Genomic DNA, 113,399 nt, shown 5'->3' with positions numbered 1-113,399 from the left:
GATGCGCAATTCTTCCGAGTGGAAATTCACGCTCTCCAGGATATCGATCACCGTCGGCACCAGCCGCTTGGTCAGAGTGAATGTCGAATCGTGCTTCGGATCGCAACCGATCTGCAGCACCCGTTTGCCAAGTTTTGAGAACGCAACGGACAAGTTGGAAGACGTCGTGCTCTTGCCGATGCCGCCTTTGCCGTACACCGCGAAAACCTGCGCGTTGCCGATCTGAATATCGGGCGCCATCTGCACCTGCACGCTGCCCTCACCGTCGCCGCGACCCGGAATTCGCCTGATCACCGTCATGCCGCTGCCTCCAATCCAATCCCTTCGAGCCGGTCCTCGAGTTCCTCACCCGCGCGCTGCAATGCTTCCCGGATTGCCTCGCCCGGCGTCCAGTAGTTGCGCTCGTGCGCCTCGATCAGCCGATTGGCGATCTTCGCCGACGCCGTCGGGTTCAACGCCGCCAGCCGCTGCCGCATTTCCGGGTCCAGAACGAATGTCTCTGACAGCTTCTCGTAAACCCAGGGCTGAACCTCGCCCGTCGTCGCCGACCAGCCGAAGGTATTGGTCACATGGGCTTCGATTTCGCGCACCCCCTCGTAACCGTGCGCCAGCAACGCCTCATACCATTTCGGGTTCAGCGCGCGCGTGCGGGTCTCCAGCGCCACCTGCTCGGAAATCGTCCGCACCGTGCCATCGCCACGCGTCTGGTCGCCGATATACACCGCCGACGCCTGACCGCCGCGCGCCCGTCGCACCGCCCGGCTGATGCCGCCAAGCGTGTCGAAGTAATGATCGACCGTTGTGACACCCAGTTCCAGCGAATCCAGGTTCTGATAGGTGATATCAACCCGAGCAAGCGCATGCGACAGAACCGCGTCGTGCCGCTGCGGCCGGCCCGAGGCACCATAGGCGAAGCCCTTACGCTTAAGATACGCATCGGCCAACTGACCCTCATCCTCCCAAGTGCCGCTACCGATCAACTGATTGACGTTCGCCCCATACGCACCGTCCGCATTGCCGAACACCCGCAACGCCGCGTCCTCGATCGTTCCGCCATGCTCGGCCTGAAACGCCAGCGCATGAGCGCGCACGAAATTCTGCTCGATCGGCTCCTCGGCGGTCGCCGCCAACAACGCAGCTTCGGCAAGAAGTTTCGTTTGCAACGGCAGCAGGTCACGAAAAATCCCTGACAGCGTCACCACGATATCGATACGCGGCCGGCCCAGGACCTCCAGCGGAATCAGGCTGGCACCGCACACCCGGCCATAACTGTCGCAGCGTGGTTCGGCGCCCACCAGCCAAAGCGCCTGCGCGATCGGACCCCCTTCGGTCTTCAGATTGTCGGTGCCCCAAAGCACCATCGCCACCGTTTGCGGCAACGCCCCGGCGTCCCCCTGGTGGCGCTCCAGCAGACGATCCGCCTGCCTGGCACCATCACGCACCGCGAATGCGCTTGGGATCCGGAACGGATCGAACCCATGCAGATTGCGCCCGGTCGGCAGCACCTCGGTGGTGCGCAACAGATCGCCACCCGGCGCCGGGCGAATGTAGCCACCATCCAGCGCATGGATCAGCGAAGGGATCTCATGATCCTCGGCCAACAGCCCATCCAAACGAGCGCGTTCCGCGGCATCGCTCACCCCCGCGGCATCCAGCATGGAGCGGCGCTGATCCTCGTTCAGCCCTTCGCCCACGACATGCAGGCCGTGCGGGATAAGCGTGTACTCCAGCTCCAGCAGATCAGCCGCCAGTCGTTCGGGATCCCTCGCCGCCAGATCCACCGCCCCGGCCTGAACCTCGATCAGCGCCGCCAACGACTCGCGCTGGCCATCATCGGCATCCGGCGGCAGCGCACGCCAGCGGTCCAGCGACGCCTTCAGATCGAGCAACCCGCGATACAGCCCGGCATGAGCCACCGGTGGCGTCAGATAGCTTATCAACGATGCCCCGGCGCGGCGTTTCGCGATCATGCCCTCGGATGGATTGTTCGAAGCGTACAGATAGAAATTCGGCAGATCGCCAATCAACCGGTCGGGCCAGCAATCACCCGACATCCCGGCCTGCTTGCCAGGCATGAACTCCAGCGCGCCATGAGTGCCGAAATGCAGCACCGCATCGGCGCCGAACTCCTGATTGATCCAGCGATAGAACGCGCAGAACGCATGCGTCGGTGCAAATCCCTGCTCGAACAGCAGCCGCATCGGATCGCCTTCGTAACCGAAGGCCGGTTGAACGCCCACGAACACGTTGCCGAACTGCGCGCCCAGCACGAACAACGACGCGCCGTCGGTCTGCAGCCGCCCCGGCGCCGGACCCCATTGCGCCTCGATCTCGCCCAGCCAGCGCTGCCGCCGCACATGCTCATCGGCACTCACCCTGGCCGCGACATTGGCGTTGGCACCGAACAAGGATGCATTGCCCAGCAGCAACCGATCGCGTAGCGTATCGACATCGTCGGGAACTTCAACCTCGTAGCCGGCGTCCCGCATCCCGCGCAACGTGTTCAGCAGTGATGCGAACACCGACAGATACGCCGCCGTTCCAACCGTCCCGGCGTTGGGCGGAAAATTGAACAGCACGATGGCGATCCGCCGCTCCGCCCGAGCCTTGCGCCGCAATTCCACCAGACGCGCAACCCTTGCCGCCAGCATGGCGGTCCGTTCCGGGTGCGCCACCATATCGCGCCGCTTCGCCTCACCCGCCGATGCCGACCGGCCGCCGAACGTCATCGGACAGATCGCCCCGTCAAGCTCCGGAATCGCTACCATCATGGTGGCTTCCACCGGCAGCAGGCCGCGCGCGTCATCCTTCCACTGTTCCAAGGTCTGGAACTCGACCGGATGCGCCGCGATATAGGGCACATCCAGCCCCGCCAGCAGGTCCTCGGCCGCACGCGCGTCGTTGTACGCCGGCCCACCGACCAGACTGAACCCGGTCAGCGAGACCACCGCATCCACGCTCGCCCGACCGTTGTGCATGAAATAACGCGTCACCGCCTCGCGCTGGTCAAGCCCGCTGGCAAATGCCGGGACCACCTGAAGCCCCTTCGCCTCCAACGCCGCGATCACCCCGTCATAATGCGCCGCGTTGCTGGACAGCGCATAGGATCGCAACAGCAACAGCCCAACCCGGCCGCCCAAACCCGAAGCCGGAAGCTGATCCAGCCGCTCGACGATGCGACCGGCTATCCGCGGATGATACAGTCCAACCTCGGGATACTCGACCGGAGGCGTCACCCGCAGCGACCCGGCCAGATGCGCCCGATCGCCGGCCGAATAACGACCCACCAGCAGCCGCACCATGCCGCCAAGGTTTTCCTCGGATCCCGCCAACCAATACTGCAAGGTCATGAAATAGGCCCGCACGTCCTGCGCGGTGCCCGGAACGAACTTCAACAGTCGCGGGATCTGCCGCAGCATCTTCATCTGCCCGCGCGCGTTCGATCCGGTGCCCCCCTTGCCCCGCATCCGCTTCAGCCACGCGATCGCCCCGGTCGCCTCGGTCGACATATTGAATTTGCCAAGCTTGGTCAGCCGCACCACCTCGCCGGCCGACAGCATGCAGATCATCGCGTCGCAGTGATCCCGCCGCGCCGCCAGCGCCGGCAGCACCGCTCGGATATGATCCTCCATGAACAGCATCGTTGCGATAACGATGTCGGCCCGCCCAATATCGGCATGGCACGCCTCCAAGGCCGTGGGATTGCCGCCCCATTCGTCGGCCGCATGCATCGTGACTTCCAGATTCGGCAACTGGCGCCGCAATACCCCTTCCGCCCTGGTCAACGCGCCGCCCAGGTGACTATCCATCGTCACCACGACAACCCGTATCGCAGTGCGGTCAGCGGCCGTAATGGGCTTTCGCATCGTACAGCGTTTCCAAGGTGATACCGGTCAAGCCACGATCGGCGGCAAAACGTTCCGTGTTACGGCGAGCCTTGCCGCGGACAAAGAACGGAATCTTCTTTAATTCCGTCTCCGCCGCGGTGTCCCATGCCGGACTCAGAACATCGGGCGGCGCCGTGCCACCCAGATGCGACGCACCGGCGTCGTCATGGAATTCCACATCGTCACGGAACATGCCCAGCAGATGTTCCTCCAGGCCCATCATCAACGGATGCACCCAGGTATCAAAAATGACGTTCGCCCCTTCGAAACCCATCTGCGGCGAGTAGCGCGCCGGGAAATCCTGCACATGCACCGGCGCTGAGATCACCGCGCACGGAATCCCCAGCCGTTTGGCGATGTGGCGCTCCATCTGCGTGCCCAGAACCAGCTCCGGCTGCAACTCGCTGATCCGCGCCTCGACCTCCAGATAGTCGTCCGTGATTAAAGCCTCGACATCGTAATGAATTGCTGCCGCACGAACCTCGCGCGCGAATTCCCGCGTGTACGATCCCAGCCCCACCACCGTGAAACCAAGCTCCTCGGACGCAATCCGGGCCGCCGCGATGGCATGGGTGGCGTCGCCGAAGATGAACACACGCTTGCCGGTCAGGTAGGTCGAATCCACCGAACGCGAATACCAGGGCAGCCGCGACTCGACCGGCAACGGATCGACCCCGGCCAAGGCCGCCACTTCCGCAATGAAATCCCGGGTCGCCCCAACGCCGATCGGCACCGTCTTCACCATCGGCTGACCGAACTGACGCGACAGCCACGACGCCGCCTGCAATCCGATTTCCGGATACAGCACGATGTTGAACGAAGCATCGCCCAGCCGCGCCAGGTCCGCCGGCTCGGCCCCCAGCGGCGCGATCACGTTCACCGCAACACCAAGCCGCTTCAGCAAAGCAACGATCTCGGTCACGTCGTCGCGGTGCCGGAATCCCAGCGCCGTCGGCCCAAGTATATTGCACCGCGCCTTCGCACCAGGTTCGCGGCGCACCGCAAACGCCCGAACCAACTGATAAAAGGTTTCGGCCGCGCCCCAGTTTTCCTTCTTCTGGTAGGCCGGCAACTCGACCGCGACCACCGGGATCGGCAACCCTAGCGCCCTGGCCAACCCACCGGGATCGTCCTGGATCAGTTCGGCGGTGCATGAAGCCCCCACCAGCAGCGCAGCCGGCTTGAACCGCTCATACGCCTCCCGCGCGGCATTCTTGAACAACTCCGCTGTGTCGCCGCCCAGATCGCGCGCCTGAAACGTCGTATACGTCACGGGAGGCCGTTTCGATTTCCGCTCGATCATGGTGAACAGCAAGTCGGCGTAGGTGTCGCCCTGCGGCGCGTGCAGCACGTAGTGCAGCCCCTCCATCGCGGTCGCGACCCGCATCGCCCCGACATGAGGCGGACCTTCATATGTCCACAGCGTCAGCTTCATCGCGCTACACCGCCAACCGTGTGCGCCGCACCAGCGGTCGCGCGAACAGCTCGGCAAGCTCGCCCGCCTGGTCATAGCCCTGCACCGGGCTGAACAGCAGCTCGATCGACCATTTCGTGGTCAGACCTTCTGCCTCCAGCGGATTGGCCAGTCCCAACCCGCACACCACCAGGTCCGGCCTGGCCGCGCGGCAGCGATCCAGTTGCCGCTCGACATCCTGCCCTTCGCTCAACACCACGCTGTCCGGCAACAGCGCCAGCTCCGCCGCCAGATGCTGGCGATGCAGATAGGGCGTGCCCGCCTCCAGCACCCGCATCGACAATTCGCGGCACAGAAACCGAGCCAGCGGAATTTCCAGTTGCGAGTCGGGAAACAAGAAAACCCGGCGTCCAGCCAGTTCGCCGCGATATCGCGCCACCGCCCGACGTCCGCGCTCCTGCGCCAATTCAGTCGCCACACGAAACGTCGAAGCATCCACCCCAAAAGCGCTGGCCGCCGCCTGCAGCCACGCCGTAGTGCCCTCGACCCCCAGCGGAAACGGCGCAGCAATCCTTTCGGCGCCACGCTCCTCGAGCGCCCGCGCGGTGTCCGCCAGGAACGGCTGCGCCAGCAGATAGCGCGTGCCGGGCCCCACCGCGGGCAGCGCCATAGCCCGACGAGGCGGCAGGAACCGCACCCGCTCGATTCCCATCGCCCTGAACAGTCTGGTGAACTGGTCCTCCACCACGTCCGCCAGCGCACCCACCACCAGCAGCTCGCCCGCCCCGCCAGCCGGCAGCACCGGCACCAGCGATGCCAGGCAGGCATCCTCGCCTTGCGTAAATGTCGTTTCGATCCCGCTGCCCGAGTAGTTCAATACCCGTACATCCGGCCCGAACTGCCGCCCCAGCCGCAGCGCCGCACGCGAAAGGTCCAGCTTGATGACTTCCGACGGACACGACCCGACCAGGAACAACAACTTGATGTCGGGACGCCGCCGCAGCAGTTGCGTCACCACTTCATCCAACTCGTCGTTGGCGTCCGCCAGCCCGGCCAGGTCACGCTCATCGATGATCGCCGTGGCGAAGCGTGGTTCGGCGAAGATCATCACCCCGGCCGCGGACTGGATCAGGTGCGCGCAGGTGCGCGATCCCACCACCAGGAAAAACGCATCCTGGATCTTGCGATGCAGCCAGATGATCCCGGTCAGGCCACAGAACACCTCGCGCTGGCCACGCTCGCGCAACACCGGCCGTTCACTCACCAGGGCACTGTCTGGAACAGCATTCACGAAGGCTGACCCAGCGCGGCACCCGCCGTCCAAAGATGTTCCTGCTGGCGCGCCGCGCGCAGCTTCAGCACGAACTGAGTGGCGTTGATCACGTACGATGTGTACGCCGCCAGTGCCAGCCACATCTGCCGTTCGGCATCAACCGCACCGGAAAACAACGCGATCAGGTAGGTGGTGTGCAGCGCCAGCACCAGCATGCTGACGACGTCCTCCCAAAAGAACGCCGGGGCGAACAGGTAGCGCCCGAACACATCACGCTCCCAGATCGAACCCGTCACCATGATGACGTACAGCACCACCGTCTTCACCACGATCGACGCGGTCGCCACGCCCAGCCCGCTGCCGGTCGCCAGGTAGCGCAGCACCAAGCTCACGCTGACCAGGAAGACCGCGAACTGCATTGGCGCCAGCACACCCTGCACCATGGTCCACCGCGACTCGTCGCGCCGCCGCCGCTCGTCGGCGGTGTACAACGGGCGCCCCCGCAGCGGGCTGCACTGATGCAGCCGTCGCCCCGCGGCTGCGCCCCAAGGGCAACAGTCGGCCCCGCCGATGGCCCGATTCAGCAGATCAAGCGTAAACATGGATTGACAATAAAGCGAAGGATTGGTGGGCTTCGACGCAGATCGGCGACCAATCGCCATCCATCTCGCCGGCCCCGTCTGTTAACCGCAAATCGCTTGATGTTCGACCGGCCCATCGTGGAATAGCAGTGAGATTTTCCACCTCGCCCTCCCTGCGCAAGATGCAGCACGTGTTGGAAGGCTAGAGCGCGTCGAAGCAAACTGTCAAGCGCCCCGTACGTAAACCGTGCTTGACAATAGGGGCGGGCCGCGATGAACTAAAAGGGGGAGACAGAGCATGAGCTTTGGGGAACATGTCGCCGACTCATCCAGCTGGCCCGGCCCGAACAAGCCGCGCCAAAAAACGCCTGGCCGATCGTTAAGCCAGACCCTGGGAAACCAGACCCCCGGAAGCCAGACTCCGGGCGGCGCCATTCCACATCAACGTCCGCTCGGACACCTGGGATCACTAGCGCCAAACCGCCGATCCGCGCTGCTGGAAAAGATCGTCGAGAGCGAAATCCTGCCGCGTCTCGTCCTCGCGCGGTCAGCCGCGTCGTCGCGAACCGCCGAACCGGCGACAACTTCCGATGACACCACCGAACTGGTGCACCGGCTAATCAGCCCCGACGACCAAGCAGCCTGGGCCCTTATCGAACGCCTGCAAGCCGACGGCGTGACCGCCGCCGATCTCTACCTCGGCATCATCACCCGAGCCGCCCGCCAGCTGGGCGACCTCTGGCAGCAGGACCGTTGCGATTTCACCCATGTGACTATCGGCCTCGGCCGCCTGCAGCTGATCGCGCGCAAACTTTCGCCCGACTTCCAGGCCGCCGCCGTCAGCCAGTCCGCCCACGCCGATACCGTCCTGCTGCTGCCCGCGCCCGGCGAACAGCACACCATCGGCCTCGTCATCCTCGCCGAGTTCTTTCGCCGCGAGGGCTGGAACGTCGCCGGCGCCCCGGTGTCCACCGGCTACGACGCCCCCCGGTTGGTGCGCGGCGCATGGACCGATGTCGTCGGCTTCTCGATCGGCTCGATGCAGCGCCTCGATCAACTGACAACCTGCATCAGCGCGGTCCGCAAGGCATCGCGCAACCCCTATCTGGCGGTGCTGGTGGGCGGACCGCTGTTGCTCGAACGCCCCGACCTGGTGGCCCGGGTCGGCGCCGATGCAACCGCGGTCGACGCCCCCGCCGCCGTCCGCCAGGCGAGAGGCTTGCTGGCGATGCAAGCCGCCGCCGACTGATCGTCAATCCAGGGCCCGGTGTTCAGAACGGAGGGTTCGGCTGACCGTGAAGGCATTCAAGGCCCCAAAAACAGCCCTGGGTGATATCGATGCGGAAGCCGCGGCGGCGCTGATCACCGCAGCCGCCGACATCGCATTGATCCTCGACGCCAGCGGCACCATCCGCGACGTCTCGATCGCTGCCGAGGACCTGACGGACGACCTCGCCGGCCACGCCAACTGGCTGGGCAAGCCCTGGATCAGCACCGTCACCGAAGAAAGCCGCGCCAAAGTCGAAATGCTGATCGCCGGCGCCTCATCCCAACAACAGCCGCGCTGGCGCCACCTCAATCATCCCGCCACCAATGGCCCCGACGTACCAATCCTCTATGCCGCGATCCGCACCGGCAGCGCCGAACGCATCGTCGCCTTCGGCCGCGACCTGCGCGCGGTTTCCTCGCTGCAGCGCCGCCTGGTCGATGCCCAGCAGTCGATGGAGCGCGACTACATCCGCATCCGCTACATCGAGACCCGCTACCGGCTATTGTTCCAGATGGCGACCGACGCCGTGCTGATCGTCGACAACGCCACCCACAAGGTGCTCGACAGCAACCCCACCGCCCGTCGGCTGTTTGCCCACGCCGCCGAACCCGGGGCCGCTTGGCCGCTGACCAACGGCTTCACCCCAGATACCGCGCAAGGTGTCGAACTGCTGCTCGCCGGCGTGCGCGCCTCCGGCCGAGCCGACGACGTCCACGCCCGCCTGCTGCAGGATGACCGCGAGGTCGTGGTCACCGCCTCCTTGTTCCGCGACGAGGCCGGCGTCGCCTGCCTGCTGCGCATCGCCCAACCCGCCGGTGAACCAGCCTCCGGCGTGCTGCCGAAACTCAAGGCCAAGCTGCTCAAGCTGATGGAAAGCGCGCCCGATGGATTCGTCGTCACCGGGGTTGATGGCCGCATCATCACCGCCAACGCCACCTTCCTCGAACTCGCCCAACTGCCCACCGAGGAACAGGCCCGCGACCAGCCGCTCGGCCGCTGGCTCGGCCGTTCCGGTGTCGATCTGGATATCCTGATCGCCAATATGCGCCAACACGGCTCGGTGCGCCTGTTCGCCAGCCTGCTGCGCGGCGAGCTCGGCGAACCGGCCGACGTCGAGGTCTCCGCCGTTACCGTCATGAACGGCGGCCAGCCATGCTTCGGATTCGCCATCCGCGACGTCGGCCGACGGCTGCAGCGCGCACCGCGAGTCGAACGCGCCATGCCAAGATCGCTTGAACACCTCACCGAACTGATCGGCCGCGTCGCGCTCAAGGATCTGGTGCGCGAGGCCACCGACGTGATCGAGCGATTGTGTATCGAATCCGCCCTCAACCTCACCGGCGACAACCGCGCCTCGGCCGCCGAGATGCTCGGTCTCAGCCGCCAAAGTCTCTACGTGAAACTGCGTCGCTACGGTCTCGGTGACCCCGAGGCCGCGGGTGCGGATTGAAGGACCCAACGCCGTGGATACAGCCCCGACTTCATCATGGCCCGGCGTAGCCGGACCCCTCGTCGCCAGCCAAGCCGTCCCCCCGACACGACGCATGCCCGCGATGCTCGAACTGCTGAAACCGATCACCTGGTTCGCGCCGATGTGGGCGTTCGGCTGCGGCGTGGTCTCGTCGGGCGTGCCGCTGTCACAACGCTGGTGGGCGGTGATCCTCGGCATCATCCTGGCCGGCCCGATGGTGTGCGGCACCAGCCAGGCGGTCAACGACTGGTTCGACCGCCATGTAGATGCGATCAACGAACCCGACCGCCCGATCCCGTCGGGCCGGCTGCCAGGGCGTCGCGGCCTGCTGATCGCCGTCGCCTGGACCGTGCTGTCACTGCTGGTCGCAGCCCCGCTAGGCCGCTGGGGCTTCGGCGCGGCGGTCGTCGGCCTCGCCTTGGCCTGGGCCTACAGCGCGCCACCGTTGCGGCTGAAACAGAATGGCTGGTGGGGCAACACCGCCTGCGCCGCCTGCTATGAAGGTCTGCCCTGGATCACCGGCGCCGCAGTGATGACCGCCACCCGGCCCGAATGGCAGATATTCGCCATCGCCGCGCTCTACAGCGCCGGTGCCCACGGCATCATGACCTTGAACGATTTCAAGTCGATCGACGGCGACCGCCAGACCGGCATCGCCTCGCTGCCCGTCCTGCTGGGCACCGAACGAGCCGCCGGCGCCGCCTGTATCGCCATGGCCCTGCCGCAGGTCGCAGTGATCGCCCTGCTGCTGGGTTGGGGCTTCGTCACCTCCGCCTTCGTCGTCTCGCTGCTGCTGATGACGCAGTTGCTGCTGATGGTCCGCCTGATGGCCGCACCCAGGGCCAACGCCCCCTGGTACAACGCCACCGGGACCACGCTCTACGTCATCGGCATGCTGGTCACCGCCTTCGCCCTAAGGATGCCAACATGATCGAAACCTACGATGCCGTGGTCGTCGGTGGCGGCCCGTGCGGCGCTACGGCCGCCAACGAACTGGCCCGCCGAGGCCGCTCGGTCCTGCTGCTGGACCGCGCGGGTCGCATCAAGCCCTGCGGCGGCGCCATCCCGCCCAGGCTGATCCAGGATTTCGGCATCCCCGATCATCTGCTGGCCGCGCGCATCACCTCGGCCCGCATGATCGCACCCTCGGACCGAGCCGTGGACATGCCGATCGCCGACGGCTTCGTCGGCATGGTCAACCGCGAAACCTTCGACGAATGGCTGCGCGACCGCGCCGCCGCCAACGGCGCCACCCGCCAAAGCGGCAAGTTCGACACCATCTCACACGACTCCGACGGCACCGCGCGAGTCCACTTCCAGCCCAAGGAAGGCCCCGAGACCTCGGTCCGCACCCGAGTCGTAATCGGCGCCGACGGCGCCAAATCCGCAGTCGCCGCCCAGTGCCTCCAAGGCGCCGCCAAAATCCCCCACGTCTTCGCCTATCACGAGATCCTGCGCGTCCCCCCCGAAGGTTTCGACGCCACCCGCTGCGACGTCTACTACCAGGGCCGCCTGTCACCGGATTTCTACGGCTGGGTGTTCCCGCACGGCGAAACCGCCAGCGTCGGCAGCGGGTCGATGCGCAAGGGGTTCTCGCTGCGCCGCTCGGTCACCGACCTGCGCCAGGCCGCCGGCCTCGGCACTGCCGAAACGATTCGCCGCGAAGGCGCGCCGATCCCGCTGCACCCGATGCGCCGCTGGGATGACGGCCGCGACGTCATGGTTGCCGGCGACGCCGCCGGGGTGGTTGCACCGGCGTCAGGAGAGGGCATCTACTACGCCATGGATGGTGGACGCCTGGCAGGTGAAGCAGCGGATGAATTTCTCGCCGACGGCAACCCGCGCGCGCTGCGCACCGCTCGCCGCCGCTTCATGCGCCAGCATGGCCGGGTGTTCTGGATCCTGCGCATGATGCAGTGGTTCTGGTACTCCAGCGACAAGCGGCGCGAGCGATTCGTCAGCATGTGCCAGGACCCCGACGTGCAACGCCTGACCTGGGACTCCTACATGAACAAGCGCCTGACCCGCACCAGCCCGACCGCCCACGTAAAGATTTTCTTCAAGGACCTCGCGCATCTGCTGGGTCTGGTCTCTGCGTGACCCTCCAGATTATCGTCGCTGCCGCCTGGGGGGTCGTCGTTGCCGGGTTCGGCGCCTTCCTGACCGAACTGTCACCCTGGTACTACACCTTGCGCAAACCAACCTGGCAGCCGCCCGACTGGTTGTTCGGCCCAGCCTGGACGCTGATCCTGGGGCTGGCATCGGTCTCCGCGCTGCTGGCTTGGCGCGCCGCCCCCGATCGCGCCAGCCGCATTCTCATCGTTGCCCTGTTCGTGCTCAACGGCGTGGCCAACCTCGGCTGGAGCCCGCTGTTCTTCAGGCTGCGCCGACCCGACTGGGCCTTGTGGGAGGTGCCGTTGCTGTGGCTCTCCGTCCTGCTGCCGATCGTGCTGCTGGCGCCGATCTCCCGCACCGCCAGCCTGCTGCTGCTGCCCTACCTCGCATGGGTCTCCTTCGCCGCCTTCCTCAACCTCACCATCGTGCGCCTCAACGCCCCGTTTCGCGGCATATAATCAGAACAAAAATCCCGCGCACCGCGACCGGTTGGTTTCCAAATACGGAAGGCGCGTCGCCTTTGACACCGGAACCCCGCTTCGTCTCTCCGTGGGCTCCTGACCCTCCGTGCCAGGCGGTCCGTGCGAACCACCGAACCGAAGCACCGTCCGGTCGCACTTCAACTCACCCGGTCGAAAGATCAGTCGACTTGCTCTCCAGGCTCTGGGCCAGCGCCGAAGCACCACCCCGGCTCAGCACCTGGCGAAAATCCGAACGCTGCACCGCAACCCGGCTGATCACGCCGTCAGCTAGGATATCGACCACGCGCCAACCCTTCGGACCCTGACGCATCACATGGTCCAGCTCATCCTGTTCCCCGGAATCATGCACGATCCGCATCCGCACCACCTGATCGCTACCGGAGACCCGGGTATCCGGATTAACCTCGAAATGCTCATCATTCTGATCGAACGCGTTGACATACGACGCCACCGTGTAGCGGCGGAACGCCGCCGATAAACTCGCCTGCTGATCCGCCGACAACGTATCCCAGCCAAACCCAACCGACGTTTTCAGAATCGTCGCGAGGTCGAAGGTTTGGTCGATCACCGGACCCAGCATCTCGGCCCGTACCGAGAACGGCGTGCCACGTCCCGCCTTCATCACCCGAAGCAGCCCCTGGACAAGCTGTCGAATCGGCGCAACCGCCGCGCTGTCCGCGTCACCAACACGTGGAACCGCCACCAGCATCGCCCCGCTCGACGCCAGAAAATATCGCCTATGCAACAAACCCGCGATCATCAGAATCCCTGCCGATCAACCACTCAAACAACCGCATCGGCCCTAAACCCGGAACACATAGTCCTTGCCACTATCCCGCTCGATGTCCGGCGGAAACGCCGCCCGTTTATCGGCATAATAGCGATCCCGATGATCGCCGCCACTGGCCAGGTTATACGTCAGATAGAGGATCCGCCGCGGCCGATCCGTGAAGTTCGGCTTCGACGCATGTGGAGCGAAGCTGTCGAAAAACACCACATCGCCAGCCGCGGTCGGCACCGCGCGAAGCTCCAGCCCGGTTTCGTCCAACGCCTTCCATTCCTCCCCCAGCAAACCTTCAAAGTGACGCCCCGGCACCATCTCCAGGCATCCGTTTTCCAGCGTCGCCGCATCCAGCGTGACCATCGCCGTAACAAAAATCGGCGCATATCGACCCCAGCCCGCCTGCTGATCCTGGTGCGCCTTGAACCCCGGGCCACCCGGCATCTTGAAATTGATCTTGTCCTTGAACAGCACCACCGGGCCACCCATCAGCCCAGCCGTCCAGCGCGCGATCGCACCAAACCGGATCAGCCCGTCAAACCCGGCATGGAAAGGGCAAAAGTTTTCCATCCGCTGGATCACCCGGCGCCCAGGCTCCGTCAGGCTGTCCTCGTAATACACCCAATGCCGCCCCGGCAGCTCCGGCCTGGCCTGCAACTCCTCGGTCCAGCGCAACAGCTCGGCGATCTGATCGGCGCCGAAAAACCCCCGCACCACCAGATATCCGTCCCGCGCCATCCGCCCACGCTGCCCCGCCGTCGGGTCGCGATCCGCCGCGCCAGCCAAGCCGACCGCCGATACGCTCATGCCGACAATTCCGCGGCCAGGGCCCTGGCCTTTACCAGATCCTCGGGAAAATCGATCTCCGTCCATGGCAGCCCACTGATGTCCTCGAACCCGAAACGATCCGCCGCCGCGGCCCTGATCATGTCGCGAATCGGCTCCTCATATTCCATCATTCGACCACCGCCGTCGACATAAGCCTCGCTCCTGCCCGCGAGTTCCTCGGCCACCGCGGCCGACAACCGGAAGAAACCCACCGACTCGCCGTGCCAGTCGTGCGGTTCGGTCGGCCGCTTGTGAAAATCGACGATCCGGCCATCCCGAACACACAGCTTCACTGGCTCATCCCCCGGCTCGATCTCGCGGTCAAGCAACAAGCAGTCAGGCTTCCGACTGTTGACCAGACGACCCATCAGCCGAGCATCATACAGCACGTCTGCGTCCATCAGGATAACAGGTCCACCACCGCGCAATACCGCTCGCCCGGCCCAAAGCGACACCACGCTGCCTTCCCGATAGTCAGGATTCATTACAACCGAAACCGCCGGCCCGTCAGCCAACCCCGCCAACGCCGCCCGCATCCGCTCGGCACCAAATCCGATCACCACGGTAATCGCCCCGATTCCCAGCCCGCGCAGAATCGCGACATGCCGTGCCAGCAGCGACCGGCCGCCAAATTCCAGCAACGCCTTAGGCACCTCCGAAACCCCCGGCCTGGCCACCTCCAGCCCGCCCGAACCCAGCCGCCGCCCCATCCCGGCCGCAAGGATCAGCGCGCAGGTCGGCAAGTCCCCACCCAAGTCGATACTCATTCGAAATTTATCCACGGTTGTCTAATTGAGGCAATACTATTACACCGCACAGTCCTTTCGTCCGGTCAATCCGGACTCTCCGGGAGAAGACATGCCAAACGACATGAACCAGGTCGCCGCTCCCGCCGACGCCGGCCCGCTGTCCAGACCTGCCAAGCTGCGCCATTGCCTGGCCTCGCCCGACCTCGCCTTCCTGATGGAGGCCCATAGCGGCCTGTCCGCCAAGATCGTCGAGGAAGCCGGATTTCAAGGCGTCTGGGCGTCCGGCCTGTCGATCTCGGCCATGCTCGGCTTGCGAGACAATAACGAGGCGTCATGGACCCAGGCACTCGACGTGTTCGAGTTCATGGCCGACGCCACCACGCTGCCGATCCTGGTGGACGGCGATACCGGATACGGCAATTTCAACAACGTCCGCCGCCTGGTCCGCAAGCTGGGCGAACGCAGCATCGCCGGCGTCTGCCTCGAAGACAAGCTGTTCCCCAAGACCAATTCCTTCCTGGGCGAGCGCCAGCCCTTGGCGGACATCGCCGAGTTCTGCGGCCGCATCCGCGCCGGCAAGGACTCCCAGACCGACGACAGCTTCTCCATCGTCGCCCGTACCGAAGCCCTGATCTCCGGCCATTCCATGGATGAGGCCCTGCGCCGCGCCGAGGCCTATCACGCCGCCGGCGCCGACGCGATCCTGGTGCATTCCAAGCAGCCCAACGCCACCGAGATCACCGACTTCATGCAGCGCTGGGACCGCCGCTGCCCGATCGTCATCGTGCCGACGATGTACTACGCCACGCCGGCCGCAACCTTCCGCCGCGCCGGCATCTCCCTAGTGATCTGGGCCAACCACCTGGTGCGCGCCTCGATCGCGGCAATGCGCGACACCGCTTCCCACATCGCCGAAACCGAGTCGCTGCTCGAGGTCGAAGGCCGCGTCACCAGCGTGCGCGAAATCTTCCGCCTCACCGGCAACGACGAACTCGAGGAAGCGACTCGCCGCTACCTGCCCGCCACCCGCTCGATCCGAGCCATCGTGCTGGCGGCATCCCGGGGCACCGATCTCGACGCAGCCACCGCCGATCGGCCGAAATGCATGATCGATGTCCGTGGCACCCCGCTGCTGTTCCGCCTGCTCGGCACCATGGACGAATGCGGCGTCAACGACATCGCCGTGGTCCGCGGCTATCGCAAGCAGGCAATCCCCACCACCGGCATCACCGTGATCGACAACGACGCCTACGCCGACACCGGAGAGGCCGCCTCGCTGGCCTGCGCCCTGCCCCGACTAGAGGGTGAAACCGTCCTGGTCTACGGCGACGTGCTGTTCCGCCGCTACATCCTCGACCAACTGCTGGCCTCGGACGCCGACATCACCGTCGTGGTCGATTCGGCCCACACCGCGGCCGCCAATCCACGCGATCTGGTCAGTGCATCGATCCGCAACACTGGCTTCTACCACGACGACGAACCGGCGCTGCTGACCGGGATCGCCGCCGACCCGGCAACCGCCAGCGGCCAATGGATCGGCCTGATCCACCTCAGCGCCCACGGCGCCCGCCTGGTGCGTGACGAACTCGCCGCGATGGGCGAAGAAGGAGTGCTCGACAACGCCGACCTGCCCGCACTGCTGCAACGCCTGATCCGCCATCACCCGGTCGCCGTGCACTACATCACCGGCCACTGGCTCGACGTCGACAACACCGCCGACCTGGCGGAAGCGCGGAACTTCTCCTGATGCGGCGTTTCTCCTGATGCCGAGTTCCTCCGCATGACCGAGGCCGCGGCCTTCTCATGATCGACGCCGCCACCTTCCTGCGGGCCACGCAGCGCATCGGCATCGGCTTCTACACCGGCGTCCCCTGCAGCTTCCTTACCCCGCTGATCAACCGCACCGCCAGCGACCGCACGCTGTGCTACGTTGGCGCCGCCAGCGAGGGCGAGGCCGTGGCGATCGCCGCCGGCGCCTGGCTCGCCGGCCGCGAAACCGCCGTCATGTGCCAGAACTCCGGCCTCGGCAACGCCGTCAACCCGCTGACCTCGCTGAACCGCCCGTTCCGCATCCCGACCCTGCTAATCGTCACCTGGCGCGGCCAGCCAGGCCTGAACGACGAGCCGCAGCACGAACTGATGGGCCGCATCACCCAATCCCTGCTCGACGTGATCGAGATCCCGCACCAACGCTTCCCCGACGAGCCGCACGCCCTCGACCCGCTGCTGCATGACGCCCGCGCCACCATGTCGCGCACTGGCCTGCCCTTCGCCCTGGTGCTGGAAAACGGCGTTCTGCGGGACGAACCGCTCGACCAACCGCCGCGCATACTGCCCAAGCCGGGCGAGCACATCGACCTGCGACACCACGCCGAAAAAGGCTCGCGCCTCGCCACCCTGGAAGCCGTGCTCGCCGCAATCCCCGACCAGGTCCCCATCATCGTCACCACCGGTAAGACCGGCCGCGAATTGTTCACCCTGGCGGACCGCGAGCAGCACCTCTATCAGGTCGGCTCAATGGGCTGCGCCAGCCCGATGGCGCTGGGCGTTGCCATCACCACCGGCCGCCGCACCGTCGTGCTCGACGGCGACGGAGCCGCCCTTATGAAACTCGGCAGCCTCGCCACCATCGGCGCCTGCCAGCCGCCCGGACTACTGCACGTCATCCTCGACAACGGCGTGCACGATTCCACCGGCGGCCAGGCCACCGCCTCGGCATCGGTCGATTTCGCCACCATCGCCCTCGCCTGCGGCTACCGCCAGGCCTTCTCCTGCGACAACACCGCCGGCTTCACCCAAGCGTTCAAACAGGCGCTGTCAACCCAAGGCCCGGTTCTGCTGCACGTCCGCATCCTGCCGGGCTCGCTCGCCAAGCTCGGACGCCCGACCATCGCCCCGCACGAGGTCGCCCAGCGCTTCCGCTCCTTTCTGCGGCGTGATGCACAACCACCCACGACGTGACCCAGGTGGTCCGAAAAACGCCTGTTCTAGAGCGCCGCCGCGGCGCCTGGGGTCTTGCTGCTTCCCGGGTCCGTCTTATATGACTACAGTAGTCACAACCGGTTTCAAAGGCCCAGCATGCGGGAAATCCAGCTCCGGGACGCGAAGGCGAGCCTGTCGGCCGTGGTGGATGAGGCCGTGCGGGGCGAGCCTGCGATCATCACCCGGCATGGCAAACGCGAAGCCGTCGTCCTGAGTTTCAAGGAATGGGAACGGCTTTCTCAAGTGCCATCCTTCGGCCAGTTGCTGATGTCCGCGCCGATCGGTCCGGACGAGCTGCCGGAGCGCGATCGCACGCCCCTGCGCACAACAGAATTTTGACCGCCATTGTATCTGGTCGATACCGACGTCCTCTCGGCCGGGGCGCCGTCCCAGCTTGCGCCGGCCGAGCTCGTTGCCTGGATGGACGCGCATTCGGCGCTGCTCTACCTGTCGGTAGTGACGGTGGCGGAGATCGAAGACGGCATCGCCAAGCTGCGGCGCGGAGGTGTGACGCGCAAAAGCGACAGTCTGAGCGCTTGGCTGCAAGCGGTGCTGCATCTGTATAGCGACCGGATTCTCGCATTCGATACACCTACGGCGCGTATCGCTGGCGCACTGTCGGACCGAGCGCGCGGGCAAGGCGAGGCGCCTGGGTTGGGTGACATCATCATCGCGGCCACGGCAAAGCACAATGGCTTGACAGTCTTATCGCGCAACCTCCGGCATTTCGCGCCGCTGAGCGTGCCGGTGATCAATCCGTTTGCTACATTGCCACCAACATAGAGCCGGGATAGGCAGTCCTTCAGATTCTCGTCTGTCGCACAAGCGTAGGAGTTTCTTCTTGATCTGACGGTCTGGCGCCAACAGCCTCCAAAGGTCGCTACTGACACGTAACTACTTCCTGCCAGCGAACCGAAGCGATAATGGGCGCCCGCACGATCCGGCTGCGAACCAACTTAGGCCGCCGTCCATCCATTCCGATGCTCCGCCAGGAAACCATCGACCTCGGCCAGGCACCGCCTCATGTCGTCCGCCCCGACGGCGCCGATACAGCCGATGCGGAAACTCTCCACCCCAGTCAGCTTGCCAGGATAGATCACCACCCCACGCGCGTGCAGGAATTCGTAAAACGCCTGGAACCTGAACCAGCCCCCCGGCGGCACCAAAAACGTGGCGATCACCGGCGCCTGGTCCGCCGCCGCGATGTACGGACTGAACCCACGCGCCCGCATCCCCTCGACCAGCAGCTCGCAGTTGTGCCGATACCGCGCCCACCGGGCGCCGATGCCGCCCTCGGCCTCCAGTTGATCCAGCGCCGAGGCCAGCCCCGCCACCACCTGCACCGGCGGCGTGAAACGCCATTGCCCGTTCGCTTCGAAGCCCCGCCACTGCGCGAACAGGTCCAGGCTCAAGCTGGTCGAATTCCCCGCGCACCCTTGCAGGTAAGCCGCCTCGACGATCACGAAGCCGACCCCCGGCACCCCTTCCAGCCCCTTGTTGGACGAACCGACCAACGCGGTGAACGGAATCCGCCCGCCATCGATCGGCACCGCCCCAAACGAACTCATCGCATCCACCAGAAGCCGCCGCCCGGCCCGCTGCACGCAGGCGGCGATCTCAGGCAACGGATTCAGCAGCCCGCTGGTGGTCTCGCAATGGATCAACGCCACGTCGCTGATGTCGCGGTCGGCCGCCAGCGCCTCGGCCACGCGTTCCGCCGAGATCGGCTGGTCCTCCGGCGCCTCCAGCGCCACCCAGGCGCGACCCAGCCGGCCAGCGATGTCCACGATGCGGCGCCCATAGGCCCCGTTCACCAGCACCAGCAGGCGCCCATTCAAGGGCACCAGCGTCTGCACCGCCGCCTCCACCGCGAACGTGCCGCTGCCCTGCATCGGCACCGCGACATGCGTTCGCCCGACCCCCGCCAGCATCGCCAGGCGCGCCCGCACCCCCTCGCTCAGCGCGATGAAGTCAGCCTCGCGCGATCCCCAGTCGCGGCCCAGCGCCGCCCTGGTTCGGTCGGACGTGGTCAACGGACCCGGTGTCAGCAGAAGGGGTGGCATGGCGTTAAGTTGCTCCGAAATGTAATGTAGCCGACCTTATCGTCGAACCGCCGCGAATCAGAAAGAGACCCATTCATGAGGTTCGGTGCCATCATCGGCGGTCTGCTCGGCCTCGGCCTGTCGGCGTGGCTGCTGCAAAGCTACGGCCTCGCCCGAATCCTGGCTCTGCTGGCCAACGCCGGCTGGGCCGGCATGATCAGCGTGATCGCGATCCACCTGCCGCAGATTGTCGCCTCGGCGCTGGCATGGCGCGGCATCGCCGAGCAGGCCCCACGGCCAACCTTGCGGACCTTCCTGGTGCTGCGCTGGATCCGCGAGGGCGTGAACAACCTGCTGCCGGTGGCGCAGATCGGCGGTGAGTTCGTCGCCGCGCGCCTGCTGCAGCGCCACGGCATGAAGCTTGCCCCTGCGATCGCCGCAACCGTCGCCGACCTGACCATGGAAATGCTGACCCAGATCGCCTTCACCCTTCTCGGGTTGGTCCTGCTGCTGCAAACCGTGGCCGACAGCGGCATCGCCGGCTACGTGATCACCGGGCTTACCCTGGCCGCCACCCTCGCCGCCGGCTTTCTCGCCGCCCAGTGGTTCGGCCTGGCATCGGTCATCGAAACCGCCCTGCTGCGGCTCGGCCGAGCCCTCGGCTGGGCCGGAACCGCCAACGTCGAAGGCTTGCACGACGCCCTGATCGCCTGCTACCGCTCGCCCGGCCGCGTCGCCCAGGCCGCGCTGTGGCACATGATCTCCTGGCTGCTCGGCGGCGTCGAGGTGTGCCTCGCACTCCACTTCCTGGGCCACGATGTCGGCATCGTTCCGGGACTCATCATCGAAAGCCTCGGCCAGGCGCTGAAGGCCGCCGGCTTCGCCGTCCCCGGCGCACTCGGCATCCAGGAAGGAGGCTACATCATCATCGGCCAACTGTTCGGCCTCTCGCCCGAGATGGCGATCGCCCTCTCGCTGATGAAGCGCCTGCGGGAGGTCGCGCTCGGCGTCCCCGCCCTGCTCGCCTGGCCCCACGCCGAAAGGCACCCCATCGTCCGCGCGGAGGCGCGCCTCACGATCGATGCGGAGGCGCGCCCTGTCGTCGATGCCGAAGGCCGCCCCATCGTCCCCCCGCGGTCACGCCCCGTCGTCCAGCCAATGCCAAGCCTCGCCCCATGATCGGAACCTCCTGGACCCACCGGCTTGCCCGCCTGATGATCACCCCTTTCATCGGCACCGCACTGCGGCCGAACCACCTGACCACGCTCCGCCTGGCCTCCGGCATCGCCGCCTGCGCCTGCTTCGCGCTCGGAACCGGGGCTGGAATGGCCTGGGGCGGCGCCCTATGGCTGGCATCGGCGTTTCTCGACCGCGCGGACGGCGAACTCGCCCGCGTCGGCAACATGATGACCCGCGGCGGCCATATCTACGACTATTACAGCGACAACCTGGTCAACGCGCTGTTCTTCGCCTCCATTGGCATCGGTCTGCGCCACACGTGGCTCGGCCACTGGGCGATCCCGCTCGGCATCCTCACCGCCCTCGCCCTGCTGGCCTGCAACGCCTTCTCCGAGCAACTCGAGCAACGCAGCCCCTCGAACACCCGGGCCTATTCCGGCCGCTGGGGATTCGATCCCGATGACGCACTCTACCTCATGAGCCCGCTCGCCTGGCTCGGCTGGTTGACCCCCATCCTGGCGGCGGCGGCGGTCTGCACCACCACCTTGATGATCATCACCTGGGTCCGTCTGCGACGACTGCCGCTGCAGGCCTGATCGAGTGGGCTTGGGCTACCTTGCCGCCGCGTGCGGACGTCGGGCGGGAATGGCCGCGCTGCTGGCACTGCTGCTGGGCGCCGCCGGCCTGTGGATTATCCACACCCGATTGGGCGTCACCACCGACACCAACGGCCTGTTCTCCATGACCCTGCCCTGGAAGCAGCGCCAGGCCGAGTTGCAGGCTGCTTTCCCGCAAGGCGAGGACCTCCTGGTCGCCGTCATCGACGCCAAAATCCCCGAACAGGCCGACAGCACCGCCGCCCACCTCGCCGACGCCCTGCGCCGAGACACCACCCATTTCAGCCTGGTGCGCCGCCCCGACGCCTCGCCCTACCTGCAACGCAACGCCCTGCTGTTCCTCGATCCGGGCCCGCTGACCGACCTGCTGAACCAGACCATCGACGCCCAGCCGTTCCTCGGCTATCTGGCGGCCGATCCCAGCCTGCGCGGCCTGGCAAAGGCGCTGTCGCTGATCGCCGAGGCCGCACGCCGAGGCCAGGCCAGCCTGACCCCCTTCGAACCGGCTCTGCTCGCCTTCCACAACACCCTCTCCGCCGCCGACCCGGCGCCGCTGTCATGGCAAAACCTGATGGCCGGCCCGGTGGCATCGCTGGCCGGGCGCTACCGCTTCGTGCTGGCCAAACCACGGCTCAATTACGGCGCGCTGCAGCCCGGCGCGGCGGCGACCCAGGCGATCCGCGACGCCGCGGCCAAACTGCCGTTCGTGCGCGACGGCGCCGCGCGCGTGCGCATCACCGGCTCCGTCGCCCTCGACGACGACGAATTCGCCTCCGTGGCGCAAGGTGCCGCGGTCGGCCTGGCGGGCAGCCTGCTTCTGGTCACGCTGTGGCTGTTCATCGCCGTCCGCTCCTGGCGCCTGATCCTGCCGATCGTGCTGACGCTGCTGCTCGGCCTGGACCTCACCGCCGCCTTCGCCGCCCTCGCGGTCGGCACGCTCAACCTGGTCTCGGTCGCCTTCGCCGTGCTGTTCGTCGGCCTCGCCGTCGATTTCGCCATCCAGTTCACCGTACGCTTCCGCGAGGCCAGCCTGCACACGCGGCCAGCAGTCGCCGCATTGGGCCACACCGGACAGCGTAGCGGCGGCCAGATCCTGGTCGCCGCGCTCGCCACCTCCGCCGGCTTCCTGGCATTTACCCCCACATCCTTTGCCGGCGTCGCCCAGCTCGGCCTGATCGCCGGTATCGGCATGCTGCTCGCGTTCATCTGCACCCTGACCATCCTGCCGGCGCTGATCGCACTGTTCCGCCCCGCCGCCGAAGCCGCCGAGGTCGGCTTCACCTGGGCCCGCCCGATCGACGCAGCCCTGGTCCGCCACCGTTACCCGATGCTCGCCGCCGCCCTGCTGCTCACCCTGCTCGGCCTAGCCCTGCTGCCGTGGCTGCGCTTCGACAGCGACCCGCTGCACACCAAGAACCAGAACACCGAGTCGGTGCAGGACCCTCAACGACCTGATCGCCGATCCGGTCACCAGCCCCTACAGCATCGAGATCCTCGAGCCCTCGCTCGCCGCCGCCGAGTCACTCGCCCCCAAACTGCGCGCCCTGCCGACGGTGCACGGCGTGCTGACCTTGAACAGCCTGGTGCCGGACGACCAGACGCGCAAACGCCAACTGATCGCCGACGCCGCCAACATCCTGATGACCACGCTGAACGTGTCGCCCGAATCGCCTCCCGACGCAGCGGCCCTGCGTGCCGCGGTGCGCGACGCGCTTCCCGCCATCACCGCAGCCGCGGCAAAGCCCGCCGGCCGCGCCCTCAAGCCGATCGCCGAGGATCTGCAAAACCTGCGGAACGCGCCCGACCAGCGCCTGACCGAAGAAAATGCCGCCCTTACCCGCTTCCTGCCCCAGCAAATGAAGCAACTGCGCACCGCCCTGCAAGCCACCGCCCCCGTCACCCAGGCCGACATCCCCACCGACCTGGCCCGCGACTGGATCACCCCCGACGGCCGCGCCAAGCTCCAGGTGATGCCAAAGCCCCAGATCGCGCGCACCAGCGCCGGTCTGCACCGCTTCGTCGCCGAGGTCGCCGCCGTCGTCCCCGGCGCGGGCGGCGCCGCCGTCACCATCGTGCGCAGCGCCGAGACCATCGTGGCCGCCTTCCGCTTCGCCGCAATCGGCGCGCTGATCGCCATCACCATCATTCTGGCGGTCGCGCTACGCCGCCTGCGCGATACCGCCCTGGTCCTCGCGCCCCTGCTACTGTCGTCGTTGCTTACCGTGATCGTCGCGGTCGTGCTGCCCTTGCCGCTCAACTTCGCCAACATCATCGCCCTGCCGCTGCTACTGGGCGTCGGCGTGTCGTTCAACGTCTACTTCGTGATGAACTGGCGCGCCGGCCGCACCTCGCCGCTGACCTCGGCCACCGCCCGAGCGATCCTGTTCTCCGCCCTGACCACCTCCACCGCCTTCGGCTCCCTCGCGCTCTCCCGCCACCCTGGCACCGCCAGCATGGGGGACCTGCTGCTGGTCAGCCTCGGCTGCACCCTGCTCGCCACATTCCTCTTCCTGCCGGCATTGCTGGCCAGTTGCCGGCGCGGGTAACCGCGGCGAACCGGCCAAACCGAACCCATTCAGACGTTCAATCTCTGGAGGAAGTGGCGCAGCCGGGTCAGCAGAATGCCAGGCGCTTCGCCACTATCATCTGTGTGCGCCGCAGCCTCGCAACGGATCCAGGCGCTGCCTCGCCGCGCCTGTAGCTCAAGGGTCTCTGCCAGCTCGGGCCTGATCCGCATGACTGCGGCTATCGAGGCCTTGTCCAGACGGTAGGCCTTGACCGATGTCAGAGCTGTTGCCGTGAACAGCGCTGGCATGTCCGCGATCAAGGCCATGGCGGCAATGCTGTCGGCCGGTCCGGCCCGCAAGAGCACACGCGTGCCGTGGTCCTCGGTGCGTGTCACATCGACCGTGCCTCGTGCAATCAGGAAGATGGCGCCCGGCAACTCATTCTGTCTTACGAGAACCTCGCCGGTCTCGTAATGCACAGCCTCGAAGTGTTCGGCGAACAGTCCGCGCTCGTCAGCCGCGAGCGGCCCGAGCAGGTCGGACTCTGCTATCAGGTTGGCGAGCGTCGGCATCGGTGCGGCCGGCAAGGGCTTAACACGCGGCACGCCGAGGCCGATCCCAGAATGGCGCAGATGCCGATGCATGAGCGCGAACGCTTCCGTGCGCGCGGCTTCGATATCGCGACTTGTGACGACTGTGAAACGGACTTGGTAAAGGTTTCCGTCCCCCTGCAGACCGACGCAACTGACCACCGGCTCAGGTGATGGGAGCGGAATTTGACAGGCCTGCACGGCCGACTGAAGCGCGGCGATGCAGCGGCGCGGATCGACCGAAGCATCGACGCTGATTGACAGTGTAACGCTACGCGTCGATGTCGGCGCACTACGGTTTTCCAGGCGTGATTTCGCGATCAGGCTATTCGGAATGACCGCAATGCTATTGTGCAGCGTCGCGATCTGGGTGGATCGCCAACTGATCTGGGCAACCTGGCCCTCGATGCCGCCTTCCACCCACACCATGTCACCGGGTTTATAAGCGTGCTCCACCCCCATCGCGATACCGGAGAATACATCCGACAAGGTGCTCTGCAGGGCCAGGCCCAGGACGATGGCAATGATCCCTGAGGTTGCGATCAACCCTCCGATCGGCACCTGGAATACGTAGTTCACGACCGCCAGACCGGTCGCCGTATAGATCACCCCTGCGAGAAGGTCCGAGATGAACCGGGTCTCACGCGGCCGCCCCTCCATCACCACGATCAGCCGCAGTAAACCAACCGCGGCGCGGGCCGCCAACATCCACCAGCCGATTTCCAACAATTGAGCCCAGAGGCGGATGCCGACTGACAACTGGGCCGCCGATACCGTCGGCAACCCGACGGATCGCTGCAAAAGCCAGCTCATCCCCCCGAGGGTTGCCAGTCGGATGACGAGGCGTTGCCACAGAGGTCTCGCGGTATCTCGCCGTGCGTCAACAAAGGCTCCCAACAGAAGGAAAGTGGCAATCGCCAAGCTGACCCAAGGTGCGCTCATATCCATTCGTGCTGCCACAGACGTCGATCCTATTATGTTTCTTTGCCGTAGTGTTCTTGTTTCGCCAAGGAGGCAACTCGCGCCATGGCTGCTCCCCCGGCGGGGGCACCTCGTTGTCGTCCTGCCGCCGCGCCACCAGCACCGCACGCGCCTGTCGCTGCGACGTGGACACCGTCTCGTTCAGACACTTGTCCCGCAGCCGCCCGTTGAAGCTCTCGACATCCGCGTTCTGCTACCGCTTGCGCGGCGCAATGGAATGCACCAGTAGCGGATCGCCGTCTGATCCTAGCCCAAGATTCGGCAAGCCCGACACTCGATCATCGCGTGACGCCCACGCCGATGCGCTACGGCCTCTCGCGGTGCGGCGGGCGTCACCACTTTTTCAGCCATGTCCTTTAGCATCGCGTTGTTCAGCATCGCCTCTGCCAGCAGCTTCTTCAACCGTGCGTTCTTCGCATCCGGCGTTCGCAGCCGACGCACTGGTAAAAACACGTCGCCGGGTTGGCTCGTGCTGACGACACCCATCTGCCGTCGCCGAGCCCGCGTCCTGCTCAGGCGGGACGCTACCCCCAAAGACTGGCAGACGTTCAGCGGCTTGGTTCAAGGAAAATAGCGATTTCGCAGAACGATCGTCCAACGGCTCGAAACTGATAATGGGGAGGCGGCAGTCAAGACGATGGGGTTACGGTGATACTGGCAACTGGCTTGGACGGATCGAAGCGCCAAGCCTCGGGGATAGCGGCGTCGGAAGCGTAACCCGGATGGCGATGCACGACTCCGTTCTCTGGAATGCGTCCAAAGCCACCGAGCTGACCGAGAGCTTAATCACACGGGTTTGGCCCGGTAAGGCGGGAAGACCAATAGCGCTGTCGCCAATACTGCCTGAGGATGAGGTCGATAGACCGCCGTGGAGGTCTCTCGAAGAGATCAAATGTAGAAATGGCTGGGCCGGCAGGTTCCTCACGGGGCTGGCGATACCGCATGCGGACAATCGTTCTGCACAAAGAATAGGATTCCGCGCGGAGCCCAACTGACGTGTCGTGATCAGCCGTTGGCCCCACGTTCATGTCGTGTCAGCTCGTACAGGAACCAAGTGCGGCGTTCCGCCTCATCAATCCAGACTTCGAGCAGGCTTGCCGTGGCGACATCGCTATACGCCTCACAAACGCCGTGCACCTCACGCATGATCGACACCAGCCGTTGATTATCATCGCGCAGTTCTGCAAGCGTGCCTTGCGGTTCGACGTACGGAGCGTCATTGTCGGCGATGCGCTGCTTGCGGGCGATGTCGCCGATCGACCGCAGGGTCGTCCCGCCGATCTTGCGCGCTCGCTCGGCGATCGGATCGGTCATGGCGAAGATCTGCTCGCCGTGCTCATCGAGCAGGATGTGATGGTCGCGAAAGTGCAGTCCACTCATGTGCCAGTGGAAATTCTTTGTCTTGAGATAAAGAGCAAACACATCCGCCAGCAGACCGCGTAGCGCCGCCGAGATATCGCGTGTCGCTTCCGACCCCAGGTCGGTAGGAGTTTCCAGGCGTTCCCTGGCGTGAAACTCCGCGGCCGATCCTGGTCCACTGGTCATGCTTTTTCTCCTCGCGTCGTTGTATGGACCGCCTCACGGCGGCGGTTTCGCGGGATTACGATCGAAGTCATCAATATACAGGCGACGTGGAACGATATCGCCCGCACATCCCGCCGATCGACCGTCTTCGCGGCGACAAAGACACCGAACCACCTGACGCCGCTAATAGTCTTACGGTATGGTTTTGATGATTGTGCCGATGATGCTGTCATGCGGGGCTGCGATGACATCGAGCAACAAGAGCGACCGCTGACCGCAACGAAGCCCACCAGTCTCTCCAGTCGATTGGAGGCTTACTTTCACCAAGGGGCGGAGCAACACGCCACCGCCACTTACCGGACTATCGGAACCATAACCCAAAAGCATTAGCTGCGAGGTTGGTTCTCTGTCGTTGATTGGAAGCGATCGAAAACGACCGGTCCCCGCGAAAATAAAGGATTTCGTCAGTGCCTTCGAATCATTACGATCTAATAGTCATCGGTAGTGGTCCGGGCGGTGCCTCGCTTGCCCATCGGCTGGCGCCGACCGGTAAGCGCATCCTGATCCTTGAGCGCGGCTCCTATCTGACGCGCTCGGACCGCAATTGGAGCGCGCAGGACGTCTTCGTCGATGGCCTCTATCAGGCCAGGGAAACCTGGACCAATGCCAAAGGCGACAGCTTCAGCCCGGCACTGCACTATTATGTCGGCGGCAATTCCAAGGTTTACGGCGCCGCCTTGTTTCGCCTGCGCGAACGCGACTTCGGCGAGATGGTGCATGCCGGCGGCATCTCGCCGGCCTGGCCGCTCGGTTATGACGCGTTCGAACCATATTACACCGAGGCCGAACGGCTGTTCCACGTGCACGGCCAGCGCGGCGAGGACCCCAGCGAACCCTGGGCAAGCAGCCCCTATCCTCACGCACCTGTCAGTCACGAACCCCGCATCGCACGACTGGACGAGAACCTGCGCGGCATCGGCCTACATCCTTTCCACCTGCCGCTCGGCATCCTGCTCGACGAAAATGATGGCCGGGCAACCCCGACCAGCCCCTGCATCCGGTGCAGCTACTTCGATGGGTTTCCCTGTCCGACGAACGGCAAGGCCGACGCGCAGGTGATCTGCGTCGATCCGATGCTGGCCGCCCACGACAACGTCACACTGCTGACCGGCGCCTATGTTTCCCGCCTGGAGACCGACGCCTCCGGCCACAGCGTCCGATCCGTCCACGTCACCCGCGATGGTGGCGAGGAAACCTTCTCGGCGGACATCGTGGTGGTGGCATGCGGTGCGCTCTCCTCCGCCCTGCTGCTGCTGCGGTCAGCCAACGACGCACACCCGAATGGGCTCGGCAACACATCCGGCCAGCTTGGCCGTAACTACATGCGCCACAACATGAGCGTCGTCGCGGCGATCATGCGCGAACCGAACGACACCGTGTTCCAGAAAACTCTGGCGTTCAGCGATTTCTACTTTGGCGCGGATGATTGGGACTACCCGCTCGGCCTGGTGCAGATGTGCGCGACAAGCCATGCCGATCAGATCCGCGGCGAGGCCCTGCCACATTGGCTGGAGTGGCTGCCGGGAATGCCGTTCGAGCAGATGGCGCGTCATTCGATGGATTTCTGGCTACAGACCGAGGACCTGCCCCACCCCGATAACCGGATCTACTATCGGGATGGCAAGGTGCATCTCGACCTGACCGAGACCAACCCGCAGGCACTCACCCACCTGCGGCGCAAACTGGCCCAGGTGTTGACCGAGGCCCGCCATCCGCATGTGCTGCTGGAGCGCAGTCTCTACCTCGGCAAGAACATTCCGCTGAGCGGCACCGCGCACCAGGCCGGTACCGCGCGCTTCGGCACTGATCCCGCCACGTCGGTGCTCGACCTCGACTGCCGAGCGCACGAGATCGACAACCTCTATCTGGCCGACGCAAGCTTTTTCCCATCGATCGGGGCGGTGAACCCGACGCTTACCATCATTGCCAATGCCTTGCGTGTCGCCGACCGGATCCGCGAGCGGCTATGATGACCGCCAGGGTGAGCGCCATCACCGCCTTCCGGTTGACCACCACGGACCCAGAGCGGCTGGCCCGTTTCTATGCAAGCATTGGCTTCACAATCGGCAGGCCCCGACCGATACCGCGAAACGAGATGGCGCTGCTGGGACTCGAGGGCGGGGGCACCCGCCTGCCGCTCCGCCTTGGCGGTCAGCAGATCGACCTCGACCGTTTCGATCGGCCGGGCCGGCCTTATCCCAGCAACGCCAGCGCCGCCGATCTCTGCTTTCAGCATCTCGCGCTCGTCACCGACGACGTGGGAGTGGCTTGGGCCCGTATCTCGGCGCTCGGCGACACGCGTATCTCCGTTGTCGGTCCGGTGACGCTGCGCACCTCCTCGGGCGACTCCACGGCCATGAAGTTCCGCGATCCGGACGGCCATCCGATGGAATTGCTGCAAGTCCCGCCGGGCTCTCGCAGTTCCTGGCAGGGCGGGGGTTTGCTCGGCATCGATCACAGTGCGATCAGCGTCGCCGATGCCAAGGCCGGCCGCCGCTTCTACAAGGCGCTGGGATTGGCTGCGCGAACGCCGGCGCTGTGTGGCGGCCTGGCGCGGGCCGCGCTCGACGGACTCGAGGAAGCCGAGGTCGCCGTCGTGCCGCTTATGCCCCGGAAAGCACCGCCGCATCTCAAGCTACTGGCCTACCTTACGCCCAAGGGACGTCCAGCGGAGCCGTCGGCGCCGAATGACATTGCGGCCACGCGGACTGTCTGGGCCGCCGATCGCGACGCGCTGCTGCGTGACCCGGACGGCCACCTCCACCTGCTGCGGCAATCGGCGGACGCCCATCGCCAACCTAAGATGCCGGGCCGGCCTTCGAACGATCAACCCCCTCGCCAATCATGAGATGCCCCATGCCCTCTACCGACTGTTCAATCCCGGCGGCGCCATCCGTCACCATTGTCATCTTCGGCGCCACGGGCGACCTCACTCGTCGACTGCTGATGCCGGCGATGATCAACATGACGCGGTCGGGGCTGGTGGGTGACAGCCTGCACATAATCGGCGTCGGCATCGATCCCGGCGACGATGCGACGTTGCGGCAGGCGCTCGATGACTTCCACCCTGAAACAGGCGGCGAGGGCGCGGTCGAGAGGGGCGAGGCGTGGCAGCGGCTTCGCCAACGCATCTCCTACATCCAGGGCGATTTCAACCAGAACGACATCTACCAGGCGATCGCCGAGCGTATCGCGCGCGCGCCGACAGGGAACGCCGCGTTTTATTTGGCAGTCCAGCCGCGTTACTTCGGCGTCATCGTCGAAAAGCTCGCTGATCACGGGCTGATGGACGAAACCCCAAACAGCTTTCGCCGCGTCGCGATCGAAAAGCCGTTCGGCCAGGATCTCCAATCCGCCAAGGCGCTGAATGCGCGGATCATCAAGCGTGTCGCCGAGACGCAGGTCTATCGCATCGACCATTTCCTGGGCAAAGAGACGGTGCAGAACATCATGACGGCGCGCTTCGCCAACACGATGATCGAGCGGCTATGGACAAGCGACTGCATTGACCATGTCCAGATCACCGTCGCCGAGACGGTCGATGTCGGCACCCGCGGCAAGTTCTATGACGCCACCGGTGCGCTGCGCGACATGGTCCCCAATCATCTGTTCCAATTGCTCGCCATGGTCGCGATGGAGCCGCCCAACAGTTTCGACGCCGAGGCCATTCGCGACGAGAAAGCCAAGCTCCTGAAGGCGATCCGGGTCTACTCGCGCCAGGACGCCGAACGGAACGGCGTGCGCGGTGCCTACACCGCGGGCGAAATGAACGGGCAGCATGTGCCTGCCTACACCGCCGTCGCTGACGTAGCCAAAACCAGCAGCACCGAGACCTACGTCGCCTTGAAGTTGATGATCGACACCTGGCGCTGGTCGGGGGTGCCGTTCTACCTTCGCACCGGCAAGGTGATGGCAGTGCGGGATAGCGAGGTCGTCATCGCCTTCAAGCCGGTTCCGCACACCCAGTTCGAAAACACGTCGGCGGGCCACTTGCAACCAAACCGCCTGGTGATTCAAATCCAGCCTGATGAGGGTTTGCGCATGGACATCCTGATTAAGCAGCCGGGTCCGCTTGTGGCCACCGCGCCGGTAAGCCTTGACTTTCATTACGCCGATCGCTTCGACATCGCCCGTCAGGTCGGTTACGAGTCGCTGCTCTACGACCTGTTCATCGGCGACCGGACGCTGTTTCAGCGAGCTGACGGGATCGAGGCGGGCTGGGCGGCAGTGCAGCCTTTTCTCGATCTTTGGGCGAACGGCGGCAAGCCCGATCCGTACCAGCCAGGCAGCCTCGGTCCCGACGCCGCCGATACGCTGCTGGCACGGGACCATCGCATTTGGCATTCCCTTGCCGCCGAGAGGCAGACTTGATGGCCGCGCCGACGGGATCGGTCCGCCCGATCGAGGATTACGCGCTGATCGGATCGACCGAGGGCGCGGCTCTCATCCATCGCGACGGCACCATCGAATGGCTGTGCGTGCCACGCTTCGATTCAGAAGCGATCTTCGCGGCATTGCTCGGCGATCGCAGCCATGGCGCCTGGCAGCTTGGCACGCCGGATCCGAAAGCACGCTTTTCGCGGCGCTATCTGCCCGAGACGATGGTGCTTGAGACCACGATAGAGACCGACAACGGCAAGGCTCTGGTGCTCGATTTCATGCCGCGTCCCGCCGTCGGCGGCACGCACGAGCTGGTCCGCATCGTTCGTGGCATCGCTGGTCAGGTCGAGATCGCCATGGACCTGCGCCTGCGCTTCAACTACGGCGCCTGGGCGCCTTGGGTCATACGGGAAGAGGGGATGATCGTCGCCACCGCGGGGCCGGACGCGGTGCGACTCAGCAGCAGCATCGATCTCGACAACGTCGATTTTTCCACCCGGGCACGCTTCGACATCGCGGCTGGGCAGAGTGTCGCCACGATGCTGGAATGGTTTCCTTCGCACCAAAGCCCACCGCTGCCGCGCGACCCCTATGCGCTGCTGCAGCGTACGATCTCGGAATGGGAGTCGTGGGCTCGAAGCTGCACCTATATGGGCCCCCATGCCGAGGTCGTGCGGCGCTCGTTGATCACGCTCAAAGCGCTTACCTACCGCCCGACAGGGGGCATCGTGGCGGCGCCCACCACCTCGTTGCCCGAGATGCCCGGCGGTGTGCGCAACTGGGATTATCGCTTTTGCTGGCTGCGCGACGCGGTGCTGACGATCTACGCCTTCAGCGGTTCGGGGTTCCATGACGAGGCCAGCGCCTGGCGCTGGTGGTTGATGCGGGCCGCCGCCGGGGCCCCCGACGAGCTGCAGATCATGTACGGGCTGCATGGCGAGCGGCGGCTGACCGAGGTCGAACTCGATCACTTGCCGGGATATGAACAGAGCCGGCCTGTGCGCGTCGGCAACGCTGCCCACGGCCAGCGCCAGCTCGATGTCTACGGCGCGGTGCTCGGCGCGTTCGATGCCGGGCGGCGCGCCGGCTTGCCCGACATGGACAAGGTATGGCCGCTCCAGCGCGCCATCGCGAAGAATCTGCTGATGCTGTGGCGTGAGCCGGATTCGGGCCTATGGGAAGTGCGTGGGGCGCCCCGCCATTTCGTCTATTCCAAGGTGATGTGCTGGCTCGCCTTCGATCGGATGGTGGCAAGTGCTACCGAATTCGGCCTCGACGGGCCGATTGAGGACTGGCGCCGCGCCCGTGACGAAATCCATGCCGACATTTGCCAACATGGATACGACGACGCCACCAACAGCTTCGTTCAGTATTACGGAGCCGACAGGGTTGACGCGGCGCTGCTGCAAATCCCGATGCTGGGTTTCCTGCCGGCGGACGATCCGCGCGTGCTGGGCACGATCGCACGGATCGAGCGAGAGCTGCTGGAGAACGGCGTCGTTTATCGCTACCGGACAGACAGCGGCGATGCCGATGGGCTGCCCGGTCACGAAGGTGCCTTCCTGGCCTGCAGCTTCTGGCTCTGTGACGCCTGGACCCTTTCCGGCCGCGTCGACGACGCGCGAGCGCTGTTCGAGCGACTGCTCACTTATGGCAACGACCTTGGCCTGTTTGCCGAGGAATACGACCCGGCCGCCGGTCGGCAGCTGGGGAATTTTCCTCAGGCGTTCAGCCACTTCGCGCTGGTCAACACGGCGCACACCTTGGCCGGCCAGCCGGGCGGCGTCGCCGAGCACCTCGCTGACGGGTCCACGCGATAGCGCGCGATGCTCCGCGGCGGCAGGTCGAAAGAGTTACATCACGCGTGAAGACAACCAATTGCCAGCGACTCCGACAAGCTGCCTGAAAGCCGCCCCGGCTCGTATCGCTTCGTCGAGCAGCGACGCTACCTCGACGCCTCGCTCGAGGCTCTGGATGTGCGCGAGCGGGTCACCCTCGTCGTCCATGACTGGGGCTCGGCGTTCGGCCTGGATTGGGCCAACCGCCGCCGCGAGCCCGTGAAAAGAGTATCGCGTATATGGAGATGATCATGCGGCCGCAGAGCTGGGACCACGTCACGGTGATGTAGACATAGGCGCCCTCATCAACGAACCGTTTCGCCATCGCCAGCACAATGCCGCTGCTGCCACCAGTGATGACGTGCAATCTTGCCTTAGGTCTGATCCTCCTAAGAACACAGGATGACGGATTGTCGTAACTGATGGCGAGTTCGGACGTGCCGGTTCGTTCAAGTAGGTAGCCCGCTCGTTCAACTGTTTGCCGCAGCAGGCGCGACAGCGAAATCGGCGGTAGCTCGGCGCGGTCCGCTCGGACCGTTCCGAAACGGCCGTCGAGCCGCACCCAATACGCCGCATCCATCCTGTTCCTGGCCGCGGCGCCTGTACCCAGCGGGTTTCGATCTGAACAGGGTCCGCTGGCGCGAGAACTGGCGGAACCAACGTCTGCCCGCTGTCTCTCATTGAACGTACACAGCCGACGGCCAAGGTGTAAGCGTTACGGCAAGGCCACGTGCCTTGTGATGCCTACGCCGAGCTGATCGCCCGGGTCTGGTTCAACATTTTCCAGTTCCAAGGCAGCAACTGGTCCAATTCATTTCGCTTGGTTTGTCCGGACAACATACGCATGAGGACGTTGGTCAACCAGGCAAGAGGTTCGACATCATTGAGTTTAGCCGTCTGGATCAGCGTGGCGACGATCGACCAGTGACGTCCGCCGCTGTCGGCTCCGGCGAACAATGCGTTTTTGCGCCCGAGGGCGATGGGGCGCATGGCACGCTCGACAATGTTGGTGTCCAGTTCGAGACGCCCATCGTCGAGGAACCGGAGCAATCCCTCCCAATGGTTGAAGGTGTAGCGGATCGCCTGCGCCAGCTTTGAGCGGCCGGACAGCCGACCGAGTTGCTCGCGCAACCAAACCTGCAAGGCCTCGACCAATGGGCGGCTGCGCTGCTGACGTTCACGCTGGCGGTCCTCTGCGGATCGACCGCTGATGTCGCTCTCGATCGCATAAAGCGCGCCGATCCGTTGCAACGCCTCGTGCGCGATCGGCGACTTTGTGGCGACGTGGACGTCGTAGAATTTCCGCCGCGCGTGAGCCCAACAAAAGGCCAGGTGGGGCCGCTGATTGGTCACGGCCTGCACCTGATTGAACCCGGCATAGCCGTCCACCTGGAGCAAACCTTGGAAGCCCTTCAGGTGGGTTGCCGGATGTTCGCCCTTGCGATCCTCGCTGTAGGCATAGGCCGCGGCAGGATACCCGGGTCCGGACCATGGGCGATTGTCCGTCGCATAGCACCACAGCCGCCCGGTTTTGGTGCGTCCCCGGCCCGGGTCCAGCACCGGCAAGGTGGTATCGTCGGCAACGACCTTCGGCGATGACAGCACCGTGTTCAGGATCAGCGCATGCAGCGGCTCCAGCCACCAGCAGGCACGGCCCACCCAATTGCATAATGTAGAACGATCCAGGGTGACGCCCGCGCGGGCGAAGATCTGCGCCTGGCGATACAGCGGCAGGTGGTCGGCATATTTGCTGACCAGCACATGCGCCAACAGCGCCTCGGTGGCCATGCCGCCGTCGATTGGCCGCTCCGGCGCGGGCGCTTGCACCACGGCCTGCTCGCAGACCCGGCAACCATAGCGCGGACGGCGGATGACCTGGACGCGGAACTGGGCAGGCACGTGATCCAGCATCTCGGACCGGTCCTCGGCGATGAGATGCAGTGGCGCACCGCAACAGGGACAGGTCTTGTCGGCGACATCGATCACGACCTCGACCCGAGGCAGATCAGCAGGCAACGAACCGCGGTTACGCTTTGGCGGCGCGGCACGCGGTGCGGGTTGGACCGCTTCGATCTTGGCCGTCTGCTCGGCGAGGGACTGCTCGAGGTCTTCGATCCCTTGATCCAGCGCCTCGTCGCTGAGCTGTTCGGATCGGCGGCCGAAGCGATGACGCAGCAAACCGGCGATCAACATCTGCAACCGCGTGATCTCTGCCTGAGCTTCGCGCAGCAGGTGCTGCAACGTCGTGGGATCCTCGGGGAGTGGCGTGGGGACGATGGACACCGGCGAACGGTGAAGCTGTGCCTCGTGCCGCACCAATTGAATCCTGCGTGAGCAGCGCCATCAACCTGCCAGTTCCGGTCGCCGGACGCGCGGCGGCATCCGCCAGTCGATGCCTTCCAGTAACATCGACACCTGAGCCGCAGTCAGCGACACTCGGCCCGTATTGGTAGTTGGCCAGAGAAAGTGGCCCTTCTCCAATCGCTTGCTGAACAGGCACATCCCTTGCCCATCGAACCAAAGGATCTTGATCAGGCCACCCCGTTTGCCACGAAAGGCAAATAACGCGCCGCTAAACGGATCCTCCTCCAGCACCTGCTGGGCCAGCATCGCCAGGCCATCCATGCCCTTGCGCATATCGGTGTGGCCACACGCCAGCCAGACCCGCACCCCCGATGGCAGCGTGATCATCCACGCAGCGCCGCCAGCACGCGGCGTAAAGCGCGCGGATCGATCTGCGTATCCACGCGCACCGCCGTGCCATCGGGTAGCACAATCTCGATCAGGCTGACCGGTCGCAGCGGAGGTTCGGGTCGCATGGCTGGATCCGTTGACGCCGCAATTCGCTGTGGCGGGGCGATTTGGACGCGGGCGAACTGGGCACCGGCACCGGCAGAGTTGGGCTGCGCAGCCAGCAACGCCTTGCGCCATGTCGAAATCAGGCCGCTGCTGATGCCATACTCGCGGGCGACATCCATGGACGACACGCCTGGCTCAAAGCTCTTCGCCGCAATCGCCTGTTTTTGCTCGGTGGACCACCGACGGCGCGGCTCGCCGCGGGTGATCAGCTCAACCCTGGAACCGCGGGAACTCGTACGAGCGCTCGTACGAGAACCTTTTGATTCGGCTGGGGGCTCGGTTGGCGGTGCGTCGATTTCCATAGACCCGACGCAGCATATTTGCGGCAACCGGCGCTAGGTGGGGGCGCCGCAACGCTTACGCCAAGGTGCGAGATGCATCATGCACCTTGAAATGCTGATAAAGCATCCTGGCGATGTTTCTCCGACCTGAAGAGCGCAATTGTCTCGCGACATCCTGGGCGAGGGCGCCTGGTGCCGCCTATCGGCCGCATATGCAACGCTACGCTGGGTGCTACGACAAGGCGTCGTAGACCCTCGCCAAGGACGTTTCCGAAGTAAGGAACAGCGGTCGCTCCAGGCGCAACAGGCTGTCGAGGCCTAGGCTTCGTCCGGCTCCCGTGAGCGCAAACATCGTGCTCATTCCGATGATGCCGACATAGGTCCAGGGCCACTCGGTCGGATCATTATAGAGGCCGATCAAAAGATTGAGCGTGAACAGAGCCGCTAGGACGCCGGACAGCCTGACCAGGAATCCAAGCATGAGCGAGGCGGTGAAGAACACCTCGGAGAGGTAAACCAGCGGCTGAACCACTGCGATGTGATTAAGGAAGATCTGCATGATGTCGGAGTGAACTGAGAGCGCGCTGTACTTGACCGTCTGTGCAAGCCAGAACTTGAAACCGGCCGAGACGGGCAGCGGCAGTTTCCACAACGTCCCGAGCCACCACATTCCGGCGGCCACCATGCGTAACGAGAATACACAGAGATGATAGCCGGTTCGTTGCGCGGGATCGCGACGCCAATTGACGACCGCAATGGCGATGCCACCGATTAGCAAGAACCAATACAGCGCGACTGTTAGCCAACGCAAATCTCCAAGTGCCACCTGGTCTGGGATCTGCCCCGTGAGAAACAGTAGGAACGTGTGAATCGGGTTGTCATGCATCGGCTTGCCTCGTGTGTCGCGTTCGTCGGGGAAATACGTCTTCCGAGAAGCAGTGGTGGGTGGCGGCGCCGTGCTCTTCGAACCCGAGGAGAAGTATGGGGAACGCGATCGCAGGTCCAATGCCGGCAAGGTATCAGACCGATCCGTCAACCTCGGAGCCGCGATGAAAACGGCGTTAGCCGAATTGAAGCAACGGATCATTGCGTAACTCGAAAACCTCAACCGCGAGCCCGTTGTCCACACCACAAGATCACGGTGCCGGCGTGATAGGAGTCGTTCCTTGGAAACACTGTACTGGTGGTCCGATCCTGGCATTTGGTGGCCGACCAGTCAGCTGAATCGACCGACCAAAAATGGGTCAATCTCGACCCGTCTTGCCCTGGCGGGACATGTCACGCGTACGCTCATTTCGTGACCTTCGTAATTGATCGCGGGAGGAGGCCTTCCTGGCGCAGCCCACGCCACGCCAGCAGGCTGTCGCCCAGGAACACGACCAGCGCAATGACCGTGCAACCCAAGGCGACAGCAAACAGCCCGATCAACCAGCCGTCGACCGCCGACTTACCCACGCTTCCGAGAAACAGGACGAAGGCGGCGGCGCACGCCGAAGCACCGCCGACGGCGCCGATCACGATCGAGGCGTCCAATAACCACCTGCGATGTTCAAGACGAACCAGATGGCGGCGCAGGTTGACGTTATCCGCCGGGCTGACATCGCCGCTCAGCAGGTCGGCCGCGTGTGACATATCGTCCGAAACGCGGGCCAGGCGCGTGTTGAACAGCCCGAGCAGAATGCCAATGCCGGACAGCAGGAACACCGGCGTCAGCGCCGTCTGAATCAGATGCGCGACAGCCCCGGTGGGGTCAGTCATCGGTGGGGTCAGTCATCGATGGGGTCAGTCATCGGTGGGCGGAGATTAAGGTGGATCGGATCATCGGTCGGGCCTCCCACCCTGAAACGGGCTATTGGCTCCCATGTCTCGACAGTCCGATGTGAGCACGCGAGATTACATAATCGGTATCCGTGGCAAGGTTCACGTGGCACGATGGGCAACTGCTAGTTGCATGTAAAAATCCTTAGCTATTCAAAATTAATTCTTGGCAGTTTTTGTCTGGCGATTGTCAGGGCTGGAGCAAGGCCTGCTTCCCCACCCCGCCCAGACCCGTGTCTAGCGGTCGAGAAAAGCGGGGAACGCCCCCGCAACCGAAACCGGCCTTCGCGGCGATCCCACATCAGGCCGAGTCTCCTTGGAGGTGGCCCGGTCACCGCCAAGTTCCTTTTGCCGGCGTGGATAGGAACCTGGAAACCCCATAATCGGGTTGAGCCACGCGGCCTGCATTTCCATCAGGAATTACAGTGACCAGGTTATGCTTGTCCGCGGTCCTGAAAACGAATACGTCCGGTCGGCACGGTACGTTCGCAACCGCGGATGGTTCACGCACAGGGCCGGCTACCGGAACGCCGCCATTCGTGACCAGGACGTCGCGCCGACTGATGCCACTGCGCATTGCACCGCATTCCAATAATCTCAGTCCCCAGAGACGGCGAATTTTCATGCACGGGCCAATGCCTATTGCGCATCGTCTCTATGATTTAAGGTTCATCCCTAACCACAGACGCGCGAACTCGTCTCAAGGGGTGCTGAGAGCGACGCTTCGTGCGAATGGAAGCTTGAGATCAGTTGTGGCCAAGACCGCGCCGCGAATGATTCCAGGCCGGGAAGCATGGGACGCGGACCGCGGCATCACTGCTGTTTGCCGAGTCAACCTATCCAGGCCGACCGGACAGATTGGCGGCCGCTTTAGTCAGTTATTTGTTGACGGCGCTTGCCACGAGACAAACCGCCCGCCAGTCGCGCGGTCCATCTCTCGGGGGCATCGATGCCGAGGTTATCGCAATCATGCGTCGAAAGCATTGGCGTCATTGGTCGGTTTGCTTCCCTTTATTTCCTTAGTGCGGCAGGCTCCGCTCAGGTTGGCGCCGGTCCCAACCCCGTTGCGAAGGTTGTTCACCGCCGGACGCCCAGCCATGAAGAGAGGCGAATGTTGAGCTTACTTCCCCCGACCACGGCAGTCCTCGGTAAGCCGATACCCGGACCCGGCCAGACCGCTGCAAGCCCCGGTCGTGTTCCTTACGAATCGAACGGCCCGTTCACCAGCCATGGCAACACGATGACGGATCGCGCCACGGATTGGCGGATCGCATGATCGTCGCGACCCATACCGCCGGCAGCGGCCGCCGCCTGCACCCGCTGGCTGTGCGGATCATGCACTGGATCAATGCGGTGGCTATGATCGTGATGATCACGTCCGGCTGGGGAATCTACAATGACGACGTCATTATCAGAGGCCTGCACTTCCCGGACTTCTTGCGGCTTGGGGACTGGGCGGCTTGGAGCCTGAACTGGCATTTTGCCGGCATGTGGCTGCTCGTGCTCAACGGCCTGACCTATCTTGTCTACGGCATAATCACCGGCCGCCTGCGCGAACGGATGCTGCCGATCCGCATTGCTGAAGTGTGGGCAACCATCCGAGACACGCTCCACTTCAAACTCGCGCACGAGGACCTGACTGTCTACAACGCGGTCCAGAAGCTGCTCTATATCATCGTAATCCTCGCGGGGATCGCACAAGTAATTACGGGAATCGCAATCTGGAAGCCTATTCAGTTCTCCGGCCTGGTCGCTGTGTTGGGCGGCTTTCAGACGGCGCGTGTGATCCACTTCGCCGGCATGACGATCATCTTCGGCTTCCTGATCGTCCACGTCGCCCTGGCTTTGCTCATCCCGCAGACATTGGTAGCGATGGTGACGGGCGGCCCCAGGATCGCAAGATCACCCGGACAACCCGGTCGTCATACTTAGGTGCGCCACACATGAGTTCTCCCTTTCGCCCGGCCGACGGCACGAGCCTGGCCGACAGTCTCGATACTCACCGGCCGCTCATCCGCTCGCTTGAACGGCGCGGGCTGCTCCGTGGTGGATTATCACTGGGCATGCTCACGATGCTGACGGGCTGTGACGTAAAGCGGCCCGAATCCGTCGAGGCTGCGCTGCTCGCCATTTCCCGGCTGAACGACGGGGTGCAGGCCTGGCTTTTCAATCCGAACAAGCTTGCGCCCACCTACCCGGCATCGATGGTGCTGAAGCCGCCGAAGTTCAATGCCTATTATGACGTGGTTGACGTCAAGCCGGTGAATGGCGCCTTATGGAGGCTCGAGGTCGGAGGCCTTGTCGCCGAAAAGCGGCCTTGGACGGTGAGCGACCTGGCTGCATTGCCGCAGCAAAGCGAGATCATCAAGCATATCTGCGTGGAGGGCTGGAGCTACATCGGCCAGTGGTCCGGCCCTACGCTGCGCAGCTTCCTGGAACATGTCGGTGCGGACCTGCACGCCAAGTATGTCGCCTTCCGGACGGCCGACAACTATCCGAGCAGCATCGACATGGCGTCTGCACTGCATCCACAGACATTGCTTGCAACCGGTTACGCCGGCGCAACGCTGGCCGATCCTTTTGGCTACCCGTTGCGGCTGCGGACATCGATCAAACTCGGCTACAAGAACCCGAAATGGATCACCGCCATCGAGGTGACGAACACCTATCCTGGCGGCTATTGGGAAAAGCTGGGCTTCCCGTGGTTCGCGGGCATCTAGATGCCCGAACGAGGAGCCGGCGTGGACAGATCACTGACCCTTCCGCGGGCCTGCATGAGGGCGGCGCTTTGCCTGGCTGTCGGCCTGGCAGTTCCAGGCCTTGCCGCCAACGCACAGAGCAGGGTCCCAGGAGGCATGCCGCCGCCGCCCGGCATGTCCCTGGCGGCCTCTGCCGCGATGCGGTTTCCGCAGCCGGTCCGGGTGGGCGATCTGTTGCATCGCACCGTGCTGCAACCGGTCGAGAGCCAGACCCGCCTCGGCCGGGTCGACGCGGTGATGCAGGATGGCAAGGGGATGATCTTTGCCGTGATCCAGTATGGCGGTTTCTTCGGGTTCGGGAGCCGGCCGATCGCCGTTCCGATCGATGCGATGGTGCTGCTGGGGCAGGACATGGAGGTGGTCGCCTATACGCCGGACCAGCTCAGCGGCTTCCCGACCTTCTCCCCCGGGAGTGGCGACACTACGATCGATCCGAACCGCCTGATCAAGGTTGGTCTCGCCAAGCCCTCCCACTGAGAGCCGACCGGGGCCGGTCCGTTGCTGATAGCAATCCGTCAAACCCTTGAGCCGCCCTGGGCAGGCCGATATTCAGGCCGACCTACGACTATCGCACCCACGTCGCCAACTACCCAGCCTGGCAAGCCTGGCTGCGCCAGACCCAGTCGCCTTTGCTGGTGTTGCGGGGTCGTTACGACCCCTCGTTCCTGGCCGCGGAGGCAGCGGCGTATCTACGCGACGTCCCTGCGGCCGAGGTGCTTCTGCTCGACGCCGGGCATTTTGTGTTCGATAAAAAGCCGGACGAAATTGTCGGGCTGACGCATGATTTCCGGGCCCGGCATGTCAATACATCGTAACGGCCGGCAGCCTCGGTAGCAGATGCCCGCAAGCCGCACGCGGATTCCATGTATTATCCGGAAGCGTAGCCGAGCGTGGATTGGCTAGAGCGCGATCGCGCTGCACGAAACGTTCGTCGTCCGAAGGACGCACTGTTCGCGCGAGGCGCGTGAATCGCTCGACAAAACAAAGAGCTAGACCAGTTTCCGTATGCACAGTCATGCTGAATATAGTCTAGACACACAATTGTCGAGCCCGGGAGCGCATGCCGGCGCCGGCTTTAGGCGGGTGGATTGCCATCGCCCCAGATCCGTCATTTCCCAGTAACGTCAGAGACACTTATTGATACGCAACGATCTCTCGCACGCCATGCCGAACCGTTATCCAACCAATAGCTTTTCCGGCGACCATGGTCGCCTTATGTAAATGGTCAGAAGTTGAAGCGGATCCGGCATGTCGACCATCTGGAGAACACAGGCAGTGAGATGATCGGCGTGGAACAATTCCTGGGTGGCGCAATCTCAACGCTCGAAGCGCTGATGCGCGCTGGCTTCGGTGAAGAGGCAGGTGGCTGGTCCAACCGGCTTCTGCTCGACGCCGCCGGTAATCCGGACGACCTGCACAATCGCCAAGCCGGCGGTTAATATCCTCAGAGGGAAACATAATATGAAATTACTGACCATTGGTGCCGCACTTTTAGTTATTTCCCTGGGGACAGGTGCCCAGAGCTTTGCTCAATCCAAGCCGATGTCACCTGCAAAAGCTGCTGTCATGGCAGACCACACGTTACGTATTAGTAAATTGCTGCACGCACGTATATACAATGCTGCAGGAGAGGAAATCGGCACGATCGACGACGTTCTGGTCGATCCGAAGGTTGGCCAACCTCGGGCAATACTCTCTGTGGGAAAGTATCTGGGAAAAAAAGATGAATTGGTGGCCGTACCGCTTGACAGTATCGAATTTGGCTCTGACAGAATGGTAATGCCGCAAGGGACCAAACAGCACATGGCAGAAATGAGACGGTTCAGCTACGGCTCGCCCCTGGAAGGCGGCGGCGGCTAGTTCCTTTTGCCGGAAGGCAAGTATCCGAATCCTTTGCGGTCAGCGTTCGAGACCAGGGGTCGGACGATCGGGCTCGTTGCAGCGGCGGGTTTGAAAGCGGATGTCAAACCATTCTGCTGTTCAGGCCGTCCTCGACAAAATCGGCGAAGGCGCGAGCCTTCGCGCTCGCCAACCGTCCGGTTGGGAAAACGGCCCACAAATCGATCGGCGGCAGCGCCCATTCCGACAGAACGCGCCTTACCGCACCGTTGGCGAGTTCAGGGCCGAACATCCAGTCGGACACAACCGCGACCCCCATGTCGGCGAGCACCGCTGCGCGGGTCGCCTCCGCCGCGCTGACCCGCAGCCGGCCACGCACGGCAACGGACACCTCCGTATCACCCTTCCGAAACACCCAGGTATCACCGAGCTGGCTGTAAACCACCGCATGGTGATGGGTGAGGTCGGCCGGCATCTTGGGCGTTCCGGCTCGGCTCAGATAGGCCGGCGTCGCGACCACCGATCGGCCACTACTGGCAATCTTGCGCGCCAACGCCGAGGAGTCGGCCAAGACCCCCAGCCGTAGAGCGATGTCGATGCCTTCGGAAACGAGGTCGATGACACGGTCATCGAGGATCACGTCGATGTCGAGAGAGGGATGGCGCGCCAGGAACTCTGGCATGCGAGGCACGATCATCAGCCGAGCAAAGGTCGTCGCCGTGGAGACCCGCAGGCGGCCGGACAGCCCAGCCCCCGTGCCTCGCGCCTCCAGCTCCGCCTCATCGACCTCCTGGATTGCGTGTCGGGCGCGCTCGTAGAATCGCAGTCCCGCGTCGGTCGGCGCGAGAGCGTGGGTCGAGCGTATTAGCAGCCTCACCTGAAGCCGCTCCTCGAGCTGCGCGATCGTTTTGGACACGGCGGGCTGGCCCACGCCGAGCTGCCGCGCCGCACCTGAGAAGGAACCGGTTTCCACCACCCGCACGAACGCGGCCATGGTCTGCAATCGATCCATCATTCCCCGGAGGAATACCCGTTATCACCTCAACCGGTCTGACACCGCCAATGAGGAATAGCAATACTCATGTCACGAGCGGCAACCCGGGGGCTCTTCGGGACTGCTCACCACCCAAACGCCGCCTGCAATGCGGCACCATGGAGCGAGTGATGTCTCATCTCGAAGGAAAGATCGCCGTCATCACCGGTGGATCGAGCGGCATCGGTCTGGCGACCGCCAAGCGCTTCGTCAAGGAAGGTGCCTACGTCTACATCACCGGCCGCCGTCAATCCGAACTGGCGAACGCCAAGGCCGAGATCGGGAAAAACGTCACGACGGTTCAGGGCGACGTGACCAGCCTGGCCGACCTCGACCGGCTCTACGCGACGGTCAAGGCCGATAAAGGTGTCGTCGACATCGTGGTCGCGAATGCCGGCTTCATCGAGCATGCCCAAATCTTCGATCTGTCCGAGACCCATTACGACAAGACGATGGACATTAATCTGAAGGGCACTGTCTTCACAGTTCAGAAGGCCTTGCCGCTGATGACCCGTGGCGGTTCGATCGTCGTCGTTTCCTCCATCGTCGCTGTGAAGGGCATCTCGGCTCACGGCACCTACACCGCAGCGAAAGCCGGTGTGCGCGCCCTGGTGCGGGTTTGGGCACAGGAACTCAAGGACAAGGGCATCCGGGTCAATGCGCTGAGCCCGGGTGCGACGGAGACCCCAATCCTCCGCGGTCAGTTCAACAGCGACGAAGCGTCGGATGCCGCCAAAAAAGTGTTCGCCTCGATGACGCCGCTCGGCCGCCTCGGCCTTCCGGAGGAACTCGCTGCCGGCGCTTATTTCCTGGCATCGGATCAATCGAGCTACGTCACCGGCATCGATCTTCCCGTCGACGGTGGTTTGGCGCAGGTCTGAACCACTTGGACCAACGGCTCCGCGGCCTGCTCAAGCAGCGTTCAAGGGGCCCGATCGGCAGCCGCTTCCGGATCGCCCCCGCGGCGACCTGGGAAAGGCCGAACAACGAAGCTTTACCGCTCTGACACAGGAAGTATCTGCCATGTCCGCCTATTTTGTGATGATCCGCGAGAAGACGACCGACGCCGCATCGCTGGCTGAGTATGGACCAAGGGCGTCCCTGGCGGCGCAGAACCACCCGTTGAAGCCGCTCGCCTTCTACGGCACGCTGGACCAGCGGGAGGGGGAAGCCGTAGAAGGTGCGGTGATCCTCGAGTTTCCCGACATGGAAGCGGCACGGGCTTGGTACGACAGCCCGGCCTACCAGGCTGCCGCCAAGTTCCGCCATGTCGGATCGAAGTCGAAAGCCTTATTCGTCGAAGGGGTATGAGAGACTGCGATAGTTGCCGTCAGCCTCGGCCGCCCGACCAGTTGATGATGTTTTGCCAGTTGATGACGTTTTGCCAGATGATGACGTTTTGGAGGAACCGCCATGGAATTGCAGGAGATCCGATATTTCCTCACGTTGGGCAGAACGCTCAATTTCACCAAAGCAGCCGAGGAGTGCCGCGTAAGCCAGCCCGCCCTGACTCGCGCCATCCAAAAGATGGAAGATGAACTCGGCGGCTTACTTTTCTCCCGTGAGCGAAGCAACACGCATATGACCGACCTCGGTCGATTGATTGAGCCGCATCTTATCGAGGTAATGACGCGCACCGGGGAGGTCAAGCGAACGGCGGAACGCTTCCTCAAACTCGACGAGGCAAATCTCGCGCTCGGCGTCATGTGCACGATCGCTCCAGTACAATTCGTCCGCTTTCTGGACCGCTTCAGGATGGACAATCCTGGCGTCGAGATCACGCTACTGGAGGCCGTTCCGGACCGGCTCTGCGAGTTGCTGGAGACCGGCGCTGTTGATGTGGCGCTGATGGCTCGTCCGGGTGACTTTCCAACGCCGTTGCATGCGACAAAGCTCTACTCGGAGCGATTCGTCATAGCCTGCTCGGCGGGTCACAGGTTTGCCCTGAAGGGCAGCGTGCGCGTGCCGGAGCTTGACGGCGAAGTCTACCTTTCGCGGATCAATTGCGAATTCTACGACGTGCTTGACGAGTTGTGCCAAAAGCATGGCGCCAATCTGGTCAAGGCGTACAGCAGTGAACGCGAGGACTGGATCCTGACGATGGTTGCCGCCGGGATGGGTATTTGTTTTCTGCCCGAATACGCCGCCACGTTCCCGGGTGTCATCGGTTGTCCGGTCGTGTCGCCTTCGGTCGAGCGAAATGTCAGCCTGGTCACCGTCGCCGGCCGTCGTTGGTCGGCACCGGTCGCGGCGTTCACGCGCGCGGTCCAGAATTACCCCTGGCCGGCCGCATCAGGCGCACACGCTGATGCCACTGAGCGCTCTCAAGCGAGCACGGGTCGACTTGCGGGGCGCGTCGGCGCCGTTTAGAGCCCGCCTCGAAATTACCGGTGCCCCTGTAATCCTGCCCGAGGCGCCTGAGCAGTGGGAAGCCGATAGTGTCCGATCGGAGCGGCAACGGACCGCTTCGACCAAACCGGCAGGCGCGATCACAAGCACGCACCCTTGGACGGGTGGCGCGCGGTGGCGCGAGGTCATTGTCGCCCGAGAAAGCTCTCGCATACCGGATTGACACCCTTCCGGCCGAAACCGAGCCACGGCTGATCCATCGGGTCGATCGGCGCGCGCCATGGGTCAACTATCAAAGCCATGCAGAGACGGCATTGGTGATCGCGCTCAACATCGTCTTGGATTGCGGAGGACATGACTTCAGCGCACGGGGAGAAACGCCAGCAATGGCATCCTGCATCTTACGGCGTTCACTCCTGATTGGCGCTACCGGTTGCGTCACGTTCCCGGCGGCGCGGACACGGCCCTCGATACCGCCAACAGGTTGTGACGGCGATTTGTTCGTCTTTCGACCGTGTGGAAGTCATAACCTGGTTTTCGCTCTTCTGGGTCCGAGCGGAAAGATCTCCGACCCGCATATCCATACTGGTCTCCGGTCCTGGCTGATTCGGGACGGCCAAATGTCAGTCGGTCACGAAGCCAGGCTGTTTGTTGGCGAAGTTGTATGGCCGACCGAAACGTCATGCCAGCGGTATACAGCAGTCGTGCTGGAACCGCGCGCAGAGTTTGTGCAGCCAAACCAGACCCTACGTGTCTGGGCCGAACTCCGCGGCTCGGATGGCGCCCGATCGCGTGTGGGCAATCCTCTTTTCGCAGCCTACCTTGCCGCCAATCCAGATCTGGCGACTGCCTATCATGCATCGTCGCCCGACCATGACCGGTCGCGTTTTGCCGGACCAGTTTCCGAAAGCATCGCTCGCGCGATGGCCGATGTCAGAGGCTCCGACGCTAACGCGTATGGGCGACGGCTCGCCTTGATGCTGCTGCCGGATGTGATTCATTTCCGGCCAGATCATCCGACCGGCTTCAGCTACGCCGGCCAGAATGGTCGCCATCCGGCGGATGATCTCAGGTCCCTGACGGCAGCTCTGCTGACCGGCCGCAGCACGGCCGCGGCGCCTCGGCCGGTGCCGTTGCAAGACCAATTCCCGTATTTCCTGCCTCGTCCTTCAGTGTCGTGAGGTCTGCCGATGTCTCATCACTTCGATACGCCAACTGTTCTGAGGGATCCTCGGGTCAATCTCTGCGACATGTATCTGTTTCAAGGATCGGCCGGCCATACCGTGATGGCGATGACCGTGAACCCTGATGCTGGCCTATCGAGTCCCGAGACGTTCCATGCGGAAGGCCTCTATGCATTCCGTTTCGATATTAATAATGATCTTCACGAGGAGGTAACGTTCAAGATCCAGTTCGGTTCGGTTCGGCATGCCGATGGCGACGAGCACAAACACGTCCAGACGGTAACGCTGAGCCGGGCGACCGGACAGGATGCGCGGCGCGGTGCCGCTGGCGAGCTTATAGCCAAGGGTCATACCGGCGAGATTGTCCAGGCTGGATCGGGGTTGAGACTCTACGCCGGCCTGGCGCCAGACCTGTTCGCCGGCGATGCCGCGGCCCTTACCGTCTTTCGTAACGCCCTGTTCAAGGACAACAAATTCGATCCGGAAGCCTTCCGAAATCGCGAGAATTTCTTTGCCAGGCGCAACGTCACCGCCATCGTGCTGGAGCTCCCCAGCCGCTCGATCGGTCGTGGCATGGTCCGCGCCTGGGCGACCGCGTCAATGTATGGACATGCGCCGGAAATGCAGGTGTCCCGGTGGGGGCTGCCCCTGGTGACAAACCTTTTCATGCCCGAGGCGGATATGAAGGAGAGGTTCAACCGCTCGACTCCCGCCGACGATCAGTCGCCGTTCATCGCGCAGGTCGGCCTTGTCGCGGAGAAGATCACAACGTTGTCGGGCTCCGCGGCCAATCCATCTGAATACGCCAAGCAGATGGTCGGCCGCCTGTTTCCCACCATGCTGCCTTATGAGCTGGATACGCCGGCTGCGTTCGATTTCGCCGGGTTCAACGGCCGCGCGCTGACGGATGACGTGATGGATGTGATCCTGACGCTGGCATCGAACGCCGCGTTGGAAGACGGCGTCGCACCGGACAAAAGCCGGACCCGCGACATATTTCCCTATTTCGGTGATCCGTTTACCGCCACTGATCAACAGGATGTCTCACCGGCGCGTCCCGCCGCCCAGAACAAATGGTGATTTGTCATGAACATGCACTGCCTTGGTATGCTCGCCGCCAGCCTTCTGATGGGCGGCTTGGCCTGCCCTGTTTCCGACGCGGAGGATATCCGAACCAACAAAATTTTTGCCCCAACAGGTTGACAACACTAACCATAACCGACCGATTTTTGGCGCGCCCTGGTGGACTCGAACCACCGACCCACAGCTTAGAAGGCTGTTGCTCTATCCAACTGAGCTAAGGGCGCGCTCAAGCCTTCCCCGATTGTCGTTGCGGTTTCAGCGTCAAGCTGACACCGCTGTAACCGCAACTCGCCCGGGGTCCCGAGTTATAACCACTTTCCCCCCCATCCCCAACCCGTCCCCCAAGACCCACCGACCGCTCATTCGGCGCAATGCGTCTTCGGAATTTTATACACCGGCGTGGCGATACCCACCTCCCTCGCCTTGATCTGCAACGCCAGCGCGCGCGAGTAGAACCGGGAGTGCAAGAACCCGCCAACATCGAACCATAAACCGGGCTGCCGGGTCGGCTTCCACACGTTGCGCAATTCACCGTCCCATGGACCGGGATCGCCGCGAACACCCGAACCGTAGCCCCAAGTCCTGCCGACCGCTTTGCGCACCTCGTCAGGCAAGATCTCCCACGCTGCATTCTTTGCTCGATCGAAACCGGTTGCATAGACGATGACGTCGGCAGGCAACTCGGTCCCGTCGCTCAACAACACTCCCCGCTCGGTAACGGCCTCAATGCCGACCCGGCTGCGAAGCTTGATGCTGCCATCGATAATCAGCTTCGAAGCACCGACATCCACATAATACCCCGCGCCGCGTCGATACAGTTGTGGCAGAAATCCAGAATGGTCTTCGCCATCGCTGAGCAGAAAACCGGCTTGCTCCAACCGCCGGTAATGCTCCGAGTCCTGCCGCATGATTTCGGCGAAAATCTTGGCGTGCTGATCAGCCATAAGTCGGAACGGCAGCGAGGCAAGCATCAGATCGGCCGCCTCAGGCGTCATCCCACGATCCACAGCCCCGTCGGAATAGAGCTCCGCGAAGATCTTCATCAGGGAATCACGCCGGATGATGATCACCGGAGATCGTTGCACCATAGTGACATCGGCCCCAGCCTCCCACAACGCCGCCGATACGTCGTGTCCCGACACGTCAGCACCAATGACAACACATCGCCGGCCGCTGTAGTCATGACCCGCGCGGAAGGACGCCGAATGGATCTGCTCGCCCGCGAAACTTTCCGCGCCGGGAAATTCCGGGACATTTGCCGGCCCGGAAAATCCGGTCGCAAAAACCAGTTGTTTGGGCCGCAAAGTCATGGTTCGGCCATCCCGGACCACCTCGACGCTCCATTCGTCCAACGCCTCATCGAACACGGCTCGGCGACAGTCGGTGCCACACCAGATGTCAAGCTCCATGATCGATGCATAGGCGTCGAGCCAATTGGCAACCTGATCCTTGGATGGGAACGCCGGCCAATTCTCGGGATACGGCATATACGGCATATGATCGGCTGCGGCAGGCGAATTGGTCACCAGCGTGTCGTAGCGGTTCCGCCACACATCCGACGGCCTTTCCAGACGATCGATCAGAAGCGTTGGAACATCCAACTGCTTCAGCCGCGCACCGAGTGCCAGGCCGCAATGCCCAGCACCGACTATCAGGCAATAAGGTTGCCGCGCGACGCCAATTTCACTGCCATCGCGCTCTCGGCGCTGGCGCCATGTTTCGCGGCCATGGTGATATTCTTCAACCGCCAGTCCGATCCGACGCCGGTGGCGGATCGCTTCCTCATGCCCCTTCAGCTCGACAAGCGTGGTCAGAATCGTCCAGCAGCGTCCATCCTTCAGTCGTAGGATGCCGCTGCCGCGGCCGACCGCGGTTTCGAAGTCGAAGCTGCCCTCAACGACGTCGTCTACCTCGCGCGCCGGACCATTGGGCCGCCAGCTCGCTGGCTTCACCATATCCAGGCAAGCTCGCAACATTTCATCTATGGCCTGCCGCCCCTCGGCTGTATGGATGTTCCAGGTGAACGACACGATATCGCGCCAGAACGAATCAACCAGGAAGAGCTCCATCACCGCCTCTAGTTGATGATTCGATAGAAGCTCTTCGAATCGCGAAAGCCAAACCGCAACCTGATGGTCCGGGGACTGATGGTCGCAGGACTGAGTCTGTTGCATTGGAAATCTCCGTCAAAGGTCCTTAGTAGAATTGCTGGATTACGAGCCCATTTCGGCCTCGGTGGATTGCGTTACCGCCGTAGCAAAGTCAGTCCTCGCAAGGATCGCCACCCCGCAACTTGGTCGATGCAAGCTTGGTCGGGCAGAACGACAATGCGGTATCGACCACCACGGACGGGGTGGGAATGACGGGCGGAGCAGCGTCAATGACCGCCGCCCTGCCTTCCCATCCAAACCCATCCAACTCGGCTCCATGCCACCCATCGACCGGCGGCGCGGGCAGTTCTGCCTGCCAGCGCCATCCCTGGTGCCACCACGCCGAAATCAGCGTCGGCGCCCCCGGCGCCATCGCCACCGCGGCCAACACCGCGCCAGTCAGCTTAAGATTCCTCATCGTCCAAACGCTCCCTTCGAACACCCGCTACATCTCCGCCGCACGGCTCGACCCGATCGGGGCGGGCGCGGCAAACGGCTCACGTTGTCCTGTCGGTCTCGGCCCGCGCCTGGGTCAGCCACTCGCCACGCGCGATATCCGTCTCACCCAGCCGGTACCGCGCCTGATCGCTCTGCGCCTCCAGCCAGGCGATCAGTTCGTCGATCTCCTGATAGTGCGACGTCATGATGTCCGCCGACCCGTCAGCGCCTCTCCCCGAAACGGTTTCGTCAGGCCGCGCGTTGAACTGAAGCGGGTTCGGAACCCCATGCATCGAGCTGGCGTAAGCGGTGACACCCTCGACAAATGCCTGCCCGGCCGCTCTCAGACAGCGAAGGCACAGCCTCTCGAACCGCCCCATCGCGTGACCCGCCCATCGCAGGGCGCGCAATCCCCTGCTCGGTCGAAAGCGCATTCGTTCAGACTTGCTTGGCCGCATCTCGATCTCTCCGTTGCCATTGGTGATCGGAGCGATCTTCCCCGTCTGCGCCTACAAGCGGATTGCAGACCCGGATCTTTGCGTTACGCCTGCAATATCAGCAGCATTTCTCCCGCGTATCGCCGGATTCCGTATCCGCCTTGTGCGGGAACCAGCTCCGCACTATATGCGCTCCGCCTTTTTCGGCAGACCGAGCAACGCTGCGGAATGACCATGGATGATCGATGAGCGGGCGCCTTGCCGGGGCCGCTGAGGTGATGCCAATGAACGGGGGCGCCAACTCCTGCTCTATATTGATCGTTGAAGACGATTCCGGTATGCGGCAGATGCTGGCCAACTATCTCACCGGGCAGGATATCGCGGTCGCCTGCGCGTCAGGCCGCCGCGAAATGGTGCAGCAGCTTGCAGTTCACGCCCCGGACCTCATAATCCTCGATCTTCGCCTGGATCAGGACGACGGCCTGGATCTGTTGCGCGATATCCGCCGCCAATCCGATATACCGGTGATCATCATCACCGGACATCGCAAGGACGAGGTCGATCGGGTCATCGGCCTCGAGGTCGGCGCCGACGACTATCTGGCGAAACCGTTCAGCCTGCGCGAACTCCTGGCACGCATCCGCGCGGTGTTGCGCCGTCAAGAGGCAGGCGGCCGGCTGGCTCGCACCGTCGAAAAGACCCAAGGATACGACTTCGACGGCTGGCAACTGGACCAGCGCCGGCGCGAGTTGCGCAATCCGTCGCGCGAGGCGATTCCGTTGACAAAAGGCGAATTCGCCCTCCTGGTGGCGTTTCTCGAAGCACCCGGCCGGCCATTGAGTCGCGAACACCTGTTGCAGGCAACGCGGGTGCACGAGGACATCTTCGACCGCAGCATCGACGTGCAGGTCCTGCGCCTGCGCCGCAAACTCGAAGCCGAGCCCACGACACCACAGTTGATCCAAACCGAACGGGGGATCGGATACAAATTTGTCGGTGCGGTAAAAACACTCTGATTATTACATTTGCAGCCGATTTCAATTTGACAACGCGAGCTGTCTCGCCAAGCTCCGCCTGGGGTTGAAGACCGTCGACAAATAAAGGACCACTCGTCAATATGATCATGTGGCGCCGGGTTGATCGTTGGTTTACCGTTGTAAGTGTCGCGCTCGTGTGTCTGACATGCGGCGGATGGTTATGGCTGCTGGCGTATCGGGGCACTCCGCCCGCGATAAATCTCGGCGCAACGGTATCAACAGAAACTTTACAGCAACCGATCACGCCGACACCCCAGCCGCCGGCGGCTGATCCACTCAAGCTCGCGCTAGGCGATGCGCTGTTTCACGATCCGCGCCTGTTCGGCACCGGCAAGCTGGCCTGCGCTTCGTGCCACGATCTGCGGACAAACGGTGCCAGCGGAAGCCGATTTGACCAGGTCTCCGGCGTGCCCCTGCCGGATAACACGCCAACCGTTTTCAACGCGGCTCTCAACTTCCGCCTGGATTGGGCTGGCGACCAACCTTCATTGGAAAATCAGGTGGTCAGCGCACTGCGTGCCCACAAAACACTGGCAAACACCCCCGAACAGGCCGCCGATCGGCTCAATCAGGCCGCCGACGTCAAGTCCCGCTTCGAAGCAGCCTATGGCCATCCGGCCGATCGCAACAACCTTGTAGATGCAATTGCCATCTTCGAGCGATCGTTGACAACCCCCGCCAGCCGCTTCGATCGCTGGCTTGAAGGCGACACCTCAGCACTTTCAGACGTCGAACTGCAAGGCTACCATGTCTTCCGGTCGATGGGTTGTATCGACTGTCATCAAGGCGCCAACGTCGGTGGTAATCTGTTCGAGCGCTCGGGCATCTTCCACCCGCTGACCCACTCCGGCTCAATTCTGCTGCGGGTTCCATCGCTTCGCAACGTCGCCACGACCGCTCCGTATTTCCATGACGGCAGCGCCCAGACATTGGCCGAGGCCGTGCGGCGAATGGCGTCCGCTCAACTGAACCGGACCTTGACCGACCAACAGGATCAGGAAATCGTCGCGTTCCTCCAGACGCTTACCGGAGACTACAATGGGTCGCCGGTGCGGAAGCCGGCCCAATGACGCCGCGAACGTCCGTCATCCTGACCACGCCATTGTTGCTCGCCTTGGCCGGCTCGATGATCGGGATAACATCCCACCGGCCTGACCTCGAAGCCGCAAGCGCGGCTTTGAACGACTTCGCATTGAATGAAAGCGCCCTGCATAGCGATCTTCTCAGTTTGCGCGCCGGCCTGCTGCGCAACTACGATCCAGTGAATCAGGCCACATCGCTGATCGATGCCGCGCTGGCGCGGATGCGGACGGCTGCCATGAACAATCCGACCCCACTCGCTAGCCTCACCGCGCGTCAAGCATCTCTCGACGAAACGTTCAAATCCGACAATGCGCTGCTGCAGAATGCGCTGGCCTATTTCCAGGTGTTCAGTCGCCGGCTGCAGGCGCCGACCGCGCCCCCTTCCCTGACCCAGGCGGTGAATAATCTCAGCGCCGCGATGCTGCAACTGACGCTCGACACCTCGCCCGACGCCGTGCAAGAGGTCAGCCATCAACTCGGCCTGTTCGCGGCGCAACCGGTCCCCGCCGACTTGGCCGATCCAGCCGCGGCACTGCTTGCCTATGGCCGGCTGCTTCGCAATCTGCTTCCCGCGACCGACACTGTTCTCAAGGATATTCTCCGCCTGCCGGTGGCAGAACAACAAATGCAGGCTTCCTCCAGCATCGCGCTCGCCCAGCAGGCACGTGCGACCCGGGCGGCCCGATTCCGCATCCTGCTCTACGCGACCTCACTTCTGTTGCTGGTCCAAGTCATAAATCTCGGCACCCACCTTCATCGCCGCCGTCTCGCCGCGCGGCGAAGGGTCACATTCGAACGCGCCGTTGCGTCTCTGTCGGTGCGCTTCATCAGTTCGACCGGGAGCGAACTTGCCGACCTCGTCGTCTTGGCGCTGGCGGAACTCGCCGATCTGGAAGCAGCCGACAGAGCTTATTTCCTGGTGCTCGGCGATTCTGCGCAAACCTTCATCTGGGCCAAGCCGGACGTCCCCTACCAGGCCGACTGGCCGCACGACGCGGCACGGCTCGCCGCTGACCTCTCGCCGTCCGAACACGGTGTCACCCACATCGGCGATCGACACACGCTGCCAGACGGACCGATGAAAAAAGCGCTGGGTTCAGCCGGCGTCGAAAGTTGGACAGCCATCGCAACCCAGGACGGCGACAGGATCTCGTGCCTGCTGGGTCTGGATCGCCTGCGGCCAAGGCAGGATGGCAACCCGCCCGAGCTTACGCTGTTGCGAATGGCATTCGACGCCATCGCCAACGCCGTCCGCCGTGAACTCTTGACGCGGGACCGCGCTCGGCTGGAGCAATCCGTCCAGCGCGCGCGACAAGTGGAAACCGTCGCCGCCCTCACCGGTGGCGTCGCCCACAACTTCAACAATATCGTCGGAACGATCTTGGGCTATACCGAAATGATGGAGGACTCCGCCCCCGCCGACCCGAAGCTCGCCCAGCAGATCTCCGGTATTCGCCAGGCAGGTGAGCGGGCGAGAACACTTATCGAGCAGATCCTCAACTATGGACGCAAGCGCGCTATCCGCCGCGACTGCATCGACATGGCATCCCTTCTGGCCGAGACCGTCGACCAGCTTACGCGGACCCTGCCCGCGGAAATCCGAATCGCCGCCGATGGCCCGTCTAAAGGCCGCTGCCTGGTGACCGGTGAACCGGCGCAGCTACAGCAGGTGATCATCAACCTCTGCAACAACGCCGCGCAGGCGATCGACTTTCATGGCGACGTGACATTGACCCTTGATTTGCCGGCGTTGCCGCAAGAACGCCGGTTCAGCCACGGACGCCTGGCGGCGGGAAGCTACGTGCAACTAACCGTCTCCGACCTGGGCCGGGGCATGGCTTCCGAAACCATGGCCCGCATCTTCGAGCCCTTTTTCACCACACGCTCCGACGGCAATGGCTTCGGCCTCGCAACCGCGCGCGACATCGTCCAAGAGCATGGCGGCACGATGCATGTGGAAAGCACCCCGGGCGAAGGCAGCCGATTTGAAGTCTGGCTGCTGCGAGCAGCAGATCTTGTCGCGGTCCCGTCGAACGCCCAACTGTTCGGCAACGGCGAGACCGTATTGCTGCTGGCCGGCGATCTCTACCGACAGTTGCACGACGAGGAAGTCGTCGCGGCCCTAGGATACGAACCGGTTGGTTTTTACGACGTCGACCATATGCGGACCGCCATGCAAGCCGCACCCGATCGTTTCGATCTTGCCGTTATCGACATCCGCGACCCCTCGGCGCAGGTCGAGGCTGTCGCTTCGCTCACCCGCGTCCGCCCCGCCATGCCGGTCATCGTCATCAGCGCGACATCCGACAAACTCGATCCCGACGGTCTGACAGCTCTGCGCCACTGCCACCTCGTTCCACTGCCCTTGACCTCGGACAAGCTTGCCTCCGCCTTCAAGTCCGTTACGGCAACAAACCGGACAGCCAGCCAGCCGGCGATCTGATACTCGACGTGACCACCCGGCCAAACGACATCGCAAATCAAGCCCTGGGCAAAATTCCCCCCGTTCCCCGCCGCCCAAATTCCTGATACCGCAGGCAGACACCCAGGGGCCGTCCCGAAATGTCACTGCTGCCGCTGCACTTGCTGGACAGCCTGTTCCAGCAATACGGCTACACCGCTGTCTTCGTCATCATCATGCTGGAAAGCATCGGCCTGCCGCTGCCCGGCGAGAGCCTGATGATCGCCGCCGCGCTCTACACCGCCAGCACCCACCATCTCGACATCGTCCTGCTGGTGGCCATAGCCGCAGCGGCGGCGATCTGCGGCGATCAGATCGGCTATTTCATCGGCCGCTGGATCGGCTTCCGCATGCTCAAACGATGGGGCCGCAAGCTCGGACTGTCCGAGGACCGGCTGGAACTCGGCCGCTTCCTGTTCCGCAAATACGGCGCCGCGGTGGTTTTCTTCGGCCGTTTCGTGGCTATCCTGCGAACCTTCGCCGCACTGCTCGCCGGCGCCAACCGCATGCCCTGGCACAGCTTCCTGCTGTGGAATTCGCTGGGCGGCCTCGCCTGGACATCGCTCTATGGCTTCGGCGCCTACGCCCTGGGCGATGCCGCCAAACGCATCAGCGGACCGGTCGGCATCGCCATGGCGGTGATCGGCGCCGCCGCCCTGCTGGCCGCCATCATCTTCATTCACCGCAACGAAAGCCGCCTGATCGAGGATGCCCGCCGCGAAATGCAACAATCCCCCAAACAATAACCGCGCGCCCGCGTCGGATCATTCCTACCCAATATCGGTCTTGCTGAATTCGTCGCCCGTGTACAGCAACGGAACCCGATGACCCTTCGCCACCGCGTAAGCGAAACAGTCCCCCATATTCAGTCGCGCCGGATGCCCGCGACCCTTGCCGTAGCGGGAAAACGCAGCCAACGCCGTCGTCGCCTCCCCCGCCCCGACCGGCACCAGCGTCACCCGGGCACTGCCTAGAAACTCGTCCACATCCGCCTCCGCCTCCTCGACGCTGACATGGCTCTTGCGGCACAGCCCCAGCGCCGCCTCGAACACCGCAATCACCGAACTGATCGGACCCACCGCGCGCTCCAGCCGATCGATCAGCGCCTCGGCCTCCGGCTCCTGCGTCAGAATGGCGACGATGGCGGAAGCATCGACGAACATCACCCCTCGCCGCTGAGCTCGTCGTAGAACGCCTTGTCGGCGTCCAGCCCGGTGGCCGGCCGCGACGCCACGCGCACCTGAACCGGACGCAACCGCTCGCGCAGCGACATCGCATCGTCCAGCCGCTGCAACTCGTTGCGTAAAGCCCGCGCGACCGCGTACGTCTTGGTGCTGCCGGTGCGAGCCGCCAGCGCCCCCGCCTCAATGCCCCCGCAATATCTGGCTCAAAAACAGCTTCAACCGCTCCGTCCGCGGGTTCTCGAACAACTCCCCAGGCGCCCCGCTTTCGACGATCTCGCCGCGATCCATGAATACCACCCGATGCGCCACCTGCCGGGCAAACCCCATCTCGTGCGTCACGCAAACCATCGTCATGCCATCGTCGGCCAGCCCGATCATGGTATCCAGCACTTCCTTGATCATCTCCGGATCGAGCGCCGAGGTCGGTTCATCGAACAGCATGATCTTCGGCTTCATGCACAACGCCCTGGCGATCGCCACCCGCTGCTGCTGGCCGCCCGACAACTGTCCTGGATACTTCCCCGCCTGCTCCGGGATCTTCACCCGCCGCAGGTAACTCATCGCCACCTCTTCCGCCTCCGCCTTGGGCATCTTGCGCACCCAGATCGGCGCCAGCGTGCAATTCTCCAGGATGGTCAAATGCGGAAACAGATTGAATGACTGAAACACCATGCCCACCTCGCGCCGGATCGTGTCCAGCGCACGCAAATCGTCGGTCAGCTCGGTGCCATCGACGACGATCCGCCCCTTCTGGTGGGTCTCCAGCCGGTTGATGCAGCGGATCATCGTCGACTTGCCCGACCCCGACGGCCCGCACACCACCACCCGCTCCTTCTCCGCCACCATCAGCGACACATCCCGCAGCACGTGCATGCTGCCGTACCACTTGTTCACCTTGTCCAGCGTGATTGCCGGCGCCCCCGCCACCTGATCATCCCGCGCCATCGCCTCACTCATCCGCAAACCCCCGTCATCGCCCGCGCGACCGATTGAGCTCACGCTCCAGCCCGCGGCTGTACTTCGACATGGCAAAACAGAACGCGATATAGACCACCGCCTGGAGTGCGCCCCTGCGGGTGGACAGAATCAAGCCAGCATTTTGACCGTCTGGCGGGTGTGTTGATCCTCAAACTGGGCCGGGCTGAGATAGCCAAGCGCTGAATGCAGTCGTTTGGTGTTGTAGACCTCGTCGATGAAGCGTGGAAGACCGGCGGTAACATCCTCGAAGGTTTCATAGGCTGCCAAGTAAACCGCCTCGACCTTCAAGGTTTTCATGAAGCTCTCGGCTTTGGCATTATCATAGGGATTGCCGCGTCGGCTCATCGAACCTTTTAGGCCGTACTCGGCAATCAAAGTGCGATAGGCGTCCGACGCGTATTGCGCCCCCCGATCGGAATGGTGAACACAATCCTTGGGCGGCTGACGCAGGCGGATGGCGGCCTTGAAGGCGGCGATCGCAATCCGGGCATCCATCGATCGGCTGATGGCGTAGCCGATCACTTTGCGCGACCAGGCGTCCAGGATGGCGGCGAGATAGACGAAGCCACCCGGGATCGCCACATAGGTCAGGTCCGCGATCCAGAGCTGATTGGAGCGCTCGACCACCAGGCCCTTGGTCAGGTTCTTGAAGATCGGGCTGGCATGGTTGCTGTCGGTGGTGACGACATGCCGTCGGCGGCGCTTCGGTTGCAGATCATGCTCGCGCATCAGGCGGCGGATCTTCTTGCTATTCACCACCATACCCTGGTGGCGGAGGGCCGCACTCACCCGTCGGTACCCGTAGCACTCAAATTCGTCACAGATCTTGCTGATCCGTTGGACGAGATCGTCCTGAGACGCCGCGATGGGCGGTGCGTCGTAGAACGTCGAGCGCGCCAGCCCCATCAGTTCGCACCCCCGGCGGGCGGTGATGCCACGGGGCCGGTGACGACGGAGGTATTCGCGCTTTTCGGCCGGGGTGCCTGCTTGAGAGCCCCCTTTAGCATCTCGATCTCCAGCGCCTGGCGACCGACCATCCGCTCCAGAGCTGCGATCTTGGCTTCGTATTCCTGAAGCAGGTCAGCCGCCTGGACATCATCATCCAACGCCCCGGCTTCAAACTTGCCAACCCAGATCCGGATCAGCTGGCGCGAGATGTCGTGGCGCTTGGACAGCGCATGCAGCGCCTCCCCGGCGATGAATTCCTCGGCTACCTGCCGCTTGAACGCCGCACTATGGGAACGATGCTTGGTCATGGCTTCTAGTCTCCAGAAGCCCGATCAGGGGGGTCAAATCTACGAACTCAAACTGTCCACCCGCAGGGGCGCACTCCAGCCAGCCCAATATAGACCTCGGTCGAGAAGCTCCGCCACGGCGGATCGCTCAGCGCCACCCCGCTGACCCCGCAGGGCAAGCCGCCAGTCCGCCGGTAGCTGCGCCGCCTAATCTGGCGGAGTAGAACGCGGGTCCCGATCCCGCTGCTAAAGGCCCCAGCGCCGGTCAGGTGCATGGAACCAGACCGCATGAGCCCATCGCTGAAGCCACTGACCGTGGACGAATTCCTGGCCTGGGAACGGGCGCAAGACCTGCGGTTCGAATTCGACGGCATCCAGCCGGTCGCGATGACCAGAGGCAGTCTCGCCCATAACTGGATCACCACCCGGCTGACGGTCGCCCTGGTGCAACATGGTCGGGTGCGCTACCCGGACGCAAGCATCATCTGTTCCGAACCGGATCAGGACAGCGACATCGTCTCGCCCACCGTGGTGTTCGAAGTCCTATCCCCCTCCACCGCTCGGACCACCGCCGGGTCAAGGCGATGGAATATGCTGCCGTCCCCACCATCCTGGCCTACGTGATGCTGAAAACCGACCGTCCCGAGATCACCGTCCGCCGCCGCTCCTCCGCCTGGGAGGCCGAGACCCTCACCGGGGATCGATGCTGACCTCGATTTGCCGGAGGCCGGCGTGACGATCCCCTGGCGGCCCAGGTCGGGCTCGCCAGGGCACGCCGCCAAGAAGCTCCCCGATGATCGATGTTTCTACCGAAACCAGATGCACTTCTGAACCGCCGCCGCCGTGTCAACATTGGCACTGTTGTTCTGCGCTATCGGAAGATACTGCCCTTCTTTTGCAAGCTCGATGCGAACCGAAATGACCCCATCGACACTGGGCGCCGCATAATAACAGAACTGAGAGTTGGGTCGGTCCTGCTCACTCGACGTGAAATTCCAGCCGGTTATTACAGTTCCAGCGCCAAACTCGACAGTCTTGAAGATCGTGTAATCCGTGACGACTCTTGCGTTGGAACCGCCCGTGTATTGCCGTTCGGATGGATGCGGTAGGTCGGCTGTCATGTGCACGGCCGATGCATCCACTTTCAAGGCCGCATTCGGATCAACTTTAACCGTTGCGTTCGGATCGAGTTTGACGACTGATTCCGGATTGAGCCGGACCGTTCCAAGGTTGGCGTGATCCAGCGCGGCAGCAAAAGCCGTCGCCATCTTCTCGGCCGAGCTGCGACTGTCGGCCACGTAGGCGTAGCCGAACAGCGCCGCGCCGATGCCGCAGCCCGCCATCAGGCAAAGCGCGCCGACGCCGACCAGACGCCACATGGCAGACTTCGCCGCGATCATTGAGCCGTCGGCTCGGATGCGGTTATTCACCGCTGCGGCGAGGCCCGAATTGCTGTTCGTTGGACGCAGAAGCACGACCATGCCCTCTTAGGCTTTGTTGAACGCGGGACGCACCACCACACTGTCGGCGGCGGCTTTCACACTGTCGACGGCGGCCTTGGTCGCGGCAGCAGTGGCTTCCCGGATGATCAACTGGGCGAACGGCTCCAGGATGTACTGCCCGGCATCGTCTACCAGTTCGACCGGCGGTGGGACCCGCTTGATCCGTTGCACCGACATCAGCGCGATCAAGGTTGCCGCGAAGGCCGAGCCGATTGCTGGAACAAAGACGAAAATCCGCAGGAACTGATGGATTTCGCCATCGCTGACCTCGGTCGGCTGCTCGCCGAACACCATCGCGGCGAAAGAATGAAGCTGTGAGTTCAGCACCGCCTCCCGATACGCCAGTTTGGTGTCGCGCAAGGTCTGGTCGGTCACCCTCGGATCCAGCATGGCACGCGCAGTCCGCGCCTCGTCCAGCCGGTCCGAGGCCAGCTTGCGATCGGCTGTCGCGTTGCTCACGCCCTGCACCAACGGTGCGATGCGCTGATCGGCACTACAGCGCATGTTCTTCCAGGCGCGACCGTCCTTGGTAACACCGGAAATCGGCAGACATTTTTGTTCCGGCAGGCTGCCCAGCTTCTCGGTGCTCACTGCAAGCTGCTGCCCGGCGGCGGTTAACTCGTTGCGACGCTGATCGATCACGGCGTCGGCCACCCGGATACGCTGGGTGACACTGTCGGCGGCGCTTTGTGCGTCGGCCAGCCGTTCGCGGGCATGCACCACATCGTACAGCCGCGGCCGAAACATGATCTCACCAAGTTGTGACATCGATTTGACCGTCACACAACCGGCGCCGAGCACACCCAGCACCGCGACGGCACGCAACAGAAATGAGCTTTGGGTCCGAATTGAGATCGCCAGTGGCACCCGGCAGAATTCAACCACCGCATAAGCCACCGGCGCCAGCATCATCATAAGCATGGTGTCGCTGTCTTGATGGCCGTATTGCTTGGCGAACAAACCCGCGCCCACCAGCGACGCGGCGACAATTACGGTCTCCGCCAGGTAGGCGAGCGCTACACGCTTGCGGTCGATGGAATAGCCGCGTTCCTCGTCACTGACCGCCACTCTCTCAACTCCCGCACGACATCGACAGGATGTCCGAGTCCCTTTGCGGATACCACGCCGATCGACAGAGGTTACGCATGAACCGTGGTCTCCTATTCGTACGTCATTTGCGGCTCACTCTATCCAAGCAATCATCGTGCCAGTCATGCGCGTGTACTACTGCACAATATACAGTATTACATGCTGACAAATCTCCACAGTTGGGTTGCGTTAGTATGAGATATGCCGGGCGTCACTAGGCGATGGTATGCGAATAACCTTACACATCATGAGATCGTACCAAATAGCGATGTGCGGCAGGTTTCTCAGGCCGCGACACACGCACGCACCTCGAACCGCCCTCTGGTGACTCCCGTCGACAACAGTGCGAAAATCAGCGAACGCCAACACCGCCCGGGAGGCCTCCCATGAACGCGCCGCTCACCGCGATCACTCCGCTTGCCCCCCCGCAATCACGCCACGTGCAAATCCTCAACCAGCTCGAGCGCAAGCTGCTCTGGCTGTCGTCGTGGATGGTCCACCACGCCAACCACATACGCCCCAACCGCGACGGCCTGAAAGTCGGCGGCCACCAGGCGTCCTGCGCCTCGGTCATCTCGATCATGGCCGCCCTCTACCTCGAGGTTGCCCGCCCGCAGGATCGCATCGCCGTCAAACCCCACGCCGGCCCGGTGTTCCACGCGATGAACTACCTGTTCGGCCGCCAAACCCGCGACAAGCTTGAAAGCCTGCGCCAGTTCGGCGGCATCCAGCCCTACCCATCCCGCGTCAAGGACGGCCCCGAGGTCGATTTCTCCACCGGCTCGGTCGGCCTCGGCGTCGCCATGACCAGCTTCGCCGCCCTGATGGCCGACTACACCCGGCTGCACAATCTCGGCCGCACCGACCTGCCCCCCGGCCGCCACATCGCCATCTGCGGCGACGCCGAACTGGACGAGGGCAATATCTACGAAGCCCTGCTGGAAGGCTGGAAACACGACGTCCGCAACGTCTGGTGGATCGTCGACTACAACCGCCAAAGCCTCGACAGCGTCGTCCCCGACCGCCTGTTCGGCCGCATCGAGGGCCTGTTCCGCGACATGGGCTGGAACTGCGTCACCATCAAATACGGCCGCAAGCTGGAAGCCGCGTTCGCCCGCGACGGCGGCGACGGCTTGCGCGACTGGATCGACGACTGCCCCAACAGCCTTTACGCCGCGCTGACGTTCCAGGGCGGCGCCGCCTGGCGCCAGGCGCTGCTCGCCGATCTCGGCCGCTCCCGCGCCCGCGCTATCATCGACGAACTCACCGACGACGAACTCGGCGCGCTGATGACCAACCTCGGCGGCCACGACATCGAGACCATCATCGAAAACCTGCGCGCCGCCGACGCCGACGGCGACCAGCCGACCTGCTTCATCGCCTACACCATCAAGGGCATGGGCCTGCCGTTCGCCGGCCACAAGGACAACCACGCCGGGCTGATGAGCAAGGAACAGATGGAACTGTTCCGCCACGAAATGAACATCCGCCCCGGCCACGAATGGGACAAGTTCGAGGGCCTCGACATCCAAGAGCCCGAACTGGCCGCCTTCCTGCGCGACTGCCCGTTCGGCACCGCGCTCACCGAACAGGGCCGCACCCTCACCTCACCGCCGGTGCATGTCCCCCCCGCCTTGCCGCTGCCCCGGCTGTCGGGGCGGAAAATGTCCACCCAGGGCGGCTTCGGCGAAATCCTCGCCGAGATCGGCCGCGGCAACGACGACTTCAAGGACCTCGCCGCCCACATCATGACCACCTCGCCCGACGTCACCGTCTCGACCAATCTCGGCCCCTGGGTGAACCGCCGCGGCATCTTCGACCGCCACACCCGCAACGACGTGTTCCGCGATTCGAAACTCGCCTCCGCCCAGCGCTGGGGCATGTCCCCCAAAGGCCAGCACATCGAGCTCGGCATCGCCGAACAGAACCTGTTCCTGCTGCTCGGCGCCGCTGGCCTCGCCCCCGGCATGACCGGCGCCCGCGTACTGCCGATCGGCACGGTCTACGACCCGTTCGTCAACCGCGGCCTCGATGCCCTGCTGTATGCCTGCTATCAGGACGCCCGCTTCCTGCTGGTCTCCACCCCGTCCGGCATCACCCTGGCGCCCGAGGGCGGCCAGCACCAATCGGTCAACACACCGCTGATCGGCATGGCCGCCGATCGCCTGGCCAGCTTCGAGCCCACCCACGTGGACGAACTCGCCATCCTGCTGCGCCACGCCTTCGACGTCATGCAGCGCCCCGACGGGTCCGCCGTCTGGCTGCGCCTGTCCACCCGATCGCTGGAGCAGAAACAGCGCACCCTGGACCCGGCAGCCGTCATCGCCGGCGCCCACTGGGTGGTGCCCCCGGCGCCCAACGCCCGGATCGCCCTGGCCTACCAGGGCCCAGTCGCCCCCGAGGCCGAAGCCGCCTTCGCCGAACTGGCCGCCGAGGAACCCGGCGCCGGGCTGCTGGCGATCACCTCACCCGACCGCCTCCACGCCGGCTGGCTCGCCGCCCAGCGCGCCCGCCGCAACGGCCAGCGCGACGTCGCCGCCCATATCGAGACCATCCTCGCTCCCCTGGCCCGCGGCGCCGCCCTGGTCAGCGTGCTCGACGGCCACCCCGCGACCCACGCCTGGCTCGGTTCGGTGCGCGGCCAGCGAGTCGTGCCGCTGGGCCCAGATCGGTTCGGCCAGGGCGGCGATATCCCCGACCTTTACCGCGAATACGGCCTCGACACAGACGCCATCCTGGACGCCTGCGCCCAGGCCATGCTGGCGAGTTGAAAGGATAGCCTATGGATAAACCAAGTACAATGTCAGTCGTTCACAGACTTTTTCGCACAAACATACGACTCATCGGTAAAATTGCTGCCTGAATATCGGCGGCTCCCCTCTTTTTATGTGTTCGCAGTACAAACTTGCATCCGTCCGCTAACCGTGGCGACTGTGTGATCAAATGGACGAATAAGTTCGCTATAATACCTATTTGCTGCATAGTCAGCTAGAGACAGGCCGAGTAGTCCAGAAAGCAGTCCCTTTGTGCTGATTTAATCCTAAAGACGCCACGAACCGTAGAGATTAGAAAGTCGCTCAGCCAGTGAAATTGTGCGGTTCATCGTCCAGAAAAAAGGTTCTCTCTTTTTTCTTATAGGCCCGCAGACTTCCACGGTGAGGAACTACACATTCAACCTCGAACCCCCGACGATTGAAGCAGTCGTTCTGGCTCAGGCCCTCAGCTCATCCGGTGAAGCCCCGCGGCCGCTCAAAATACGCATAGCCGAAGTCATGGCGGAGGTGGCGATGGAGAATGCCGCCTAGCATAGCGAGGTCATCTTGGGAAAAGCCGGTGTCACCTTGGCCATCCGGCCGAACCGGCTTTTCGTCGATGTTTGGATCCTGATGGCGCATCATGATCTCTTTGGACCCAACCGCGACGCCGGCATCTATATCGACATCCATCACCTCAAGCTGGAAGTGATCGCAAATCCGCCGTAGACCGTCTCCGGGAGCCTTACGGAAATCCTCATAATGCAATACGAGCGTTTCCGTTGGGTGGCGCTGGGCGATGTCACCCCAGCGATTGGCGAAGCGCACATACCACCAAGCATCGCAGACATAAGCCTTACCCAGGGGATCGCCGGCCACGTAATGGCTGAACGGCACATTGTATGTAGTCCGCCATTTTTCGTAATTCGAGATCAAAAGGTCCCGTACGTCTCGCACCACTACTGCATAAGGCGGTGGCTTACGCACGCGGCGCACCCAGTTCCACTGGAGAGCGTAAGGCGGAATTGAGTGAGAACTCGCAATGCGCGGCAATGTTGGATAGGGCCGAGGATGTTTTGGGTGCCCGATTAGCTCATTTGACGAATCATTATTAAAGTATCGCGGTGGTGGAACTCCATAGTGATGGGCTATGGCATGGCTCAGCATCCATTTTATCCAATGGGTGCCTGAATGCTGGCCAGTAATTAAAAAGCCACTAAAATTGATATACTTCATCAACGCGAGGTTGAAGCTGTGGCGGTTTACGCAACGCAGCGTAAACGCAAGATCGTTGGCTAATTCCTGAGGCCGTCTTGTGGAAGGAAGATGATTTTCCAACTCGAACGGCGAATATGAGGTCGAATAGGAATAAGGTTGCATCGGTTATGGGTCTCGAATCCAATTTGCTCGGCAAGGAATCACCTTTTGCCGCCTATGTCGAGGCGGTTGTCTCGAAGCTCGGTCACGCTGAACGCGCGGCACAGTCCCGGTCGTATTGATGAAATCTATCAGTTGGCAATTAATGTTTTGGGAATTATCAATGAGCAACCGATGTATTGAAAATTGTCAGTTGGCAAGTAATACCAAAGCGGACTCATGAGCTGACCGTTTTGGCCCATTCGCGCGTCGCGATGGACCGGATGCGCTCGGGTGGCGCGATCAGTTTGTTTCAAGCGACACAACATGCATCGACGATCGACTCGCAGGTGGCGTAGAGGCGATTGCCGAGGTCGTTCTGTCGCAGGAACTCCCAGATATTCAGCCTTCATCGCAATGAACTGGCGCGGCAAGCCTCCGGTCAGCCATTAGGTATTATTCAGCTGATCGGATCGAAACAACGCAAACTGGCCTCAAGTTCTGCTGCGAGATCGACGCAAACCCCTACCTAAATGCGATCTAGGTCACCGAGAAGGAGATGCAATCGATCAACTTCACCCGCAATGAACTCCATTGCGAGTCGAAGTACGCCATAGCATCCAATCTATAACCGCCTTAAAACACTTATTATTCCGCAGGTCATATAGGCATATCGGGCAGCGCTTTTTGGACCACATCCAGGTCATCACGTCCCCACCCGCTTCGCCCGCATGGCCGAAAGCGCGTGCATCGACGCGCGCAACTGCGGATACAGCGCCGCATAGACACCATAGCCAACCTCCAGCCTCGCCGCCGCGCCCCGCTCCGGAACCGCCCGCTCCACCAGCGTGATCCAGGTATCTCGATCCTCGGCCCCGATCAGCCCAACGCCAATCGCGCCAAGCCGAGCCGCACCGAGCGCCGCCTCGACATCCTCGCGGATCGTCCAAACGGCGAACCCGGTAACGTCGGCAATCGTCTGCATCCAGACGTCGGACCGCGCCGCCCCGCCCACGACGATCAACCGCTCGCTCAGCCGCGCGCCGGAGATCGCCTCCATGTTGTGCCACAGCGCGTAAGCCACGCCTTCCAGGACGGCGCGGTACAGGTGCGCACGCGTATGGAACAGGCTCAGCCCGATGAACGCCCCCGACGCCTCGCCGTCCCAGATCGGCGACCGCTCGCCCATCAGGTAGGGCAGGAACACCAGCCCGTCCGAACCCGGCGCGATGGCGGCGGCGGCCTGCTCCAGCAACACGTGCGGGTCCGTCCCCTGCTCGCGCCCGGCTGCCTGCTCGGCCTGGCAGAACTGCTCGCGGAACCAGGAAACGCACGCCCCGGCCGTGCTGGCACCGCCAAACACGTAGAGGTCGTGCGCCCCATTGACGACGTAGGGCATCGAAACCAGCCCGAGCGAGGCATCCGCCGCCGGCGCGATGGTGCCCCAGCACATGCTGGTGCCGATCATCGCCACCTGCTGGCCCGGCTCCGTCACCCCCGCGGCGTAGGTGGCGACGGCCGCGTCAACCCCTCCGGCGACGACCGGGATCCCGCCCGGCAGCCCAAGCCGCGCGGCAGCCGAGGGTAGCAGGCCGCCGACAACATCGGTGCACTGCACCAGGCGGCCAGGCATCATGCGGCGCGGAATTCCCAGCCCATCGAGCATCTCGCCCGACCAGCGGCGGGCGGCAATATCATACACCCCGCCGATATTCCCGGCGGAGCAGTGATCCACCGCAAGCTGTCCGGTCAACCGGTGAATAACATAGGCGTTAGGCGGCACCAGGTAGGCGGTGCGTCCCCACACATCGGGCCGCTCGTCGCGCAGCCACAGCATCTTGGTGAAACCGTAATAACTGTTGACGCCGTTGCCGGTAACGGCGCGCAACCGGTCAAGGTCAACCGTCCGTTCGACCCACGCAACCTGCGCCTCCGCCCGGCGGTCCATCCAGATCAGGCAGGGATGCAGCGGCTCGATATCGGCGTCCACCGGAATGCCGGAGCCGCCATAGAGGCTCGAGATGCAGATCGCCTTCACCTCCGCCGCCCCAACCCCGTCCGGCGCCCCCTCCGCCACCTCCGCGACCGCCTGCTCGACCGCCGCCAGCCACACCCCGGCGTGCTGTTCGGCCCAGTTCGGCTGCGGGGTATCCGGCGCATAGGCACGCGAGGCCTGCGCCAGGATGGCGCCGTTGGCCGCCACCAGCACCGCCTTGGTGCTCTGCGTGCCGATATCGACCCCAATGACTGCGTCCACCATCGCTGCCCCCGTGCTCAGAGGTCGAGCCGCTGCGGCACGATGACCAGGTCCCGAATGGTCACGTTGCGCGGCCGGGTCAGCATGAAAAGCACCGCCGCGGCCACCTCCCGCGGTTCCATCAGGCTGCCGGACGCCAACGCGTCGTCAAGCTTCGCCTGCGGCCAGTCCCGCAGCAGCGGCGTCAGCACCGGGCCGGGCGCGACGCCGCCCACCCGGATGCCGTGCGGCGCAACCTGGCGTCGCAACGTGTGCATGAACGCCTGAACCGCGTGCTTGGACGCCGTGTAGACCGGCTCGACCACCACCGGCACCAGCCCGGCGATCGAACTGGTGAATATGATGTCCCCGCTGCCGCGCCCGACCATGTGCGGCAGCACCGCATGAACACAGCGGAAGCTGGCATTGATGTTGAGATTGAGCATGCGATCCCACGCATCCGGGTCGCCCCCCATCACGTCGCCGCCGACATAGGACCCGGCATTGGCATGAAAGATGTCAAGCCGCCCGGCCTGCCCCAGGATCGCCGGCATCATGCCAGCGACGCTCGCCGGCGACAGCAGATCGATCTCCAGCGCAATGGCGCCCTCGCCCAGCCCGGCGCATGCGGCGCGCAGCGCGGATGCGTCGCGGTCGATCAGCACCACCCGCGCGCCGGCGCCCAGCATGGTCCTGGCGCATTCCAGCCCGATGCCGGACGCGGCCCCGGTTATCGCCGCGACCTGGCCGGAAAGCTCCTGGGTCATGCACTGGCTCCGCTAAGGCATGATCGCGGCTTGGGCGGAACGTTCGTCGTCCGAAGGACGCGCGGTTTCGCGCGAGGCGCGTGAATCATGCGACAAAACAAACAGCTGGACCATTCTCGGCATGCACGGTCATGCTGATAATGGTCCAGGGATGGATGGGCGCTCAGCCACGGCCGTGCGACAGGCGGGACCGCCGGGCTAGGGAATCGACAATGACCGCGATCGCTAGCACCCCGCCGGTGATCATGTAGCGCAGCGATGACGACAGATCGAGCAACGTCAGGCCGCTGGAGATCGACTGGATGACGATGATGCCAAGCAGCGCGGAATAGGCGCTGCCTCGACCACCGAACAGGCTGGTACCCCCGATCACCGCGGCGGCGATGGCATTCAGGTTCACGTCGCCGGTGCCCGCCTGCTGGCTGGCTGAGGCAAGCCGGGCGGCGGACAGCACGCCACCCAGCGCGGCCAACGCCGCACACAGCACGAAGGCGCTGGTGTAGATGCCGCCCACGTTGATGCCGGCACGCCGCGCTGCCTCCCGGTTGCCGCCAATCGCCGTCATCGCGCGGCCCCAACGGGTGCGGCGCAGCGCGTAGTCCATGCCGACCACCAGGGCCACGAAGATGCAGAACATCCACGGCACGCCGCGGGCCGCGTTGAGGTAGGCGGCAACCGCCTCGAGCACGGCCGTGAAGACCACGGCGCGGACCGCGATTCCGGCCACCGAGGGCGGCGTAAGGCCGGCCCGAAGCCGCCGCATGCGGGTGCGCCAGCCGCTGGCGAACAGCGCCAGCCCCGCCGCCGCGACCAGCAAATAAGAAAGCACGTGCGGCACGGTAAGCAATTGGCCGACATCGACCAGCCACGACCCGTAGGGCAGGTTGATTGAACCGGTGTTACCCAGGATGAAAAGCTGCAAGCCCAGCACCGCGAGCAGCCCAGCCAGTGTCGACACGAAGCTCGGCATCCCCAGCCGGTTGAACAGCGCCGCATACACCGCACCGATCACGCCGCCGGCGGCCAGCGCCGCCAGGATGGCAAACCCGACCGGCCAGCCCTGGTTCACCCACAGCGTCCCGACCAGCGCCGAGGCAAACCCGCTGACCGAACCCACCGACAGGTCGATTTCCCCCACCATCAGGATGCACACGACGCCCAGCGCGATGACGCCGGTCGTCGAGCTGTCGAACAGCAGGTTGACCAGGTTGTTGCTCGACAGGAAGACCGGATTGAGAACCTGGAACACCGTCCAGATGATCGCCAGCCCGACAACGACCGGCAGCGAGCCCAGGTCCCCCGAACGCACCCGGTCGGCAAAGCCGCGCAGCGCGCCCACCAGGCCTGCGTCGTCGCGGACACGGATATCGGCGCGGTCGAGCGGGGCGGCGCCGTCGCCGCTCACGGCCCGGCCCCAGGTGTGCGCTGGTCGGCGTGGCGGCCATCGGGGCGGTCAGCGCGGCGGTCGGCGCGGCGCGACACCGCGTTGTCGGCCGCCCCCGTGATCGCGCTGACCAGCTCCTGGTTCGACGCGTCCGGGTAGAAGATGCCGTTGTTGCGGCCAAGCCGCAGCACCGCGATGCGGTCCGCCACGGCACGCACGTCCTCCATGTTGTGGCTGATCATGATCACGCCGAGGCCGCGACCGCGCACCCGCTCGATCAGGTTCAGCACCTCGGCGGTCTGCGCCACGCCGAGCGCCGCGGTCGGCTCGTCCAGCATGATCAGCGTCGGGTCGAGCAACAATGAGCGCGCGATCGCCACCGTCTGCCGCTGGCCGCCCGAAAGCGAGGCAATCGGCACCCGCACGCTGGGAATGCGGGCGGCGAGCTCGTTCAGCAGCCGCCAGGCACGGATTTCCATCGCCACCTCGTCGAGCGCGTAGGGACCCTGCTCCCGGCCAAGGAAGATGTTGGCGACGACGTCAAGGTTCTCGCACAGCGCCAGATCCTGGAACACCGTGGCGATCCCCAGTGAAAGAGCATGGCTCGGCCCGGTCAGCGAAACCGCCTGGCCGCCGAACGTCATGCTGCCGCTGCTCGGCTGCAGCACCCCGGCAAGGATCTTCACCAGCGTCGACTTCCCGGCGCCGTTGTCGCCCACCAGCGCCACCACCTCGCCGGCATGCACGTCGAGGTCGATGTCGCTGAGCGCGGAGACCGCGCCGAACGTCTTGCCGATGCCGCGTAGACTCAGGACCGGCCCGTCGCCGCGTGGGCTAAGGACCGGCTCGCCGCCGCTCACGGCGAGATACCAAGCTGCTTGCAGCCCGCCGCGTAGCGCCCGGCGCAGAGCGCGGCGGCAGACTCGATCGGCTTGCCGTCGATCTTCCGCTCGATGATCGCCTGCTTCAGGTTCTGCCGTGTGACCAGCGTCGGCGTGAACAGTTTGGTGGGCGTGCCGAACAGCGTGGTGTCGGCCTTGGGCGTCTCACCCTGCAGCAGGGCGGCAGCCACGTCGGCCGCTGCCCCGGCCACGATCTCGCTGGGCTTGGAGATGGTGTTGTACTGGTCGCCGGCGATGATCAACTGCAGCCCGGCGATGGTCGCGTCATTGCCGGTCACCGGCGGCACTGGATTGACCCCGGCAGCCTTGAAGGCGGCGATGGTTCCCCCGGCCGTGCCGTCATTGGCGGCCACCACGCCCACGATCTTGCCACTGAAGCGAGAGATCTGGCCGGAAACCCACTGTTGCGCCTTGGCCGGCACCCAATCGGGCGTGTCGTACTCGGCCAGCGTCTTGTAGCCGCCATCGGCTAGGCCTTCGTGAATGCCCTTCTTGATCAGCCCCGCGGCGGCGTCGGTCGGCGAGCCGTTGACCTCCAGCAGGCCGCTGCCCTGGCTGGGCGCCCCGCCCGCCTTCAGATGATCCACCAGCGACTTGGCGATCGTGCGACCGATCGCCTCGTTGTCGAACGAAACGTAGAAGTCGGCCTTGGTGTCGGGAATCGGCCGGTCATAGGCAATGACCTTGATGCCCTGCGCCTGCGCCTGCTTCACCAGCGAGACAGCGGCCGTGGAGTCCACCGGGTCCAGCACGATCGCCTTCACGCCCTGCGTGATCGCGGAGTTGAATTGCTGCTGCTGGCGCGCCGCGTCGCCGTCGGCATTCTGGTACAGCACGGTGCAACTGGCGCAAAGCTTCTTCATCTCCGCGACAAAGCCCGGGTGGTCGTGCTGCTCGTAGCGGGTCGAGCTCTGGTCCGGCATCAGGAACGCGACCCGGGTATTGGCCAGCGGCGCGGCGGACGCGGTCCCGACGAGCAAGCCGGCCGCCACCATGGCCAGGATGGGCGCGGCCAGGATGCGCGTGGCCCGGATGGGCGTGGCCGGGATGCTCGCGGCCCGGATCCTCGTGGCCCGGATGGTCCCGGCCCGGATGGTCGGATGTGTCATCGGCGTCGTCTCCCGTTGTTTGTTTTCAGGCCGCCACGGCCAGGCTGCGCCCGCCACGGCGCAGGGCGCGAAAGCGCGACGGCGCCATGCCCTTCAGCGCGAGGAACTGGCGGTTGAAGTTCGAAATGTTATTGAACCCGACGGCGTAGCCGATCTCGGTCACGCTCAGGTTGGCCTGGATCAGGTGCTGGCAGGCAAGCTCGACCCGCAGCGCGTTGACGTAGCCGACGAAGGTCATGCCCGTGTGCTTGCGGAAGGAGCGGGAGAATGTGCTCACACTCTGGCGGCTGAGGCTGGCCAGGTCCTGCTCGCAGAGGTCGCCCGTGAAGTTACGCCCGATATGCTGCAGCACGACGTTCATCGTGCTGGACAGGTAGGCCGAGGCGTTCGGCTGGAAGCCGATGCTGGCGAGCGGCGCGCGCCGACCGCGCGTCAGCAGGTCGAGCACGGCCATGAACAGCGCGATCCGATGCACGCCCTCGGCGCCCAACAGGCTGCGCATCAAGGGCGCCACCTTTTCGGCAACGGCGGGTTCGAACCGGACGCCGCGGCGCGACTCGGCGAGCAACGTCTCGACCATCCGCAACTCCGGAAACGACGCGATGCAGGTCTGCGCGAAAGCGTCGGCGAACTGCAGAACGAGGCAGCGCTCATCGACCGTTTCGCCCTCGCGCACGGTGCTGATCCAGTTGTGCGGCAGGTTCGGTCCAGTGAGCACAAGGTCGCCCGGCGTGAACGCGCCAATATGGTCGCCGACATGACGATAGCCGTCGGTGGCGGTGACCAGATGAAGCTCATATTCTGGGTGGAAGTGCCAGCGGACGGTTCGGTAAGGATAGCCGTGCGACCAGACCTTGAACGATTGGTCAGCACGCACCTGCACCAGCTCGAGATCGGGATCCAACCGCATCGCTCCTGCCCTGCCGGCAGGGCATTCTATGTGACCCGCCTGATCCGACAGACTTAGAAGCAGCAAATCTCTTAACGCAACGCGATTTGCACCGCAGCAATGATACTTTTTTGCCCGCCGGCCGCACAGCCGTCCGATCTGTTCGCGCGGCGAGCAGTCCGGCATAGGCCAAGCGTATCCCCGGGGAACCTGCCTCGCCGCAAGCGTCCGGGCATGACGCCTCGCTCCACCGCCGGTATCGCCATTCGCAACCCGGATGCGAGGCCGGGGCGGGGCAAAATCCCACCACCGCCAAAGCCGCTCCAAATTGCCCTCCGCCACTAATTCAGGAAATTATCCTTGTATGATACGGAATTTTCCCCTAATTATTCACGAACAAACCTCGAACTTAGCAAGGCTAGCCCCATGTCCCTCCCGGCTACCATCGCCCCCGCCGTGCTGGACACCATCCTCCTCCGGCTCGCCGCCTTGTTCGTCACCGCCGCCAGCCCCGCCACCGCGCGCGAGGCCGCCAGCCAGACCCTGGCCGCCTACAATGTCGCAGACGAGCAGGAACTCGGCCTCGCCGCCGACATCATCGGTTTCGCCCTACACGCGCTCGAAGCGCTCGGCCAGGCCGCCAATCCCGACCTGTCGCTGGCGAAAATCCTCCGCCTCCGCGGCAGCGCCGTCAGCCTCAGCCGGGAAAGCCACAAGGCCCGCCGCAAACTCGACCAACTGCAACGCTCCCGCCGCGCCGGCGCCAATCTGCCGGCAACCGAGGCCCAGCCGAAACCGATCGCCCCCCACCACAAAACACCCCACCACAAAACACCAGGCATCGCAGCACCCGCCCGACAGCCCGGGATCGCCGTCGCCCCACCGCCGGAAGCTCGACTGCCTGCCGCCCCGCCGCCCGAAGCCACCCAGCCGCCGGCCGATGCCAGCCCGATCGCGGCCGTCGTCGCGCCGGGCAAACCCGAAGCCATGACCTGGACGCAATCCTATCGGAAGCGCCACACCGAAAGACGCCTGGCCAGGAAGGCACTCAGGGTCCAGGCCGCCCAAGCCCAGCAAGCCACCCAGCAAGCCACCCACCATCACGCACAACCGCTTCAGGCAAACCCGCACCACCCGACCCAGGCAACCAGCGCCTAACCCCGGCCCTCACCGATCGCCGGCAGATCGTCCGTCATCCCCGCCAGCACCTCGGCCACATGGCGCGCATGCACCCGATGCCCCTGCCGCCGCAGCCGCCCGGCAATGTTCAACAGACACCCCAGGTCGCCCGACAGCACCGTCTCCGCCCCGGTGGCCACGATGTCCGCGGTCTTGTCCGACACCATCCGCGCCGAGATATCGGGGTATTTCACGCAGAATGTGCCGCCGAACCCGCAGCAGATCTCCGGATCGGTCATCTCCACCACCTCAGCCCCCACCGCCGCCAGCAGATCGCGCGGCTGCTGCTTGATTCCCAGCTCGCGCAATCCCGCACACGCATCGTGATAGGTCACCGATCCATTCGGCGCCGCCGCCCCGGTATGGCTGACGTTCAGCACATCGTTCAGGAAGCTGACCAGTTCGAACGTCCGCGCCGCCATCGCGTCGGCCTGCGCCCGCAGGTTCGGGTCGTCATCGAACAAATGCGGCAGATGGTGGCGCAGCATTCCCGCGCACGATCCCGACGGCGCCACCACGTAGTCATAGCCGCGGAACGCCTCGACGATCCCCACCGCCAGATCGCGCGCGGTGCGCCGGTCACCGGAGTTGTAGGCCGGCTGCCCGCAACAGGTCTGCGCCCGCGGCAGCTCGACCTGGCACCCCGCCCGCTCCAGCAGCCGGATCGCCGCGAAGCCGACCGAGGGACGGTGCAGATCGACCAGGCAGGTCACGAACAGACCCACCCGAGGCTTCGTCCCGCTCATCAGCGATCCCCAGCCTCAGCCGCTGCGCGCGGCGACCAGGCGCCAGGTCGGGTCCTGCTGCGACAGGTCGCGCTCGAACGTCCACAGATCGGTGATCTCGGTCACCGCGTCGGCGCCGGTCACCGGGCGACCGTCCTTGTCCTTGGTGTAGCTGATCTGATCGGACACGATCCTCGCGGTGATCGCCCCAACCCGCCCCTTCAGCTCGGCCTGCTCGATCGCCAGCTTTTGCATCGACTTGATCTCGCTGACCTGGGTCTCCTCGGCCTTTTCCCGCGCGCTGATCGCCTGCTCGAACGCCCGATAGGTGTCGTCAGCCAGCAACGCGCGCAGCCCGACCCGGTCGCCGGCGGCGAACGCCGCCACGATCATCCGGAACGCCTGGTCCGCCCCGGCCAGGAACCTGGCCGGATCGAACCCGCCATCCAGCGTCCGCATCCGCTCCAGCGCCTGCCCGGTCTCCGAGGCGACCTCCGGCACCGTGGTGGCGGCCGGCGGCGTCGGCGGTTCGGCCTTGACATCGATCACCGGGCCCGGCGCCGGCCGCGGCCCAGACTGGACCGGAGGCGCCTGGCGCTCGAACCCGGTCCGCTTGCCCAGAATGCTGCGCAGGCGAAGCACCAGGAAGGCCGCGATCATCCCAAACAGCACCAGATCAATCGGAAATCCGCCGCTCACACCCATGCCGATACCTCCTGTCGACACAACAGATAGGCGCGCGGCGCGGACATGCCAAACGAAACCCGGACCCGGCGCCCCGAATCCGCCGCCTGATACCGGATCGCAGAGAAACGTCCAACGCGCAGCGTCCACGATTCGAAGCGTGAATCGGATACTCAAACAAAATATCGGATCGCAGAGAAACGTCCAACGTGCAGCGTCCACGAAATAAAATATCCGATCGCAGGGCAGCGCCAGACCCGCGGCGTCCACCATCGGGCGGCGGTCGGTCGGATGCCCAAACACAGGCTTGCCGCGCCACCCCGAACCCCTGTATGGCCGCCGCCATGATCCTGCTGCGTCACGGCCAGAGCGAGTTCAACCTGCTGTTCAGTGCCACCCGCCGCGACCCTGGACTGATCGATCCCAAGCTCACCGAACTCGGCCACGACCAAGCCCTCGACGCCGCCCGGCAACTGGCGAGCCAGGGCATCGAGCGCATCATCGTCTCGCCCTACACCAGAACCCTGCAGACCGCCCGCCCGGTCGCCGAGGCGCTGGGATTGCCGCTCATCATCGACCCGGCGGTGCGGGAACGCTTTGCCTTCGCCTGCGACGTCGGCTCGTCGCGCCCCGATCTGGAACGCGCTTGGCCGGCGCTCGATTTCTCCCGACTGGACACCATCTGGTGGCCGACCCAGGAAGAACCCGAGGCCGGCGTGATCGACCGCGCCGCAAGTTTCCGAGCCGACCTGGCGCGGCGCCAGGATTGGGGCAACACCCTGGTGATAAGCCATTGGGGCTTCATCCTCAGCCTGACCGGGCAGAGCGTGGCCAACGGCCAGTGGCTGCGCTGCGATCCGACCGGCGCCGCCCCCGAACGTCTGGTCTGGCGCGTCTGAAAATCGGCCGCTCCGATCCCTGGCCCCTCCGATCCCTGGCCGCCTGATCCCGGTCTGGCCTCACCCGCCACCGCAACGGTAAACCCGGTGGCAATCACCCCCCAGCCGTGCTACCCGGCGCGCCAACCCGAACACCGCCGGCGGCGCGGTCTTTTCAACGGAGCCCCGAAATGTCCGAGACCACCCCCTCTCCGCAGCCCACCGCCCAGCCCGCCCAGCCGCTGGTGGTCAACATCCAGTACGTCAAGGACCTGTCGTTCGAGGTGCCGGCCGCGCCGCAGATCTATAGCCAGCTCAAGGCCCAGCCGCAGGTCAGCATCAACCTCGACGTGCAGGCCCGCCGGGTGCAGGAAGGCCAGAGCATCTTCGAAGTCGCCATCGTCATCCGCGCCGAGGCGCACGACACCTCGGCCCAGGCCAACGGCCAGTCCGCCACTCCCCCGGCGACGGTGTTCGTCGCCGAATTGACCTATGCCGGCGTGTTCACCCTGAACGGCCTGCCCGACAACGCGGTCGAGCCGGTGCTGCTGGTCGAATGCCCGCGCATCCTGTTCCCGTTCGCGCGCAACATCCTGGCCGACGTGACCCGCGACGGCGGCTTCGCCCCGGTGCTGCTGCAGCCGATCGATTTCGTCGCCCTCTGGCAGTCGCGCCGCGCCCAGGCCGGCGCCGCCAATCCCGTCGTCGCCTGAGAGCGCCCAAAGTCGAGTTGGGCGGCGTCCTCTCGGTCGCGTCGGACGACCGCCGCGCTGGCCCCGGCGGCACTCCCCTCCACCCGGCGACCCCGCCGTCAGTTCCGCTCGAACGCCTGATCCGGAATGTTGGCCGCCGCCTGGGGGCCAGCATCGGGCTCCACCACCAACCGCGATTGGGCCGGCGAGGGCAGCGCCACCTGCATCCGCCATGCCCGCATCCCGGCGGCGAACGAGTTGCAAGCCCGGCTCCACAACTCACCGATGGCGAATTCCGGATGCAGGGTCCCGCTCGGTACGCCATCCAGCACCGCGTGGCCCTGCGGCTCCAGGAACACCGAGACCACCACCGCGCCGGAGTCGTCGCGCAGTTTCACTACCGCGGGCTGCAGCGCGCGGTTCTCCAACTCCAGCCGGCCGGTCCCCGAACCTCGGCGTTCCAGCAATTCGCCGTCGCGCGGGGCGGGCCCCGCGTTGTAGCCGCAATAGGCGCGATGCGCCGCGGCCGGATCGCCCGGGGTCAGCCGGGCCGCGCTGATCAGACCGTTGCCGCGATCGTTCACCAGCACCTCTACCATGCCGTTCTGGCTGAACAGCCGGATCGCCTGGACCATGCTGAACGGTGGCAGCCGGCCAAGCGGCAGCAACATGTTACGCTGCTTGTCCAGCGCCCAAAGCATCGCCGGACCGGCACCCGGACCCACGTAGAAGTTTGGCACGCCGGCCAATCGCACCGGCGCGGGACCATACAGCACCGCCTCATGCGCGCTTGGCGACAGCGGATCGACGACGGCGGCGTTCGGCCTGATCTCGGCCTGCACCACCTTCTGCCGCGGCGAAATCAAGTGCACCGCCGCCTGATAGACGCTCAGGCACAGGAACGCCGCCAGCCCGACCCAGATCAGCAGCGGAATCTCCGACGCCCTGGACTGCAGCACCCCCGCCCGGCCGGCCCCCACCGGGCGTGCCCCCGCTGGGCCTGCCCCCGCTGGGTCTGCCCCCGCCTGCGGTGCCTGCGGAGCGCCCGAGGTCCGGCCTTGCCAGCCCGCGCCCAGGGTCGTCGAGAACCCGCCCCACCAGGCCTGGGATTTGCCGGCGAACCCGCCCTGCACCGCCGCAGAACCAGCAGATTCCCGCCTCGCCGCGGAACCGGCAGACCCACCCTGAGCGGCCGTGGAACCGGTGGACCGCGTCTGCCCGGGCGCGAGATCGAACGGCGAGGAGTAGTGTCCGCCCAGCGGGTCCTCAGATGGGCCGGCGCCTCGCCGCGCGAGGGTCGGATCGGTCACCGCCAACGCCATGTCGCGGGCCTTGCGATCATAGGCGGCGCGCCGGTCCCGCTTGGACAGCACGTCATAGGCCTGCCTGACGGCAACGAACGAAGCGGCATCCCCGGTCCTGGGCACATCGGGGTGCAGCCGCCTCGCCTTGCCGCGGAACGCCGCGACGATCTCGACCTGCGACGCTTCCGGCGCCACGCCAAGACAGCGGTAATAGCCGTCGGGATCCAATCGGTTTTGCGGTGGCAGCATGCAAGCCGGATGCTAAACGATTTTCAACCGGACCGTGCATGCGGAAATCATTTTCTGTCCGACTGCGAGCCGCCGGTGTCACGCCCGGACCTTGGGCGTTCCGCTCGGGGCGATCATCGGCTAATGTCCTGCCCCGGAATTCGGCGCATCAAGCGGCGGAGGTATGGATCGGCAGGCCACTGAAAACAAAGAGCGAGTGTCGCGAGACTGATGTTCGCCCGATATGGCGAGCTTCGGACTCGGGACACTAGCGTTCAACGAACGCCGCACCAGCCGAACCGGGCGCGGCGGATAACGGTGTCCACGGCGTAACAAACGGGCACCAGGCAAATTTAGGGAGTGGGCGTGTCCGACCAAAAATCAGCCGCACTGCGCTGGGCGGCGCTGGTCGTGCTGCTGGCTGGCGGTTTCATGCCGCCGCTGGACTTCTTCATCGTCAACGTGGCGCTGTCCTCGATCCACGACAGCCTGGGTGCGACGCCGGCCGAACTGCAACTGGTGATCTCGGGCTACGCCTGTGGCTTCGGCGTGTTCCTGATCACCGGCGGCCGGCTCGGCGATCTGTATGGCCGCAAGCGCTGCTTCCTGATCGGCCTGGCGGGGTTCTCCCTGGCCAGCCTGGTCTGCGGCATCGCCGCCTCCGCCGCCGAACTGGTGATCGCCCGGATCGCCCAAGGGTCGGCCGCGGCGGTGCTGCTGCCGCAGGTGCTGGGCTCGATCCGAGCGCTGTTCCCGAACGAGCGGGAACTGGCCAGGGCGATGAGTGCGTACGGCGTGATGATGGGGATGGCCGCCGCGATCGGCCAGTTCAGCAGCGGCGCCCTGTTGCAGTGGGATCCGGCCGGGTTGGGCTGGCGGGTGATCTTCCTGGTCAGCCTGCCGGTCTGCGCGGTCACCCTGCTGTTGGGCTGGAAGATCATACCGGAGACCGGAGGAGGCGGCAGCGTCCGCCTCGACCTCGGCGGTGCGGCGCTGATCTCCTTGGTGCTGGCCGCGATCGTGGTGCCGCTGTCGGTCGGGCGCGAGCAGGGCTGGCCGGCCTGGGTGTTTGCCATGCTGGTGGCCGAACCGGTGCTAATCACGGCCTTCATCGGCTACGAGCGACGGTTGCGCCGGCTGGGCGGCATGCCGCTGGTGGACATGGCGCTGCTGCGCATTCCCAGTTTCCGCCGCGGCGTGCTGGTCGCCGCGTTGTTCTTCTTCACTACCAGTTTCTACCTGCTGTTCGGGTTGTACCAGCAAGAGGGGCGAGGACTGCCACCGCTGCAGGTCGGGCTGGCCATCGTGCCCTATGGTCTCGGGCTGTTCGTTGGCCCGCTGATCAGCGCCCCGATGGTCCGGCTGCGGCCACGGCTGTTGTCGATCGGCATGGCGATCCAGGTCACCTTCTATGCCGTGGTCGGCGCCCTGGTGGCATTCGGCATCGACGGCACGGCGCTGACGGCGGCGGTCTTTCTGGCCGGCCTCGGCCAGGGCGTGGCGTTTCCGCGGCTGTTCGCGACCGTGCTGGGTGACGTGCCGGCGGCGCAGGGCGGGGTGGCCGCCGGGATCACCAACTCGGCGATGCAGATCGGCGCGGCGATCAGCGTGGCGGCGATCGGCAGCCTGTTCTTCGGGGTTCTCGGCGGCGCGAGCGGAGAGCGCGCCTATGCGCATGCCTTCGCGATCGCGCAGTGGGCCACGACAGCCGGCCTGTTCCTTGCTATGCTGCTTGCGCTGCCGCCTCGGCGGCCCTCGCCCAGCCTCCGGACTTAGAGCGGTTTCCGTTCGCCTTGGCTCACGGACCCCACTCTAATGATTTGTTTGATCGCGTGATTCACCGCTTCGGTGATGCCACCGGCACGGATCACGCTCCGACGATCAGCCGCACCCTTGCGGCGCAGCCACGTCAATGAGTATGGAGCGACGCATGCGAACCCTTCCCTCCCGCCCGATTCGCGGTGCTCGGCTGCTGCTGGGCGGTGGCTTGACGTTGGCCCTGCTGAGCCTGGGCGGCTGCGGCGGCGACAAGCTGGCGCGCACCTTCGGGCTGACCCGGGACGCGCCTGACGAATACACCGTGACCACCCGGGCACCGCTGTCGATGCCGCCGGACTACAACCTTCGGCCGCCCAGGCCCGGCGCGGCGCGGCCGCAGGAACAGACCGAGCGTCAGCAGGCGCAGGAAGCGCTGGTGCCGCAGACCGCGCTGGATCCCCCGCAAACCGGCACTTCGGCCGGCGAGGCGGCATTGGTGCAAGAGGCCGGACCGCCGGCGCCGAGCGATATCCGTAGCCGGATCGACCAGGATGCCCGCTACGCCGCCAACGACGACAGCTTCATCGACAAGGTGCTGTACTGGCGCAAGCCGAACATCGAGCATGCCCAGGTCGATGCGCAGAAGGAATCGCAGCGGCTGCGGCAGAACGCAGCCCTCGGCGAGGCCACCAATGTCGGCCAGACGCCGATCATCGCGGCGCCGAAGCGGGGCTGGTTCAACGACCTGTTTTCCTGGCTGTAGGCCGCCCCTCGGGTGACCGCTGAGGTCCACTTCGTGCAGGCCGGTGATGCGCCGGTCCTGCTTGGCGTCGGCGGCGAGGCACTGCGCTGCGGCTGCGGCAACCTGTTGATCGAGGGTTTCGACCCGGCGCAGTTCCTCGGTGTCGGCATCCGCTGCGGCCGCTGCGGATCAGTGACGACCTCGGCGCCTTTGGCGGAGGGCAGGATGTTGCCGGCCTTCGTCAGCACCGCGGAGCCGTCGGCCGAACCGCGGCCGCGGGCGATGAAGGTGCCGGCTCGGGTCGCGCTGGTGGGACGCGCCGAGATGGAGCGCCTGGCGCCGCTGTTCCGGCCGGCGACGCCGGATCCGACCTATCGGTTTTCCCAAGGCCTGCTGGACCAGGCCGAGGCGGCGTTCGAGCGTCATGTCGGCGGCGCGCTGCCGGCGGTGGCGGCAGATCCGGCCAACCCGTTCACCGGCCTGCCCGATCACGCGCTGGCATGGTCGGTGCGGCACCTGCGGGCCGCGATGAGGGAGGCTTCGTGGGCCGCGATGGGCGATGCGCCGACCGCCAATGCGGTGGATCACGTCGCCGGTTTCCTGCATTTCGTCGCCACCTGGTCGCGCCATCCGCTGTTTCCGGCGATGGCGGCGACGGTCGGCGACCGCGGCTGCGGCCTGCACGGCCTGGCGCCGTTCGCGGCGGCGCACGCGCTGGCACTGATGGGCAACCGGGTGGGATTCGAGGAGCCGGTGGGATATCCGGCTCGGGTCGGCGGTTTCAATCTCGCGGTCGGCGGCACCGAGACGGTTGGCGTTCACCTGGAGGTGTTCGACCGGTTCGAATACCCGTTCGGCCAAGCCTGGGATCCGCCAGTACTGTGCGCGGCGGTGCTGGAGGTGATGGCGGCGGCGCAGGGGCGGATCAATCTGCGCAATCGGGGTGTGTTGCTGCTGTCTCCGGGCAGCGCCCTGCCGGGTTTTGACGAGGCGCTGATCGAGGCGGTGCAGGCAGCGATGCAGACGCTGGGGAGGAAGAACCGCGGGCTGATGGCGGTGGCGCCGATCGTGCTGCGGCTGCAGGCGTTGGCGGACCCGCACGCGGTGCGGTTCGGCTATGGGCTGTTCCCGGTGGTCAACCGCCACTACAGTGGTGATGCTGCGCTGCAGGGCGGGTAGGCCGGAACGCTTGGGTGTCCCGCCGGATGGTGCGACGCTTTCCGGCGATCGCCCTTCACCGGTTCCGTCGCCGATTCGGCATGGCCCTGTCAGCGGCTGGTATCAGACGATCTCGGAGGGGTTGTCCGATAGCTCCGAAAAGTAAGCCAACGGGCGTCCTTCAACAATACCCCGGAATAGCTGCAAAGCCGACACGAACAAGCCACAAAACAGCATTAAATTGCTGTTTTTGTGGAGACTTTTCGGATGTTTCTTCCGCCTATCACCACAATAGCGGGATTTCTGGTTTTGGCAGCGATCATAGTAGTCACGATCTACATCGCGCGCTTTTGGCGCGCCTAGGCACATTGGCGGAATCGTGTTGCTCGATTCGCACATTCTCGCGCCACGGATGTGCCATAGTAGAGCCTCGTTTTGCTTCAATGATACGTTCTGGGTTTGGCAATGTGCCAATCCGCTGCCTTCGGAGTGAACATGAAACGCAACATCGTATTGGCCGTTATGCTGGCGATCAGCCCGCTGACAGGTGCCTTGGCACAGACAACGACTGGTAAAACGGCGGAATCGACTGCCGCTGCAAGCCCGCACAAGGGTGGAGCAACCGGATCGACGGTCGTTCCGGGCAACAAGAGCACCATGGCTGGCAGTCATAAGGCCACAGCAGAGACCAAGAAGGGTCGCGTTTCCGGCGGGAAGTAACCCCCCTCGCCGGGTTGGGACGGCGGCCTGCTCATCTAAAGGGTAGCCCGCCGCCTCATGGCTCAATCCTGTACAAAACCTTTGATTCCGCAGCCAGACGTTACGTTCCGCGAAGCGGACAGCACGACGGACAGAGACCGGGTTGCCGCGCTGACGCCTGCAGAGGTGGGAAGTCGCCGCGCAGGCGGACACAGAGTAGCATGGCCCGGATGAGGCATCCTGGCGCTTGGTGGGCGTCTTCATGCCGGAAGGGCGGCCAGCGAAACGCCATGCGGCTCGATGCCGAGGTTATCGACTGGTTCATAAGGCCAAGGCGCGGGCTGGCAGACCCAGGTGAACGCCGTCCTGAGATCTTATGTCGAGGCCTGCGAGCGGCAGGGTCCGCTGTGATTCGCGCCACCACGTCGTTGCAACTCTTGGCGCCGCTTCGACCGGAGCGCCGTCGTCGAGCTGTCAGGACGCTGCATCAATTGGCCAAATGGCGCTGGAATTGTGGCGTGCCGCGGCAGACGGGGACATATTTCGCGACGGCGTAGGCGGTGTGGCGGATCGCGGCCTCGGCCGGCAGGTGAAGGCCGTGGAACAGCACCGCGACGGCTACCATCACCGCGACCAGCGGTGCGATGTTCAGGCGCGGCGGCGCTCCCGAGAAACGCAGCAATGCGATGGCACCAGTCAGTCCGACGGCGGCGCCGAGCACGACCTCGGGCAGTGAGTGCGCGCCGAGCACCAGGCGGGAGATGCCGACCACGACGGCGGCGAGCAGGGCCACCGGCAGGATGATGTCGCGGCGACCGCTGAGGATGGCGGCCAGGCCACCGGCCACCATGGTGGCGGCGGCGACGTGTCCGCTGGGGCTGCGCACGTCGAACGGGCCGAACACCGGCGTGCACGACAGAAACATCAATTTCAGCGCCAACATGACGCTGAAGGTTGCGGCCACCACCAGCAGCCAGGCGGATGCACCGCGGCGCCAGCCTTGAAAGGCGAGGCCGATCGCGATCGCGATCACTAGCGGGATGATGACGGCTTGGTCAGCGAAGTCGGTCAGGTATCTCACGCGGGTCCCTATACCGGACGGGATGTTAACAAACTGTGCAGATTGGGTTTCGGGGGTGAGAAAATCGCCGATCGGGCGCGTCGTTGGCGGTTCGGATGCGTGGTGATAGACGCATCTTTGGCCGGCTTGAAATCACGGCTTGCGTAGCGCCGCGGGGGTGGACCGTGGGCGGCGGCGGGTTTGCGGGCTTTGGCGGGTGCGTGGTGGTCGCTGACTGCATTAAGTCTGGGTAACGGACAGGCGACCGAGCGGTGAGTGCGACCGGGGTCGGGAGCGTGCCGGCCGTGGTCGGCCCGGCGGCGGGATCGATTACCGTCCAGCCCGATCGACACGGCGGAGTCGACTACTGTCCGGCCGTGGTTGGCCCGGGGGTGGGTGTCATCGCGGTCGCAAGCGGCAAGCGGCCGCGATGGTTGAGCAACGAGCCAGCATTGCGCTGGCCGGGATCGTTGGCACCCCAGCCAGCAGGGTTTTCGCCGACCGGGTCGATGCGCGGTCAGGTCGAGGAGGACATGGCGTTCATGCGGCGTTCGATTTCGGGCAGCGTTATGTCCTCGATATGAGTGGCGATGTGCCAGGTGTGGCCGAACGGATCGGTCAGCGTGCCCAGGCGGTCGCCGTAGAACTTGTCCTCGGGCTGGCTTTTCACCGTGGCGCCGGCGGCGACCGCCTTGGCCATCATGGCGTCCACGTCGGCAACATAGAGGTGCAGGCTGACCGGCGAACCGCCGAACGCAGCGGGCGCCTTGGCGTCATGGGCGGGAGCTTCGTCGGCCAACATGAAGCGGCTGTCGCCGATCTCCATCTCGGCGTGGCCGATGCGGCCGCCGGGTGCCGGCAGGCGCATCTGCTCCCTGGCGCCAAAGGCTTCGCCGTACCAGGACAGCGCGCGGGCGGCGCCGTTGACGATCAGGTAGGGGGTGAGTGTGTGGTAGCCGGATGGGACGGGCGATACCGGCATCGATGGGTCCTCCTGTTATTGAAACCACTTGTAGAAATCACGGGGTGATGCTGGCTCAGTCGGGGCCAAATGTCAAGAACATATTAGGAACTTTGGGCTGAAAACCGGCCACCGCGCGAAGTTGCAAATAGCGGGAGCAGCCAGCGCGGGCCGATGTCGCGGGATCATCGGTCTGTTTAAGGAACGAATTTGTTGGGCTTTCGTGGGTCCCAGCGGTGCTGCCCGGTGATGAACGTGACCCAGCCGAGCGCCGCCCCGCTGTGGCGCAGCAGCTGGAAGCTGAACGGCTCGATCAACGCCGCCAGCACCGCCCAGCCGATGTTGACCCGCGCGCGCGGACCGACCCAGTGGCGATACAGCACGATCGACCAGAGGTAGAACAGCAGATCGAGCGCGATCTTGCCGCCGATGATCCCGGCGACCGGATTGACCACCGTGTCGCGTCCGGTCAGCGCGTAACCGATCAGCAGGATGATGCTGGTGAGGCCGTATAGCGGCTGCATGGTATCGAATGCCTTGACCGGCAACATGCGGGTGCCGAGGCGGCCGTAGCCGGGGGCGCCGATCATGTGGCGATACCATAGCTGGGTCTGCAGGAAGCCGCCGAACCAGCGTCGCCGCTGGCGCAGGAAGGCGCCGATCGTGCTGGGCGCGTCGGTCAGCGCTCGGGCTGCGCCGATCACGTCGGTGCGCCAGCCCAAGGCGTGCGCGGCGGCGTGGTTGAGCAGGCGGTGGGAGAGTTCGTAGTCCTCGACCAGGCAGTCGGTGTCGAAGCCGCCGACCGCCAGCACCGGTTGGCGGCGGTAGGCGGCGAACGCGCCGGAGATCAGCAGCAGCCCGTCCTGGCGCGCCCAGGCGTAGCGCGAGAGGAAGTTGCGCATGTACTCGTAGGTCTGGAACCACTGCAGCAGGTGGCCGCCGGCGGTTGCCGAGCAGACCGGAAACAGCACGCCGGTCGCCGCGACGAGGGACGGGTCGGCGCTGAACGCGTGGCGCATCGCGGCGGCCGCGCCGGGGTCCAGCAGGGTGTCGGCATCGACGGTCATGACCAGGTCGGTGCCGATGGATTCGAGGGCCGCGTTGAGCGCGCGGGCCTTGCCTTGGTGTGGCAGGCGCAGCCACCGCAAGCTGGGGTGGTGTGGGCTGGCCGCGCTGATCTCGCCGAGGGCGGGGGGTTGCAGTTGGTAGAGGCGAGCGAGCAGGTCGGCGGTGGCGTCAGTGGATCCGTCGTCGGCGATCACGATTGCTTCAGGCGGTGGGGTCTGGTCGAACAGCGCGGCCAGGGTTTGCGGCAGCACGGCAGCCTCGTTGTGGGCGGCGATGATCACGCCGAGGGTGCGGGGTTGATGTTGTCCGGGTGCGTCTTGCCCGCGTGGCGCGGCCCGTTTTGCGCGGCGGACAAGCGGCAGGGTCTGGACAAAAACAAACAGCAGCAAGGCGGTGTCGTAGGCGATATAGGCGACCCCGATCGACCAGGCGAAGACAGTCTCGGCTCCGAAGGCGCGCAGGAACAGCAGGACCCACAGCAGCGTTATACCGCCATGGATCAGCACGGCGCGCAGCGGTGTCGGTGGCGGTGCATAGCGCGGCGAGGTGGCGTGGCGCGCCCGTTCCAGGTCAAGCGTGAAGGACGACATGGGGCGGAAACAGATCCCGTGGTGTAAGCGGCTAGCTTGAAACTGTCGCCGGGCGGCGAATATTCCAGCCAGTGTCACAAATAGTCACTCAATCATCCGGTGGGGTGCCGGCCCCGCCGCGGGCCGCTCGCTATACGCGGGTGGCGATCGTGCTGCATTGGGTGATCGCCGCGCTGATCGTGGTCAACGTGGTGCTCGGACTGAGCGCCGATGCGCTGCCCGATACGTGGGGCCGTCCGGCGATCGACTTGCACAAGTCGTTCGGGTTGACGGTGCTGGGTTTGGTGCTGGTGCGGATTCTGTGGCGGCTGTCGCATCCGCCTCCGCCGCTGCCCAGCGGGTATCGGCGGGTGGAGCGGGTGGGCGCGCATCTGGCGCATGCGGGGTTGTATGGGTTGATCTTGCTGCTGCCGATTTCAGGCTGGCTGCATGACTCGGCGTTCAAGAATGCGGCGGCGCATCCGCTGCGGCTGTTCTGGGTGATCCCGTGGTTTCGGATCGCGGCGATCCGGGATATGCCGGCGGGGCCGAAGGAGGCTTTTCATGCCGAGTGGTTCGCGGTGCATGTGTGGGCGGGGTACGCGCTGTACGCGTTGGTCGCGCTGCATGTGCTGGGGGCGTTGAAGCATCAGTTTTTGGATCGGGAGGCGGAGTTGAAGCGGATGGGGTTGGGGTGAGGAGGACCGGCCAGATGCCGGCTGGCGGCAGGCCGATCCGGTAAGACTTGTAGACCTGAGTTGGCGAAGTTGACCTTCACGACTTTCGTCGCTGGAACCAGCCGTCGCGCAAAGTCGGCAGCACTGCAACGAATTTGCGAACCCGCAATGAACCGATGCAAGATCCAGGGCAGTGCGAGCGGCAAGGTTTGCCGCGAAATGCTCCGAAGTCGTGAAGAAGTTGAAATGGCCCGTCTGAATCGAGTTGTGGACCAAGGGATTATGGTTCCCTAGCCAATCTTCCAGTGATATGCTAGTTACTCGTTATTAATCGCTGTTGCGCGCACTGCGGAATATCTGCCTGTAGGTACTTGATAGGCACGCGATACTTGGGTCGGATAGGCTCATGTAGCTCACGACATCGCAACCACAATCAAGCGAATGTGTTCTCCGGCACACTCCGGCGACTCCAGGATTTATCTTGGCTCTGAAGCAGCGGGTGTAGCAGATTCCGCGCCCCGATTTAAGCTTTCAGGAGCGTTCGATGAGTTCCGACGATCAACCGCCACTTCACTATAATCGTGGCGTTATGAAAATGGTCAGCCATGTTGTGTTATGGCTGCGCCGTTACCGAAACCTGACCACGACGCTGGAACAGGTTCTTATCCTCGCGTCAGCAACGGCCTTTTTGGCGTGTGACCGCAACCGGCTGGCTCCACAGTTCGCCATTGCTATCATCTGCGTGGCGATGGTCACTCGTGGTGCGTGGGCTGCGGCAATGGACGGCATAAAGACCTGCCTCAGCACGCAACTCTCTGGTATCTATATGGGTCTTGCCATTGCAAGCATCGTCGTGTTGCTTGGGAAATCATATCCGCAGCCGTACATCTCTCGGTTTGCCATCGAGCTTTCCTATGTCGCCATGTTCATTGCATTCTGGACGCATGTGTATTTGGGCATGTTCGTGGATGTTGCTATGACGCGCCAGGATCAATGGCAGAAAGGCTACGTCTGGCGTCAACAGAGGGTTGCTGCTGTCCGGCGATGGCTCCGGCATCAGTAAAGCAAGAGGTGGACGCCGGTTTGTTCGCTTCCGCGATATCGTTTCTATGCTTCCTTTGAGCGAACGTCCAAGCCAGTCGTTACACTAGTACAGCGTTTCCATAGATCGACTCTTATCACGCCGCCTCGCCGATCTTGTAGGTCCAGCTATGGATGACGGGTTCGGCCGCGCCATTTGGTGCGGTTCTTAGGAGTCGCTGCACTAAACCATCAAAAACTAGGGCGACCCACCGAGATAAAAGGGGGCGCGTTTTTAACGATCACCTTTGGTGATGCTGGCAGGTCAGACAGGTTGCACTGCATACCAACGCCAGCCCCGAAGTCGCTGGAGAATGCCGCGCTGAAGGGACTAGGGCGAGCTTCGCATGAAGGCAATTTTGGTTCCTTCCAAAGCGGCGGTTGCTGCAATTCTGCACTGACCACGACGCTCGCGAAGGCTGCGATCAACCCAAACAGCACCTCACGCCGCGACCTAAGATCATTTGCAATGTCAAGCGACCCATAAATGTGTACCATTCGAACCTCGAATCGAAATCATGCGTCATTATAGCAGGTTTCGCGGAGCCACCCTTCAGAAGATTAGAGGTCGGAACCTTCCGTTCGAAACCGAGCGTTTTCGAAGATGCGTCGCGGCCCGGTGATGGCACGGGCCGCAGACGTCCCACTCAGCGCGATCATGCCTGAATCCGCTTCACGCCAGCCCGAAATACGTCCGGTGCAGCCCGTCATCGGCTTGCAACTCCGCCACACTGCCGTCGAAGCGGATGCGGCCGCCATCCAGCGTGAACACCCGATCGGCGAGATCCAGGAAGGCAACGTTCTGTTCGGCGATCAGCATCGCCAGGCCGGCGGCGCGGAAGCGGCTGAGCACCTCGATCACCTGGCCGACGAACAACGGCGACAGGCCGGCCGAGGGTTCATCCATCACCAGTAGCCGCGGCGAGGAGGCCAGCGCCTTGGCGATGCCGAGCATCTTGCGCTGGCCGCCGGACAGGCTGCCGGCGAGGGCGCCGCGACGCTGGGCGAGGTCGGGGAAGTCGGCGTAGACTTCCTCGATACGGTGGCGTAGCGTTGAGCGTTCGATGAACTGGCCGCCGACGCGCAGGTTTTCCTCGATCGACAGGCCGGGGAAGACGCCGATCTCGGACATGTAGGCCATGCCGCGGCGGACGCGGCGGTCGGTGCGCCAGGTGGTGACCTCGTTGGGGCCGAGATGGACGGCGCCGCGCCAGGCCGGCAGCAGGCCGACGATCACCTTCAGCAAGGTGGTCTTGCCGGCGCCGTTGGCACCCAGCAGGACCACGCTTTGGTTGTCCTGGACCTGGAGGCCCGCGCCCCAGAGCACCTGGACGCGGCCGTAGCCTGCCTCGATGTTGGCGGCGCGCAGGATCGTTGTCGGTTCGGTTGACCCAGGTTCAGCCATGGTGGCCGCCGCCCAGGAAGACGCGGATGACCTCGGGGTCGCGGGTGGCGTCGGCCAACGTTCCGCCGAAGAACTCTTTTCCCGCGGCCATGACGACGACGCGGTCGGTGACCTGGTCGATGAAGCCCATCAGGTGCTCGACCACCAGCAGGGCCATGCCGGCATCGGCCAGCGCACGCAGGCGTTCTGCCATGCGCGACAGTTCGGCGGGGTTGAGGCCGGCGGCGAGTTCGTCGACCAGCAGCAGGCGGGGTTCGGTGGCCATCGCGCGGGCGAGGTCCAGGGTTTTTTGTTGCGCGCTGTTGAGTTCGGCGGCCGGGCGCTGGGCGTAGCGATCCAGTTCAAGCAGCGCCAGCAGCGCGTCGATGTCGAAGCCGGGTCGGGGTTCGCCGTAATGCGCCGCGACCTCGATGTTTTCGCGCACCGTCAGCGACAGGAACGGGCGCGGCGACTGGAAGGTGCGGTTGATGCCGGCTTTCACCAGGCGGTGGGATTTCTCGCGGCCGATCGGGCGACCGTTGTAGATCACCAAGCCGCCATCGGGGGGATAGAGGCCGCAGATCACGTTGATGCAGGTGGTCTTGCCGGAGCCGTTGGGGCCGACCAGTCCCAGCACCTCGCCTTGGTTGAGGTGAAAGCTGACGCCGTCGAGCGCTCGGAAGCCGCCGAAACGCTTGACCAGATGATCGACGCTGAGCAGCGGTTCATGGAGCAGCGATGCAGGCCGCGGCGGTTCAGGCGGTTGCGGTTCGGGGGGCAGTGGTTCAGGCCGCAGCGGCTCAGGGGAAAGCGGTTCAGGGGACACGGATGCCTCGGCTGGTCAGCAGAGACACCAGGCCGTTGGGCAGGAACAGCACCAGCAGCACGATCAGCGCACCGTAGGTGAACTGGAAATACTGCGGCACAGCGATGCCGATGACATTGTAGATGCCATACAGGATGAACACGCCCAGCAGCGGGCCGGACAGCGTGGTGGCGCCGCCGAACAGCAGGAACACGGTGGCGAAGATCGAGACGCTGAGGTCGAAGGCGGTTTCGGGGTAGAACACCGAGATGTGCCAGGCGAACACGCCGCCAACCAGGCCGGCGACCAGCGCCGACAGCAGCCAAGCGATGGTGCGGCCGCGCACCACCGACACGCCGGCCATGGCGGCGCTGATGGAATCATCTCGGATCGCTTGCAACGACATGCCGAAGCGGGAGTTGCGCAGCCACACCACCAGAGCCAGGGCGAAGGCCAGGACCGCCAAGGCGGTGTAGTAGGAGAACGCCGGGGCGAACACGCCGGACAGCGAGACGCCGTAGGGGCCTTTGGTGATGTCTTGCAGATCGGGGTTGGCGACGATTTCGTAGACCGCCTGGGCGGCGGCCAGGCTGGCGATGGCGAAGTAGGCGCCAGACAGGCGCAGCAGCGGCAGCAGGATGACGGCGAGCACCAGGGCGGCGGCGGCGGCCGCGACCATCCCCAGCAGCGCGGGGGCGTGCAGGTGCATCACCACCAGCGAGAAGCCGTAGGCCCCTGCCCCGTAAAATCCGACATAGCCGAAGGGAAGGTATCCGGTGAAACCATATATGATGTTGAGGCCCTGGGCCAGGGCGAGATAGACGATGAAGTTGAACAGCATCAGTTCGTTGGAATAGACGCCTCGGACGACGCCCATGGCGACGACCACGGCGGCGGCGATCGCAGTATCCAGCGCAACCCGCCGGATCAGCCTCGTGCGGGCCTCGGCGGCGGTGTCAGGCACGCCGCACCTGCCTTCCCAGCAGGCCCTCGGGGCGCACCAGCAGCACCGCGATCAGCAAGAGGTTGGGCAACAGATTGGCCCAGGAACTGAGGTAGGTCTGCATCAGCATCAGCGACACGCCGTAGATGATGCCGCCCAGCAGGGTACCGAGCGGATTGCCGAGGGTGCCGACGACGATCACGGCGAAGGCGGTGATGTTGATGGCAACGCCCATGTTGGGGGTGATGCTGCCGAGGATGAAGGGGGCGAACACGCCGGCCACTCCGGCTAACGCGATGCTGATGCCGAACGCCAGGGCGGAGACGAAGTTGACATCGATGCCGGTGGCCAACGCCTCGTCCCGGCTGACCATGACCGCTCGGGTTAACGTGCCGAGCCGGGTGCGATACAGGTAGAGATACACAAGTAGGACGGCGATGGCGCTGGCGGCGGCGCTGAAGATCCAGGCTTTGGGCAGCCGGGTGCCCAGCAGGATGAAGGGTCCGACGCCCAGCAGCCGGGGCGGCAGTGACCGCTCGGTGGCGCCTAGGGCGATGGTGGTGAGCGCCTCGATCATTTGCGACAGGCCGAAGAACAGGATCAGCGACAGCATCTCGGCGTCGCGCGATCGCAGCAGGCGGGGCACCACCAGGTAGTAGATCGGCAGGCCGATCAGCACGAAGACGACGATCACCAGGACGACGGCGACCAGCGGATGCACGGCGAAGCCGGCGTACAGCAGGCAGGCGGCGACGCCGCCCAGCATCATGAAGTCGCCGTGCGCGAGGTTGACGATGCGCATGACGCCGAACACCAGGTTCAGGCCGAGGCCCACCAGGGTGTAATAGAGGCCAAACACGACGCCGGCGACGATGGCGCCGGTCAGCATGTCGGGGTGGCTGGCGTGGGTCGCCCGGTCATGGACCGGTCGGGCCGGCGGTGGCGCGCGGATCGGTGACGCGGTTGGGCGACGGGGGCGGCCTTGGGTCGGCGGATCACTTGCCGAGGACTGCCTTGCCCTTGGCCAGGTCGGGCGGATAGACCGCGACCAGGTCGAGTTCGTTCTTGCCCTTGGGCTGTAGCTGGCCCAGCGGCGTGACCTCACCGATCTGGGCGCCGTCCTGGCGCAGGGTGAAAGTGCCGTCCAGGGTCTTCAACTTGTCGGACAGCGCGAACACGGCGTCGTGGATGTCCATCTGGCCGAGGCTTTTGGTGGTGGCGAGGGTGCGTTCGATCACCAGGCCGGTCATGTAGCCGTAGACCGCGTTAGCGCCGAATTCGACGCCGGACGAGGGTGGATATTTTTTCTCCCACGCGGCGCGGAACTGCTGCTGGGTCATGCCGAAATTGGGGGTGTATTCATAGTTCGACGGCGGCACGTAGCTGAAGATGTGGGTCATCGCGGGGATCCCGACGTTCTTCTGGATCTCGTCCTTTTCGGTGCCGGCGTAGATGGTGAACACGAAGCGGAACTGGTTGCCGCTGTCCTGCAGGTTGCGCAGGAAGGCGATGTCGTTGCCGACGTAACCAAGTTCCAGCACCGCGTCAGGATTGAGCGCGGCGATGTTGTTGAGCAGTACGGTATAGTTCGACGTGCTGGTCGGCACGCCCTGGTCGTAGACGATCTTGACCTTGCCGTCATGCTGGAAGAAGCCCTTCAGCGCGGCGGCCTGGGTGCCGGTGAAGTCGTTGGTGGAATACAGGATCGCCACCGTCTTGATGCCTTGCTTGGCGCCCTCATCGTCGAGGAAGTCGGAGATGTAGTGCGGCCAGATCGAGGAGACCGGGGCGGCCATCAGCGCGATGTAGGGGTTGTCCTTGGTGAAGAACGCGGCGCCGGTGCCGGAGACGTCGAACAGGAACTGCTTGTGCTCGCGCGCGATCGGCACGCCGACCGATGTCAATACAGAGCCGGAATCAGCGACCAGCAGATCGACGTGGTCCTGGGTGATCAACTGGTTATACAGGGTGGCGGCGGTGGCGGTGCTGCTCTGGTCGTCGTAGGCGATCAGCTTGATCGGGATCTTCTTGGCGAACGGCTTGACCTGGACGCCGCCGGCGGCGTTGACCTGATCGACCCAGAGTTTCAAGCCATCGAATACCGGCATCGAAATGCTGGCGAACGCGCCGGAGCTGGCGTAGAGGGCGCCGATCTTGATCTCGGCTGGCGCGGCGGTGGCGCCCGGTTGGGCCTGCGCCGGGCCGGCGGCGGCGGCACACAGCAGAGCGAGCGCCAGGATCGTGGACTTCATTCGGTTTCACTCCCCGCGCCGTATCGCAACGAACCCTGCCGTTGGATATGACGATTGTCTATTCAAGGTGTCGCAGCCAACCGGATGCGCAACAACCGGCGGCGGCATGTGATACAGGCCTCGGAGCCGTGTCAACCGGCGCCCCGGGACGATCTTGGGACGGTCTGGACCGCCGGGTGGTTTTGCCGCACGGTGCAGCCAGCGGAACAGTCCCCGAGCAACAGAATAAGGACACGGCGCATGACCCATCGCCCGACGGTCTATGGCACCAGGCACGCGGTATCGGCGGGGCATTACCTGGCCGCCGCGGCGGGGTTCGGGGTTCTGGAGGCGGGCGGCAACGCGATCGATGCGGGGGTGGCGGCGGGCATCGCGCTAGGGGTGCTGCAGCCCGACCTGGTGAACTTCGCCGGGGTGGCGCCGATCCTGATCCGGCTGGCGGACGGCACTACCGAGAGCATCGCCGGTCTGGGGTGGTGGCCGAAGACGCTGCCGGCGGATCTGTTCATGCGCGATCATGGCGGAACGATCCCCGACGGCGTGCTGCGCACCGTGGTGCCGGGGGCGCCGGATGCCTGGATCACCGCGCTGCGCCGGCATGGCACGATGCGGTTCGCCGATGTCGCGGCGCCGGCGATCCGGTTCGCGCAAGAGGGATTCGCGGTGTATCCGTTGCTGGAACGCTCGATCGGGTCGCATGCGGAGGAGTATCGGCGTTGGGCGTCGAATACGGCGGTGTATCTGCCGAATGGGCGCGTGCCCAAGGCGGGCGAAAAATTCGTGCAGACCGATCTGGCGCGGACCATGCAGTTCATGGCCGACCAGGATCGCGCCGCTGGGCCGGATCGGCTGGCCGGGCTGGATGCGGCGCACCATGCGTTCTACCGCGGCGATATCGCGCGCGCGATCGTGCGGTTCCAGGAGCAAGAACGCGGCTACCTGTCGATGGACGACCTGGCGGGGTACGGGTCGGCGATCGAGCCGGTGGTGCGGCGCGGCTGGCGCGGACACCAGTTGATCACCTGCGGCGCGTGGTGCCAGGGGCCGGCGCTGCAGCAGGCGTTGGCGCTGGTCGAGCAGGTTGGGATCGACGGGCTGGCGCACAACTCGGCGGATTACCTGCACCGGATCGTCGAGTGCCTGAACCTGGCGCTGGCGGATCGGGAGTATTATTTCGGCGATCCGCGATTTGTCGATGTGCCGCTGGATTGGCTGCTGGATCCGGCGACGATCGCGGCCAGGGCGGCGATGATCAAGGGCGATCGGGCGTTCGGGGCGATGCCGGCGCCGCTGGCGGGGGGCCCTGGATTGGGGGCCCCTGGATCGGGTGACTGGGGCCGGTCGTTCGCCGGTAGCGCGGCGGAGCTGCCGAGGGTGGAGGCGGATACCTCGTACTGCTGTGTGGTGGATCGCTGGGGCAACGCGTTCAGTGCAACGCCATCGGATGGGTCGGGCAATGTGCCGGTGGTGCCGGGGTTGGGGATCACGCCGTCGGGGCGGGGCTCGCAAAGCCGGCCTGATCCGGCGCATCCGGCGGGGGTGGCGCCGGGCAAGCGGCCCAGGCTGACGCCGAACCCGGCGATGCTGGTGACCGAGGCGGGAGGGGTGATGCCGTTCGGCACGCCGGGGGGCGATGTGCAGATCCAGGCGATGCTGCAGGTGGTGCTGAACGTGATGCATTTCGGGATGGACCCGCAGAGCGCGATCGAGGCGCCCCGGGTGGCGTCGTATTCGTTTCCGTCGTCATTCGCGCCGTTCGAGTATTTCCCCGGGCGTCTGGCGGTGGAGGGACGCATCGATCGCACCGCCAGGGACGAGTTGGAGGCGCGCGGGCACATCATCCAGGACTGGCCGGAGTGGACCTGGCTGGCCGGTTCGGTGGAGGCGATCGTGAGCGATCCCGGGACCGGGTTGATTGGCGCCGGGGCGGATCCTCGGCGGCCGGCTTACGCGATCGCGATTTGAATGCGCGCGGACATTGAGCCTGGGCAGCGCGCCTGACCTCGGCAAACCGGCGATGTAGGCTTTTGTCAGATCCCGCCGCGCTGATCCAGCCGCTGAGCGGATCTGCCATTGCGAGCGTCGCGCCTAACTTGCATAGCGTAGCTCGATGGAATCCGCTCAGTCCTGCTTTGCCTGGGCAATCCCTGACACCCTCGCCAAAGTCGCCGCTCGGACAAGGGCTGGCGCGGGGCGGCTGACGATCTGCCAGCGGGATCTCTGCTTTCATGCCGCTTGACCAGACGCGGCGCTCGCCACGTCGGTGCCGGGACGTATCGATGGCTGGCCGATGAGTGGAGGCGGCCGATTTGCCCTGTCGCGGTATCGTAGATTAGGAAGAAAACCAATAGTGGCGCCGGTTAGCCGCAAAAACGGGGGGAATGTCATGCCAATTCCGCGGCGTGGATTTATCAAGGGGGTGACGGCGTCGCTTCCGCTGGCGGCTGGCTTGCGGGCCACGTCTTCGGCGGCCGCCGAATTCAGGCTGAACGACTTGGCCAGCCCGTCGAAAATGTGGGCAGAGTTGCTCCGCGTGAACGACGAGTTTGGCCCGACGAGGCTGTGCGGCCAGCCACACCACAGGCGATACGTCGCGTATCTGCGCCGGCAACTTACCGATATTCTCGAGCCAGTCGGGGGCCGGGTTTTTGAGGATACCTTCGACAACTACCCCAATTGGGCGGCAACCTCGTGGGGTCTGTCGGCGGCAGGGCAAGAGATTCCGGTCGCGTCTTATTTCCCTTACTGCACTGGCGGTTTCACCGGGGCAAGATTGCCGCTTGTTCCAGCCACCGCGCTGGCGGCTTCCGGCGTCGGAGGAGGCTACCCGCGAGCCGACGGCGTCAATGTCAAAATCATCCCGCCGACAACCAGCGGAACCGCGTCGGTGATAAACCTGGGCACATTCGCCGGAACCGGAAGCATCAACTGGGCCGATGCGTCAGGCAAAATTGCCTATGTGGACTATCCCGTTACGCTAGGCAGCAGTTTTGTGACGCCGGCGATCTATAACGTTAACGAAACTTACGACAGCGGGCAAGTCAACCAAGAAAGCCTTTCAATCGCGGCGAACCCGACGTACTCCATTCAAGATCCGCCGGATATCTCTAACGCGACCAACGCTGGTGTGCTGGGCGTTATCCTTGGGTGGGTGGGTATTTCGGACGGGAATGCGGCGGGCCAGTACGCTCCGTTTGAGGCACCATTCTCGTCGTATCCGCAAGGCAGCCAAAAGGGTTCGGATCCGGCGGCGACGACCGGTGGAATACCGGCATTGTGGGTGACCGAAGGGACCGGCACATGGGTCAAGGATAATCTCGCCGGACAAAACACCGAGGTCACGATCGCGCTTGAAGCCACGATCAACCAGGTGGCTACCAGTACTGTATGGGGCATTCTTCCCGGGGCGAACTACGGCTCCGCTGATGACCAGTTCCTGGTGTGCAATACGCACTCCGACGGTCCCAACATCGCCGAGGAGAATGGAGGCATCGCGCTTCTTCACGTGGCGCGATACTTTGCGCGTATCCCGCAGTCGCAACGCCCGAGAAGCATTGCATTCATGGTGGCAACGGGACACTTTAGCCACCTCTATCTCGGGTCCAGCGGCGACTGGATAGCACAGCACCCGCAGATCATCAGCAATACTGTCGCCAGCCTGACGATCGAACACTTCGGTTGTAACGAGTGGGAGGATGTCGAGACGGATTCGGGTCTGGAGTACGCTGCGACCGGCAAGTTGGAGCAAGCCAGATGCTATGTTACGCAACCGAGCTTTCAGTTGGACCAACCTGGTCCCGCTGATCCCGCCCTATTGAGCATAGTCGACCAATCCTTGGTGGGCCTCCTGGACCGGGCGGCGGTGCTCAGCGGCGGCGCGTTCTCCGGTGAGGGGGGACCGTTCCATCGAGCGAAAATACCTGCAATCGGCTATATTCCGGTGCCTCAGTATCTTGTCGCGATTGCCGATGACGGTGAGATCAGCAAGTTGGATCCGGAACATTTCTATGATCAGGTGGAATTCACGATCAAGTGCCTGCTGGCTCTGCAGGATACCTCGGCTGCCTTGCTGGCTGGGTGACTTGCCGCCTGGGTGACAGGACATTCGAGCTGACCCCTGGCGACCAGGCGCTGACGACCAGGCGCTGACGACCAGGCGCCGGTGGCGATGCGGTTTCAGTCACGGCGACGCCCTGATTTCGGCGAGCACGCCGGTATACGCATCGGGGGGGATGGTCAGCGCGCCGTGGAACGGTGAGCTCAGGCCGACGATCAGCAGCAGAACAAGCACCCCGGAGGCCACCAGGATCGCCGTCATCAGCAGATGCATAGCCGGGGTGGGGCCGCCCAGTATGAAGCTGAACGCCACCATCAGGGCACCGCCGGACAGCAGCACGACCCAGACCAGTTCGGGGATGGTGCCGTGGCTCGCCAGACGACGGTCGCGGCGGGCGGTGGCGACATCGCTGAGCGCTCCGATCAGGAAGGTCTGGGCGTTGGATTGCTCGATGTCGGCGGGCTTGGCCCGCAGCATGGCCTGATCGAGCATGGTGAGCAGGGGTTCCGAGGGCGGGATGGCCTCGCCGGCGATCTGGGCGGGCCACTCGACATCGATGATGTGGGTGAGATAGGCGGTCAATTCGGCGCGAATCTGGGTGCCGGCGGGTTCGGGCAGGCCATGGCTGACGCGGTAGATGTTGCCGATCAGGGCGGCCTCGTGGCGGGCCAGCGCTTCGGCGGCGCTGTACTGCTCCCACGCGGCGGTGGCGATGAACGCCAGCAGGACGGCGTAGGTCACGCCGACCACCGAGAAGATCGCCGCGCCAAGCTCGGTTTGTTCGCGCCGCAAACTGATCGGCAGGATGCGGTGCGCCACGATCTGCAGCAGCAGGGCAGCGACGATGGCAGCGGCGAGGATGACACCGCCGGTCTGCCAGATCGGGTGCATGGTGACCGACATCTGCATCATCGCGTGCGTTCCATGATGTCTTGATGGATGGTGCCATATCGGTTGTCAAAGCGGTTACCGGGCGGGCTTAGCACGCAACGGGTTGAACATAAGCGCTCAATGTAGTAACATAGCTACAGTTTTCGTGAGATGTCCCCAATGCCGGTTACCACATTGTCCAGCCGGGCGTTCAACCAGGACACGAGTCGAGCCAAAAAAGCTGCCAAGGACGGCCCTGTTTTCATTACAGATCGTGGATCGCCGGCTCATGTCCTCCTGACCATCGACGACTACCGAAGGCTCACCGATAGCCAGGTCAGCATCACAGATCTGCTGGCAATGCCTGGGGTGGCGGAGATCGATTTCGAGCCGCCGCGCATTGAAGCTTTGGTGTCTCGTCCTGTCGACTTGTTGGCCTGATGTATGTGCTTGATACCAATGTCGTTTCCGAATTGCGCAAGGCCAGGGATGGCAAGGCTGACCGCAACGTAACTGTCTGGGCAAAGGGCATCCTGCCGTCAGCCTTGTTTTTGTCCGCGATCAGCATCCTGGAACTGGAGCGTGGCATCCTGCTGATCGAACGAAGGGATCAGGCACAGGGCGCGGTGCTGCGCGCCTGGATGGACCATCGTGTTCTGCCGGTTTTTGACGGCCGTGTTTTGCCGGTGGATACGGCCGTTGCCAAACGGTGCGCAGGTTTGCACGTCGCGGCTCCCCGCTCGGAACGCGATGCGTTGATCGCCGCGACGGCGCTTGTGCACGGGATGACGGTAGTTACCCGGAATGTAGCCGATTTCGAGGGAATCTGTCGTCAGATCATCAATCCTTGGGATGATCGACCATGAAGCATCGGATGTCGGGTTGTACACCTCGTAACAGCGGCCCGAACCATGGATTCCGTTTGTCGAGCGCCTGGCCGTTATATGCGGTCGCCCGAGGTAGCTACACCAGCCTCCCGTCGCGCAGCGTGACCGTGCGGTCCATGCGGGCAGCCAGGTCGGGGTTGTGGGTGGCGATCAGCGCCGCCAGGCCATGATCGCGCACGGCCCGCAGCAGTTCGGCGAACACCGCCTCGGCGGTGGCGACGTCGAGGTTTCCGGTCGGTTCATCGGCTAGCAGCAGTTTCGGGGCATTGGCCAGGGCGCGGGCGATGGCGACGCGCTGCTGTTCGCCGCCGGACAGCTTGCCGGGCAGGTGGCCGAGGCGCGGGGCGAGGCCGAACGCGGTCAGCAGGGTGCGGGCGCGGTCGTCGGCGGCGCGCCGGGGGCGGCCGGCGATCATCTGCGGCAGCACGATGTTCTCCAGCGCGGTGAACTCGGCCAGCAGGTGGTGGAACTGATAGACGAAGCCGATGGTGTCGCGGCGGATCGCGGTGCGGGCGGCGTCGGGCAGGTTGCCGGCGTCGCGGCCCTCGATCAGCACGGCGCCGGCATCGGGGCGGTCGAGCAGTCCGGCGGTGTGCAGCAAGGTGGATTTGCCGGCGCCGGAGGGGGCGACCAGGGCGACGATCTCGCCGGCGCGCACCGTCAGGTCGGCGCCGCGCAGCACCGCCAGGTCGCCGGCGTCGCCGCGGTAGGTGCGGGTGACGGCGCGCAGTACCAGCGGATCAGTCATGGCGCGGCGCTTTTACCGGGCCGGGGCGGATAGTGGCGTGCGGGCGCAATGGATCACTCATGTCGTAGCGCTTCTACCGGGTCGGTGCGCGCCGCGCGCCAGCTTGGGTAGAGTGTGGCCAGCAGCGACAGGATCAGCCCGAGGGCCACGACCTCTGCGACGTCGGCCCAGTCGATGGTGTTGGGCAGTTCGGTCAGCATGAACACCGAGGCGTCGAATACGCGGCCGCCGGTGATGTGCTCGACGAAGTGCTGGATGGCGACGATGTTGTGGCAGAACACGACGCCGATCAGGGTGCCGATGAGGGTGCCGGTGACGCCGACGAAGGCGCCGCACATCAGGAAGATGCGCATCACCGAGAAGCTGCCGGCGCCCAGGGTGCGCAGCACGGCGATGTCGGCGCGCTTGTCCTTTACCAGCATGATCAGCGAGGACACGACGTTGAACGCCGCCACCAGCACGATCATGCCGAGCACGATGAACATGGTGTCTTTTTGCACCTGCAGCACGCCGATGATGGTGTCGTTGGCGTGGCGCCAGTCGCGGGCGTAGACCGGGCGGCCTTGCAGCAGCGGCGTGAGCTCGCGGCCGACGGCGTCGACCTGGTCGGGGTCGTGCAGCCTGATCTCGATGCCGGTGACGGCGGCGGGTTTCTGGAAGAACACCTGGGCGGCCGGCAGCGGCAGGAACACGACGCCGGTGTTGTAGTCGTTCAGCCCGGCATCGAAGACCGCCACCACCTTGTAGGCGCGCACCCGGGGGATGGTGCCGAACGCGGTGGCAGCGCCCTCGGGCGAGATGACGGTCAGCGGATCACCGATCCGCAGCCGGTAGGTGGTGGCCAGGCCGACGCCGACGACGATGGCGTCATCGCCGGTGAAGTTGGTCAGGCTGCCGGCGACGATGTGGTCGCTGATCGGGTGCAGGGCGCGCAGGTCATCCAGGCTGATGCCGCGGACCAGGCCGCCGCGGGCGCCGCCGGCCTGAGTGCTCAGCAGCGCCTGGCCGTCGAGCACCGGGGTGGCGGAGGCGACCTGGGGGATGGCTCGGATCCTGGTCACCAGGGGTTGGTAGTCGTCGAGCTTGCGGCCGGCGTAGGCGTCGATCGTGATGTGACCGTTCAGGCCGAGGATGCGGGTCACCAGTTCGGCCTGAAAGCCGCTCATGACCGAGGTGACGACGATCAGCGTGGCGACGCCGAGGGCGATGCCGACGAGGGAGAAGATGGCGATGATCGAGACGAATCGTTCGCCCTTGCGGGCGCGCAGGTAGCGGCCCGCGACCATGCGTTCGAACGGGCCGAACATCTAGACCATTTTCTGCATGACTGAGCACGCCAAAAATGGTCTAACTCTTTGTTTTGTCATATGATTCACGCGATTCGCGCGACCAGCGCGTCGTTCGGACGACGAACGTTCCGCCGAAGCTGCGATCATGTTCCTAGCCGATCCGGTCGAGCGCTTCCTGGGGGGTGAGTTCGATGCGCTCGCCGGTGGCGCGGCGCTTCAGTTCGAGTTTACCGGCGGCGGCGCTTCTGGGGCCGATGACGATCTGCCAGGGATGGCCCATCAGGTCGGCGTCGGCGAACTTGGCGCCGGCACGGTCGGCGCGATCGTCGTAGAGGGCGTTGGCGCCGAATGTGGCGTAGAGTTGCTCGCTCATTGCGTCGCAGGCGGCGTCGCCGACCTTGAGGTTAAGGATCGCCGCCTTGAACGGGGCGATGCTGTCGGGCCAGATGATGCCGGCGGAGTCATGGCTGGCCTCGATCACCGCGCCGACCAGGCGGGTGATGCCGATGCCGTAGCTGCCCATTTCGGGATGGGCCTGCTTGCCGTCGGGTCCGGCCACGGTGGTAGCCATGGCGTGGGTGTATTTGGTGCCGAAGTGGAAGATGTGGCCGACCTCGATCCCCCTGCCCTCGCGCCGGCGCTCGGTGCTGAGCTGGTCCCAGCGCGCGGGATCGTGCTTTTCATCGGTCGCGGCGTAGCGGGTGGTCATCAGCTCGAAGAAGCGGTCGAGGTCGCCGGGGTCGTCGTGGCTGAAGCCGCCGGCGCCGGCTGAGAGGTAGTCGATCTCCTCGAACGCGGCGTCGTAGTAGACCTGGCTTTCGCCGGTTGGGGCCAGGATGATGAATTCGTGGCTGAGGTCGCCGCCGATCGGGCCGGTGTCGGCCTCCATCGGGATCGCCTTCAGGCCGATGCGCTGGAAGGTGCGCATGTAGGCCAGCATCATCTTGCGATAGCTGGTGACCGCGCCGGCGTGGTCGAGGTCGAACGAATAAGCGTCCTTCATCAGGAATTCGCGCCCGCGCATGACGCCGAAGCGCGGGCGCACCTCGTCGCGGAACTTCCACTGGATGTGGTAAAGTATCTGCGGCAGTTCGCGGTAGCTGCGGATCGACTGGCGGAACAGGTCGGTAACCATTTCCTCATTGGTCGGGCCGTACAGCATGTCGCGGTCGTGGCGGTCGGTGATCCGCAGCATCTCCTTGCCGTAATCCTCGTAGCGGCCGCTTTCGCGCCAAAGTTCGGCCGGCTGGATGGTCGGCATCAGGATTTCCTGGGCGCCGGCGTGGTCCTGTTCCTGGCGGACGATGCGTTCGATGTTGCGCAGCACGCGCAGGCCCAGCGGCAGCCAGGCGTAGATTCCGGCCGAGGTCTGGCGCACCAGGCCGGCCCGCAGCATCAGCCGGTGCGAGGCGATCTGGGCCTCGGCGGGGGTTTCCTTCAGCGTGGGGATGAAGCCGTGGGACAGGCGCATCGAGACGAGGTTCCATGGTGATTTGTAGCGGCTTGGTAACGCGTTTGCGGCTGACCCGCTACCGCCGGGTCGCGGGGCCACATGATCCAAGCGCGCCTGACGTTCCGCTGGAACCGATCGAGCGGGTGGCGGACCGAGGGGGTTCGGCTTGCTCTGGGCGGTCGGCACTCCGGTGCCCGACGAACCAGCGGCTACGGGTGGCGTCGGGCGGGCCGGACCAGCAGGGAACAGTTAGATTGATATTTTGGTGCGTTGCACAATGATTTTCGGCAATAAACTTCCCGTTATCCGCTCAAAAAGTAACAATAGCTGGTGACAGCCTAGGTCGGATTGGCTAACAGGATCGCGGGTTGCCTACCGATCGGTAAGCACACCAGGTTTGGGGAGGAAACGCCAACCGCCCGGCGGGCCGAGGACACGATCCTCCGCCTGTCCGAGGCGGGGCAGTCGGGAAAAAACAATAATCAATCGTTCGGCGCAGCGAACAGGCCGTGTCGAAAGCTTATGTAGTCGCTGCGTATCAGCAAATAGCTGCCGGTCCATAAAATACATGCAAGGACTGTGGTCATGACCACAGTCCTTAAAATGCGTGGGCGGTCGGGTGCGCCGCGCCAGCCGCTTTTGTGATCCGGGTGGGCGACGGGGCGGATACCGATCGGCAACACCGCGAACAGTGCCGTCCACCAGATCAGGACAAACAGCACGGTTCCGGTGAACCAGTTCATTTCCGGTTCACACCCGGATCAGATGCACATCGACCATCGGCCGCTTGCCGAGCCTGCGGCCCAGGATGCGGCGTAGCGCGGAGCGGGCGGCGTCTTGCAGGGCAGCGTCGTCGCGTCGGGCGCTGGCGGGCAGGTCCAGCAACTGGTCGGCGAAATCATCGGCGGCGCGGGCGGTTTCGGGATCATCAGGGTCGAGCAGGCCGGGGGCGCTGAGCCGGGGCCGGCCGCGCAGGTTGCCGGCCTGGTCGACCGCCAGGCTGGCGATGACGATGCCGTTGAACAGCATGCGCCGCCGCGCTGCCATCACCTCGCCCTGCAGCGGCACCAGGCGGGTGCCGTCCAGCACCAGACGGCCGACGGGGGCGCTGTCGGTGATCGCCGGGCGGTTGTGCGACAAGGTCAGGATGTCGCCGTCCTCCATCATGAACGGGGTGGCGCCGGCCTCGCGCGCCAGTTCGGCGTGGGCCGAGAGGTGGCGCCACTCGCCATGCACCGGCACCGCGTAGCGCGGCTTCACCAGGCGGTACATGCGGCGCAGTTCGTCGCGGGCGGGGTGGCCGGAGACGTGCACCAGATGGTCGTCGTCGGTCATCAGCCGGACGCCGCGACGCACCAGGTTGTCCTGCACGGTGCCGATGGCGCGTTCGTTGCCGGGGATCATGCGCGAGGAATAGATCACGGTGTCGCCCTCCCCCAGCGAGACGCGGGGATGGTCGTCGCGGGCGATGCGCGACAGCGCGCTGCGGGCCTCGCCCTGGCTGCCGGTGATCAGCAGCAGGATGTTGTCGTCGGGCACGTCGTCGATGTCGTCCTCGGTGAGGAACGGCGGCAGGGTCTTCAGGTAGCCGCACTCGCGGGCGGCGGCGTCCATGTTGCGCAGCGAGCGGCCGACGATGGCGGTGGCGCGGCCGGCGTCGTGGGCGGCCAGCGCCACCGATTCCATGCGCGCGACGTTACTGGCGAAGCAGGTCACGGCGACGCGGCCGCGCAGGTCGCGGATCAGCGCGGAGAGGCTGCGGCGGACGTCGAGCTCGCTGCCGGAATGGCCTTCGACCATGGCGTTGGTGGAATCGCAGACCATCGCCAGCACGCCGCGGTCGCCGAGGGCGGCCAGCGCGGCTTCGTCGGTCGGCGGGCCGATCAGCGGGGTGGGATCGAGCTTCCAGTCGCCGGTGTGCAGCACGGTACCGGCCGGGGTGTCGATGATCAGCGCCTGGGCCTCCGGAATGGAGTGCGACAGGCGGATGAAGCGCAGCGCGAAGGGCTTCAGGTCGATGGTCCCGCCGGGGTCGATGACGTGGATCCGGACCTGGTTGAGCAGGCCGTTCTCGCCCAGTTTGCGACGCAGCACGGCGGCGGCGAACGGGGTGCAGTAGACCGGGCATTTCAGCCGCGGCCACAGCCAGGCGACGGCGCCGATATGGTCTTCGTGGGCATGGGTGATGACCAGGCCCAGCAGCGCGTCGCGGCGGTCGGCGATGTGCCCGGGGTCGGCCATCATGACCTCGACCTCGGGCAGTTCGCTGCCGCCGAAGCCGATGCCGCAATCCACCGCCAGCCATTTTTCGCGACCGGCCTCGCGCCAGCGGTAGAGGTTGAGGTTCATGCCGATTTCGCCCGTCCCGCCGAGCGGCAGGAAGGCCAGTTCGCCTAATTCAGAGTCCATATTTTGAGTATCGTTCCGTTATTCAGTTTCAGTCAGTCGGGTTCTCTCCCTGGGCAATGTGGGGGCGGGGTTGCGCTCCGCCAACATTCGCAGGCCATCCAGGGTCAGGTCGGGGACAATGCGTTCGATCATCATGGTGCCCTCGGCGAACAGCGGGGCGAGGCCGCCGGTGGCGATGACCTTCATCGGCGCGCCGACTTCGGCCTTGATGCGGGTCAGCAGGCCCTCGATCAGGCCGATATAGCCCCAGTACATACCGGACTGCATGGCCGGGACGGTGGAGCGGCCGATCACCGACTGCGGCCGGCCGATGCCGATGCGCGGCAGCCTTGCGGCGGCCTGGTGCAGTGCCTCCAGCGAGAGGTTGATGCCGGGGCAGATGATGCCGCCCTGGTACGCTCCGGTTTCGTCTATCACATCGAAGGTGGTGGCGGTGCCGAAATCGACGACGATCAACGGGCCGCCGAAGCTGCGATGGCTGGCGAGCGCGTTGAGCAGGCGGTCGGCGCCGACCTCGTTGGGGTTGTCGACCTTGATCTCGAAGCCCCAGTCGAGCGAGGCGCGGGCGATCAGCGGCTCGACGCTGAACCATTCGCGGCAGAGGCGGCGCAGGTGGTAGAGCGCGGCGGGGACGACGGTACCGATGACGGCGGCGCTGATCTGGTCGCGCTTGAGGTCGCAAAGGGTGAGCAGGCTGTTGAGCCAGACGGCGTATTCGTCGGAGGTGCGCTGGGCGTCGGTGCGGATGCGCCAGACGCCGCGCCAGCCGGAGGGGTCATGGACCGCGAACACGATATTGGTGTTGCCGGCGTCGATGACGAGAAGCATCGGTCAGGGGGTGAGGTTTGGGGTGGTGGATGGGTGGGTGGGCATGGCGGTTGGGACCGGTGTGGATAAAGCGGCGCCAGATGAGCGATTGGGGTAGTGGGAGTCAATCTTGACCGGCGGTTGAGAGGGCCAGCCGGGGAAGGCTGTCAGAGGTTCCGCGTCGAAACCAGCGAGGTGCGACCCCTCTGATCCATCGATGGCATACCGAGCAGGACTCTCTGCCGAGGGCCGCGGTCAAGGCCCGCAGCCGCGCAGCGGGCCGCCACCGGCGGCGGCCTTGAGGTCGGTCATCGGCAGAGGCACACTCGAGTGCGTCATCGGGTCGCCAGAGCGTCGAAACACTGTTCGTCAACTCAAGTCCCGACGTTTACGGCCAGGTTATCGGGGATACGCAACTTATTGGCTTGCTGATGCCAACCTGCGCCATCAAGAACGACAACGGTGGGCGCCCGACGTGATCAGTGTGCTGACTTCCGCCCGATGCAAATTCATGGCGTGTGCATTGACATGTGCCATTACGAGCGCGGCGCTGACACCGCGCGCCGGACAGACGGCGCCAAATATGGAGGCCCATTTGAATCGCTGCTCTAGCGGCGCCCTGGGACGGCTCCGCTTATCGGCCCAGATATTTATCGGCCCAGATCTGGCTGAGGAATAGTCGCGGAAAAGGGCGTGGCGAAGTTTTTTTGTGCGCCTCCTGCGCGGCGCTCATCGCGGTCGCCGTGCCATCATTGCGACCTGAGAGGAATGCCGTGGCCAACATCGAAAGCTTTAGCCGATGTCGGTCACTGGCTGGGCGAGTGATCATGCCGAGCGGGGCGACGGGGCCGCCGCGCCGCCAGCATATGAAGATCCTCACTCCGTGGACGCACAGTGGATTTCGCAGGCGTGCTGCCAAAACCCATCAGCCTGGTTGTCGGGACACCCAGCTTCTTGCCACAGGAAATAGGCCCGCTCGCGAATTCTCTCCTCAAGCCTCATTTTCTGTTCGTTTTTTGTCTGAAGGGAGTCACCGTAGGGCATCAATGGCCCCCCTCGAGTGACGTGCAGCCTGGCTTTCAGTTTTTTCTCTTCCAGGTGAGGCACTATTTCTGCCGCAGCGGCAGCCTCCAGGGCCTTTTGTTCAAAATCTGGCGCTTTCAAAGCTGTGTCGTCCGCCTCAATCTGCACCGGAAACACATGCAATACGTTGTTGTTTTCATTCAAAACATCCACAAGACGCTCTTGCATCGGTTAAATCTCTCTTATCATTACGAATAAGGATATTTTCAGCGATGACGTTGCTAATATGCAAGTTAAATCTTGGTGTCGAACGAACCGTCGAAACGGGCTGCTCCTTGCATGCCACGTCGACCGCTGGCTGGGCCACCTTGAGCCATCACTAGTACCCAGAATCGCTAAACCGCGAAACATGGCTTGAGCCGTTTTTGGTGAACGGCGCTTTTGGTCCAGACGAAGGGGCGGGCGTTTTTGTTGTAGCTATTGATGAAGCTTTCGATGTGGGTCACCAGTTCGGCAACGCTGCCGAATGAGGCGCCTTTCAATGACTGGCCCGCCAGGATCGAGAACCAGATTTCGATCTGGTTCAGCCATGACGTGTGGGTCGGCGTGTAGTGGAAATGTACGTTTGGGTGCCGCGCTAGCCACAAATCCCGCTTCGGCTTGTGGGTTGACAGGTTGTCAAGGATGACGTGGATCTCCTTGCCCTCATGTTGCTTGACAACCCGGTTCATGAAGTCGCGGAACTCCGATCGGCGACGGCGTTTGTAGTGCTTGCCGATGACCTGGCCGGTGGCAACGTCGAGCGCGGCGAACAGCGTCGAGGTGCCGTGTCGCTTGTAGTCATGCGATTGGCCGATCATCGCCCGGCCATTGGGTAACTTCAGGTATCCCTGTGTCCGCTCCAGCGCCTGGATCGATGGCTTTTCATCGACCGAAAGCACCACGGCATGGCTCGGAGGGGCCAGGTAAAGCCCAACGATGTCAGCGGCCTTGGGCACAAAATCCGGGTCCGTGCTTTGGCACCAGGATTTGCACCTGGACAGGTCGATTTTCTGCACACGCAGGAACCGCCAGATATGCTGCTCGTGGATATCCACCAGTTCGCGTGCCAACAACGGGGCGGTCCAGTTAGCATACCCAGCCGGGGGTGGCTGATCCAACAGGGCCAGAATGCGCCGCCCGTGCTCAGGACCATACTTGGGCTCGTTGCCGCGCTCGCCAGTCTCACTCAGGCCAGCCATTCCCTGGTTAGCGTAGCGCACCCGCCATTTCGAGGCCGTGCCGGGCGTGCAACCGACTTCCCGGGCAATCGCGCGAGACGCCATAGCGGCGCTTGCCAGCAGCACAATCCGCGCACGATCGCGCATCCGGGCCTCGGTTTTGCGCGAAGCAGCCAACGCCTCCAGAACCTGCCGGTCCTCAGGCGTCAACGCGACCGTCGTCGCAGCAGGAATGATCTTCATCCCGCCTACGAATCATGACTCGCGCTTCAGCGATAGTGGGTACTAGGTGGCTTTTGCATAAAGACCGTTGTCGATCGGCGCTGATCTGCAGATGCCAAAGACATCGCGTTCTCAGGCCATCCACCGAGGCGCATGAGCCAGCGTTTCACTTTGCTCGGTGGCTGGCTCGGTCGGTTCGGTCCGGACAATGACAAACTGGCGTACGGCTACCGCCAATTGAGAAGAAACCGCTCCAGCCGGCCGATCGCCCAGGATACCGTGATGCCCAGCACGGACAGCACCACGATACCGGCCAGCAGGTTGTCGGTGTCGTAGAGATTGCCGGCCGACAGCACGAAGGCGCCGATGCCGCGTTCGGCACCGATCATTTCCGCCGCCACCAGCAGCACGATGGCGATCGCGGTGGTCACCCGGAAGCCGCTGAGGATCGCGGGCATCGCCGCCGGCAGCACGATCTTGCGGATGATCGCCCAGCGCGACAGGCCGAAGCTCTGGCCCATGCGGATCAGGCCGCGCGGCACGTTGTCGACCCCGCCGGCGGTGGCGATCACGGTCGGGAAGAACACGCCGAACGCCAGGGTGGCCAGTTTGGAGCCCTCACCGATGCCGAACCAGATGATGAACAGCGGCACCAGCGCGATCTTGGGGATCGGGAACAGCGCCGAGACCAGCGCCATGGCGGGCGAGCGCAGCGTCGAGGACAGCCCGACCGCCAGCCCGATGGCGATGCCGAATACGGTGCCGACGATCCACCCCACCGCGAGCCGCATCAGCGATGGTGCGAGCTGGTTCCACAACTCGCCGCTGAGCGTCAACGTCCACAGCGTTCGGGCGATGGCGGCGGGCGCCGGAAGGAACAGGGTCGGGATCACGCCGGCGGAGGCGCCGGCTTGCCACAGCGCCACCGCGCCGACCAATGTCGCCACCGCTGCCCAGGTCCGCTCTCGTGGCGCGAAGCCACCGCCGCGGAAGGCCACCGGGCCATCAAGCCGGGGCATCGACCCGCTCCCGCTGCGCCACGGCGGCGTCGTCGCGGATCATCCGCCACAGGCGCTGCTCGATCGCGATCAGGTCGGCGTCGGCGGCGCCTCGGCCAGCCAACGGGCGGTCCACCCGCAGGACCTCGCGCACCTGACCAGGCCGGCGTGACAGCACGACGATCTGGTGGCCGAGCCGGACCGCCTCGGAGAGGTTGTGGGTGACGTAGATGGTGGTGGTGCCGGCGACGGTGATCAGCCGGGACAGTTCATCCAGCAGCAGGTCGCGGGTCTGCGCGTCGAGCGCGGACAGCGGTTCATCGAGCAGCAGGCAGGCCGGGCGCACCGCCAGGGCGCGCGCGATGCCGACCCGCTGGCGCATGCCACCGGAGAGTTGTCGGGGCCAGGCCTGGGCGAAGTCGGTCAGGCCGGTCAGCGCCAGCAGTTCGGCCACGCGCGCCGCCCGGTCGGCTCGGTTCATCCGGCGCTCCAGCACCAGCGCCACGTTGCCGGCGACGGTTCGCCACGGCAGCAGGGCGAAATCCTGGAACACATAGGTCAGCGGGTTGAGGCAATCGGGTGGGATGTCGCCGGCACAGCGCACAATGCCCTCGGTGGGGGCCAGCATGCCGCCGATGATCGCCAGCAGGGTGGATTTGCCGCAGCCGGAGGGGCCGACCAGCACCATCACCTGGCCTGGTTCGGCGACGAGCGAGATGTCGCGCAGCACCGGCATGGCGCCGTAGCGGTGACCGACGCGGTCGAGCGTCAGGCGCAGGCCGGTTTCATCGCCCATGGCGGGGTTGGCCAAGCGGGTGCGGACCGCGGATCGCCGGGCCGTGGCGCGGGGCTCGGCGCGGCAGGGGGTGAGACGACAGCGTCGGCCAAAGGCGTGGCGACAGCGTCGGCCGAAGGGGCGGCCACCGCGGCGGTGGGAGGTGCGGCAATTGAAGCGGCGATGCGCGCGTTGGGTGGCGCGGACCGCAGGCGGCGCGGCGCGGCGCCGGTGACTGAGCGCCGGCGATCATCGCGTCGGCAGGAACCGGGTGTCGATCATCGCCGCCGGGGCGAGCTCGCCCTTCACCAGGCCTTGCGCCTTGAACCAGCGGATCTGGCGGGCGACGTCGGCGACATCAAGCGCTCCACCGGCATCGTAGTAGCCGACGCCCTGCAGGATCTTCCGCCGCGCGTCGGGGTCGCCGGTGAAGACATAGTGCTCCAGCACGGCGATCGCGGCGTCGGTCTTGGCGTCCACCACCGGGTGGCCGGCGGCATCAAGCCGCAGGAAGGCGTCACGGTAATCGGCGACACCCTGCTGATAGGCGGCGGCGAAGCGCTTCAGCAGGTCGGGCTTGTCGGCGATCATCGCCGGAGTGGTGAACACCGCGGTGATCTGGTACGGCACCAGATCGCCGGCCCAGCCCAGGATATGGGCCTGTCCGGACGCCTGCAGCGGCTTCGCCATCGAGGCGATGGCGATCGTCGCGTCAACCTGGCCCGAAGCCACCGCGGCCACCATGTTGGCGACCTGCTGCACCGGGCGCAGGGTGACTGACTTGATATCGAAGCCGCGAGCCTCGGCGATCCGCCCCAGCATGTAGTGGAACGACGACCCGTACTGGGTGATCGCGAAACTATGGCCGGGCAACTTGTCGACGCTGGTCAGGCCAGCGTCAAACGCCTTGTCGGAGGCGAGGATGGCGGAGCCCTGGTAGCCTTTCTGCTCGTGCAGCGCGCCGCCGATGATCTTCAGCGTGCCTTTCTCGGCCAGGTTGAAGAATCCGCCGGTCAGCGCGGTGACGCCGACATCGATATCGCCGGCCACCGCCGCCGCGGCGATCGGCTGGGCCGCCTGGAAATAGCGGAAGGTCAGGTCGATGCCGTGGTCGCGGAAGTAGCCGCGGGTCTGGGCGATGTAGAACGGAGCCGGGGACAGCGTGTGCAGCAGCCCAAGTCGCAGCGGGTCGGCGGCGTGGGCGGGGGGTGGCGAAAGCAGCGCAACCACCGAGGCCAGGAGGACGTTTCGCAGGATGTTTCGTAGAAGGAAGATTCGTGCCGTTCTTGCCAACATGCCGCGGACCTGTCACACGCCCGCCAACAGGATGCAAGCCACCCAGCCCTTCCTGGTCTACCGAGACCGCATCGGCGTCGCATCCGAGATCGGCTTCCTTCGCCGCCAGTATGTGGGCTTCACCCGGCTACACCCGGTCTGGATCGGCCGTACCCTGCTAGCGGACGCGCCCGCGGTCGGCGACCACTGTGTCAGGTTGGGCGGTGACGGTCCGCTGGGGCCGGTTCGGCGTTTGATGTTCCGCCACTTCGCCCACGTTCCGACGGTGCCGGCGGCGGATCGGGCGGCGGTGCTGCACGCCCAGTTCGCCCGCGGCGCCGCGCTGGGCTTGCCGCTGGTTCGGCGGCTGGGTCTGCGGCTGATCGTGACCCTGCATGGCGGCGATATCAGCAAGCAGAAGAACTGGCACGCCACGATGCTGGTTCGGCGCTGGCCCGAGGTGGTGCGCGAAACCGAGCGCTTCGTCTGTGTCTCCGGCGCGGTCGCCGAGGTTGCCCAGCGGCGTGGCGTGCCGGCGGCGAAACTGATCGTGCTGCCGATCGGCGTTGAGATCCCCGATCGTTTGCCACCGCGGCGGCCGAGCGCGCATCTGTTCGTCGGCCGCTTTGTCGAGAAGAAGGGAATCACGGTGCTGACGGCCGCGGTGCGGCACTTGCGCGCGCGGGGCGATCAGACGCCGCTGGTCTGCATCGGCGATGGGCCGCTGCGACCGCTGCTGGAGGCTCTGGCGCGGGAGGTCAGCGGCGTTTCGTT

Annotated in this window: 104 protein-coding genes, 1 tRNA gene and 4 pseudogenes (2 of these 109 only partly in view); 47 read left to right on the top strand and 62 right to left on the bottom strand. The window is 64.6% G+C overall.

Translation table 11 applies throughout. The features are described 5' to 3' along the window. The 5 genes in view from bchL to bchF are tightly spaced (at most 4 nt apart) and all read right to left on the bottom strand, a layout consistent with a single transcriptional unit that may run on beyond the window. Nucleotides 1-300: the 5' end (the start) of a ferredoxin:protochlorophyllide reductase (ATP-dependent) iron-sulfur ATP-binding protein gene (gene bchL, locus ACQY4Y_RS14240; protein WP_428491264.1), read on the bottom strand. It extends 591 nt beyond the left edge of the window; the window shows 300 of its 891 coding nt (coding positions 1-300); it begins with the start codon at nucleotides 298-300; the stop codon falls past the left edge of the window. Next, entirely contained in the window at nucleotides 297-3,866 is a 3,570-nt protein-coding gene (locus ACQY4Y_RS14235; RefSeq protein ID WP_428491263.1) for a magnesium chelatase subunit H, read from the bottom strand. Before ACQY4Y_RS14235 ends, bchL begins: the two co-directional genes overlap by 4 nt. Next, on the bottom strand, nucleotides 3,841-5,322 hold the full coding sequence (bchB, locus tag ACQY4Y_RS14230) for a ferredoxin:protochlorophyllide reductase (ATP-dependent) subunit B (RefSeq protein ID WP_428491262.1): 1,482 nt from the start codon (nucleotides 5,320-5,322) through the stop codon (nucleotides 3,841-3,843). Before bchB ends, ACQY4Y_RS14235 begins: the two co-directional genes overlap by 26 nt. 4 nt (nucleotides 5,323-5,326) lie before the next feature. Next, entirely contained in the window at nucleotides 5,327-6,592 is a 1,266-nt protein-coding gene (locus ACQY4Y_RS14225) for a ferredoxin:protochlorophyllide reductase (ATP-dependent) subunit N (protein ID WP_428491261.1), read from the bottom strand. Further along, a complete protein-coding gene (bchF, locus tag ACQY4Y_RS14220) occupies nucleotides 6,589-7,065 on the bottom strand; it encodes a 2-vinyl bacteriochlorophyllide hydratase (RefSeq protein WP_428491260.1) in 477 nt (158 codons plus the stop codon). The genes ACQY4Y_RS14225 and bchF overlap by 4 nt, the downstream gene beginning before the upstream one ends. A gap of 388 nt (nucleotides 7,066-7,453) precedes the next feature. On the opposite strand from bchF, the gene ACQY4Y_RS14215 reads away from it, so the two are divergent. Genes ACQY4Y_RS14215 through ACQY4Y_RS14195 form a run of 5 tightly spaced genes read left to right on the top strand, consistent with a single transcriptional unit; the run spans nucleotide 7,454 to nucleotide 12,469 of the window. Continuing rightward, the gene (locus tag ACQY4Y_RS14215; protein ID WP_428491259.1) at nucleotides 7,454-8,404 is read left to right on the top strand and encodes a cobalamin B12-binding domain-containing protein; all 951 of its coding nucleotides are present in this window, start codon (nucleotides 7,454-7,456) and stop codon (nucleotides 8,402-8,404) included. 46 nt (nucleotides 8,405-8,450) lie between these two features. Continuing rightward, nucleotides 8,451-9,875 (top strand): transcriptional regulator PpsR, encoded by a 1,425-nt coding sequence (ppsR, locus tag ACQY4Y_RS14210; protein WP_428491258.1) that lies wholly within the window; start codon nucleotides 8,451-8,453, stop codon nucleotides 9,873-9,875. Further along, nucleotides 9,865-10,827 carry a chlorophyll synthase ChlG gene (gene chlG / locus ACQY4Y_RS14205; RefSeq protein WP_428491257.1) on the top strand — a complete coding sequence of 321 codons (963 nt, stop codon included), beginning with the start codon at nucleotides 9,865-9,867 and terminating at the stop codon, nucleotides 10,825-10,827. Before ppsR ends, chlG begins: the two co-directional genes overlap by 11 nt. Then, nucleotides 10,824-11,996, top strand: coding sequence for a geranylgeranyl diphosphate reductase (locus ACQY4Y_RS14200; protein ID WP_428491256.1), 1,173 nt, complete (start codon nucleotides 10,824-10,826; stop codon nucleotides 11,994-11,996). The genes chlG and ACQY4Y_RS14200 overlap by 4 nt, the downstream gene beginning before the upstream one ends. Continuing rightward, nucleotides 11,993-12,469: a TspO/MBR family protein gene (locus ACQY4Y_RS14195; protein WP_428491255.1), complete on the top strand. Its 477-nt coding sequence runs from the start codon at nucleotides 11,993-11,995 to the stop codon at nucleotides 12,467-12,469. Before ACQY4Y_RS14200 ends, ACQY4Y_RS14195 begins: the two co-directional genes overlap by 4 nt. A gap of 166 nt (nucleotides 12,470-12,635) precedes the next feature. On the opposite strand, the gene ACQY4Y_RS14190 is transcribed toward ACQY4Y_RS14195, so the two are convergent. The 3 genes from ACQY4Y_RS14190 to ACQY4Y_RS14180 are packed head-to-tail and all read right to left on the bottom strand — an operon-like array spanning nucleotide 12,636 to nucleotide 14,869. Further along, nucleotides 12,636-13,253: an ABC transporter substrate-binding protein gene (locus tag ACQY4Y_RS14190; protein ID WP_428491254.1), complete on the bottom strand. Its 618-nt coding sequence runs from the start codon at nucleotides 13,251-13,253 to the stop codon at nucleotides 12,636-12,638. Nucleotides 13,254-13,295: 42 nt separating this feature from the next. Then, on the bottom strand, nucleotides 13,296-14,081 hold the full coding sequence (locus ACQY4Y_RS14185; protein ID WP_428491253.1) for a phytanoyl-CoA dioxygenase family protein: 786 nt from the start codon (nucleotides 14,079-14,081) through the stop codon (nucleotides 13,296-13,298). Further along, nucleotides 14,078-14,869 (bottom strand): NTP transferase domain-containing protein, encoded by a 792-nt coding sequence (locus ACQY4Y_RS14180; protein ID WP_428491252.1) that lies wholly within the window; start codon nucleotides 14,867-14,869, stop codon nucleotides 14,078-14,080. Before ACQY4Y_RS14180 ends, ACQY4Y_RS14185 begins: the two co-directional genes overlap by 4 nt. A 91-nt stretch (nucleotides 14,870-14,960) precedes the next feature. On the opposite strand from ACQY4Y_RS14180, the gene aepX reads away from it, so the two are divergent. From aepX to ACQY4Y_RS14160, 4 genes are all read left to right on the top strand, one after another. Then, nucleotides 14,961-16,598, top strand: a complete 1,638-nt coding sequence (gene aepX, locus ACQY4Y_RS14175) for a phosphoenolpyruvate mutase (RefSeq protein WP_428491251.1) — start codon at nucleotides 14,961-14,963, stop codon at nucleotides 16,596-16,598. 56 nt (nucleotides 16,599-16,654) lie between these two features. Then, nucleotides 16,655-17,812 (top strand): phosphonopyruvate decarboxylase, encoded by a 1,158-nt coding sequence (aepY, locus tag ACQY4Y_RS14170; RefSeq protein WP_428491250.1) that lies wholly within the window; start codon nucleotides 16,655-16,657, stop codon nucleotides 17,810-17,812. A gap of 117 nt (nucleotides 17,813-17,929) precedes the next feature. Continuing rightward, complete coding sequence (locus ACQY4Y_RS14165) at nucleotides 17,930-18,172, top strand: type II toxin-antitoxin system Phd/YefM family antitoxin (RefSeq protein WP_428491249.1); 243 nt, start codon at nucleotides 17,930-17,932, stop codon at nucleotides 18,170-18,172. Nucleotides 18,173-18,178: 6 nt separating this feature from the next. Next, on the top strand, nucleotides 18,179-18,616 hold the full coding sequence (locus ACQY4Y_RS14160) for a type II toxin-antitoxin system VapC family toxin (protein ID WP_428491248.1): 438 nt from the start codon (nucleotides 18,179-18,181) through the stop codon (nucleotides 18,614-18,616). A 173-nt stretch (nucleotides 18,617-18,789) separates the two neighbouring features. On the opposite strand, the gene ACQY4Y_RS14155 is transcribed toward ACQY4Y_RS14160, so the two are convergent. Then, nucleotides 18,790-19,896, bottom strand: coding sequence for a 2-aminoethylphosphonate--pyruvate transaminase (locus ACQY4Y_RS14155; protein ID WP_428491247.1), 1,107 nt, complete (start codon nucleotides 19,894-19,896; stop codon nucleotides 18,790-18,792). Between the two features lie 75 nt (nucleotides 19,897-19,971). On the opposite strand from ACQY4Y_RS14155, the gene ACQY4Y_RS14150 reads away from it, so the two are divergent. From ACQY4Y_RS14150 to ACQY4Y_RS14140, 3 genes and pseudogenes are all read left to right on the top strand, one after another. Continuing rightward, on the top strand, nucleotides 19,972-21,054 hold the full coding sequence (locus ACQY4Y_RS14150; RefSeq protein ID WP_428491246.1) for a lysylphosphatidylglycerol synthase domain-containing protein: 1,083 nt from the start codon (nucleotides 19,972-19,974) through the stop codon (nucleotides 21,052-21,054). Beyond that, a complete protein-coding gene (locus ACQY4Y_RS14145; RefSeq protein WP_428491245.1) occupies nucleotides 21,051-21,650 on the top strand; it encodes a CDP-alcohol phosphatidyltransferase family protein in 600 nt (199 codons plus the stop codon). The genes ACQY4Y_RS14150 and ACQY4Y_RS14145 overlap by 4 nt, the downstream gene beginning before the upstream one ends. 49 nt (nucleotides 21,651-21,699) lie before the next feature. Beyond that, nucleotides 21,700-24,217: pseudogene (locus tag ACQY4Y_RS14140) on the top strand (MMPL family transporter). Nucleotides 24,218-24,246: 29 nt separating this feature from the next. On the opposite strand, the gene ACQY4Y_RS14135 reads toward ACQY4Y_RS14140, so the two are convergent. The 4 genes and pseudogenes from ACQY4Y_RS14135 to ACQY4Y_RS14120 all read right to left on the bottom strand — a co-directional run bounded on the left by ACQY4Y_RS14135 (nucleotide 24,247) and on the right by ACQY4Y_RS14120 (nucleotide 27,294). Further along, nucleotides 24,247-25,581: a mechanosensitive ion channel family protein gene (locus ACQY4Y_RS14135; protein WP_428491244.1), complete on the bottom strand. Its 1,335-nt coding sequence runs from the start codon at nucleotides 25,579-25,581 to the stop codon at nucleotides 24,247-24,249. 67 nt (nucleotides 25,582-25,648) lie between these two features. Further along, a pseudogene (locus ACQY4Y_RS14130) lies at nucleotides 25,649-25,930 on the bottom strand (integrase core domain-containing protein); the annotation flags it as partial. Between the two features lie 65 nt (nucleotides 25,931-25,995). After that, nucleotides 25,996-26,235 (bottom strand): hypothetical protein, encoded by a 240-nt coding sequence (locus tag ACQY4Y_RS14125; protein ID WP_428491243.1) that lies wholly within the window; start codon nucleotides 26,233-26,235, stop codon nucleotides 25,996-25,998. Between the two features lie 519 nt (nucleotides 26,236-26,754). Then, entirely contained in the window at nucleotides 26,755-27,294 is a 540-nt protein-coding gene (locus ACQY4Y_RS14120; protein ID WP_428491242.1) for a Dps family protein, read from the bottom strand. A 446-nt stretch (nucleotides 27,295-27,740) separates the two neighbouring features. Here ACQY4Y_RS14120 and ACQY4Y_RS14115 point away from each other — a divergent pair, with 446 nt between their 5' ends. Genes ACQY4Y_RS14115 through ACQY4Y_RS14095 form a run of 5 tightly spaced genes read left to right on the top strand, consistent with a single transcriptional unit; the run spans nucleotide 27,741 to nucleotide 33,800 of the window. Then, nucleotides 27,741-29,303: an FAD-dependent oxidoreductase gene (locus ACQY4Y_RS14115; RefSeq protein WP_428491241.1), complete on the top strand. Its 1,563-nt coding sequence runs from the start codon at nucleotides 27,741-27,743 to the stop codon at nucleotides 29,301-29,303. Between the two features lie 11 nt (nucleotides 29,304-29,314). Then, on the top strand, nucleotides 29,315-30,181 hold the full coding sequence (locus ACQY4Y_RS14110) for a VOC family protein (RefSeq protein ID WP_428491240.1): 867 nt from the start codon (nucleotides 29,315-29,317) through the stop codon (nucleotides 30,179-30,181). An 8-nt stretch (nucleotides 30,182-30,189) separates the two neighbouring features. Continuing rightward, nucleotides 30,190-31,704, top strand: coding sequence for a glucose-6-phosphate dehydrogenase (gene zwf / locus ACQY4Y_RS14105; RefSeq protein WP_428491239.1), 1,515 nt, complete (start codon nucleotides 30,190-30,192; stop codon nucleotides 31,702-31,704). Then, nucleotides 31,704-33,533 carry a glycoside hydrolase family 15 protein gene (locus ACQY4Y_RS14100; RefSeq protein WP_428491238.1) on the top strand — a complete coding sequence of 610 codons (1,830 nt, stop codon included), beginning with the start codon at nucleotides 31,704-31,706 and terminating at the stop codon, nucleotides 33,531-33,533. Before zwf ends, ACQY4Y_RS14100 begins: the two co-directional genes overlap by 1 nt. 57 nt (nucleotides 33,534-33,590) lie before the next feature. Further along, nucleotides 33,591-33,800 (top strand): alpha/beta fold hydrolase, encoded by a 210-nt coding sequence (locus tag ACQY4Y_RS14095; protein ID WP_428493643.1) that lies wholly within the window; start codon nucleotides 33,591-33,593, stop codon nucleotides 33,798-33,800. 31 nt (nucleotides 33,801-33,831) lie between these two features. Here ACQY4Y_RS14095 and ACQY4Y_RS14090 read toward each other — a convergent pair. From ACQY4Y_RS14090 to ACQY4Y_RS14065, 6 genes and pseudogenes are all read right to left on the bottom strand, one after another. Continuing rightward, nucleotides 33,832-33,936 (bottom strand): annotated as a pseudogene (locus ACQY4Y_RS14090) (dehydrogenase); the annotation flags it as partial. Nucleotides 33,937-34,295: 359 nt separating this feature from the next. Further along, nucleotides 34,296-35,834, bottom strand: a complete 1,539-nt coding sequence (gene tnpC, locus ACQY4Y_RS14085) for an IS66 family transposase (RefSeq protein ID WP_428493642.1) — start codon at nucleotides 35,832-35,834, stop codon at nucleotides 34,296-34,298. Nucleotides 35,835-35,894: 60 nt separating this feature from the next. Then, nucleotides 35,895-36,242, bottom strand: coding sequence for an IS66 family insertion sequence element accessory protein TnpB (gene tnpB, locus ACQY4Y_RS14080; protein ID WP_428491237.1), 348 nt, complete (start codon nucleotides 36,240-36,242; stop codon nucleotides 35,895-35,897). Continuing rightward, nucleotides 36,239-36,712, bottom strand: a complete 474-nt coding sequence (tnpA, locus tag ACQY4Y_RS14075) for an IS66-like element accessory protein TnpA (protein ID WP_428491236.1) — start codon at nucleotides 36,710-36,712, stop codon at nucleotides 36,239-36,241. Before tnpA ends, tnpB begins: the two co-directional genes overlap by 4 nt. A 211-nt stretch (nucleotides 36,713-36,923) precedes the next feature. After that, complete coding sequence (locus ACQY4Y_RS14070; RefSeq protein ID WP_428491235.1) at nucleotides 36,924-37,577, bottom strand: hypothetical protein; 654 nt, start codon at nucleotides 37,575-37,577, stop codon at nucleotides 36,924-36,926. 404 nt (nucleotides 37,578-37,981) lie between these two features. Then, nucleotides 37,982-38,449 carry a DUF2721 domain-containing protein gene (locus tag ACQY4Y_RS14065; RefSeq protein ID WP_428491234.1) on the bottom strand — a complete coding sequence of 156 codons (468 nt, stop codon included), beginning with the start codon at nucleotides 38,447-38,449 and terminating at the stop codon, nucleotides 37,982-37,984. A gap of 1,332 nt (nucleotides 38,450-39,781) precedes the next feature. Here ACQY4Y_RS14065 and ACQY4Y_RS14060 point away from each other — a divergent pair. The 5 genes from ACQY4Y_RS14060 to ACQY4Y_RS14040 all read left to right on the top strand — a co-directional run bounded on the left by ACQY4Y_RS14060 (nucleotide 39,782) and on the right by ACQY4Y_RS14040 (nucleotide 43,128). After that, a complete protein-coding gene (locus ACQY4Y_RS14060) occupies nucleotides 39,782-40,441 on the top strand; it encodes a cytochrome b/b6 domain-containing protein (RefSeq protein ID WP_428491233.1) in 660 nt (219 codons plus the stop codon). An 11-nt stretch (nucleotides 40,442-40,452) separates the two neighbouring features. Further along, the gene (locus ACQY4Y_RS14055) at nucleotides 40,453-41,229 is read left to right on the top strand and encodes a molybdopterin-dependent oxidoreductase (RefSeq protein WP_428491232.1); all 777 of its coding nucleotides are present in this window, start codon (nucleotides 40,453-40,455) and stop codon (nucleotides 41,227-41,229) included. A gap of 135 nt (nucleotides 41,230-41,364) precedes the next feature. Continuing rightward, nucleotides 41,365-41,745 carry a PRC-barrel domain-containing protein gene (locus ACQY4Y_RS14050; RefSeq protein WP_428491231.1) on the top strand — a complete coding sequence of 127 codons (381 nt, stop codon included), beginning with the start codon at nucleotides 41,365-41,367 and terminating at the stop codon, nucleotides 41,743-41,745. A gap of 755 nt (nucleotides 41,746-42,500) precedes the next feature. Continuing rightward, entirely contained in the window at nucleotides 42,501-42,707 is a 207-nt protein-coding gene (locus ACQY4Y_RS14045) for a hypothetical protein (protein WP_428491230.1), read from the top strand. A gap of 22 nt (nucleotides 42,708-42,729) precedes the next feature. After that, the gene (locus ACQY4Y_RS14040) at nucleotides 42,730-43,128 is read left to right on the top strand and encodes a PRC-barrel domain-containing protein (protein ID WP_428491229.1); all 399 of its coding nucleotides are present in this window, start codon (nucleotides 42,730-42,732) and stop codon (nucleotides 43,126-43,128) included. A gap of 103 nt (nucleotides 43,129-43,231) precedes the next feature. On the opposite strand, the gene ACQY4Y_RS14035 is transcribed toward ACQY4Y_RS14040, so the two are convergent. Then, a complete protein-coding gene (locus ACQY4Y_RS14035) occupies nucleotides 43,232-44,119 on the bottom strand; it encodes a LysR family transcriptional regulator (RefSeq protein ID WP_428491228.1) in 888 nt (295 codons plus the stop codon). A gap of 140 nt (nucleotides 44,120-44,259) precedes the next feature. On the opposite strand from ACQY4Y_RS14035, the gene ACQY4Y_RS14030 reads away from it, so the two are divergent. From ACQY4Y_RS14030 to ACQY4Y_RS14010, 5 genes are all read left to right on the top strand, one after another. Then, a complete protein-coding gene (locus ACQY4Y_RS14030) occupies nucleotides 44,260-45,021 on the top strand; it encodes an SDR family NAD(P)-dependent oxidoreductase (protein WP_428491227.1) in 762 nt (253 codons plus the stop codon). Between the two features lie 142 nt (nucleotides 45,022-45,163). Then, entirely contained in the window at nucleotides 45,164-45,451 is a 288-nt protein-coding gene (locus tag ACQY4Y_RS14025) for a DUF1330 domain-containing protein (RefSeq protein ID WP_428491226.1), read from the top strand. A 102-nt stretch (nucleotides 45,452-45,553) separates the two neighbouring features. Further along, complete coding sequence (locus ACQY4Y_RS14020) at nucleotides 45,554-46,510, top strand: LysR family transcriptional regulator (protein ID WP_428491225.1); 957 nt, start codon at nucleotides 45,554-45,556, stop codon at nucleotides 46,508-46,510. Between the two features lie 683 nt (nucleotides 46,511-47,193). Further along, nucleotides 47,194-47,670 (top strand): hypothetical protein, encoded by a 477-nt coding sequence (locus tag ACQY4Y_RS14015; RefSeq protein ID WP_428491224.1) that lies wholly within the window; start codon nucleotides 47,194-47,196, stop codon nucleotides 47,668-47,670. Between the two features lie 9 nt (nucleotides 47,671-47,679). Further along, complete coding sequence (locus ACQY4Y_RS14010; protein WP_428491223.1) at nucleotides 47,680-48,753, top strand: DUF4331 family protein; 1,074 nt, start codon at nucleotides 47,680-47,682, stop codon at nucleotides 48,751-48,753. A 150-nt stretch (nucleotides 48,754-48,903) separates the two neighbouring features. On the opposite strand, the gene ACQY4Y_RS14005 is transcribed toward ACQY4Y_RS14010, so the two are convergent. From ACQY4Y_RS14005 to ACQY4Y_RS13985, 5 genes and pseudogenes are all read right to left on the bottom strand, one after another. Then, nucleotides 48,904-48,980: transfer RNA gene (locus ACQY4Y_RS14005), tRNA-Arg, on the bottom strand. 135 nt (nucleotides 48,981-49,115) lie between these two features. After that, entirely contained in the window at nucleotides 49,116-49,799 is a 684-nt protein-coding gene (locus ACQY4Y_RS14000; protein WP_428493726.1) for a hypothetical protein, read from the bottom strand. Between the two features lie 69 nt (nucleotides 49,800-49,868). After that, a pseudogene (locus ACQY4Y_RS13995) lies at nucleotides 49,869-50,711 on the bottom strand (NAD(P)-binding domain-containing protein); the annotation flags it as partial. Nucleotides 50,712-51,018: 307 nt separating this feature from the next. Next, entirely contained in the window at nucleotides 51,019-51,324 is a 306-nt protein-coding gene (locus ACQY4Y_RS13990; protein WP_428491222.1) for a hypothetical protein, read from the bottom strand. A gap of 79 nt (nucleotides 51,325-51,403) precedes the next feature. Further along, on the bottom strand, nucleotides 51,404-51,550 hold the full coding sequence (locus ACQY4Y_RS13985) for a hypothetical protein (protein ID WP_428491221.1): 147 nt from the start codon (nucleotides 51,548-51,550) through the stop codon (nucleotides 51,404-51,406). Nucleotides 51,551-52,026: 476 nt separating this feature from the next. On the opposite strand from ACQY4Y_RS13985, the gene ACQY4Y_RS13980 reads away from it, so the two are divergent. From ACQY4Y_RS13980 to ACQY4Y_RS13965, 4 genes are all read left to right on the top strand, one after another. Then, the gene (locus ACQY4Y_RS13980) at nucleotides 52,027-52,797 is read left to right on the top strand and encodes a response regulator (protein ID WP_428491220.1); all 771 of its coding nucleotides are present in this window, start codon (nucleotides 52,027-52,029) and stop codon (nucleotides 52,795-52,797) included. A gap of 101 nt (nucleotides 52,798-52,898) precedes the next feature. Next, nucleotides 52,899-53,888, top strand: a complete 990-nt coding sequence (locus ACQY4Y_RS13975) for a cytochrome-c peroxidase (protein ID WP_428491219.1) — start codon at nucleotides 52,899-52,901, stop codon at nucleotides 53,886-53,888. Further along, on the top strand, nucleotides 53,885-56,344 hold the full coding sequence (locus ACQY4Y_RS13970) for a two-component system VirA-like sensor kinase (RefSeq protein ID WP_428491218.1): 2,460 nt from the start codon (nucleotides 53,885-53,887) through the stop codon (nucleotides 56,342-56,344). Before ACQY4Y_RS13975 ends, ACQY4Y_RS13970 begins: the two co-directional genes overlap by 4 nt. 119 nt (nucleotides 56,345-56,463) lie before the next feature. Then, the gene (locus ACQY4Y_RS13965) at nucleotides 56,464-57,108 is read left to right on the top strand and encodes a DedA family protein (RefSeq protein ID WP_428491217.1); all 645 of its coding nucleotides are present in this window, start codon (nucleotides 56,464-56,466) and stop codon (nucleotides 57,106-57,108) included. A gap of 24 nt (nucleotides 57,109-57,132) precedes the next feature. Here the strand turns inward: ACQY4Y_RS13965 and ACQY4Y_RS13960 are convergent, their stop codons facing one another. The 5 genes from ACQY4Y_RS13960 to ACQY4Y_RS13940 all read right to left on the bottom strand — a co-directional run bounded on the left by ACQY4Y_RS13960 (nucleotide 57,133) and on the right by ACQY4Y_RS13940 (nucleotide 59,780). Further along, on the bottom strand, nucleotides 57,133-57,525 hold the full coding sequence (locus tag ACQY4Y_RS13960; RefSeq protein ID WP_428491216.1) for a type II toxin-antitoxin system VapC family toxin: 393 nt from the start codon (nucleotides 57,523-57,525) through the stop codon (nucleotides 57,133-57,135). Then, nucleotides 57,525-57,716: a type II toxin-antitoxin system VapB family antitoxin gene (locus tag ACQY4Y_RS13955; RefSeq protein ID WP_428493641.1), complete on the bottom strand. Its 192-nt coding sequence runs from the start codon at nucleotides 57,714-57,716 to the stop codon at nucleotides 57,525-57,527. Before ACQY4Y_RS13955 ends, ACQY4Y_RS13960 begins: the two co-directional genes overlap by 1 nt. Nucleotides 57,717-57,726: 10 nt before the next feature. After that, a complete protein-coding gene (locus ACQY4Y_RS13950; RefSeq protein ID WP_428491215.1) occupies nucleotides 57,727-58,491 on the bottom strand; it encodes an amino acid ABC transporter ATP-binding protein in 765 nt (254 codons plus the stop codon). A gap of 141 nt (nucleotides 58,492-58,632) precedes the next feature. Further along, on the bottom strand, nucleotides 58,633-59,457 hold the full coding sequence (locus ACQY4Y_RS13945) for an IS3 family transposase (protein ID WP_428490752.1): 825 nt from the start codon (nucleotides 59,455-59,457) through the stop codon (nucleotides 58,633-58,635). Next, complete coding sequence (locus ACQY4Y_RS13940; protein WP_428489847.1) at nucleotides 59,430-59,780, bottom strand: transposase; 351 nt, start codon at nucleotides 59,778-59,780, stop codon at nucleotides 59,430-59,432. Before ACQY4Y_RS13940 ends, ACQY4Y_RS13945 begins: the two co-directional genes overlap by 28 nt. Nucleotides 59,781-60,047: 267 nt before the next feature. On the opposite strand from ACQY4Y_RS13940, the gene ACQY4Y_RS13935 reads away from it, so the two are divergent. Further along, nucleotides 60,048-60,383: a Uma2 family endonuclease gene (locus ACQY4Y_RS13935; RefSeq protein ID WP_428491214.1), complete on the top strand. Its 336-nt coding sequence runs from the start codon at nucleotides 60,048-60,050 to the stop codon at nucleotides 60,381-60,383. Nucleotides 60,384-60,565: 182 nt separating this feature from the next. Here the strand turns inward: ACQY4Y_RS13935 and ACQY4Y_RS13930 are convergent, their stop codons facing one another. After that, on the bottom strand, nucleotides 60,566-61,240 hold the full coding sequence (locus ACQY4Y_RS13930) for a hypothetical protein (RefSeq protein ID WP_428491213.1): 675 nt from the start codon (nucleotides 61,238-61,240) through the stop codon (nucleotides 60,566-60,568). A gap of 6 nt (nucleotides 61,241-61,246) precedes the next feature. After that, entirely contained in the window at nucleotides 61,247-62,329 is a 1,083-nt protein-coding gene (locus ACQY4Y_RS13925; RefSeq protein WP_428491212.1) for a hypothetical protein, read from the bottom strand. Between the two features lie 407 nt (nucleotides 62,330-62,736). Between ACQY4Y_RS13925 and ACQY4Y_RS13920 the strand changes: the two genes are divergently transcribed. After that, nucleotides 62,737-65,121, top strand: a complete 2,385-nt coding sequence (locus ACQY4Y_RS13920) for a 1-deoxy-D-xylulose-5-phosphate synthase N-terminal domain-containing protein (protein ID WP_428491211.1) — start codon at nucleotides 62,737-62,739, stop codon at nucleotides 65,119-65,121. Nucleotides 65,122-65,574: 453 nt separating this feature from the next. On the opposite strand, the gene ACQY4Y_RS13915 is transcribed toward ACQY4Y_RS13920, so the two are convergent. The 7 genes from ACQY4Y_RS13915 to ACQY4Y_RS13885 all read right to left on the bottom strand — a co-directional run bounded on the left by ACQY4Y_RS13915 (nucleotide 65,575) and on the right by ACQY4Y_RS13885 (nucleotide 73,761). Then, on the bottom strand, nucleotides 65,575-66,483 hold the full coding sequence (locus tag ACQY4Y_RS13915) for a sulfotransferase domain-containing protein (protein WP_428491210.1): 909 nt from the start codon (nucleotides 66,481-66,483) through the stop codon (nucleotides 65,575-65,577). 682 nt (nucleotides 66,484-67,165) lie between these two features. Then, entirely contained in the window at nucleotides 67,166-68,719 is a 1,554-nt protein-coding gene (locus ACQY4Y_RS13910; RefSeq protein ID WP_428491209.1) for an FGGY-family carbohydrate kinase, read from the bottom strand. Nucleotides 68,720-68,733: 14 nt separating this feature from the next. After that, nucleotides 68,734-69,462: an SDR family oxidoreductase gene (locus ACQY4Y_RS13905; protein ID WP_428491208.1), complete on the bottom strand. Its 729-nt coding sequence runs from the start codon at nucleotides 69,460-69,462 to the stop codon at nucleotides 68,734-68,736. A gap of 163 nt (nucleotides 69,463-69,625) precedes the next feature. Then, entirely contained in the window at nucleotides 69,626-70,867 is a 1,242-nt protein-coding gene (locus ACQY4Y_RS13900; RefSeq protein WP_428491207.1) for a sugar ABC transporter permease, read from the bottom strand. Continuing rightward, a complete protein-coding gene (locus tag ACQY4Y_RS13895) occupies nucleotides 70,864-71,706 on the bottom strand; it encodes an ATP-binding cassette domain-containing protein (protein WP_428491206.1) in 843 nt (280 codons plus the stop codon). The genes ACQY4Y_RS13900 and ACQY4Y_RS13895 overlap by 4 nt, the downstream gene beginning before the upstream one ends. Next, nucleotides 71,703-72,857: an ABC transporter substrate-binding protein gene (locus ACQY4Y_RS13890; protein ID WP_428491205.1), complete on the bottom strand. Its 1,155-nt coding sequence runs from the start codon at nucleotides 72,855-72,857 to the stop codon at nucleotides 71,703-71,705. The genes ACQY4Y_RS13895 and ACQY4Y_RS13890 overlap by 4 nt, the downstream gene beginning before the upstream one ends. Nucleotides 72,858-72,882: 25 nt before the next feature. Then, the gene (locus ACQY4Y_RS13885) at nucleotides 72,883-73,761 is read right to left on the bottom strand and encodes an AraC family transcriptional regulator (protein ID WP_428491204.1); all 879 of its coding nucleotides are present in this window, start codon (nucleotides 73,759-73,761) and stop codon (nucleotides 72,883-72,885) included. Nucleotides 73,762-74,172: 411 nt separating this feature from the next. Here ACQY4Y_RS13885 and ACQY4Y_RS13880 point away from each other — a divergent pair, with 411 nt between their 5' ends. Further along, the gene (locus ACQY4Y_RS13880; RefSeq protein WP_428491203.1) at nucleotides 74,173-74,904 is read left to right on the top strand and encodes a hypothetical protein; all 732 of its coding nucleotides are present in this window, start codon (nucleotides 74,173-74,175) and stop codon (nucleotides 74,902-74,904) included. Here ACQY4Y_RS13880 and ACQY4Y_RS13875 read toward each other — a convergent pair. Together ACQY4Y_RS13875 and ACQY4Y_RS13870 are read right to left on the bottom strand one after the other, a co-directional pair. After that, entirely contained in the window at nucleotides 74,901-75,671 is a 771-nt protein-coding gene (locus ACQY4Y_RS13875; protein WP_428491202.1) for a (Fe-S)-binding protein, read from the bottom strand. The genes ACQY4Y_RS13880 and ACQY4Y_RS13875 overlap by 4 nt on opposite strands. 15 nt (nucleotides 75,672-75,686) lie before the next feature. Next, nucleotides 75,687-76,355: a Tim44/TimA family putative adaptor protein gene (locus tag ACQY4Y_RS13870; RefSeq protein ID WP_428491201.1), complete on the bottom strand. Its 669-nt coding sequence runs from the start codon at nucleotides 76,353-76,355 to the stop codon at nucleotides 75,687-75,689. 311 nt (nucleotides 76,356-76,666) lie between these two features. Here ACQY4Y_RS13870 and ACQY4Y_RS13865 point away from each other — a divergent pair, with 311 nt between their 5' ends. Beyond that, complete coding sequence (locus ACQY4Y_RS13865) at nucleotides 76,667-77,233, top strand: histidine phosphatase family protein (RefSeq protein WP_428491200.1); 567 nt, start codon at nucleotides 76,667-76,669, stop codon at nucleotides 77,231-77,233. A 170-nt stretch (nucleotides 77,234-77,403) separates the two neighbouring features. Continuing rightward, entirely contained in the window at nucleotides 77,404-77,925 is a 522-nt protein-coding gene (secB, locus tag ACQY4Y_RS13860) for a protein-export chaperone SecB (RefSeq protein WP_428491199.1), read from the top strand. A 98-nt stretch (nucleotides 77,926-78,023) separates the two neighbouring features. Here the strand turns inward: secB and ACQY4Y_RS13855 are convergent, their stop codons facing one another. Next, nucleotides 78,024-79,457, bottom strand: coding sequence for a J domain-containing protein (locus ACQY4Y_RS13855; RefSeq protein ID WP_428491198.1), 1,434 nt, complete (start codon nucleotides 79,455-79,457; stop codon nucleotides 78,024-78,026). Nucleotides 79,458-79,802: 345 nt separating this feature from the next. Between ACQY4Y_RS13855 and ACQY4Y_RS13850 the strand changes: the two genes are divergently transcribed. The 4 genes from ACQY4Y_RS13850 to ACQY4Y_RS13835 all read left to right on the top strand — a co-directional run bounded on the left by ACQY4Y_RS13850 (nucleotide 79,803) and on the right by ACQY4Y_RS13835 (nucleotide 83,814). Further along, nucleotides 79,803-81,212, top strand: coding sequence for an MFS transporter (locus ACQY4Y_RS13850; RefSeq protein WP_428491197.1), 1,410 nt, complete (start codon nucleotides 79,803-79,805; stop codon nucleotides 81,210-81,212). 154 nt (nucleotides 81,213-81,366) lie between these two features. Then, nucleotides 81,367-81,957 (top strand): DUF3035 domain-containing protein, encoded by a 591-nt coding sequence (locus ACQY4Y_RS13845; RefSeq protein WP_428491196.1) that lies wholly within the window; start codon nucleotides 81,367-81,369, stop codon nucleotides 81,955-81,957. Between the two features lie 12 nt (nucleotides 81,958-81,969). Beyond that, a complete protein-coding gene (locus tag ACQY4Y_RS13840) occupies nucleotides 81,970-83,115 on the top strand; it encodes a hypothetical protein (protein ID WP_428491195.1) in 1,146 nt (381 codons plus the stop codon). A gap of 474 nt (nucleotides 83,116-83,589) precedes the next feature. After that, complete coding sequence (locus ACQY4Y_RS13835; RefSeq protein ID WP_428491194.1) at nucleotides 83,590-83,814, top strand: hypothetical protein; 225 nt, start codon at nucleotides 83,590-83,592, stop codon at nucleotides 83,812-83,814. Between the two features lie 466 nt (nucleotides 83,815-84,280). On the opposite strand, the gene ACQY4Y_RS13830 is transcribed toward ACQY4Y_RS13835, so the two are convergent. The 3 genes from ACQY4Y_RS13830 to ACQY4Y_RS13820 form a co-directional block, all read right to left on the bottom strand. Continuing rightward, nucleotides 84,281-84,874: a phosphatase PAP2 family protein gene (locus ACQY4Y_RS13830; protein WP_428491193.1), complete on the bottom strand. Its 594-nt coding sequence runs from the start codon at nucleotides 84,872-84,874 to the stop codon at nucleotides 84,281-84,283. Between the two features lie 496 nt (nucleotides 84,875-85,370). Beyond that, nucleotides 85,371-85,835: a VOC family protein gene (locus tag ACQY4Y_RS13825; protein ID WP_428491192.1), complete on the bottom strand. Its 465-nt coding sequence runs from the start codon at nucleotides 85,833-85,835 to the stop codon at nucleotides 85,371-85,373. A gap of 176 nt (nucleotides 85,836-86,011) precedes the next feature. Then, a complete protein-coding gene (locus tag ACQY4Y_RS13820) occupies nucleotides 86,012-87,472 on the bottom strand; it encodes a glycosyltransferase family 2 protein (RefSeq protein WP_428491191.1) in 1,461 nt (486 codons plus the stop codon). 71 nt (nucleotides 87,473-87,543) lie between these two features. Between ACQY4Y_RS13820 and ACQY4Y_RS13815 the strand changes: the two genes are divergently transcribed. Together ACQY4Y_RS13815 and ACQY4Y_RS13810 are read left to right on the top strand one after the other, a co-directional pair. Next, a complete protein-coding gene (locus ACQY4Y_RS13815) occupies nucleotides 87,544-88,149 on the top strand; it encodes a cytochrome b (protein ID WP_428491190.1) in 606 nt (201 codons plus the stop codon). Between the two features lie 523 nt (nucleotides 88,150-88,672). Then, nucleotides 88,673-89,191, top strand: a complete 519-nt coding sequence (locus ACQY4Y_RS13810) for a hypothetical protein (RefSeq protein WP_428491189.1) — start codon at nucleotides 88,673-88,675, stop codon at nucleotides 89,189-89,191. 690 nt (nucleotides 89,192-89,881) lie between these two features. On the opposite strand, the gene ACQY4Y_RS13805 is transcribed toward ACQY4Y_RS13810, so the two are convergent. From ACQY4Y_RS13805 to ACQY4Y_RS13785, 5 genes are all read right to left on the bottom strand, one after another. Continuing rightward, nucleotides 89,882-90,613 (bottom strand): ABC transporter ATP-binding protein, encoded by a 732-nt coding sequence (locus ACQY4Y_RS13805; RefSeq protein WP_428491188.1) that lies wholly within the window; start codon nucleotides 90,611-90,613, stop codon nucleotides 89,882-89,884. After that, entirely contained in the window at nucleotides 90,606-91,418 is an 813-nt protein-coding gene (locus ACQY4Y_RS13800) for an ABC transporter ATP-binding protein (RefSeq protein ID WP_428491187.1), read from the bottom strand. The genes ACQY4Y_RS13805 and ACQY4Y_RS13800 overlap by 8 nt, the downstream gene beginning before the upstream one ends. Further along, a complete protein-coding gene (locus ACQY4Y_RS13795) occupies nucleotides 91,408-92,361 on the bottom strand; it encodes a branched-chain amino acid ABC transporter permease (RefSeq protein ID WP_428491186.1) in 954 nt (317 codons plus the stop codon). The genes ACQY4Y_RS13800 and ACQY4Y_RS13795 overlap by 11 nt, the downstream gene beginning before the upstream one ends. Further along, entirely contained in the window at nucleotides 92,354-93,229 is an 876-nt protein-coding gene (locus ACQY4Y_RS13790) for a branched-chain amino acid ABC transporter permease (RefSeq protein WP_428491185.1), read from the bottom strand. Before ACQY4Y_RS13790 ends, ACQY4Y_RS13795 begins: the two co-directional genes overlap by 8 nt. Before the next feature lie 106 nt (nucleotides 93,230-93,335). Continuing rightward, a complete protein-coding gene (locus ACQY4Y_RS13785) occupies nucleotides 93,336-94,592 on the bottom strand; it encodes an ABC transporter substrate-binding protein (protein ID WP_428491184.1) in 1,257 nt (418 codons plus the stop codon). Nucleotides 94,593-94,832: 240 nt separating this feature from the next. Between ACQY4Y_RS13785 and ACQY4Y_RS13780 the strand changes: the two genes are divergently transcribed. Together ACQY4Y_RS13780 and ACQY4Y_RS13775 are read left to right on the top strand one after the other, a co-directional pair. Beyond that, a complete protein-coding gene (locus tag ACQY4Y_RS13780; protein WP_428491183.1) occupies nucleotides 94,833-96,557 on the top strand; it encodes a gamma-glutamyltransferase family protein in 1,725 nt (574 codons plus the stop codon). Between the two features lie 421 nt (nucleotides 96,558-96,978). After that, complete coding sequence (locus ACQY4Y_RS13775; RefSeq protein ID WP_428491182.1) at nucleotides 96,979-98,673, top strand: hypothetical protein; 1,695 nt, start codon at nucleotides 96,979-96,981, stop codon at nucleotides 98,671-98,673. 99 nt (nucleotides 98,674-98,772) lie between these two features. On the opposite strand, the gene ACQY4Y_RS13770 is transcribed toward ACQY4Y_RS13775, so the two are convergent. Further along, nucleotides 98,773-99,561 (bottom strand): hypothetical protein, encoded by a 789-nt coding sequence (locus ACQY4Y_RS13770; protein ID WP_428491181.1) that lies wholly within the window; start codon nucleotides 99,559-99,561, stop codon nucleotides 98,773-98,775. Between the two features lie 138 nt (nucleotides 99,562-99,699). On the opposite strand from ACQY4Y_RS13770, the gene ACQY4Y_RS13765 reads away from it, so the two are divergent. Then, complete coding sequence (locus ACQY4Y_RS13765; protein ID WP_428491180.1) at nucleotides 99,700-99,960, top strand: type II toxin-antitoxin system Phd/YefM family antitoxin; 261 nt, start codon at nucleotides 99,700-99,702, stop codon at nucleotides 99,958-99,960. Next, on the top strand, nucleotides 99,960-100,385 hold the full coding sequence (locus tag ACQY4Y_RS13760) for a type II toxin-antitoxin system VapC family toxin (protein ID WP_428491179.1): 426 nt from the start codon (nucleotides 99,960-99,962) through the stop codon (nucleotides 100,383-100,385). The genes ACQY4Y_RS13765 and ACQY4Y_RS13760 overlap by 1 nt, the downstream gene beginning before the upstream one ends. Nucleotides 100,386-100,482: 97 nt before the next feature. Here the strand turns inward: ACQY4Y_RS13760 and ACQY4Y_RS13755 are convergent, their stop codons facing one another. The 11 genes from ACQY4Y_RS13755 to ACQY4Y_RS13705 form a co-directional block, all read right to left on the bottom strand. Then, nucleotides 100,483-101,154, bottom strand: coding sequence for an ABC transporter ATP-binding protein (locus ACQY4Y_RS13755; protein ID WP_428491178.1), 672 nt, complete (start codon nucleotides 101,152-101,154; stop codon nucleotides 100,483-100,485). Between the two features lie 53 nt (nucleotides 101,155-101,207). Continuing rightward, nucleotides 101,208-102,461, bottom strand: a complete 1,254-nt coding sequence (locus ACQY4Y_RS13750) for a lipoprotein-releasing ABC transporter permease subunit (protein ID WP_428491177.1) — start codon at nucleotides 102,459-102,461, stop codon at nucleotides 101,208-101,210. A gap of 133 nt (nucleotides 102,462-102,594) precedes the next feature. Then, on the bottom strand, nucleotides 102,595-103,914 hold the full coding sequence (gene proS / locus ACQY4Y_RS13745) for a proline--tRNA ligase (RefSeq protein ID WP_428491176.1): 1,320 nt from the start codon (nucleotides 103,912-103,914) through the stop codon (nucleotides 102,595-102,597). Between the two features lie 464 nt (nucleotides 103,915-104,378). Continuing rightward, nucleotides 104,379-104,639 (bottom strand): DUF1467 family protein, encoded by a 261-nt coding sequence (locus tag ACQY4Y_RS13740; protein ID WP_428491175.1) that lies wholly within the window; start codon nucleotides 104,637-104,639, stop codon nucleotides 104,379-104,381. 7 nt (nucleotides 104,640-104,646) lie between these two features. Further along, nucleotides 104,647-106,305: a ribonuclease J gene (locus ACQY4Y_RS13735; RefSeq protein WP_428491174.1), complete on the bottom strand. Its 1,659-nt coding sequence runs from the start codon at nucleotides 106,303-106,305 to the stop codon at nucleotides 104,647-104,649. Nucleotides 106,306-106,323: 18 nt separating this feature from the next. Continuing rightward, complete coding sequence (locus ACQY4Y_RS13730; RefSeq protein WP_428491173.1) at nucleotides 106,324-107,133, bottom strand: type III pantothenate kinase; 810 nt, start codon at nucleotides 107,131-107,133, stop codon at nucleotides 106,324-106,326. Between the two features lie 855 nt (nucleotides 107,134-107,988). Continuing rightward, nucleotides 107,989-108,363 (bottom strand): DUF2934 domain-containing protein, encoded by a 375-nt coding sequence (locus ACQY4Y_RS13725; protein WP_428491172.1) that lies wholly within the window; start codon nucleotides 108,361-108,363, stop codon nucleotides 107,989-107,991. A gap of 167 nt (nucleotides 108,364-108,530) precedes the next feature. Further along, nucleotides 108,531-109,592, bottom strand: coding sequence for an IS630 family transposase (locus tag ACQY4Y_RS13720; RefSeq protein ID WP_428493640.1), 1,062 nt, complete (start codon nucleotides 109,590-109,592; stop codon nucleotides 108,531-108,533). Nucleotides 109,593-109,804: 212 nt separating this feature from the next. Further along, a complete protein-coding gene (locus tag ACQY4Y_RS13715) occupies nucleotides 109,805-110,596 on the bottom strand; it encodes an ABC transporter permease (RefSeq protein ID WP_428491171.1) in 792 nt (263 codons plus the stop codon). Next, the gene (locus tag ACQY4Y_RS13710) at nucleotides 110,583-111,371 is read right to left on the bottom strand and encodes an ABC transporter ATP-binding protein (protein ID WP_428491170.1); all 789 of its coding nucleotides are present in this window, start codon (nucleotides 111,369-111,371) and stop codon (nucleotides 110,583-110,585) included. Before ACQY4Y_RS13710 ends, ACQY4Y_RS13715 begins: the two co-directional genes overlap by 14 nt. 228 nt (nucleotides 111,372-111,599) lie before the next feature. Next, entirely contained in the window at nucleotides 111,600-112,646 is a 1,047-nt protein-coding gene (locus ACQY4Y_RS13705) for an ABC transporter substrate-binding protein (RefSeq protein WP_428491169.1), read from the bottom strand. Between the two features lie 31 nt (nucleotides 112,647-112,677). Between ACQY4Y_RS13705 and ACQY4Y_RS13700 the strand changes: the two genes are divergently transcribed. Further along, nucleotides 112,678-113,399 carry the 5' portion of a glycosyltransferase gene (locus ACQY4Y_RS13700; RefSeq protein ID WP_428491168.1) on the top strand. It continues 367 nt past the right edge of the window, so 722 of the gene's 1,089 nt are visible here — the first part of the coding sequence; it begins with the start codon at nucleotides 112,678-112,680; its stop codon lies off the right edge, out of view.

The sequence above is a fragment of the Rhodopila sp. genome, from assembly GCF_965277165.1.
In the GTDB taxonomy this organism is placed as follows: Bacteria; Pseudomonadota; Alphaproteobacteria; order Acetobacterales; family Acetobacteraceae; genus Rhodopila.
The sequence above is the reverse complement of the archived record's forward strand: the minus strand, read 5'-3'. Positions and strand labels throughout refer to the sequence as shown.

What these genes read in the sequence shown, in the direction of transcription:
- ACQY4Y_RS14235 (WP_428491263.1), bottom strand. Translation starts at nt 3,866, where the DNA reads ATGCGAAAGCCCATTACGGCCGCTGACCGCACTGCGATACGGGTTGTC.
- bchB (WP_428491262.1), bottom strand. Translation starts at nt 5,322, where the DNA reads ATGAAGCTGACGCTGTGGACATATGAAGGTCCGCCTCATGTCGGGGCG.
- ACQY4Y_RS14215 (WP_428491259.1), top strand. Translation starts at nt 7,454, where the DNA reads ATGAGCTTTGGGGAACATGTCGCCGACTCATCCAGCTGGCCCGGCCCG.
- ACQY4Y_RS14200 (WP_428491256.1), top strand. Translation starts at nt 10,824, where the DNA reads ATGATCGAAACCTACGATGCCGTGGTCGTCGGTGGCGGCCCGTGCGGC.
- ACQY4Y_RS14190 (WP_428491254.1), bottom strand. Translation starts at nt 13,253, where the DNA reads ATGATCGCGGGTTTGTTGCATAGGCGATATTTTCTGGCGTCGAGCGGG.
- ACQY4Y_RS14185 (WP_428491253.1), bottom strand. Translation starts at nt 14,081, where the DNA reads ATGAGCGTATCGGCGGTCGGCTTGGCTGGCGCGGCGGATCGCGACCCG.
- ACQY4Y_RS14180 (WP_428491252.1), bottom strand. Translation starts at nt 14,869, where the DNA reads ATGAGTATCGACTTGGGTGGGGACTTGCCGACCTGCGCGCTGATCCTT.
- aepX (WP_428491251.1), top strand. Translation starts at nt 14,961, where the DNA reads ATGCCAAACGACATGAACCAGGTCGCCGCTCCCGCCGACGCCGGCCCG.
- aepY (WP_428491250.1), top strand. Translation starts at nt 16,655, where the DNA reads ATGATCGACGCCGCCACCTTCCTGCGGGCCACGCAGCGCATCGGCATC.
- ACQY4Y_RS14165 (WP_428491249.1), top strand. Translation starts at nt 17,930, where the DNA reads ATGCGGGAAATCCAGCTCCGGGACGCGAAGGCGAGCCTGTCGGCCGTG.
- ACQY4Y_RS14155 (WP_428491247.1), bottom strand. Translation starts at nt 19,896, where the DNA reads ATGCCACCCCTTCTGCTGACACCGGGTCCGTTGACCACGTCCGACCGA.
- ACQY4Y_RS14150 (WP_428491246.1), top strand. Translation starts at nt 19,972, where the DNA reads ATGAGGTTCGGTGCCATCATCGGCGGTCTGCTCGGCCTCGGCCTGTCG.
- ACQY4Y_RS14145 (WP_428491245.1), top strand. Translation starts at nt 21,051, where the DNA reads ATGATCGGAACCTCCTGGACCCACCGGCTTGCCCGCCTGATGATCACC.
- ACQY4Y_RS14135 (WP_428491244.1), bottom strand. Translation starts at nt 25,581, where the DNA reads ATGAGCTGGCTTTTGCAGCGATCCGTCGGGTTGCCGACGGTATCGGCG.
- ACQY4Y_RS14125 (WP_428491243.1), bottom strand. Translation starts at nt 26,235, where the DNA reads ATGGGTGTCGTCAGCACGAGCCAACCCGGCGACGTGTTTTTACCAGTG.
- ACQY4Y_RS14120 (WP_428491242.1), bottom strand. Translation starts at nt 27,294, where the DNA reads ATGACCAGTGGACCAGGATCGGCCGCGGAGTTTCACGCCAGGGAACGC.
- zwf (WP_428491239.1), top strand. Translation starts at nt 30,190, where the DNA reads ATGCCCTCTACCGACTGTTCAATCCCGGCGGCGCCATCCGTCACCATT.
- ACQY4Y_RS14100 (WP_428491238.1), top strand. Translation starts at nt 31,704, where the DNA reads ATGGCCGCGCCGACGGGATCGGTCCGCCCGATCGAGGATTACGCGCTG.
- tnpB (WP_428491237.1), bottom strand. Translation starts at nt 36,242, where the DNA reads ATGATCACGCTGCCATCGGGGGTGCGGGTCTGGCTGGCGTGTGGCCAC.
- tnpA (WP_428491236.1), bottom strand. Translation starts at nt 36,712, where the DNA reads ATGGAAATCGACGCACCGCCAACCGAGCCCCCAGCCGAATCAAAAGGT.
- ACQY4Y_RS14070 (WP_428491235.1), bottom strand. Translation starts at nt 37,577, where the DNA reads ATGCATGACAACCCGATTCACACGTTCCTACTGTTTCTCACGGGGCAG.
- ACQY4Y_RS14065 (WP_428491234.1), bottom strand. Translation starts at nt 38,449, where the DNA reads ATGACTGACCCCACCGGGGCTGTCGCGCATCTGATTCAGACGGCGCTG.
- ACQY4Y_RS14060 (WP_428491233.1), top strand. Translation starts at nt 39,782, where the DNA reads ATGATCGTCGCGACCCATACCGCCGGCAGCGGCCGCCGCCTGCACCCG.
- ACQY4Y_RS14055 (WP_428491232.1), top strand. Translation starts at nt 40,453, where the DNA reads ATGAGTTCTCCCTTTCGCCCGGCCGACGGCACGAGCCTGGCCGACAGT.
- ACQY4Y_RS14050 (WP_428491231.1), top strand. Translation starts at nt 41,365, where the DNA reads ATGCCGCCGCCGCCCGGCATGTCCCTGGCGGCCTCTGCCGCGATGCGG.
- ACQY4Y_RS14040 (WP_428491229.1), top strand. Translation starts at nt 42,730, where the DNA reads ATGAAATTACTGACCATTGGTGCCGCACTTTTAGTTATTTCCCTGGGG.
- ACQY4Y_RS14035 (WP_428491228.1), bottom strand. Translation starts at nt 44,119, where the DNA reads ATGGATCGATTGCAGACCATGGCCGCGTTCGTGCGGGTGGTGGAAACC.
- ACQY4Y_RS14030 (WP_428491227.1), top strand. Translation starts at nt 44,260, where the DNA reads ATGGAGCGAGTGATGTCTCATCTCGAAGGAAAGATCGCCGTCATCACC.
- ACQY4Y_RS14025 (WP_428491226.1), top strand. Translation starts at nt 45,164, where the DNA reads ATGTCCGCCTATTTTGTGATGATCCGCGAGAAGACGACCGACGCCGCA.
- ACQY4Y_RS14020 (WP_428491225.1), top strand. Translation starts at nt 45,554, where the DNA reads ATGGAATTGCAGGAGATCCGATATTTCCTCACGTTGGGCAGAACGCTC.
- ACQY4Y_RS14010 (WP_428491223.1), top strand. Translation starts at nt 47,680, where the DNA reads ATGTCTCATCACTTCGATACGCCAACTGTTCTGAGGGATCCTCGGGTC.
- ACQY4Y_RS14000 (WP_428493726.1), bottom strand. Translation starts at nt 49,799, where the DNA reads ATGAAGATCTTCGCGGAGCTCTATTCCGACGGGGCTGTGGATCGTGGG.
- ACQY4Y_RS13990 (WP_428491222.1), bottom strand. Translation starts at nt 51,324, where the DNA reads ATGAGGAATCTTAAGCTGACTGGCGCGGTGTTGGCCGCGGTGGCGATG.
- ACQY4Y_RS13985 (WP_428491221.1), bottom strand. Translation starts at nt 51,550, where the DNA reads ATGACGTCGCACTATCAGGAGATCGACGAACTGATCGCCTGGCTGGAG.
- ACQY4Y_RS13980 (WP_428491220.1), top strand. Translation starts at nt 52,027, where the DNA reads ATGAGCGGGCGCCTTGCCGGGGCCGCTGAGGTGATGCCAATGAACGGG.
- ACQY4Y_RS13975 (WP_428491219.1), top strand. Translation starts at nt 52,899, where the DNA reads ATGATCATGTGGCGCCGGGTTGATCGTTGGTTTACCGTTGTAAGTGTC.
- ACQY4Y_RS13970 (WP_428491218.1), top strand. Translation starts at nt 53,885, where the DNA reads ATGACGCCGCGAACGTCCGTCATCCTGACCACGCCATTGTTGCTCGCC.
- ACQY4Y_RS13965 (WP_428491217.1), top strand. Translation starts at nt 56,464, where the DNA reads ATGTCACTGCTGCCGCTGCACTTGCTGGACAGCCTGTTCCAGCAATAC.
- ACQY4Y_RS13960 (WP_428491216.1), bottom strand. Translation starts at nt 57,525, where the DNA reads ATGTTCGTCGATGCTTCCGCCATCGTCGCCATTCTGACGCAGGAGCCG.
- ACQY4Y_RS13950 (WP_428491215.1), bottom strand. Translation starts at nt 58,491, where the DNA reads ATGGCGCGGGATGATCAGGTGGCGGGGGCGCCGGCAATCACGCTGGAC.
- ACQY4Y_RS13940 (WP_428489847.1), bottom strand. Translation starts at nt 59,780, where the DNA reads ATGACCAAGCATCGTTCCCATAGTGCGGCGTTCAAGCGGCAGGTAGCC.
- ACQY4Y_RS13935 (WP_428491214.1), top strand. Translation starts at nt 60,048, where the DNA reads ATGAGCCCATCGCTGAAGCCACTGACCGTGGACGAATTCCTGGCCTGG.
- ACQY4Y_RS13930 (WP_428491213.1), bottom strand. Translation starts at nt 61,240, where the DNA reads ATGGTCGTGCTTCTGCGTCCAACGAACAGCAATTCGGGCCTCGCCGCA.
- ACQY4Y_RS13920 (WP_428491211.1), top strand. Translation starts at nt 62,737, where the DNA reads ATGAACGCGCCGCTCACCGCGATCACTCCGCTTGCCCCCCCGCAATCA.
- ACQY4Y_RS13915 (WP_428491210.1), bottom strand. Translation starts at nt 66,483, where the DNA reads ATGCAACCTTATTCCTATTCGACCTCATATTCGCCGTTCGAGTTGGAA.
- ACQY4Y_RS13910 (WP_428491209.1), bottom strand. Translation starts at nt 68,719, where the DNA reads ATGGTGGACGCAGTCATTGGGGTCGATATCGGCACGCAGAGCACCAAG.
- ACQY4Y_RS13905 (WP_428491208.1), bottom strand. Translation starts at nt 69,462, where the DNA reads ATGACCCAGGAGCTTTCCGGCCAGGTCGCGGCGATAACCGGGGCCGCG.
- ACQY4Y_RS13890 (WP_428491205.1), bottom strand. Translation starts at nt 72,857, where the DNA reads ATGACACATCCGACCATCCGGGCCGGGACCATCCGGGCCACGAGGATC.
- ACQY4Y_RS13880 (WP_428491203.1), top strand. Translation starts at nt 74,173, where the DNA reads ATGTCCCTCCCGGCTACCATCGCCCCCGCCGTGCTGGACACCATCCTC.
- ACQY4Y_RS13875 (WP_428491202.1), bottom strand. Translation starts at nt 75,671, where the DNA reads ATGAGCGGGACGAAGCCTCGGGTGGGTCTGTTCGTGACCTGCCTGGTC.
- ACQY4Y_RS13870 (WP_428491201.1), bottom strand. Translation starts at nt 76,355, where the DNA reads ATGGGTGTGAGCGGCGGATTTCCGATTGATCTGGTGCTGTTTGGGATG.
- ACQY4Y_RS13865 (WP_428491200.1), top strand. Translation starts at nt 76,667, where the DNA reads ATGGCCGCCGCCATGATCCTGCTGCGTCACGGCCAGAGCGAGTTCAAC.
- secB (WP_428491199.1), top strand. Translation starts at nt 77,404, where the DNA reads ATGTCCGAGACCACCCCCTCTCCGCAGCCCACCGCCCAGCCCGCCCAG.
- ACQY4Y_RS13855 (WP_428491198.1), bottom strand. Translation starts at nt 79,457, where the DNA reads ATGCTGCCACCGCAAAACCGATTGGATCCCGACGGCTATTACCGCTGT.
- ACQY4Y_RS13845 (WP_428491196.1), top strand. Translation starts at nt 81,367, where the DNA reads ATGCGAACCCTTCCCTCCCGCCCGATTCGCGGTGCTCGGCTGCTGCTG.
- ACQY4Y_RS13835 (WP_428491194.1), top strand. Translation starts at nt 83,590, where the DNA reads ATGAAACGCAACATCGTATTGGCCGTTATGCTGGCGATCAGCCCGCTG.
- ACQY4Y_RS13825 (WP_428491192.1), bottom strand. Translation starts at nt 85,835, where the DNA reads ATGCCGGTATCGCCCGTCCCATCCGGCTACCACACACTCACCCCCTAC.
- ACQY4Y_RS13820 (WP_428491191.1), bottom strand. Translation starts at nt 87,472, where the DNA reads ATGTCGTCCTTCACGCTTGACCTGGAACGGGCGCGCCACGCCACCTCG.
- ACQY4Y_RS13810 (WP_428491189.1), top strand. Translation starts at nt 88,673, where the DNA reads ATGAGTTCCGACGATCAACCGCCACTTCACTATAATCGTGGCGTTATG.
- ACQY4Y_RS13805 (WP_428491188.1), bottom strand. Translation starts at nt 90,613, where the DNA reads ATGGCTGAACCTGGGTCAACCGAACCGACAACGATCCTGCGCGCCGCC.
- ACQY4Y_RS13790 (WP_428491185.1), bottom strand. Translation starts at nt 93,229, where the DNA reads ATGCTGACCGGCGCCATCGTCGCCGGCGTCGTGTTTGGCCTCTATTAC.
- ACQY4Y_RS13785 (WP_428491184.1), bottom strand. Translation starts at nt 94,592, where the DNA reads ATGAAGTCCACGATCCTGGCGCTCGCTCTGCTGTGTGCCGCCGCCGCC.
- ACQY4Y_RS13780 (WP_428491183.1), top strand. Translation starts at nt 94,833, where the DNA reads ATGACCCATCGCCCGACGGTCTATGGCACCAGGCACGCGGTATCGGCG.
- ACQY4Y_RS13775 (WP_428491182.1), top strand. Translation starts at nt 96,979, where the DNA reads ATGCCAATTCCGCGGCGTGGATTTATCAAGGGGGTGACGGCGTCGCTT.
- ACQY4Y_RS13770 (WP_428491181.1), bottom strand. Translation starts at nt 99,561, where the DNA reads ATGATGCAGATGTCGGTCACCATGCACCCGATCTGGCAGACCGGCGGT.
- ACQY4Y_RS13765 (WP_428491180.1), top strand. Translation starts at nt 99,700, where the DNA reads ATGCCGGTTACCACATTGTCCAGCCGGGCGTTCAACCAGGACACGAGT.
- ACQY4Y_RS13760 (WP_428491179.1), top strand. Translation starts at nt 99,960, where the DNA reads ATGTATGTGCTTGATACCAATGTCGTTTCCGAATTGCGCAAGGCCAGG.
- ACQY4Y_RS13755 (WP_428491178.1), bottom strand. Translation starts at nt 101,154, where the DNA reads ATGACTGATCCGCTGGTACTGCGCGCCGTCACCCGCACCTACCGCGGC.
- ACQY4Y_RS13750 (WP_428491177.1), bottom strand. Translation starts at nt 102,461, where the DNA reads ATGTTCGGCCCGTTCGAACGCATGGTCGCGGGCCGCTACCTGCGCGCC.
- proS (WP_428491176.1), bottom strand. Translation starts at nt 103,914, where the DNA reads ATGCGCCTGTCCCACGGCTTCATCCCCACGCTGAAGGAAACCCCCGCC.
- ACQY4Y_RS13740 (WP_428491175.1), bottom strand. Translation starts at nt 104,639, where the DNA reads ATGAACTGGTTCACCGGAACCGTGCTGTTTGTCCTGATCTGGTGGACG.
- ACQY4Y_RS13735 (WP_428491174.1), bottom strand. Translation starts at nt 106,305, where the DNA reads ATGGACTCTGAATTAGGCGAACTGGCCTTCCTGCCGCTCGGCGGGACG.
- ACQY4Y_RS13730 (WP_428491173.1), bottom strand. Translation starts at nt 107,133, where the DNA reads ATGCTTCTCGTCATCGACGCCGGCAACACCAATATCGTGTTCGCGGTC.
- ACQY4Y_RS13725 (WP_428491172.1), bottom strand. Translation starts at nt 108,363, where the DNA reads ATGCAAGAGCGTCTTGTGGATGTTTTGAATGAAAACAACAACGTATTG.
- ACQY4Y_RS13715 (WP_428491171.1), bottom strand. Translation starts at nt 110,596, where the DNA reads ATGCCCCGGCTTGATGGCCCGGTGGCCTTCCGCGGCGGTGGCTTCGCG.
- ACQY4Y_RS13710 (WP_428491170.1), bottom strand. Translation starts at nt 111,371, where the DNA reads ATGGGCGATGAAACCGGCCTGCGCCTGACGCTCGACCGCGTCGGTCAC.
- ACQY4Y_RS13705 (WP_428491169.1), bottom strand. Translation starts at nt 112,646, where the DNA reads ATGTTGGCAAGAACGGCACGAATCTTCCTTCTACGAAACATCCTGCGA.